Origin of the sequence: Lacibacter sp. MH-610 (assembly GCF_045780045.1) — a bacterium.
In the GTDB taxonomy this organism is placed as follows: domain Bacteria; phylum Bacteroidota; class Bacteroidia; order Chitinophagales; family Chitinophagaceae; genus Lacibacter.
Window position 1 is genome coordinate 3340331 of record NZ_CP116002.1, and the last position, 115343, is coordinate 3455673.

Sequence of the window (115343 nt, forward strand, 5' to 3'; positions counted from 1 at the left end):
TGCCATCAATTTCCATTTTCAGCAACTCGGCTTTTAACTGGTATTCCAATTGAAGTGTTTCCTGCTTAAACTGTTCTGCAGCTTGTGCGCTCTGTATCTGTATCTGCCCGTTCATTTGCTGCTGCTGCATGGCTTCTTTTTGCATCTGCTTCTTACGCTTATCAATACGGTATGCCAGCATTTGTGCAGCACGTTTTAGGTTAGGTTCATTCTCTACCAATATCGCATCGGTAGGGTCAATCAACCCTTGGCTCTTATAGTTAAACACTTCCTGCACAAATAGCTGCCGCTTTTCATCGGTCAGTTTATCTTCAAGAAAAATTCCAAACTCGTGCAAATCCAAATCCGGGCTCAGTTGTATAAACTTCATCGTACCCTCACCCAGCGCCGGTAAATAACCTTCCACCTTTCCTTTCTTTACTGCCTGCTGCATCCGCTTTACCATCGCATTTGCCACTTTCAATAACAGCCGTTTTTCAGCCGCCACAATATTGTAAAGCGCATTCTTGGTTCCCTCCACAGCCATCATTGCCGGGTTGGTCAATATCTTCGGGTTGGGAGTGCTGCTGTCCGTTAACTCGTTCAGCCCAATAATCTCGTTCACCATACCTATCACCCGCACCAAATTATTCCACGCTTCGGCCACCGCTTCGCCGTAATTGGTTTGTATAAAGTTTACAGCTTGGTAGTTGATGTTCCGTTCACTTATACCCTGCCTTCTCGTTATCAATATCCCGTTTTGAAATGCCATATCCAGCACTTCTTTTGCCGTCAGCTTTTCACCACCTGCCCCCAGCGCTACATTTTCCAAAGCATCCAAATCAATTTCAATCATGTAAGGAATAAGGGAGTTCTGTATATTTTGCCACTTCAACCATGCAAGATGTATCTGGTCAGCAATGGTCATTAAATCCTCTCCAATACCCTTGCACTCCATCCGGTCAAAGTTGATGACTTCAATATGGTAATCCAGCTTGGCAATACCGGTTTTGTTGGGGTTACGCTTAGGGTTGGGCATCTTTCCAAAGTCATAAATAAAATCAGTACCCACAATCCACTTCGCTTTGTACACCATCGTTACGGGGCGGTAGTCATAATTCCTGCTGTTGTATTTACGATCACTGTACTTCACGGGTACATAAATCAAATTACCCGCCGCCGTTACCCGGCTTTCAAAAAAATAATCATCCACACTGTACCACTGCAATTCCAATACCTGCACCTTGCATTTGTCATATCCGTTCTGTTGATAGGCGGGCATGTTTACATTGCCAAACGTAGCCTTGGCGCTTTCATAAATACGTTCATACTCTGCCTCGGTAAACGCATTACCCGCATCTTCGGTAAACGCATGAAAAGGCTTTTCAACCACTTCTCCTATGTACAGCAAATCACTAAAGTCAGCATAGTTGCAGTAGTTGCACACAATGTTCCGGTTATCACACACTCTGAATTTTGGTTTGCCATTCTTATCCAGCCAATCCTTATACACCGCCACGCCCTCATCAAACAGCTTTTCAAACACCATATCCCTGCATCTTGCAATATCATTCCAGGCAAAAGATAAATTCACCGCATCCTCGGCCTCAATTGCCATTTGGTGTTTAAAACCATACTCTGCCTGCATTTCCAATTCCTCCAAATCCTGCGGGTCTTTGGCATCCAGCATCAAAGAAGGATGGTTTGCCAGTTCGGGGGCCTGTTCTTCCAGCGCTCTCTTTAAAAGCAGTTTTGCTTTTACCTGTGCATAATACTCATCCACCTCATTCCTTGCCTGCGTATCAATGGTAGTGGCTACAATGTTGTATAAACTTTTCTGCAGCAGGCCCAGCGCCGTTCTGCGTTGTTTGGAAACAATTGCCAGTACCCGGTTATCAATATTAGCATACGTAGTATTGGTTTCTTCATCCACACCCACGGCTTTGTGATACCTGCGGGTGTCCTGCCTGCCGTACATATACTGTTTTATTTCGTCATACACACGGGCCTTGCCCATAAACATTTTTCTGCCTACAGAGGTTTCATAACTGTGGTACGCCGCTTTTGCAAATTGCAAGCACCAATCCTTACCCTTTTCTGCAGGGTTAATATTGTGCTTCGGAAATGATGATGAGGTCATGGTTTATTGTTTTATGCGGCATACCGCCTGAATAATTTTGTTACGTCTTTTAATCCTGTGCTTCCTTTGGCTGCTACATTGTAATGGTCAGCAAACAGTGTCCACCCCGCTGCCATACTCAAATCGTACTTTTGCGTGTTGGCTATTTCAAACTTCAACAGGTCTTGTATTAGATCAGGGAAAAATTGTTTGTCAATATGTTCTTTAAAAAACTCTTGCATAATTTCCAGCATCATCACTTTGTTCTCAGTGCTGGCAGGAATACCGGCTTCTTTACGGTCGCTGTAATGAATCAAGAAATCTTTGTACCCTCTCAATTCAAAATACCGTGCAATACCTCCTTTGTTATTTTCAAACAACAGTGGGCTTCCAAAGTAGAAGCACTGCATAATCATATCTTCATAAAAACTGTACGCCAGTTCGTGCCGGTACAGGTATTTGCAGATGAAGGCTTTGTTATAAGGGTCGTTCTCCGCATTGGGATCGTGGCGCTTTAATGTAAACGCACAACCCTTGCTTCGTTGGTTAGTATCTTCTACTTGGTCATGGTCAAAGGGGTCGCAGCCTGTAATAAATCGCAAACCGTTCAGCGGCATATATCGGTTGCCCCTGCGTTCTACTTTATTGCTCTGCCCGGGTTTATCAAACAGCCAGCATATCTCCCACCTGCCCGTAGGGTCGGGTGTCCATATCACCTTCGTATCACGCTCCCCATTAGCCCATGAAAAATTGCCACGCTCTTTGTAGTTTTTGAGCAGGCTCAAATCGCTCAATCTAAAATTCAAACTGTTGGGGTTGAAATGGCACTGCTTGGCATCCACAAAAAACGCTTCTTCCTCCGTCATGGGTTCTTTGCGTATCACATCATTTAATTCCTCCACACTATCCTTAAACTTTTCCCTTTCCGCATTAATAGCATCAATGGCTTCCTGTTCTTTCGGATAGCCGTAAATGTCATAATCCATACTACGGTGTGCAGGCGTAAACAATTTGTAAAGTCCGCTTTTAGTGCTGCCGTCTTTTTGTCTTTCAAACTGGTTGCTTTGTGCCCACAGCTTGTCAAACTTGTATTTAAAACCTACCTCCTCAACCGTAGTGGTAATAATCATTTTACCAATAATCTCACCTTTCTGGTTTTTACAACAGCGCTGCACTACCTTATGCCTGTCCAGCATATCCACCTTTGTCTTACCACTTTCATCGCCTATGTATATTTTACTTCTCAAACCATCAATAGCCTTCGCTCCGCTTTCCTTGGCGTTGATGCTGGATTGTAATTCAGGCACCTTCTGCAGTTTAGGGTCAATCTTACCCTTCTTACTGGTTTTGAAGAACCGAATATTTCCCTTGGGCACGTCACCTTTCGCCCGGTCATACTCTGGCTTAAAGTACGGAGGCATGGCACGAAAAGCAGGAATCAGTTTTAAGTCAAACAAGTCATTTGCATCCGCTTCGGTTTTGCTTTGTATGTAGGCATGGGATTTTGCAGTACGGGTAATAATCTCTACAGCTATACATGCGGCCTTCTCGGTTTTACCATTCCGGCGCTTCTCAATGTCATTCATCCCGTAGCATTTTGGATCCTCATAACAATACGCCCAGAAATAAAAATACTCCTGGTCAATCTTCCGAAAGTCAGGATAGCCCGTATCGCTGTTCATGGCCCAGTAGGTAAGAAAATAGTAGTTGGGCCCTGTTATATACTCAGGCACACCGTTGTTATAAAACCACACACCGTATCTTCTTCTGTGCCATTCCCGTTGAGAAATCTTTGCCAGTTCCGGGTGCTGCCATTCGGGTTCTGTTAATTGCCGATCCCGTTCTTCTTCAAACCATTCGTTTACCTCAGCAGGTATATCAGGTCGCTCCCAATACTGTTCTTCTTTTTTTGTGCTTCGCTTAATCACATCCACCCGTTCCAGCAGTGGTTGCGCCAGCCCTGTTTTAGCCTCAATCATCCGTGCCTGGTCCGGGTCGGAGTGATAGCCAAACCCCACAGGAGGTATCCAGCATTTTAAGCCGTACACCGTTACACACTTACCGTTATGAATGGGTTTAAACATATTTATACAATTCCTGCTTGATGTTCAGGCCTAAAAACATTTCGCTTTACCACTTCCTTCACTGCGTCCTCATCCCCGGCAAACAGCTTCTTCCAGTTTTCCGTAAGCCGCTTATTAATCACTTCCTTTGCCTCACTCAGTTTGGTTTTAATATCCAGCGCACTCATCATGTCCTTGTCCTTCTCGCTTTTCGTAATAGGTTCCATCAGTCGTTTTACAAACTCCCAATAGGTTTGCTCATCAGCATTGATCGAAGCCATCAGCCGGTTATTACTCAGCCGCTGGTAATTCACCAATACCGTAAGCACATATTCATTGCTGCAGCTATACACATGCTCTTCCAAAAACTTTGCATCCGCATCCAAGTCATACCCGGCTATCACCGCCGCATCTGCTTTACGCTGGGCAAACACACTTTCTTTAAGCAAAGGGCTTTCGGGGTCATACATGCACACTATGTATCTGCATATTTTTTCCCGTGGAACATCGTCAATAAAGAAATTATCTTCATCTTCCGCACCCTTCCAAATGCTTTCCAGCTTTGTGTCTTTGTGTAGTAGTTGTTTCCGCATCGGGTTTACCAAACACCGATTAAATTCTTTTTCTGTGTATTGCATAACAGATACAAAATGTATCTCAAAAATAGCAAAAAAAATCCACCGCTTTTTTTAAAGTGGAGGATTCATTATTGCGTATTCCAAATAACTTCCTTTCAGCACCGTTAAATTACCTGCATCACTGGTATCCTGTGCCCATTGAAATCCTAAACTGCCACTCGTTAAAACATCTACAATGCAATCAATTTCTACATAAGCTACACCACTTGTAGCTGCAGCAACAGAAGTGCTGCTAATAATGCTGTTTTGTACAACTATATTTTCATTCACATCACCCGCCGGTACATACTTTACCTTTGCATAAAAACTGGTAGTGGTGCCGCTAAAGTTCAATGCAAACTTATAATCCATCGCAGCGTTAGCCGTTGTCAGCAGCACGTAAAACTTTACACGGTATAAATTACTGGCGCTTAATGGCACTACTAATTCCGTGTCATTGGCAAGCGTGGTATCGCTGTTTTTTACTTGGCTCGTACCCTTGGTTACATACTTCCACAACAATAAACTGTCCACCGCACTGTTAAAGTCTGATATAGTACCACTCAATTGCGTTCCTGTATGGTTGGCCCTGTCCAGCAAATCAGCGGGCGTGTTGCCATCTACTTCTTTTGCATTATCCACCGTACCGTCTTTATTGGCATCATACGTGCTTTTCTGCATAGATTCTTTCACCCGCACATCATCACCGGTAGTAATCTGCCCCTCCAATGCAATCTGCCCCGTTTGCGGCACGTTCTTAAACGCAGCCGTTCCCAGCTTCTCTTGGCTTTTCTGTAACTGCTCGTCTATGTATTGCTGTATCTTAGTCGGCATCGTCCTTGTTGTCTTTTGATTTTTGCTTTGCTTTTATCTCCATAAACCCTTTCTTTGGCATCTTACCTGTCAAAACCGCTTTTTTTACATCTTCATCAAATCCTTCAAACCACTTTTGCTTCTTAACCGTCTGAGATAAATTTTGCCCGTTTGCCCCCAGCCTTAAAGCCGCTTGGTAATCCCTGCTCAATCCGCTGATGATTCTTTTAATATTTTCATCAATTTCTGTTTTAAGTGCTTTTAACTGTTTGTTTTTCTCTTGTGTTGATAGCTTTGTGTCATTGTTAATAGCATACCTTCTTTTGTAGAAATCATCGTTTTCATCTGCAAGCGCAAGGGCTGTTTGTTTCGTCTTAAAATAAAAACTGCGGTCAAAGTTTACTTCGTATGGTTTCATACCTACTAATGCTGCCACTTCCCTGTTTGGTTCTTTTGCCAGTCGTTTGCCAAAGTCTATGGCAGATGGCTTCATCTTATCAATAATGTAGGTAGCGCTTTTAATAAATTTATCACCGGGCAAGTCGCCTTCTTTGTAAATATTGGCACCATAACTGTTTTCATTAAATTGAACTTCCATTATAGATTCAAACAACATTTCCTGTTCTACAAACGGAGAAAGTAATTCGTATAAAGCCGAAGCCATTCCCTCTTTTTCAAAACTTTCTGATCCATTGGTCATGGCATTAAACACCTTGAAAAACGCACCGTAGTTATCAATAGAGGAAAGGTTGTACACTACAATCTTGCCTTCTTTATCTTTCACATATATCTTATCGCCACTGCGCATGAATGGTGGTACATACCTGTTCAGATCATCTCTTTTTTCATCTTCATCATCATCGTTTAAAAAAGAAAGTAACCCGCTTACACCAACGCCTGTTAATTGAACAGTTGCGTACATTAATGCAGTACGCATACCAATATAAGGCAGCACTCCCGTTGCTAATTTTTTAACAGCCACTTTCCTTGTAGCTGCATCGCTGCTTTTCAAATCAACCGAAGCATACCCTAATGAATTAAACAACACACGTAAAGATTCAGCCTGAAACGATAAGAAGTTACCCACCAGCGGCACACGCTCACTTAGCCACTTGGCACCATCCCACACCCTTGAATAAGTAGGGTATGTATTTTTAATTCTTTCTGCTGCAATGCCATCTACTTCTTTCATTTCATCAGTACTAAGGTCTTTATAGTCTTTGTCAAACTTAGCCCTGGCCCATATCTGTGCTTCGTTTAAAAATCCATACAGTTTGAAAAAGCTATCAGAACCAGAGTACACGTTGTTGAGGTAGTTATACAGTTTCTTGAAAACATTATAATCTTTTTTATCTGATTGCTCCAATACAATTCTTTGCAGTTCATTATCCTGCAGCATCTTCCGTATCTCTCCAATATTCACCCCCTGGTCAATCAGCCCAAGCCTTGTTAATTTGTCAACAATGTTTTCTGCCTTGCCCGCATTATCTCTTACGGCCACCACAGAACCCATGTATCGAAAAGCGGTTGCGGCATTTCTTACATCCCAATGCCCATTCATAATAGAGAATCCCACGTTACTTTCAAAGTTTTTAATTTGAGTAACAGGAGATAATACCGTTTTACCCCACCTGATAGCACCTACCAGCCGCATGTAGCCTTTCCAAAAAGTATTGAGATGATCTTCACTGGCATCAAAGGCTTCTTTTATTTCGGGTGTTGTGTACAATCCGTTAAGTGGCGACCATACGGCACTGCCTTCTCCGGCAAATTGTACGCTGTGACTGGCTGGTCTGTTTTTGTCATCTGCCTCAAAAAACAAAGTACCCATGCCTTTGTTTTTTACAGCAACAAGCATTGTAGCAGATGCTTTTAATGATGTAAGTTTTGCCACCGTCATTGCAAACGTAAGTCCGGGGTTAGCATACTCTCCAAGTAATTCACGTATCTCTTTGGGTATATCCTTTCGCTGCTTTAATACGCCCACGTCTTTTTTATCATTGGAAGTTCTTAACCCATACGCTTCTTCCACATCATCAATAATTTCCTGGAACTCACGCTCTGCTTGCTTTAATGCTTCTGTTTTCAAATCATTATCCACGCCTGCATCTGTATCTCCATATTTTTCTCCGTACAGTTGAGCATACGCCCTTTGTGCTAAAAAACGAATTGCATCTGCTTTTACGTTTTGCGGTATATCCTTTGCCCATTTTTTCTGTTCAAACATTTTATAAGAACGGTTCATGTAAGAACCTAAGTTACTTTCAATCGTTACTGCCTGGCTTGGCGTAACCAAACCACCCACCACCAAATCTCTTGAAAGCCCATCTATAAAAGCCCTCATTTCAATTACAGGAGCGGCAATAGCATCAGGCAGCGTAGAAGGGTCTGCCTCCCCACGCAATACCTTGTCAACCGCATCCCAATTGTCAAACTTTTCCTGCTTTGCAATTTTCTTCAACCGGTCAATTATTTGTACCGCTTTACGAACATCGGCACTCTTACTGCCAACAGATGCTTCACGCATACCGGCAATCCAATTAGGAAGCCCCTTGCCAATGCTGAAATTTTTACCCAGCCATTTATTGATTGCTTTTCTTGCCTTTGCAAAGGGAGGTAATTCTTTGGGAGTAGCTGTTTCAATATCTGCTGTTGTAAATACGTTTTGTGTATGTAGTGGACTTTGCGTTGCCTTAGTTGATGTTTTTTTTGTGGCTTGCTTTGGTGCCAGCTTTGCATTTGCAATAATGTTATAAGAAAGCATGGGAGAGAAGCCCATCTTTTGTTGCAGCTCCAAAGCTACTTCTGCTTCTGTTTTGCCGCTTGCCAGTAGTTGATTTACTGCATCGTAAATGCGCTTTTGGTTTTTCTGAATAAAGTTTTTAACCGTTGCATTGTTGTTGAAGTTGGAACCAAAACCGCCGGTGCCCATCTCAAATGGCAATCCTCTGTTTACCGCCATTTTTAATTCGGGAGTAATATCTACGGAGTGCTGGGTAGATGTGGATTTAGTAATACTATCGTAATAGTTTTGTGCATCTGTAATATTATCAAACTCTTTTTGCTCTCCTTTGTATTCTACTGCATACTCGCCATCACTAAGTTCATAAAATCCAACTTCGCCATCAGTTTCAAGATTTGCGCCTGTTTTTATAGTTGAAGTCTTAATCTCCTGCTTAAACAAACTCTTCGCTACATTACCCACAATGCCAAGGCTACCATCGGCAGGGTTGCCGTAGAATCCTTTCATGCCCTTGCCGCCAACTTTTAGATTGTCGCCTGTTAATGTTTGAGTGCCGCCGTTAAGTATTTTTTCAGATACATCTTTACCTACTATATCTTCAAGTTTTTGCCCAACAAATTCACCTTGTCTTACTATGCCGTTTTCTACTTCTAAGTTGTGTGTTTTTGTTTCATTGAGCATATTGATGTCAACAAAAAATAAATTAGGTACATCATCAACTTTTTCAACTTCAATACTTTTCACCTGCTTACTCAAATCATATCGTTCATTCTGCTGCTCACCAGTAGTCCATGCAATCTTATCAGCACCTTGCTTAATAGCTTCTTTAAGGGCTACCTTCAACCCAAGTTTAACCCATGCGTTTGTGTCTGTAACGAAGGGGGCGGATGGTGTTATACCTGTTTGAGAATTTATTTTTAATATACGATCATCTATCTCTTTATATCTTTGGTTTATTGATTTTTGTAAATCTTCGTTTTTGTATGTAGTTTGAAAATCGTTTACAAATCCAGTATTCCCAACTTTTTTAACAACTATATTTTCACTCTCTTTTTTCTCAAGGTTACGTCTTTCATCGAGCAAGGTGTTTCGTTCTTTTTCAAGCTCTTTATTATCAAACCCTTCCTTCTTCCCCTTCTGCCCCCAATCACTCTGCACTTCTTCAATAAACAATAACTTATTACCATCCGCATCTGTACGGGTGTTCATGCGCAAGTGAACGAGGATGTTGTATTCATCAAAATGAGAACCCCGAAACATCTCTTGTCCTTTTTTTGCAGGGGGCAACGTCACCAACACCTCTTTATAATTACTCTTTTCGCCGGGAAGTTGATATTGAAAATACTTTGTCGGCTTTGAGCTGGCAGACGTATCATCTTCATCAAAATGATTCTTTGCTTCTTCTACTGAATTAAATTTTCGTTGATAGCCACTTGGCCCTTGTCCATAAATACCTGATGGGTATTCCCAAACAAACGTCCACCTATTGCCAATCTTTCTTTTCCAGCCGTCCTTCATCTTTTCCCACTGGGTTGAGTATTCTTTTTCGCCTAACCTAACCTCTTTTATCTCAATCCTGTTATCTTTTAAAAACTGCTGCACCTCTTCTTTTGATACGCTTTCTTTCTTGCTGTCCAGCCACGCATTCAATCCGGTAAACTCCGCCTCCTGGCTTTTCAGCCGCTCCTTCCATTGCTTCGGCGGTATCTTTACAGGCTTCATATCGGCCAGCCTTTTTTCAAGACTGCTGTAAAAACCATCCACAATATCAACGCCCAATTCATCATCAAACCTTCCCGTACCCACTTCTCCTAATTTGCCAACACCGGCTTTTACCTCTGCATTCATTTCCCTTACCGCCGTCTCCACTCTTTCAATCACTTCCTTGCTCACACGGTTGGGGTTGCCTGCAAATACACCCTTCAAATAACTCAGTAACTTTTTAAATGTATTCAGTAATCCCGTTGTAGAACGCAGTGTAAACAGTTCGGTAGTTACACCAAACACCTTTTCCTGCACCATCATACGCACGTATTCACCAGCTACCTGTTTGTTGGTAAGATCGTCTTTGTCGTACAGTTCTTTAATACTTGCTACCTCATCCGGCGTAAGTTCGTTGTATATGGTTTCCCACTCTGCTTCGGAGGTAATCACATCACTCACGGCATGAATCACCTCTTCCTGCAAAGCAGTTTCCGCATAAGGCCAAAACGCCTGCTCACCAAGAAGTTCATACCTCTTAGCAGCGGCCGCCATGTTTATTTTTATAAAACCGGCTGAGTTATAAATTAAAAAGTAACTGTCTGGATTGGGGTTGTTGTCCAGTATTATATCAACGGCTGAAAGTGCTTTATTACTCCGTAAAAGTTTTCCTGTGAAGTTACCTGGCTGCAATAATCTTGTGGCAAGCACATGGGAAAGCTCGTATTTAAACTGTTCGCTTCCTGTTCCAAATTCTTGCCGTATGTTTTGCAAAGTTGCTCCGCTGTAGTCTTGGTCGCCAGCCAATAATACCCCGCCGCCCAATTGTCGGGCATCTGCTGCTCTTTTGTAGCTGATCGGAACAGGCTGCTGTTCAGCAATACCATCTCCCTGTTGCTTTGAATATTCAACCCATAATACTCTTCCAGTTGCTTCCAAACTTCTTTCAATGGCAGAAGCGGATAACCCGGATAAGTTGCCGAATGCTGTGGTTGATTGCTCATTTGTCCGTAAGATTGCTGCATCGTATTGTTTTGTTTCGCTGGCAAAACCACCCGTTCCTAATTCCGTTGGGTTGTTGAGTTCATTTTCAAGTTCTGCCGCAAGAGATCCAATTAAGTCGTCATCGTTTTGCTCGTAGATTTCTTCATCTTGCTCAGCACCCGTTTGTTCACCGCCTTCTTGTACAGGTGTGCCGCCGCTTTCTGCTGCTGCTCCGGTGCCAGGTTGGGCATCTGCTGCTGTATCTGTTTCAGGTATAGTTCCTGTTTCATCGTCCGTAAAGGTATCTAAGTTATCACTATTTTCAAAGTCCTCCTGTAACAAACTGTTAATCTCCAAAATCTCATCCTCGGTCAATGGTCGTTCTGCTTCCGCATCTTCTTCCTGCCTTGCTTCGTTCACCAGTTCTTCGGGCGCAAACTGTGCAGCGGCCATAGCAGCCACCCTATCCGTCAATGGTATGCCTGTCAGATCTTCAAAACGCTGGGCCGCCGCTTCTGCGGTTTCTGTCCTGTCTGTACCACCAAACTCCCGGTTCGGAAAACGTTTTATAAAATCTGCCACATCCTGTGGCGTAAACTCAATTCCGTAGTGATCGCTCAGTTCTTTGGCATAAACATCTATCCCCTGTACGGCTGCATTACTCTTACCGGCAAAATAACTTTTCGCCATGCCTGCGGTAATATTGGCCTTATCATCTACACCCGCAAAATCACTGCTGGTAAATTTACCAATACCGTATTCAGCAATCAGTTCTTCTTTCTTATCCCTAAATCTTGTTTGCCCGGGCTCTTGCAAATACAGCCCCGCCACTTCTGCCGGGTTATTACTGTTCTCCGCAATCCACCTGCCCGCCTGTTCAGGTGCTATGTTTTCAGGCATTTGCTCCGTGGCTGCCGGTTGTCCAAAATTGTAATTGTAATTGTCCTCATGCTGCCGTAAAATACGTTTGGCTTCGGGTGTGTCCTGCTTTATTACCTTGCCGTTCTTACCCTTCACCACCCGCTTATTGCCATCATACACCACCTTCAACCTCCGGCCTTTGTATTCCTGTTGCTGAGGTAATACAACCTGCTTTGGTTTGGCCGCCGCAGGTTGTTGCTTTGTCATGGCATCAGAACCGGTCAACAATTCTTCTTGCCCTTTTTCTTCCCTTTCATTGATATTTGTTTTTAATGGTTGAAAAACTTTTGCCTTGGTTTCCCCGTTAATGTATTGCTGGGCCAGCCTGCTCTTGCCATCTTCAATCGTACCGTCTTTTGCCATGATTGCAGGTACTATCAACCCATCCTTATTCTTTTCTTTACGGTCGTAATTCTCCACGTAATTCTTAAACCCTGCATCTGTTTCATAGAGGTTTTTCAAATCAATTTCTTCCACCCTGTATTCATTAGCCCCAATACGTTCCTGCATCTCAGCGGTTGGCTCTCCAAACTTATCACCTATATGGTTTACAATCTGCACCACTTCGCCACCACTCAGTTCACCACCCACATCCGGAATGCCCAAGCCAATACGTTTTACCTCGTTGCCCGTTTGTTTCTGTTCCTCTTTTATTTCATTGCCCACCGCCTCTTTTAATACGGGGTTATTGGCAATGCGTTTGTACTCATTGTCCAGTTCACGACCCTTAAATATTTGCCACGCTGCTTCTACCGCCTGGTGTTCACTAAACCCAAACTGCTTAGCCTGCTCCACCGCTCCACGGTATTTGTTGTAATTATCCGTAAGCACCTGCATCTTGGGCAGGTCCATTTTTCCTTCCTGCACCTGTTTATTGATGAACGCATTAAACTGCTCAGGGTTTTGCGCCACATTATACCATGCACTTTTTTCAAAAGTGCTGGGTCTGCTGTTACGGATGGCACCGGGAGTTGATAAAGCACCGGTACTGAATGTTGTCAGTACCATGGTTTCAAACAACTCATCTTTAATCCCATTCCAGGAAAGATCATCGTTAAACAAAGGCTTTTCACTGGTTTTGTCAAACAGCAAACGCACCATCTTATCACCCGCACCCTGTGAAATTTCCTGTATATTCTCCGTGGTTATCTCCTTGGCCAGTTGCTTTGATGCCTGCTTGAACGCCAGTTTGGAAGTATAGCCCTTTGCCAAATATTCCGCATATTCTTTCGCCATCTGGGTTTTTACACCTCCGGTAATCAGTTTGTTCGGGCTAAACGCTTCCAGTAAAGAGGTGAGCCCCGCACTCATGGTGGTAAAATTATCAAGCGCTTCACCTTTCAACCCCGCCTGCTTCCCTGCTTCCCTGTAATCGCTTTGCGTATTAATGTAAGAAGCTCCAATCAGTGATGGAACACTACCAGCACCCGCAGCGTTACCCACTGCCGCCGTACCAAACAGCCAGGCCATATTGGTAAGCGTTTCTACGGTTGATGGTACTATCTTAGCCGCATTCAGTTTACCGTCATTAAACAAATTACCCTGCAATGGGGTAGGTGTTTTACCCATCCAATTAGTTTTCTCTTCCGTCCATCGTTTGTCCGGGTGTATGTAATCGTAAATAGCATCCGCCCACTCCCCGGTAATTTCGTCTGCACCAATTATATCGCCTGCTGTTCGTACTGTACCACTCGTTAGATTGGCAAGCCCGGCGCCACCAGCTTTTGCTAATGGTTTAAAAATATTGTAGTAAAACTTTCCTGCGGGTGTATTGTAAAACACATCCGCCTGCGCCTGTTCAATCAGTTCTTCGGTTTCTTTTTTCTTCTGTTGCTCTTGCTCATATTTTACCTGTACTTTATTCTTTTCAGGGTTTCGTAAGTTGTACCCCAATATTTCATCAGGATCGGTAATTACATTCAGCCCATCTACCACGGGCTCAGGCGCAGCCACAGCGGGCATCCCCGGCTTTGATGTTTGTTCTTTAATAATCCTTTTTTGAATTTGTAAAGCGGTTTCTTTGTTGCCTCTTGCGTCTTTATCTTTTTGCAAAACCGTTCTGCCGTCTTGCTGTTCTGCGGTCTTTATTTTTTGAATAGGCTGAGGAAGCACAAGATTATCCTGCTTAGCAGGTTGCTTGCCGCCACTACGCATAAACTCCTGTTGCTTTTGTAAAATAAGGTTGTACTTATTTTGTTCCTCTGAAGTTAAGCCAGATGGTGCGCCACCAACTTTTTTTTTAATACCTAACGTACCCGCAAATGATTCGTAAGTGTCGGGGGCATCAAATTTATTCTGTCTCAGATATTCATAATACTGTTTTGCTGTTTTATCATCAGCAAGAGTCTTACGAAAGGATTGAAGCGTAGGTGCCACATCAGCACCGGCGCCTTTCAAATAATTATAATATTGCTCAATTTGATCCGGCATATTACTTCCATTGTATTCCCGAAGGAGTTGTTGTTTGTTTTTGATCTTTAGCCGCTTTTTGAGTGGCTTTTTGCCCAAGTTTTTTATTTGCCTCTATATTCATTCCGGGTTTGCTAATCGTTCCCATTACTTCAAACGTTAACTGACTTCCCTTTTTACGGTAAATATTAATCACACCATCTTCCCCCATTTTCAACCAATACTTATCAGGCGTAATATCTTTATACCCGCTGTTTTCAAGGTTGGTTTTGATCTGTGTTTGTATATCAATCGGCAATAGTTTCGGGCTGATGCCAACGCCTCTTTCTATCCTGTTCTCGGCTTTCAGCACGTTCTCTACCTCACCAAACATATCATAGGTTGGCACTTCATCCTTCTTACCGCCCCCCTGGTTAATAATCGTTATCCCCGCATTCTGCTTGGATCTCCATGTATCTTCATCCTCCTTATCCTTATACTTAAAATCTCCCTGCGGCCTGAAACCTTTTAACAGATCATACGCCACCGCACGTTTCATAATTTCTCCTTCGGGTGTATTGGGGTCAACAAATACGCCTTTCTCCTTTGCCATCCTTCTCATAGCCGCCCTTATCCTAAATTCATCTTCACTGCCGCCAAACATAATACCATATACTTCCGGGTCAAGGGTAGCCACATCTTTCCCAAACAACTTTTCCACTTTTGTTTTAATGCCCGCACCCTTTGGTTTACCTTCTCCATCATACAGCACCGTTTCAAATGGTTTCAGCTTTGCTTCCCACATGGCTGTTCTTTTCACTCCGCCCCTGTCTCTCACCACCTCACCGCTTAATGGTGTTTCTTCCATTGCTTTTATACGGTCGTTCACCCACATCAAATTGGTGCCAAACACATCCTCCGGCCTGTTCTTAATAATCTCTCCCACATAGTCCACATTCGGGTCAATCTCGCCGGGGTCTTTTAGTTTTGGTTGCCCTGTATTGGGGTCAATCTTAAACAGCGCATTGGTCAAAGCATTTCTCTTTAACAGATTACCGTCAATATCTTTTGCGTTTTGTGTGTACTTGGTTACATAATCATCAATATTTTTTCGCAACGCCTGCACGTTCTGTGAGTAGGCTTTAATACCATTCACATCCTGCTGCATCTCAAATAACACCTGCCCGCTGTTCATCCCTTTGTTGTTTTTAATCCTATCCGCATACTTCGTGTAAATACCATTCAGCATGTTGTTGATATTCTCATCGGCGGCCGTTCCCGTTCCAAACTTGGAATAGTCCAGTTTCTCGGTTAAATACCGTATGGTGTCCTCCTGGTCTTGCTGCTGCTTGCGCTGCAGCGCCTCCTGCCTGCTTCTTATCTGCAGGATGGCATTGCCAATATCAGGCACTGGTACTTCATTGCTGGGTAATACTATATTTGCTACCATTATCTTCTGTTATAATTTATTAACTGTGGAAACTGAAAAGAAGAAGCGGGAGTTATACTGCTGGTGCGGTTGGCCGTTGTGGGCAGCCCGCCCGGTGAAGTACTAAAACCTTTTACATTTGCTCCCTGTGTTTGTAAGTCTGGCATTTTACTTCCCCCAAACGCACCCATACCATAAAGAGCACTACCTACTTTAATACCCGTATCCAGCAACTGGTTAAAGGCATTGTTAGGTGCCTGTCTTGATGCCATTTTATTCTGCTCCGCACTGTTCAGTAAATTTTGTTTCATTTCAAAATCACGGTTAAACTTCCGTAACTGGTCTCCATACACTTTATCACCTTCCTGCCGCATCACATCCAAAGCACTGTTTAAATTTCCAAACAAAGAATCCGTGTACTGCGCCTCCTGTATGGCTAACTGGTTCAAAGCATTATTCGTATTCTGCTGCAATCCTCCCGCACCTGCAATCAACTGCTGGGGGTTGGAAGCAGCCCTGCTTAAATTGGTAAACGCATTGGCCTGGTTACTAAGTAATCCTCCCTGCAAGGCCGTTGCGCCGGGCATCCTGCCACCCATCCGCTGCCTTGCCGTTGTCAGCGCTTCTTTGGCATACTCACTTTCTTTGTAGGTGGGGTCGTTGAGCTTTATTCTGTCAGCTTCTTCTTTCTGTCGCTTGGCAAGATTGCCCTGCTGTATTCCTTTTGAAATACTGCCGCCAATAATAGGAATGAAAGACGTAATACCCGCCCATGTATTTGCCCGTCTATCTCTTTTCTCGCTCATAGTTTATTGTTTATGGCCGTAAGACCTGTTATGTAACACATTAAAAAATCTTGTATTCATCTGGCTGCCGCCGCCGTCAAAATCCATACATACCAGCAAAAACTGCCCCCGCATCGGTTCGCCCCTCAGCATCTTTTCGTTCACTGTAGCACCTACGGGGTTGGGGCTTAGTCTGCTGTTCAGTATCGGTGCATAATAACCCGTTTCCTTTTGCACCCATTCACTTGTTACTATTTCCGTACTCTGCACCACCGGCCACTCCGTGCGCATGTGCGTCCAGGATGGTTTTGTGTCGCCTTCAATATTAATGCTTTTAAACACCTTCGTTTGGTTCACATCTTCATTAATCACATACGCCATCCTGCTTTTATACGTTGTTCCGTAAAAACTATTAAAAGCGCCTGTATTGTGTTTGTATAATCGCCCCAGGTTAAAACTGTACAGTTCGTTATTACAACTGCAAAAGCCATCAGCCGCAAAAGAAAAGCTGCTCATCCATTTATCGGCCTGTATCTTAAACACCAGTGTTTTACTTACGCCGTCAAACAAATCATAAGGGTAAAAATAACTTGTAGCCGGGCTGTAGTCGCTCAGGCTTCCTTTGGGTGCTGTATCAAACACCTTTGGTATCGTCCATAGCACTTCTTCATGCCGCACATCAATACCGCCCACAATCTTATTCCGGAACCCGTCCGCTATATTACCCCCTGTATCTTTAATCTGCATCCGTTGGGCAAGCAAAGAAGCCACCCTTTTCATTTTGTAGTTGCTGATGTCAAACAGCCCGTTATTACTGTACCGCACAAACGCTCCGTTAATGGCATCAAACCAGTACAGGTTGCCTCTAAAAAACACCACACTCTCCGGGTGCAGCGTTCCAAAACTTCCACGTAGTCCATTCACGGTTCCAATAACGGTATCTGTTTTTAAGATCAAACTAAACTGCGTTTCATCACTCACCTGTGCCCTGCCCACATACAGGCTCAGTGTTTCCCTTTGGCAAAGGGCAACCATTACACCACCTTCTTCCTGCAGGCTGCTGGTATTGATAAGTTTTTTTACATCCCCCGCATTAATGGGTAATGATTGCCGGTTGTTCACCTCAAAAGAACTGCTGCCGTTTATTTCTGTTCCTAAAAACCTTGTATTACTCCAACTTATTACGTTAGGCTCCACCACTTCCCTTGCCTTAAAAATAACAATGGGCCTGCCTGCATTGGTAAACCAAAACTTACTAAACAGGTCATTGCTGCTCATGGCCTCAGCAAAATATTTACCGTTTACCGCATCCAGTCTTTCCACAATTGGGGTATCTCCTGGTATGGTATGGCTCAATGTAGAATAAGCCCGGCTGCCCGTTCCCGGGTTGGTAACGGCAAACTTGTTAGCCACTTCATAGTAAAACCTACTTTCAGTCTGTTGCAGCGGTGTATAAATTTCAAAGCTGGCCTGTGTTGCAGCGCCTCCAATAGTGCCCACATCCACCAGCTCGGTAAGCAGGTTGCTGCCTATCTGCGTAATAATTTTAACGGTCTTTGTAAACAACTGACCTCCCGCCGTCATTTGTATAGCCACCCGGCACAAATCTCCTTCCTGAAAGATATATCCAATACCATTCTTTAAAAGACTACCTACATTCACCACCAAAAATTCAGAAGTAGCAGGATTGGTTAAATCCACGGTAAACGTACCATCTGCATTTTTCTTCCCGTACTTTACATTCGTTTCCTTAAACTCTACAAAGTTTTGTGTTACATACGGCTGCCCAATAATAAATCCGTAATAAAATGCTTTCTCCGGTATTTCTGTAAGCGCCGCTGCATTACTTACCGTGCAGGTAATGCCGGTAGTTTTATCTTCTGCCACCGCTCCAAAAGTGGAGTTAGGGGTAAATGTATTGGTGTCTTTTACCACCGCTTCAATAATGCGGTGAAACTTATCGTAAAAACAAATACCCACGCTGCGTGGGCTGTTGCTTTTAAAGATCATAGGCAGGTTTACTGCCTGTGCACCGCCATCCTGCACCGTTCCCGCTGCTGTACTGGCAAATGTTGTTACCACAATACTGTTACCAAACAAAGGCTTTAGCATATCACCCCCTAAAACAGTACCGCAGTTCTTAAACAATGTTACCGGGCTGGTAGGTGTTGTTACAGCAGGATAGCTTCCCGTTTGTGTTGCAAACTTTCCTTCAATTACCCAATAGGTATTATCAGTTGGTTTTAATACAAAAAAACCTCTAAAGTAATAAGTGGGTGGGCCAGAATAGGGAAAATTGAAAATGGCCGTTACCTCATACATATTGTAAGTAGTAACCGGTGCTGTGGCAAAATTCTGCTTTACCTGTGTTATTGTTAAACTGCTGATGCCTGTTCCGGCAAAGCCTGTGGTAAAATTGCTCAAAAACAACCGGTCGCTGTTTACCTGCAACGCCTGTACGTTTCTTGGTACAGAATCCTCAATCTTATCTGCAATAGCAGGAGCAACTGTTTCAATGTACTTGTTGTTGTTAAACACAAAAGTCAGCCTGTCGCCAGCCACCGTTCCCGCATTGTGCGTGGTAATAGCCGTTGCATCTGCCGTAATATCTTTATCCCACACCCGTATCACATAGGTTACATTGGTGTCTATTCTCCTTGCTATCAGCCGCACTTTCCGCACCGTTTGCGGCACATCTTCTTCCAATGGTAAGGATATAGAAATTTCATTCTGTATATCGCCCTTTTTGTTAAAAGGCACCAACAAACTCCATGTGCCGGGTACGCTCTGCTGAAAGTCAATATACTCATAGATATAACTGAATTTCCATGCCTTATCACCAATATTATCCACCGTCAAAGCGCTGTTAATCTGCTTGGTAGCAACCGGTGCATATACCGGAGGTCTGCGTATCAGTGCAATATCTTCTTCTTTTAACTGTGAAACATAAGGGATGGCTGTAGTGGTATATGAGGGATGGTTGAGTTTTATACCCCGTTCAATATTAATCACTTTTACTTCACCCGTGCCCGTAGTGTAAAACAACAGGTCGCCCCATATCTCAATCGCATCAATATACTTTGTTTGTGTAAATCCTAACCCACCTTCTACCTGTGCTTCTTTCAATACAGTGTAGGTAGTATCTTCCACTCGGTCATAGGCATAAATCGCATGTTTGGCAGCTACATTGTTATGCCAGGCAAAGAAAATCATCCGCTGCCGGTCTTTATCTTCATACGCCCCCACACACTCAAACGCATCACCACCGCCCACATACTCCATTCCGTTAAATACCAGCGTTGTGCCTTTAATTTTCTCAAACCGCATATTTGCCCCGTCATCGGTACTGCCAAAACGGATATTACTGGCGTTCACCATTTCATTGGGTGCCACCATCGTAAAGTCGTCATCGCAGTTCAACAACCCATTAAGATATTTTTTCTTGAGCGGTTCCAATTAGTTTTTATACGTTGCACTGTACCCTTTACGTACAGCATTTAAAATATCTTCTTTGCTTAAAGGATTTTTTCTTGATCGTAACCTTCTTACTGCACTGTCATACAGCGCTTTTCTGTAAGCAGCATCACCCTTACTGTACTGCCTGTTGTTCAATTCCACCTGCCACATTACATACGTTTTAATGGCATCCGTAGCATAAGGGTCAACCTTGGTTGCTGCATCCGCATCCAGCCCATCACTTATGTATTCCAGTATAATGGCTTCATCAGCATTATTGCTTTCCAGTTGTATCTCCCCACGCTCCGGCAGCACTTTAAAAAACGTACTGCTTAAATCAGGCCGGTGGTTGTAAAATCCTCCACTGTACTCATAAATATCCGTGCGCCACATATAAAAATCATCAATGCTCGTAGTGCTTTCATCTATCGGCCATTTGATCTTATTACCCGAAGCATCAAAATTATTCAGCCGGTTAATATTGCTGCTCTGCACCAATGCTTTTACCTTATCGTTGGCAATCGCTCCAACCCTCACCCAATCCTTGTAATCACAAGGCAGCGTTACCGCTTTGTAACTGTTGGGTATCAGCTTCACCGTCTTTACACTTCTCAGGTGGTCAAAATGTAACTCCCTCAACGCACTGGTAGCATGTGTCAGGTACTCCAAATACCAGTGTATCGGCTTGCGCTGTTCCAGCAGTAGTTGCTTTACAATGCTATCTATGGTGTACCATATCATACTCTGTCAGTTGTTGTGTCGTTTACTTGTGGTTTCTTAGGCTGCCCCATCCACTTCGCCGCCACCTGTTCAATAATCAGTTCTTCCATATCTGCCTGCACGGGCAATGGTTCGTAATCATTGTACCGGCTTATATCCATCACCACCAATTGCATATTCACCGCCGTTACCGCCGGGCTTTGTGCAGGTAAGTTTTTATTGTACCACACTTCTTTACCTCTTACCTCATACCCCACCTGCCCCAGCAAATCACTCATGCCTCTTTGTGCCTGTACAAAACTTATTTGTCCCGTAGGCACCGGTATAAAACTTGTAAATGGGTCGTTGGTTTTGGTAATGGTGTACACACCCATATTACGTGGCAGCTTTACAGGAAAAGCAGGTAGTGTACTTTTGCTGATGCCATTCCATGTTGTAACCGCCACGTTTTCATAATACGCCAGCACATGCCCTTCCGGTATTGTTTCACCACCCGCCAGCGTTTCCGTATAAAACTGCGTTTTAAGCGTGGAGTTGATTACCTGGTTAATGGCCTCCCGCACTTCCTCCACAGCAGGTGTAAATGCAGAAGAAGGGTCGCCAGCGGCAATCCTCCTTCTAATCTGTTCAATCAACTTGTACCTTGTTGTGCTCATGTTACACCCCCGCTACATCTTTTTGTTGAAAAAACTGTATTACCTCACCGCTCTGCAGGTTAATACCACACAGTTGCAGTGCTTTAAAAAGGATATTGTTCACTTCCTCATCATCCCACTCTAATTGTGTGCTGGCACCTGAATTGTACGTGATCTCACGGCCACTGGCACCACCTAACGTATAACTCAATGCAGGCTTTGCCGGTCTGCGTAAATAATTGAGCGTACCTGCGTAGCCCTGCGCAGGAAACATCTCCACAGCCCTCGCAGGGCTTGATGTGTAAATTAATCGGCCTATCGGCCTCGTAGCAGATGCAGGTATGAGTTGAGATTTTCTGCGTTCACTCCATTCATCTTCTTTTACAATATCTACTGCTTGGTAAGTAACGCCGCCCGGCGCATTGGCATCAGCAATGTTAATATCCATGCTCAGTAAATGCAGGTAATCATTGGGCAGCGTGTAAACCCCACTGCTAAAATTACCTGTTACAAAAGAGGTGGTTTTTTTAAAAGGCTGTAAACTGTCGTGAATCTTCTGGCTTTTGGCATAGTGCATACGGCCCAAACTATCACCTTTACCGTATTCGTTGGGGTTGTCAAATAGTTCAGTAAAACGCAACATCTGTGCCCTGTCAAGTTGCGCATCCTTTTGTTCGGGAGAAAGAAACCCTAACTGCGATTTCTCACAGTAAAAATCAATAGCATCATGTACTACTTTTAAGTCCATTACACTTCTTTAGCGGCAATGTATTCCTGCCGTATTACTAAATATTGTTCCCCGTTCAGCTCGTATTTCTCCGCCATCCCCGGCCGGTACACAATCACATCGTCCTTTCGCAACTCTAAATCCGCCCTGTCTTTCTTGGGCACACCGCTGCACACCACCACCGCCCTGTCTTTCTGCTCCTGTTTCCGCACACTGTCGGGCAGGTACAAAATACCTTTCCTTTCTTCCAGCATATTCACCACAGGCTTTGCAAATACATAACCGGGTGCCGGTATCAATTCACCATTGCGCACCACGCCCAGTATCATACTGTAATTCACCTTCCAGTAAATTTCCCCGTCTATTAAATGCTGATTGTGGTGAATCGGTGTATCGTTATCCCGTTGCTCTAACTGCTGCACCACTATGTAGCGAAAAAGAATTTGATCTCCCTTCTGTACAAAAGGCAAAACACCTTCCGTATCTCCGTCAATTTGCCCCACTTTTATTGGTACACTCAATGCTTCTGCACTAAGCGTGGCACTCCACTCTGGGTTAAACGTAGTGTCTTTGAATAGTGTTACCCCGCTTTCGGTTTTCACCGTATCGTCATACGCCTGCATCTTAACAAATACATGATTTACGGGACTAACGGGGTGCATCTGCCAATTTTTACTATCAAAGATAGAGATACATTTTGTATCTTTCGCAAAAATTTCAAACACAAACACATGGCAAAAAAATTAGTTCCCCTCAAAGGATGGGTGCATCTGCAACCCGGAGAAAAAGAAACCAAAACAAAAGGCGGTATTATCATTCCTGAACCTTCACGCCAAAGAAACCCTCATGGTACTATATTATCTGTTGGGCCTGATGTAGAAGAAGTAAAAAAAGGCGATAAAGTAATGTATTTAAAAAACACCGGATTAGAGCAGGAAGATGGAAGCCTGCTTACAAAAATTGATAATGTGATTGCAATACTTTAAAAAACCACTTTCGGTTTTGTATCATCTACCGATTCCCTGGCACTTAACTTTGCCCTTTGCCCTTTGGCTAAGATGGCTTCTTTTTGCCCGGGTGCGTAGTCCTCCACCATCCCCGTAGGATCATTCAGTAGTTTTTCCTGCCCTTCTCTGCTTAAATGAACGCTGCGCCATACGCTTTCGTATTCTTTAGGGTCAACGCCTTTCAAATACTTCAACCACCTGCCTGTTTTTACGCTAAAAGATGGCTGCCCTTCACGCACATAATCAAAAGCCGTCTTGCCTTTTTTCAAAGCCATGCTCACATCACTGAGCACTTCACCGGCATCTTCTTCACTCAAAAAATAATTATCGGTAATATCTTTCATGCGCTCTTTAAAAACCTCCGGCGCAATACGTGGATTATCATTCAATCGCTGGGCTAGTGCTGCAATACGCATCACACCTTTAGAGCGTATGCGGTCATAATCATCATTGGCCGGTTGGTAAGAAAGGGGCTGATCTCCAAGCATAACGGTAAATTTTACCGAAGATACAAAATGTATCTGTTTATTTACTCCGTATCTCCCAATCAATTCCGCTTTTCAGCATTTCCTCCCGCTTTACAAGCGTACCGTAAAACAGTATGTTTGGGTTAATCCAGTACACCGTGTTACGCACCCGGCGCAAAATGTTCTTTTTCTTCATGTTCCGTATTGCTACACCTACACTGTTGGGCTTCAATCCCAAATCATAGGCAATCGCTATCCGGTTGTGCTCATTGGCAAACACCATGTTCGTGTTCCATTCCAGGTATTTCACCATTTGAAACAGCACATCCTTTTCCATAGCTCCAATCAGTTTCATATAGGGTACAGCATCCATAAAAAAAGAACAATACTGTGGTGCAGGTTGTTTGTCCATTGTAACCGATACCGATTCTGTTACCTCTCCCGTTTCGTGATCTACCGTCTTTTGCCTATACACTACCTTTTTACCCATTGTGTTTGTGTTGCCCTGAAAATTACTTAAAGTTTTTTATTGCTTTTTTAATTTGATTGTAACTCACAAATTTTCTGTTTACATACCACCCAAGTGAATTATTGTTGAGGCATTTCTTAACCGGCAGCAACCCGGTTGTAAATAATTCCATTGGTATAAATAAGCACTCAATTTCATTAATGAGCAGCCTGTAGTTATTACTTTGTTTATCAATTAGTTTAATATTCATTGTTACGCAAATCCTTGTGTTATCTGCTACCTAAGACAAAAGCCGTCCATTGTTCAGCCATTGCATTTGCGACAGATTGAAATGTTGTTGACCGTTCACTTTTATTATTGTTATACCAATGGCTTTGCCGGTGTGATTTATTGCTGGTAAATTCTTCCGATAAAACGCCGTGTGTTCTTTTCTCGAATAAATTATCCGTTTTTGTATGCACTAATTTTGGCAACCCCTTCAACCAAAGGCACGTATTCTTTTGCTCACAGCCGCCAAATTGAACAGGTGTAATAATTTGGTCAGGCTTACGAAAACAATTACTTAACATGCCTACTGGATTTTCCAGGCAAATCATTTTTATAGGTGCAGAATATAAATCAGCAAAGAACTTCATGCCATCACATGCTTTCTTTAATCTTTCAATATCGCCACGCCATTTTGTATTAACGTTTGTAATAAAAGTACAAGGTGGAAAGCCTATCAATAAATCAAAGCCATCGTTTATAATATCAAAAACATTTCCCTGGTAGTGTTTGCCTGTCGTTCTTGATGGTAATAAATCGCAACTAATAGCATCCCATCCTTTGGCAGTAAAAGCATCTCTGACACGACCTGAATACTCACAGGCAACAAGTACACGACCGACAAAGGCAGCAGATAACATAGGTATTTCTGCTATGCCTGCTGACGAATCCGCTATGTACATTTGTTCCTTGTTCATCTTTAGAATAATTTTCTACCGGGCTGACAAGCCTTGATTACAGGCACATCAGAAATACCCGACCGTTGGACCGCCATACTTTCACCCCGTAATTCAAAGAAATATCAAGACGGTTTCCTTTCATTTGCAGTTCTTAAAATCTTTACCAAATCTTTTATAGATTCATAGTTGATGTTAATCCGTTCACCGTCTTGCGAAATCTGCATAACATCATTGTAAAATTCAATCAACAAAGCAGGCTCACCTACTCCATTTTCTTCATTTGTCTGCCAGAATACTACTGATTCTTTTGCAGGAGCTTCATAACTCATTTTGTAAAATTTAATAGTTAAAAAATTATTTCTTTTCATACGGGGTGAAAGCCGTAACCCAAACCGTTATCACTCCTTTTGTTTTACTTATGGCTGTCCAACGGTCAAAAAATTCGGCAGAGCATCCCACTAAACCCGTACGGCGGCCAACATGAAATTGCTATTATGCGCCGTCTGCCTCTGCTGTTGCTTGCCCTTTTACGTTTGTCGTGCCTCCAAACTCAGGGCGCACAACAGCAATTTTTGACCGTTAGGCGCAATTAGTGAGCGCAAAACCAACATCTAAATGCTTCTTTAACTGACAACCCGTCGTTGTACATTGTCCTAAATCTTGAAACTTTCCATTTATTATGTACAAGTGGATATTGTTTCATTAATTTAGCAAGGTCGGCAGACCATTCCTCAAAACTGCGCCTAACATTGTGTTGCTGCAATGTGGGCTGACCGTTTTCAATTTTACTTTCGTTCATATTGTTATCTTTTGCTTTTTAATTTAACTTTTGTGCTGCCAATTCCCACACTGACAGCAACACCTTACCGTTATAAGCAAGCTGCTACGTTCCTGCTTCGTTTGACAATTCCGTTTGAAAAGAATTAAAAAAAAGCCCACCCGCTTCGGTTTTTTCAAAACCGTTTAGGTTAAGACGTTCCAAGCTATTTTCATAATGTTCTTTATTCAATTCGCTTCCAATAAAATTTCTATTTAGTTTTTTGCAAGCCAATGCAGTTGTCCCACTACCTGAAAATGGGTCTAAAACTAAATCACCTTCATTGCTGCCAATTCCAACAACCCTTTCAAGTAGTGCTATTGGCTTTTGAAATGGGTGTATCTTTTTATCTGTGAAATTGCTTTGCGGTATTGCAATAGTCCAAACATCAAATCTTTCATCACCCCATTTTTCTGGGAAATTTAATCTATCCCCAAAACCAATGTGATAAATCATCTCATAAGTTTTTCCAAATTGTCCCTTGTCAGCACATCTGCCACCAGCATTTCTATAATGCCAAACAATTCTGCTTTTTAATGGCACACCAAATTCGGCAAGTAAAAACTCAAACTTTGCCATTTTTTGACTTGAAAAACTTATGAATATATGCCCATCATCCTTTATCAATCTAATAAACTCCTTCATCCATTTTTTTGTAATATCCCAAAACACATCATCTTCAAAAGCGTTTTTTGTTTTTTGGTTTTCGGGATAATACCACGGGTCTGCAAAGATTAAGTTTATGCTCTTATCTTGCATTTCTGCCATTAACTCAAAGCAGTCTTTGTTTTTAATTTCTATTGCCATCGCTTCTTTTTTTTAATTCTTTTGTTTATTGCTTCGTATTGAGATTTTGTTTTAATTAACCGCAGCCAGCTTATAACAGCGGTTTGGCGGCATTAAAACGAACGCAAAGCCCGAAACCGTTATGTGCCATAAGACACCAACACCCAACCAACCCAAACGTGATTATGATAGCCGTCATAATAACTGTTATCATCATTGTGGACTATTTCAAATTTGAATTTTCTTTTCAGGTAAATGTCTAAATAACACAATCGCCACCTAAATATTTTCCCTGCTATGAAGTGATTAAATCCACCGTACTTTTTTTGACGGCTATCAAAAACACTTACACCATATTTAAATAATTTCATAGACTAAAATTAACGGCACATAACAAGCAGTTTTATGCTATGCGGACAAGTGCCGTGAGTTAATAATATGTTCAGCGCACAGCATAAAGCTGGCAGAACGTTAGCGGTAATTTTTCAGACGCTTCAACATCCAACTTACTGCTTCTTTAAAATTGTTCGTATCAAATGACCGATAGCCAATACATCCACCATAATCAATGTAACAATGGTATTTGTCATTATGCTTTAAATCATTGTCAAAAGTTTCTATAAAGTGTTCAACCTTACGCTTTAATCCTTTTGCCATAAAACGCCAATACCTTGTTCCGTGTCCATCGCAGAAAGATATATTGCCTTTCTCTACAATAAAACTACCGCTAACACGGGTTTGGCAAAATGGCTGTTCAGTAATTCTATTTGACATTTGTTTTTAATTTTAAAGTTTAGTAATTCTATTTAGCTTCGGGTTCAGCCACTTCGCCAAGCCCGAACCCGTTAAGTGCAATGCCACTTTCGGAACTCTATGCAGCTTCATCATCGAAAAGTTTTAAACAGCCGCCCACGCTTCCCTTTGCTTCCTTCGTCAGCAATTCGGAAAGTCGTTTCTGTGCTATCTCATAATACTTTTCTTCCTTCTCTATCCCGATAAAATTCCGCTTCAAATTCAGGCAAGCAACTCCCGTTGTGCCGCTTCCCATGCAGTTATCCAACACCGTTTCACCTTCATTTGTGTACGTCTTTATAAGGTATTCAAAAAGTGGTACAGGTTTAATAGTCGGGTGCAGTTTACTTACATCAACATTGAACTTCTGCCACGAAGAAGGCACTCTTAATTCTCCAACTCTTTGCCCTTCTCTACCTTCAAATTCACGGTAGTTTTCCGATTGGCTTCGCCAGTTCAGGTCATACTTCACCCTGTCTGCTCCTGCGCCTGTTCTTTCCTGCATTTGGCGGTTATACGTCCATTTACCATTGCTAAATATCAAAACCTGCTCATGCTCCTTAAAAGGCTCTCTAACGGTGTTAGCGAAGTTGCCGCCTCTGTTCTTTATCCAAATCCATTCATGCTTGAACATCTTCGGATTGCTCATTACAAGGGCAGAAGAAAACGGTTGTGAAGCCGTTAATGCAATTACGCCATTCGGTTTTATTATCCGCTTGTATTGCCCCCAAAGCGGTTCAAACGGTATCACAGCATCCCACTTATTTGAAGTCGTGCCATAAGGTAAATCACAAAGTATCATATCAATACTGCCAGTAGGAATATCCTTCATCAATTCCAAGCAGTCTCCATGTTTCAGTTCATAACTCATAGGTATCAAAGAGGCTGTGACTTCAGCCGCCCCGCTGTTTAAAACTTTTCTTCAGCAATTCTATTGAGCGATAGAATAAACCATCTACGGCACTGCACTTAACACCGTATTGGCAAAATGCCTGTTGTGGTGCTACCGCAAACTGTTTATCGCTATTCAACTGCATTACTTTATTAAACTTTTGTTTTTCAATTCAGGCACATCGCCAATACGTCAAACGTTGGGCGCAATGCCCATCAACCTTTAGTATAAAACTCAACGAAAGCATCAAAAACCGACTTCGGAATTTCTATTGATGCCTCCAACGAGCTTCCGTCTTGATGCCGGGAAATGACAATAGTTTTCTCCTGTGCAAGTATCCAAAATCCACCATTCGACATATTATCCCTAGTCAGCTTGCAAAGTTTGTTTGTGGTGTTAGCCGTTTGAGGCGTCAACGGCTGGGCACTGCGCCCAACACTGGCTTGTGCGGCATTGCCGCTTTCGGTTAAAGGCTCAACGCCTGTTTCTTTTTTCATCTGTAGTTTTATTTTTAAGTTTAGTAATTCTAATTCGGCAACGACCGCAAAGCCCCGGCACGTTAGCTGCCATTCGGTGCGACAGTCTCTACTGCATCAGATATAATCTTTTTAAGTTCAGCGTATTGAATTTCCGTAAAGTCTTTTTCGTGAAAAACCTGCACTTGCATTGGTTCGTGATATTCGTCAGCAGGCTGCTCGAATGGGACAACTAAAACATGGTAATCATTAAGTCTATCATCCAGTAAACTTTGGATTTGATAAATAGGGGTAAATGTTCCGAGTTTGTTATCTACTTTGATAACGCAAATTGGTTTTGCCATTTTATTTTGCGGTTTGCGTCTTGACAAAAAACGGCAGCTAACATTGCATTGGCAATAGTTTGGCTGGACGTTCTTAATCTCAACATTTTGAATAATAATTTTACTTTAGTTTGTTATTTCGGCTGACGGTTCGCTATTGCCCTGCCTTCGCCAATACTGATTCGTAAGGCAGTCATTAAAACGGCAAATCATCTACAATCTCACCACTAATACCCGTCCCTCTGTACATAACCTGATCCCATCTGCTGCTGCGTTACGGGCTCGTATTGCCTTTCGGGGGTATTATCTGAGTCGTCATTGCCTGCAGCATTATTATTTCCGGATGAAAGTAACTGCACCGTACCAACACGCAACTGCAGTTGGGCCACCGTAGTACCATCATTCTTCGCATACGTCCTTGCTTCCGGCATTCCTTCCACATACACCTGCGTCCCTTTGGTGAGGTAAGGCACCAACCCGGTTTTATCCGTCCAATAAGAACAACTCACCCATACCGTCTTACTTTTCTTTTCGCCCGTAGTGTCTTTCCACGTTTCGGAGTGAGCCACAGAAAAATTAATTACCTGTTTACCATTTACATTATTTACAGTTGCATCTTGACCAAGGTGGCCGATAATTTGAGCTTTCAGCATATTGTTTATTTTGTTTTTTTACGTTGTGGTTTGTACACGGGGAAGGGTTCTTCTGTTTTTATCCGCTTTCTTTTCTGAAAAGTTCCAACCAGCCAATACTGAGGAATTTTTGTGGTATCATCCCGGTAGCCGATCACGGTATCAAAATCACCCATAACCGCCACTTGTGCTGCAACGTTTTTATGCGCAGAGGCTTTTGTTGTAAATATTTCGCTGGTGGAAAGGACTTTTTTGTTTGAGGCAAGCATTACCACCATAAAACCGCCTTTTGCTTTTGTAATGTGTATCATTGTTACCAAAGTTTTAACTGTGAATTAATTGCATCGCATACCGCCTCACTTGCTACCAGCGGAATACTCATCCGCCCTTCCATCAGCGCCCTGTACATGGTGCCATGCTTCTCAATGCCTATCACTTCCATTGCCGCCTTCCCAATCTTAACCATTGGATAATTGCCCTGATTGAAGAACACGGGCAACTTGCCCTCAACGTGTTCAATGATCTTACTTACTTTTTCTTTATGCGTCATGGTTGTTCGTTTAATGCTTTGATTAATGCGTCTGCCTTAATAACCTTGTACCTTGCCTCTGCATCAGCCCACCACAACACGTTCTCCATAGTTTCATCTGGCGGTTTGTTACCCATGATTAATTTTGCAATAGGCAAAGGAATATCATCAATGGTTATTGGGGTTATAGCAGCAAAGTATTCACGCTTGGTAAGAGCATTGGTATTGTCATTGATTACAGGTGTCTTACCATCTGCACCTTGCTTCCATGCGTAAGGTGTTACTAAATCATCTCCGTTTGTCATGTGTTTTGTGTTTGTAGTTTATATTAATTCATCTCATACATGTGATCCTTTTCTTCAAAAAAACCACATGGCACAAGAACAAATGAAACTTCCGTTGTTTTCTTATCAAGTAGGTTAGCCTCTGCCTCATCTTCTTGGTCAGGGTACAATCCCATTTCTGCAATACCCGAATCCTCTGTACATGGGCTGTAAAACACTCCGTCAAACTCATTTTTGGAAGGGATGAGTACCAATGCCTCATCATCGGCATCCTCTAACATTTTTTTCAAATCTTTTACTTTCATGAGTTTTGTATTTATCAAGCTACATTTTGTACCAAAAAACAAACTTACAAAACGTAACCCATAACTACAACAATGTGTAATATATTATACCTGCCAGAAACCCCCAAAAGTGTAATATATTACACAAACGTAACCCCTCATTTCGAGTTTTGTAACCTATTGTTTCGACTTTTGTAATAATAGGTTACATTTTCTCCCCGCAAACCCAATACCAGTAAGGATTTACAACTTCTTTATCTAATCTATACAGTCGGTGGGTGTGTAATATATTACACTCGCCAGAAACCTGCCCTATTTTACTCAAACTGCCCGGATTATACATTTTGAACCCTTAGCATCCCTACCAACATAGCATACCCCTATCCCCATCCTCAAACAGCAGCAGAGGAGAGGAAAGGCAGATTAATAAATAAAAAACACATACCCCAACCAGACTACACCCGTATTACCATAATCCCTCTACAATTAACAGAAATACCCCAAATTCCCGCTATCTCACCCCAATCCCTTATCAACCCCTCATTTCTTAACAAAACCCAGCCATGAGCCTTAAAATAACTCACAGAGGCATAGTCAATTTTCAATGTCGCAGCAGCAGATCAAAAAATCACTCCCCTAATCAACACATTTTGTACCATCTCATTTCCCCAAAAATCACCAATGTGAGTGGACAGTTGGGGTGTATAGTTATGAACTAGGGGCATAACAGCGCAGGGAAACAGGAAATTTCAAACCGGGTGGGGTCGCTTCCAAACTGTTTCAAAATCGCATTCTATTTAACATAATTGAAGTTATACGACGCAAAGCTAATTTGCAAAAAGCTAATTATCAATCAGTTATGAAAAGCAAATTGAAAAGTATGATATATTAAACGTTTCACGGGGTAAAACAAAGGGAAAAATGACTGATAGTTGTAATCGAAACCGTTACCGATGCAACCATTTCAAAAAAATAGTTGTGTGGATGGATGAATGAAGTAAACACATAATGTACCTTAGCAAAACACAACACAAACAAAGGCACGGCATACATGAAAGATATAAATATTCTTAATATGATGATCTTAACTGCTGCTTTGAAACGTGCCAACAGATTGAGGCATGACAGATTCAGTAGGCAGTATATTGACTTGCTGTATTGCTTTTACCTGGTTACCAAAGACCAACCCCGACCCCTGTACTATGTGCCTGCACGGTTTACTAATGTGTTATACTCAGCTACTCACAAGCAATTGAAGGCAAGGACTGAGAAACTAATTGAGTTGGGTTACCTTGATCGTATTGAGACCGGCAAGAGCCGTCCGCAGTACGTTTATCAGATCACAATAGCGGGAGTTAATCGGTTGAAGGAGCTTGAAGATGCAGCCGCTTACCTGGTTAAATTGGCAAAAAAAAGGATGAAGAAGTAATATTTACCGTTCATCATTTTATTTTGCCGTTCATCCTGTTATTTGTTGTAAAGTGTGATATATTACACTAATATTGTTGTGCAATTACGTTTTAACATTACTAAAGCCGAGCCGAAACGGTTAATAAGTCAGGGATAAGAAGATGAAAAAGATAGTTACCTGTTTATTTATTGGTGCTTTTATGCTGATGGCAGGAATTACGGCCGCACAGCTTAATTATTTACACGCTATTAAGGCTGCACAGCAATCCGAAGGCAGCGACCAGGCTATCGAAACGGCTATGCAGGCGCACGGGTTTAACGTGGATGCAAACGACCCAAACGAGCCAACTACTACTGATAAGATAGTAGCATTATTCAGATAACCCCTTCCCCTAACAATTAAATTAAACACAATGAGACTTTTAACAAAATCCGACAGAGAGCAAGGCCGACAAATTCAGTTTGACAGCCTAATAAAACAAGGCTACCAAAAAACAGAGTATAAAAATTTAATAGTATTTAGCCACCCCGCCGACTTGCTTTTAAAAACTTTTTGGGGAACAGCAGCAAACCACACGGATTTTTTTAGATACAAGACCCCGGAACAATTGGCCGCTAAAATTGAAGCATTAAAAGAAACGGCAGACAGACGGGAAACAAGGAAAGCAGAACAGAAAGAAAAGAATAAAGGCTACAAAAGCAGCCACGCCGCAGCCAGCGCCGCAATCAAACAGGAGTTAAAAAAATATTTCCCCTGCATCAAATTTTCAGTTACATCCGACAGCTTCGCAGGGGGCAATAGTGTTGATATATCCTGGACAGACGGACCAACGACAAAGCAAGTGGAGGCTATTACATCAAAATACCAGTACGGCCATTTTGACGGCATGAATGACATATACGAAAACAGCAACCACCGGGACGACATCCCCCAAGCAAAATACGTACAGGAGCACCGCCGCATTTCTGACGAGTTAGAAAATGAAGTAAAAGCGCAGTTAATCCATTTGAAAAAGTACAAAGACGATGAACTAAACGACTACAGGCGCAGCCCGGAAGCAGAAGCCCGCCAGCTTTTATACAATACCAACGTGCCACACAATTACACAGGGCTAACTGTAGCAATAAACGACGATAACAATAGCCGTGATTTTTTTAAAATAACTTTTGAAACACCACAAGAGGAACAGCCAACTACAGAGCAACCAACAGCAGCCCCCGCCGGTAAAATTCAAATAGTTGATTATTCAGAAAAATCATTTGCCGTTATCGGTGAATTTTCAGCGCATTACGACAACCTGATCGAGTTAGGCGGCAGCTACAATAAATTTTTAAAGTGTGGCAGGGGTATAATTTTCAGCAAAAAAAGACTGGAAGCAGTAAAATCCTATTTTATAGCCAACAAGCAAACAGAAGAACAGGCACCCGAAACGCCAGCCGTTGAGCAGGAGCAAGAAAGCCCGAAAGCGGCCCCCGTTAATGAATCCGATATTTTACCCGTTCCTGAAAATAATACCTTAAACCTGGAAAGTTTAAAAATATTGTGGCACGAAGGCAGGATGATTGAAGGCGCAATTTTTAACGAAACAACATTTTATACATGGCAGGACGTTCAAAAAGCTTTTTTCATCTTATGGCAAACAAACGAGAGAGGACAGAACGGAGGATATACAAAGGTAAAATGTGAAATAAAACTACAGGGCCATGAAACAGAAATTTGCCGTGTTGACATAACCGACAGAGTGAACAACGGCGATTTTAACCCCTCCATTCAACACATTACCGACTACATCAGCGAATTGATAGGAGAAACAGAGCCAGAGCAAAACACCGCTATGCAAATGCTTTTAAATTAACCAAAAACCACAAAAAAATGTTTAACGCTGATTTTTTCCCAACCCCCTTGCAAGTCATTGAACAGATGACCGCAGGCATAGAGTTAGAAGGTAAAACAATATTGGAACCATCCGCCGGAAGTGGTGCAATAGTTGACTATTTACAGGAACACGGCGCAAATGTTATAGCCTGCGAAAATGATTCACGGCTAAAGCTGATAATAAAAAGCAAATGTAAACATATTGCAGACGATTTTTTGACCGTTACCAGCGAACAGATAAGCCACGTTAACAGCATAATAATGAACCCGCCATTTAGCAGAGGCGCAGAACATTTACTTCATGCTTACAACATAGCCCCCGCAGGTTGCAAAATAGTTTCTTTATTAAATGCTGAAACAGTTAAAAATACCTATTCACAAAGCCGCAAGGAATTATTTTCTATTATTCAGCAACACGGGAATATTGTAAACCTCGAAAATTGTTTTAATAACGCCGAAAGACAAACAGGCGTAAACGTTGCAATGATAACCATAAACAAACCAGGCGAAAACTATTCGCAAGAGTTTGAAGGCTTTTTTATGGATGATGAACCAGAAGAAAGCGGAAACACGCCCGGCCTCATGAGTTACAACGTAGTAAGAGACTTAGTAAACAGATACGTTGCAGCCGTGAAACTGTATGATGAACACCTGAACACAGGTAAAAAAATGAACAGTTTACTAAGTGGATTTTACGGCGAATCCTTAACATTTACCTGCACAGAGAACGGAGCGGCAAAGCTGAGGAACGAGTTTAAAAAAGACCTTCAAAAAGCAGGCTGGGCATTCATTTTTAATAAAATGAACTTAACAAAATACACCACCAGAGGAGTAAAGGAGGACATAAACAAGTTTGTAGAACAGCAAACAAACATTCCCTTCACAATGAGAAATATTTATGTGATGCTGGATATAGTTGTACAAACGGCAGGGCAGCGCATGAATAAAGCAATTTTGGAAGTTTTCGACAGGGTTACAGAGCACCACCACGACAACCGGCACAACGTAAAAGGATGGAAAACAAACAGTCATTTTTTGGTAGGTAAAAAATTTATACTTCCAAACATGATAAGACCCGCCAAAGAATATGGCTACACTTCACAAGATTATAGCAACCTCAGAAGCAGTTATGATGGTATTGTGCCAGACTTTGAAAAGGCATTGTGTTACATAACGGGAAAAAATTATGATACCATCCAAACATTAAATGGAAGCATAAGGCGCAATATTTACGGCGATTGGTACGAAAGCGAATTTTTCAAATACAAGGGGTACAAAAACGGAAATATGCACTTTGAATTTATGAGTGATGATGTTTGGGCTATGTTCAATAAAAAAGTGGCAGAGTTAAAAGGTTATCCACTGTATGAAGCAAAAGAACAAACAGCCTACCAGGAAAGGCAGACAGGCAGAGCATACCAAAAGAAAAGCAACCCAGCGCACCAATACAAACCAACAGTTCTTTTTGAAATATAAATACTAACAATTAAACAATTCACAATGCAACACACAACCCACACCCCCGACACTTTGCGGACTAAACTAATTACAGCCCTCAATCGTGACCTGAACACGGCTAAAAACTATTTAAAAACATGCCGCCAGTTCATAACACAGGCCGACCAGTCAGGCGACAATGAAACGGCGATTTTTTGGGCTAACCAGTACGATACGACACTTCAGAACGTGCAGGCGTTAAATTATCAACTGAAAACTATTTAACATGAACCCCACAAACTTAAACCCCCTATTCATTGACCAGATACGCAACTTTGCCCACTTGGTTACACCCGAAGCAAAAACAAAGGCAGAGTTTATAAAAACGGTGCAGGAAACATACTGCACCAGCAACCCAAAAACAGCCTTATTTGTTCAGTCTATTGAGCGCAGCACGTTTGAGACAATACGCCTGAACAACACAAGGGATTCAATACTATTCAACCAATAAACGCAAACAAAATGCAAACAGAAGTAACAACGCAAGAAAGAAAAGAAATTGAACTAAATGTGGCAATAGGCTATGAAATAGCCCAGCTACTCAACCTGAAATTTGATAAAGCAGGCAGAATAAGAACAGAACGTGGCATTAAGTCCGTTCAAGGTTTAGGCGGTTGTGTTCGCCGCATAATTGAAGAACAAAAAGAAAGGTTAACCAAATAAAATAACAACCATGCAAACAGTAAAGCAAATAATTGTGCCGTTCCGTATAGGAGCCGGTAAAACAGGTAACGCAGCCAACGGCGAAAAGCGGGCAATCGTTCAAGAAACAGCATTTTACCCCGACCCGCTCAACACCCTTCGCCGGGTAATTGCAGAAGCCGTTAATCATTTCCCAAACAAAGAGGAAGCCGCAAAAACCAGCTTAACAAGTCTTTTAAAATTAGTAGGGCAGAACGCAAACAGCCATGTGCAGGAGTGGCAGTTTGGCAAAACAAATATTGTGTTTATCAATATGCCAAAACTTACCAACCCGCCACACCAACACCTTGCCACCATTAAAATAAACGGCGAAGAGATTCGTATTAGATAACCCAAATAAAACATAACCATGCAAACCATAACCCACCACCCCCCGCACACCCCCGCCAACCGCAGCGACAGCATGCACTTGCCCAATATTTCAGCGATAAACAAAACTTTTGTTGGTAGGGTACAAAAAAACTCCCTATTTTTCACGTCCCAAATAACCAGCGCATGAGCTTGCCCAAACTTCCAAATTTCATGTTTCTCAACAATAAGGAGGAATTGCCAGGAGTAGAACTTATTCTATTCACTAAACAGCCGTTCTACATTGGGCAGGTTTACACATTTCGCACCCAGCATGAGGAACTACTTTTTTTACAGCAGGAACACGGTAAAATGATGGAAAACATACTTTGTTACCGCATTTATATCGTGTTTCGGGGCACGATCAGTGGCAAACTCCCGCTATTAAAGGACACGACCGAACACATCAAACACACACTAAACCAAATGGCACGATTTTATGAAACAGAGCGAATCAATAAAAAGCCAGGCAATTACCTACGATATAAACTCCAAAGCTGAGGTTAAATTCATAGAACTGATGCACGAGATAAGCCTTGCCTTTCGTGAGAAAAGAGATATACGGGGATGGTCGCAGGAAGTATTCACGGGGAAATGCCCGGTGAGTAGGAGCACCGTAATTGCAACAGAAATGGCCCGGGGCAACCCCAGCTTGAAAACGCTGGTGATAATGGCCGAAACATTGGGGTATAAGTTAGAGATTAAGCTGGTGAAGTAACACCAAACACAAACACAAGTGAACACAAAAAAGTACGATAACGCTATATGTGAGCGGGTGAAACTCATCCGTGAACTGAACAACCTTACCAGGGAACACCTTGCCGAAGCCATGAAGGAGAACGTGTTCTACATTATTTCAGTAGAGCGCAAACGCCACACCCCACACTTTGATTTTTTGGTGAAGTTTAAAAACCAGTTTAACCTTTCGTGGGATTGGCTGATTGAAGGTAAGGGACGGATGAACGGTTAAAATCGCCAGATACGAATATCCAGGCGATCAACTGGCACGGGATCCCTGTTCACACGCCAGCCATCAACCCTGTAATCACTGTTTAAAAAGAAAACAGTGTTTTCGTAATAGGCATAACCAAAAGCACCAATTTTGTATTTACTGTAACCGAGAACCTTGCCCACGCCATCCACATAACCATCTTTATCCGGTTCACCCCATTCTCTTATAATCTCATGTTTTTTCCAGCCCATGTACTGGTTCATTCGCTTTTCAATATTCTTTGTAGCAGAGCAGGAAACAAATGTAAAAGCGAGGAATAAAATTGCAAAGTGTTTCATGTGTTTGTAGTTTAAAGTGTGAATATAATAGTTTCAAAATTTATAGTCAAGAAGCTATGCCACAAACACGGCGGCAAGCTGCTGCAGCCGGTCAAGAGTTGTGAAATAGTCTCCTTTGATGTACTAAGTCCCGCCCAAAAGGCGGGATTTTTTGTTTCATATAATATCCGCTAAAGACACACCCTTTTGTTTAAAGCAACCTCTTACCGGAGAGTAAAAATTAGGTGTGAAATCGAAAATCCACTTCACACTCATACCGTAAATCAAACCTTTTTTACCCGGAATTTTTGACCCTGAAAGACTGAATTCTTTACTAAATCAGTCATTTATCAAGAGGATCATTTGCTGAAGCGAATAAATCTTTGCAGCCGAATGATTGATTTTCAATGCATCATGACCTGTATTTTTACTGTATCGTAAAAAAACATAGTCTACTTCGTAATTTTCCTATTGTACATGTTGAATACTGAAAGCAATTTTGTGTTGTTAAGGCTTTCCACTTAGAACGTCTTAATGATAATCCGACAGAAACTAAACAACAGTATTTACCGTACCAAATAAGAGAATATGAAAACTCTTTACTTTTTTTTCCGTTCCGGCAGAATTCTTACTTCGATTCTGATTGTTCAATTCTTTTTTACCAGTTTACTGAGCAATGCCCAGTTAAAGTTTGTCAACCTTGTACATGAAGGGGGTACTGATAAACAGGTAGGAGCTATTTATAGAGCTAAATCTGTTTATACCAATATTGATGCTTTAGTCCGCATCGACAGTTTGGTGAACAATGCTACTATAGTAGATATAGACCAAACGAATGTTGGGTTTAATGAGGCTTTTCAACCACGTATTCAATCCGGTGGTACTGGAGTTTCTTATGCAGTGTTTACCATCCGTTTTGTAAAAGCAAATTCAAACACAATAGAATTTTTAGGCCTCTTTACTGCTACTAACCTGGATTTGGATGGTAATAATAACCTGAAAGAATTTTGTGAGTTTGACTTAGGCGGTGGTGGTAATGCGGTGTTCATGAGCAATACCCCTGAAATTATGGTAATGAATAAAAGCGGCCGCTATTATGGACAAAATATCAGCGGTGTTGAATATGCTGGTATTGATACAACTGCAGATGCCGTTATGTTTAAAGTGAGCAAAAACAACATCAGCCAGTTTACAGTACGTCTTGGCGCTGTTGTTTCCAATAATTCACTGGCAGCAAGGCAATACAGTGTTTACATGAAAGATTTTCAAATTTCAAACCCTGCTTCATTGCCACTTACGTTATTAAACTTTAACGCAGTATCTAAAGACAACAATAAAGTAGATCTGAACTGGATGACAACGGATCATAAAAACTTCAGTCACTTTGAACTGGAACGCAGTACTGATGGTAAAAACTTCAGCAAAGTGATGATGATGATGACTGAATCCAATTCCAGTGCTCAAAAAAGTTATAACTATCGTGATAATACAGAAGGTTTAAATGCAAAGATTGTTTACTACCGCCTTCGCCTGGTAGATGCAGATGACCGTTTTGCTTACTCACCTGTAAGAATGGTACGTTTTGCAACAGATAATAAAATTCAGGTGCAAACATTTCCTAACCCGGTAACTACAGAATTACGTGTACAGATACCTGCACAATGGCAGGACAAGGCTACTGTTTACGAAATTTTCAACAGTAACGGGGTAATGGTACAACGTACGCAGGTAGCACGTGCTTCCCAGATTCAACAACTCAATGTGCAATCTCTTGGTTCCGGTAATTATATAGTACGGGTTGTTAACGGTACAGAAATGAATACTGCCAGATTCATCAAACAATAAAAACATAGAAACCAAAACTTTTACGCCGTACCCTTAACGCTAACCTTCCGTTGCTGACCTTATCTCCGTTGCTAACCTTTTTTTGTTTACCCAACATTCGCATTCATCAACCCCGTTCAGTAACGGGGTTCTTTTTTAAATACCAATCTCGAAATGCATTTCCGGAATGGTTATATCCGCAAAGCCTTTTTTATGCAGACGATCACGGAAGGATTGCTGTACGTCATACTCACCATGTACCAGGAATAATTTTTGCACTTCCTGCGGGTTTTGGCAGGCCAGCCACTGGCACATATCATCATAATCACCATGGGCACTCATGCTGCGGATTTGTCCTACTTCTGCATTCACCTGCTTTTCTACCCCAAATATTTTCACCTCTTTCATACCACGCAACAATTTACCACCTAAGGAACGGGGTTCACAGTAACCTGTAAGCAGAATGGTATTACGACTGCTCTCAATGGTATTATTGATATGATGTTTGACTCTTCCTGCATCGGCCATACCACTGGCGCTGATGATAACATAAGGACCGTTTTTGAAATTCAACATCTTTGATTCCGCAACCGTTTTCACAAACTTTAAGCCTTTAAATCCAAACGGATCATTGTCTGTTTTCAAAATCTTCTGAATACGGTTATTAAAATATTCAGGATAGTTTTTTACAATATGCGTTGCATCTACACTTAAGGGACTATCTACATAGTATTCCAATTCCGGCAAGCGACGTTCCAGTTCCAATTGATTCAAATCATATAAGAGCTCCTGTGTGCGCCCCACACTGAATGCAGGGATGATGAGTTTTCCTTTTTTCTCAACACATGCTTTCTGAATCCAGTGCAGCAACTGATCAGGAGTTGAAACAGCATTGTCATGCAGACTATTACCATAGGTAGATTCCATGATGATGACATCTGCCTGCGGAAAATTTTGCGGTGATTTTAAAATCACATCCCTGTAACGGCCAATATCACCACTGAAGGTGATGCGCTTTACTTTTCCGTTTTCTGTAATTTTTAAATGCACACAGGCACTGCCGATGATATGACCGGCATCTGTAAACATGGCTTCAATATCATCACTCACTTTAAACCACTCGTTGTATTCTTTGGGCAGCAAACGATCCACCGCTCTTTTGGCATCATCAATAGTATAAAGCGGTTTGAGATACGGCATGCCCATGGCAGCCCGCCGTTTGTTTTCATACTTCACATCATCTTCCTGGATTTCGGCACTGTCTTCCAGCAATACAGCCGTTAAATCTTTTGTAGCATTGGTACAATGGATTTTGCCTTTGTAACCATCGGCAATGAGTTTCGGTATTAAACCGCTGTGATCAATGTGTGCATGACTCAGGATCATATACTCAACCTGCTCCGGATCAAAACCCCAATGCCGGTTCATGGCATCTGTGTCTTTACCCATACCCTGGAACATACCGCAATCAAGCAACAGCTTTTTGCCATTAGTAAGTGTGATAAGATGTTTACTGCCTGTTACTACCCTGGCAGCACCGTGGAAAGAAATTTTCATATACAATTTGAAAATTTGATGATTTGAAAATTTGAAAATGAACCTTTCAATATTCCGGGTTTACTTTCTTGCTTTAAATGACCAGGTGATAAAAAACTCGGCTACTACTTCTCCCTCTTTGTTAATACCAACTGATTTTGATGTATAACTTCTTGCTTCACCATCTGCAATACAATCATCAATAATTTGCTCAAAATCTTTTCCTGCAGTACAGGTGAAGTATGTGACTCCTATTGCTTTTTTAAAGTAGGTTGATTCTACCTTTACAACCAGCATACTTACTGCAGGCGTGCGTTGATAAATCTGCATCATGGCAAGCAAGCCTGTACTCATTTCTGCGGCCATAGATAAACAGGCGAAGTAAGTTGAACGAAAAGGATTTTGTGAAAACCATTTGAACGGCACCGTTACGACAGCTTTCTCAGCAGTGAGCTGTTGAACTTTAACTCCTGAAAAATAAGCTGCCGGTAATTTGCTAAACATGAACAGCCTGCTTTTAAACGGACTACTCATGATGGAAATAAATTGATTTGAGTTTGGATTCATACTGCCTCCCAGCCCCCTTCCGACTTCCCCCAAAGGGGGAAGCCATCAAAGCACAGCCCTGACTTTTTTGAGAGCAAAATTTAAATTTTAAATTTGATGAATAAAGAACTGAACGTGCAAGAGTGCGACGCAAAACCGACGCCATGAGCAAAAAAGCCTGTAACAAAAAACTACTTCTTCACTTCTACAATACAAGCTACTACATTGTTGGCATCACCACTTACATCAAACCGCAAATTGCCTTTACCGGTAGTTGAATACCTCACATTACGTATGAGAGATGCACCCAATGCGTTATTGAAACGGGCACCATAATCAAGCGAAGGATTACCACTGATCTGCTGATTGAGTTGATACCAATCCAATTCTTTTTTGCTTATGACAACAGCCATTACATCACGGTTGCCGAGGCTGTCCGGCGTCATACTTTTATCTTTCGGAAACATCCTGTAACCGGTAATACCACAAAACGATGAATACTTAGTTTTGGAAGGATCATCCGTTCGTGGATAAGGGAACAGCGTATAACTGGTTCCATCCACTTCCTGCCCGAACACATACACATAACACTCTGTTCCGTTTTTGATTTCCATTTTAAATTTTGTACCGGGACGAACGGGATCTGTTGTTTCAAAACGATTACTGCCAATTGAACGTAATGGAATATAATCACGTGCTACCGTTTTCTTTCCATCAAATTCTACCTGCACCAAACCCACTTCACAAGCAAACTGCTGTACATTATCATTAGAAGCATGCATGGGATTTACGCCATAAGCTTCACGCACATAAGTTTGAAAATCACCATAACGCACCCAAGCAAAACCGTTGTTGCCCCACTCCTGTCCCCAACTGTTCATGATTAAAAAAGAACCGCCGTATTTCTTATCATCATAACCCACTACACACATGGCATGCCCACCAAAGCCCATCATTTGCTGATCACCGGGAGCAGGCACCCAAATATCTTTTCCCATCATGGGTTGCATAAAACTCTGCCCCACCATCATACCAATTACTACCGGTGCCCCCTGGGCGAGATTTTCACGGATGGCCCTTAGATCAACTGCATCATTACGATCGCCTAAACTTAAGCGGTTAAATCCACGCATGCGGAACTGCGACGCTTCCTGCTGCATGTTGCGGTTAGGCTGGCGGCTGCAATCCTGGTCAGTATAAGGAAAATCGTTATAAGGAACACCACCGGTATTCTTCATGAATTCCATTGCACGGATGATGTAAGAACCCTGGCAACCTTCCAAACCAATCTGGTTGTACATGGATGAAGGAGAGAACGCCACATTATCCGGCTGTTGGCCTGACTTTGCACTTTCTAAAATGGTTTGTGCAGCAAAGGCACTGCTCCATGCCACACAACTGCCCTGCGAACCCTGGTTTTGAGGAGTGGGACAAAAGCGTTGCAGATTAGCGCTCTCCGGCAATGGATTTTTCGAATCATCTACGGTGAGTGGTTCATAGATTTCTGCTTTTTCAAATTGCTGCGGATCTAAAAAACCACCGGTGGCAAGTCCGGCCAGTTGGGATAAATTACAACCGCCCCTTCCTAAAAAGAAATAAGCACCCACTGCCAATGCGAGTAATAAAAATATACCTTTACCACCACCGCCACGAAATAAACTGAAAAGTAAAGGAAGAAGCGAAAGTAATCCACCGCCACCTCTTCCACCACCTCCCGGACCAACGGGGAAATTACCACCACCGCCACCATCATTTTCAAATTGTTCCTGTTGATCCTGCGGATCATCGGTCATACGAATAGGCATAGCATTATGTTTAGGTTCTTAAATGTACCATAAAAAATGTTGCAGCACCCAAAACCGCTGATGGAATAATTTTAAACAGGTGTTCCTGATTCTATACCTTCCTGAAAATATTTGCTATGCGATTATTAATTGTTTTGTTTTTACTCTTGTCTGTTCACGGGAACAGTTATGCACAAACCGATTCATTTCCGGCTGCTGCCAAAGATGTAGAGAGTGTGGATGCGATTATGAAGGCGTTATATGAAGTAATCAGCGGACCTGCAGGCCAGGCACGGAACTGGAACCGCATGCGGAGTTTGTTTTTACCTGAAGCGAAAATGATTGCCACCGGTACTACACCTGCGGGTGAAATTGTAAAACGGGTAATGACGGTAGAAGATTACATCACCCGTAACGGACCCGTACTGGAGAAGAATGGATTTTTTGAACAGGAGATTTACAGGAAGCAGGAACTGTATGGACGAATTGCTCATTGTTTCAGCACCTATGCTGCTAAACGGAATGCAACCGATGCTGAGCCTTTTATGCGTGGCATCAACAGTATTCAGTTGTACAATGATGGAAAACGCTGGTGGATTCTTTCTGTTTACTGGCAAAGTGAAAGTAAAGAGGTACCATTACCGAAACAGTACTTGCCGGAACATCCATGATGAGTCATAAATTTTACAGGCTAATTTGTGGCAGCAGCGAAGAAAATTTCATGACTAATTGCATCTCGTAAAAATAAAATAATTAACTGCACATGAACCAACGCATCGCACATATTGCCCTTGTTGTAAAAGATTACGATGAAGCCATTAACTTTTATTGCAACCAACTTGGTTTTGAGTTGATAGAAGATACCGTGATGAGTGCCACCAAGCGCTGGGTGATGGTGAAATCAAAAGGTGAAGGCAATTGCTCTTTACTCTTAGCCAAGGCCGCAGGTGAAGAACAGGAAAGCAGGATTGGTAATCAAACCGGCGGACGTGTTTTCTTGTTTCTTTATACAGATGATTTTTGGAGAGACTATAACAACTACAGTTCCAAAGGAATTGTATTTGTTCGTGAACCGAAAGATGAAACCTATGGCACTGTTGCAGTTTTTAAAGATCTGTATGGAAATCTGTGGGATTTGATTGAGCCGAAGCAATAATCATTACTTTTTAATCTGGGTTGAATACAGAACTTTTCCCTGAGCATTAATTACCTGCATTAAAAACCGGGCAGCAGTAAATGAAAAGCTCATAAAACCATGATCATTGATGGCCAACTTTCCACCGTCAGGATGAAGCTGTGCATCCTGCCTTGCTTCGCTGCCTGCCCCTGAAACAAAAAAGTGTGTGTACGATGCGGAAGGCTTGATGTATTGCAGATTATGTTCATGACCACAGATGTATGCATCCACTTTGTATTGTTCTAACAGCGGGCCAAAGCTGTATAGAATATCTTTGGTATCATCACTCATCAATCTTTTACCACCGGTGTATAAAGGATGATGCCCTACAACAATGGTCCATTTAATAGTTGAAACACGGTTTTGCAGTACACTGTTGAGCCAGGCTTTTTGTGCGGCGGTATCCTGCCTGCTTACTTCTTCTTTATACACATCTTGTTTGTAATATTTTTTTACAAAGGGATCTGTGTCAATAAAAATCATGAGCACCCGGTTAGCAGTATCATCATCAATGGAAAATGTTTTTGTATAATACCGTGCCGGCAGGTTCCATCTGCGGCTGATGCTGCTGTATTGAATCTGTGCATCAGGATTACCACGGTAGTCATGATTACCCAATGTAACAAACCAGTTTACCTGCAATGCATGGGCTTTGTAAATATTTTCAAACGAAGTTTGCCACTGCGGATCATTAACACTGCGTACACCATTGGGATAAAAATTATCCCCCGTTGTTACGATAAACTCAGCATCCGTTTGGTTAGCAGCATATCCTAATTGCTCTGCCACTTCTTTTTGAAAATATTCACCGTTGCGCCCCCAGTCGCCAATGACTAAAAAATTCAAGCCACCTTTTAATGACTTTAATCCTGTAATGGATTTGCCCCGATAGCCGGCTTCAAAATTTTGCGGGCGCTGTTGTGCAGCACCCGCAATGGAAAACAATAAAGCTGCTATATAAAAAAAGAACTTACTCATAAAAACAATTTAGAATACATCAAACTTTACCCCGAAGTTATAACGTGCACGGTAGTACTCCAACTGGAAGGTACGTTCCTTTGAACCCTGGTAATAACGCAAAGGTTGATTCGTAAGGTTATTCATTTCACCAAAAATGCGGAAGTTCTTTTTAACAATGATGGTAAAGTTTGCATCCAGGAAAAACTGTTTGTCATAAAATACATCATTAAAACTACTGGTTCCAACAGCATCTAAATAAGCAGCCGCATAGTTAGCAGCAATACGGGCTACAAACCATTTTGAATCATAAGAGATAGAACCATTAAACATGTGCGGAGCTGTACCGGGCAAAGCCAGCCCGGTGCGGCGTTGACCTTCCGGTGTAAAAATTCCATCCGCTGTTGATTTGGTGTAAGTATAATTTACAAACACACCAAGGTTCTTTAAAAAGCCGGGAAGAAAATCTAACTGACGTTGAAACGAAACTTCTGCTCCATACACATTTACACTTTCACCATTACGTGGCTGGCGGTAGCTCCAGAATGCAGTTTGCGGTAAGCCGGGCAATGTATCATTGGTATTAAATTCTGTTTTATAGTTAGCAGATGTATAACCATCGTTACGGAATGTATAAATAAAATTGCTGATGTTTTTGTAGAAGATACCTCCCGACAAAATACCCACATTGCTGAAATAATGCTCGGCCATCAGATCCAGGTTCCAGCTCTGACTTGCTTTTAAATCAGGATTACCAATGCTGAGCTCCGCATCATTACTGATGATACTTCTGTAAGGTGTAATATCAAAATAGTTAGGGCGTGCCATTGAGGAAGTTACAGCAAAACGAAGAATGGTATTTTTAGTGACATCATATTTCACATTTAAGCTGGGCAAAAAGTTAGTGTATGCATTGCCGCCTGTTACACGGTTCACAAGATTGGTTTCATTAATAACCACGTTACCGGTGTAAGTAGGTTGTGTTGATTCAATGCGTAATCCAGCAACGATGCCCAGCTTATCATTGATCTGTTGATCAAAACGCAGGTAACCGGCATAAATATTTTCAGTGGCCCGGTAATTTAAACCGAGGTATTCTGCAGGCTGATCCGCCACCGTGAAAAAGCCATTGTTAGCAGGGCCTAAAACCAAATCACCCAAATACTCAGGACTCATAAAAGTACCCACTACATATTTTGAACCGGGTTGATAATTTGTAATTGTATAATCAGAAGCAATACCGCTTACACCAAGATTGAGAATGCGGGGTCTGAACTCCGTAACAGGTGTATAACGGAAGAAACTGTTGTCTCTCAGTTTAAACTTGCCACGGTAAGCAACACCAAATTTCAAAGATCCTTTTTGCTCTTTGATGAAACTTGCGGGCAGGGTAAGATCAACTCTGAAATTTTTATTTTCTTCAAAAGTATTACCGAACTGTTCAGTAATACGATCAAAAGCATAACTGTTCCATCTGCCTTTTTGGGAAAAGGTATCCGTTAACAACGGAAACTCAGGATTTGAAAAATCACCCAACACCTGTACACCGGAACCTGTTCTGTAGTTCGCATAACGTTCATTAGGTCTCTTTTCACTGGCTTTTGCATAAGAACCTGCCCAATCGAGTTGAATATTATTACCGATGATATGCTTTCCGTTGAGTGCAAAATTCTGCACCTGCTGGTTTTCTAATCTTGCATTTTTTACACGGGAACTATTGTCACCTCCTTTTGTTTGACGGTTGATGCGTCCACGAAAACCGGTAGCATTTCCATTGGCATCAAAAGTGGTTAAAGAAGTATCCAGCGAATAGCGGAGACGGTATCTGTTTTCCCAATCATCTCTCCAGTTATAAATAGTACTGAACTGAATTTTGTTGCGGTTATTGATTTTATACTCCAGATTGCCTCCAAAACTTCTTCTCAAACGGCGTACATCATAACGACGGATATCAAATTGACTCATGTACACACTATTGCGGTGTTGAATCCATGTTCCTTCGATATTATCAGAACCATAATCATTATTAAGGATAGAGCCGTTGATCATGTAACCAAACTGCTTCCTCTGTCCGAATGAATTACTGAGAATAAATGAAAGACTGTTTACAGAAGATTCACGGATGGGATTAGAACCGGATGATAAAGTACCTGACAAACGGAGTTTATTGGAAGTGGTACGTGTTACGAGATTTACAGAACCACCAATGGCATCACCATCCATATCCGGTGTGAGTGTTTTATTTACTTCAATGGTTTGAATCATATCACTTGGAATCAAATCCATTTGTACTCTTCTGTTTTCTGCTTCGGCAGAGGGAATGCGGTCACCGTTTAATGTTACTGCGTTCAACTGTGGTGCCATACCACGGATGATAATATCACGTGCTTCACCCTGATCATTCTGCATGGTAATACCGGGAATACGTTTTAAGGCATCACCAATATTAGCATCGGGAAAACGGCCCACCTGGTCAGCACTCACAATATTGCCGATATTCTTTCCATTTTTTTGCTGGTTCAATGCTTTGGCCTGACCTTTCAAACGATCACCCGTAACAATAATTTCTTTACCTGAGCGGATATTAGGCTCCAGTGAAAAAGTATAGCCACTGGTTTTATTCTCTTCAACAGTAACTGATGCTGACAGAGTCTTGTAACCGATATAGGAAATGGTTATTTCCTGCTTACCGGCAGGTAAACCTAAAAATATCACTTCACCATTTTTATTAGTGTATCCTGAAACTTTGATGGAAGAAAACAGTACAGAAGCTCCCGGAACATTTAAATTCTGATCATCACGGATGATGACGGAAACAGAACCTTTTTGAGCAGTAGAGATTGAAAAAGCAAATAGTGTGAGAATCACACTCAGCAGCATACGCATAAACAGAAAGTTTTAGGCCGCAAAAGTATTTTGACAAGCCTGAAACAGTGTTACGCAATTGTTACTGAATGATTAAGGAAATATGAAGGAGCTTAAATTACCTGGTTTTTCAACAAATCATCCCACTCCTCTCTTTTACGGATGAGTTGTGCTCCACCGTCTTTCACCAGCACTTCAGCCGGTTTATAACGGGAGTTATAATTACTACTCATTTCAAAACCATAAGCACCGGCATTGTGAAATAAAAGACAATCGCCTTCCCGAACTTCATTAAGCAAACGATCATCTGCAAACGTATCGGTTTCACAGATATAACCGGTAACCATATAATGCTGCTCCGCACCGGCGGGATTTGAAATATTGGTGATGTGATGATACGCATCATACATCATGGGACGAATCAAATGATTCAATCCTGTGTTGACGCCTGCAATGGTTACACCATTATTTGCCTTCAACACATTTACCTGTGTGAGCAAATAACCGGCTTCGCACACCAAAAACTTTCCGGGCTCAAACCAAACCTGTAATTTTTTATGATCAGCAGTCGGGTGTTCATCAAATGCTTTTTTTAATCCGGCGCCAATGGCTACCACATCAATTTCTTTTTCATGAGGATGATACGGCACTTTAAAACCGCCACCCAAATCCAATACTTCCAGTTCCGGAAAATGCGGCATCAGCTCAAACAACACTTCCATGCCTTTAATAAATACATCCACTTCTTTGATTTCACTGCCTGTATGCAGGTGTAAAGTGCGGATGTGAATATTATTCTCTTTTACGATTCTTTTTAATTCATCCAACTGCTCCACAGGAATACCAAACTTACTCTTACTGTGACCGGTAGAAATTTTGATATTGCCACCCGCCATGATATTCGGACGGATGCGGATACCTACAGGATAATTGTGCCCAAACTTCTTCCCGAACTTTTCAAGATTGCTGAGACTGTCAATGTTTACGTTCACTCCATAGCTCACCGCTTCTTCAATTTCATCAAAGGCAATACCATTACTGGTGTATAAAACATTGCGGGGTTCAAAACCTGCATGCAAAGCCAGCTTTACTTCATTAATGCTGCTGCAATCAATATTACAGCCAATGCTTTTGATGTAGCGGAGAACATTAATATTGGTGAGGGCTTTGCAGGCATAAAAAAACTTTGTATCCAGTACTGAGAAAGCATTCACCAGTTTTTCATACTGGGTTTTTATTTTCTCTGCATGATAAACATAAACGGGTGTGCCAAACTCTTTTGCGATCTGTAAAAACTGTTCGTTGGGTAATGAAGACTGCATAGTGTGCGAAGATACGTTTGGAGCGACAAACAATTGGCAGCCTGATGTTGCATAAAATCGATGAAAGCATTTGATTGTTCCGGTGTCTGACGCTTGCAGCGTCCTGACACCAACTTCCGAATATTTGAAGTAGTTGTGGTGTCAGGACATCGCAGATGTCAGACACCTTTGATTGCTACTCCGTCAGAAGAGGGCGTCGGACGGCTTCCTCAAAACGCCTTCAACATCAACGTCCAATCATAAGCTTTAAACTTCAGCTTCACTTTTTTATCTGCAGGAATCATTTTGTGCTTTATCAGAAGTTGTCGGATGCCTTTTTTTCCTCCAAAGTCGCCACGGAACCAACTGAAGATTTTACTTACTTCAACAATACCGTGTTCAGCATCATACATGGCATCATTCTTTATAAATGCTTTCTCTGCAAGATTCAACTGCTCTTCCAATTTTGCATCATCATAAAACGCTATGGGCGGGCAACTCTTCGCTCCGCAGTTCAACGCAAAATGAATACGGTAATCTTTACGGGCTACACGTAATTGCTTTTCTAAGTTGGAAGGAAAGAGAATCTTCATATATCCCAACCCCAGCTTCCACTCACTGCGCCGGATGATGCGGTGTTCAATAAAATCAAGACTCAATTTTTTACCGGCAATAATGATTTGCCTGTTTTTAAAAAACCGGTTCCTGTTTTTATAAGCATCCGGATTTTGCTGCAGTAAGACCTGTGTATAAGCATTATAAATATTGAGCCAGAAGGCTTTGGCTTTCGCATCTGTTGAAAGCTCTTTTTGCAATTGTTGAAATGGAACAGCCTCAAAAAATTGTACAAGGCTGTCAACAGGTTCACCTGTTTTAGCCGCCAGCAACAGTTGTTGCGACGCCGCAATAAGCGTTGAGTTATCAGGCTGCGCCTTCAATAAAATGGGGAATAAAAAAAGTACAAAAAAGAAACGCATTAAGCTTTTGGTTCTGCATCATCAGCCGCTTCTTCTTCACCGGCCGCTGCATTTTCATCCGCTATTTCTTCATCACCAATTTCTTCAGCAGTTGCTTCTGATGTTATTTCATCTGCGGTTGCTTCCTCTTCAGTTTCGGTTGCTTCACTTTCATCTGCAGCAACTTCCGCCTGTTCAATCAAATCACCGGTTTCTGTTACGGCCAATGGTGTATTCAACTCCAGTTCCTGTTCTTCTTCACCCGGTACATGCAGTTCGTCACTTTGTACACCGGTGGGATTTACCAGTTCTGATGAAATGATTTCTTTGATTCTTGGCAGATCATCAGTAGAATTGATACCGAAATAATCCATGAAGGTTCTGGAAGTGGCATATACCAATGGCTGACCCGGAAGTTTTTCATTACGGCCCGTGATCACTATCAATTCTTTTTCCAGCAATTTCTGAACGGTATAATCACAATTCACCCCACGGATGCTTTCAATTTCGCCTTTGGTGATGGGCTGCTTGTAAGCAATGATAGCAAGTGTTTCCAATGTAGCAGTACTCAAACGTTTCAGGAATTTATCACCATTGATCTGGGCTACTGTTTTGTAGTAATCCTTCTTGGTGAGGAATTGCCAGCCGCCACCGGTTTCTCTTACTTCAAACGGGTAAAACTCACTGGCATATTTTTCACGGATGGCTTCAATAGCTGCTTCTGTTTGATCCAGGCTGGCACGGTCTTCAATAAAACCAAGTGCATTGTTCACCATATCTGTCAGCTCCAGTATAGAAAGCGGACGATCGGCAGCAAAAATTAAAACCTCAATATGCGGGATGATGATACTTAATTCCATTTCAGTAATTAATAATTGATAATGAATAATTGATAATTAAAAACCAACTATCAATTATCAATTCACAAATTATCCATTCAATGCTGCTGCACCACTTACAATCTCTGTCAACTCAGTGGTAATAGCCGCCTGGCGTGCACGGTTGTAACTGATCTTTAATGATTTCAATAACTCCTGTGCATTTTCAGTAGCCTTATCCATGGCTGTCATGCGGGCGCCATGTTCGCTGGCATTGGCATCCAGAACAGCTTTATATAATTGTGTGTTGAGGATTTTAGGCATCAACTCAGCAACGAGGGCTTCCTTAGCAGGTTCAAAAATAAAATCTGCCTTGGCCTGTGTTTTGGTTTCTGACTTCTGTGCTTTAGGAATGGGCAGGAAACGTTCTGCTTTGAAAATCTGGGTAGCAGCATTTTTAAACTGGCTGTACACAATCTCCACCACATCAAACTCACCGTTTTCAAAGGCTTTCATGGCGGCAGCACTGGCCTGTTGTACATTTTCAAAACTCAGGTGCAGGAAGGTATCCCTGTAATCAGCGCTGGTTTTAAAACCGGCACGCTCCATGGCTTCCAATCCTTTTTTACCAATGCCCCAAACCGTTACGTTGCCCTTTTGCTTTTGCTCGGTATAATTTTCAAGAATGGTAGCTTTAGCCAGCTTAACCAGGTTCGCATTATAACCGCCGCAAAGACCACGGTCGCTGGTAACCAGGATGATAAGCACCTTATTTACAGGACGCTCAGCCGCCAGCTTCATGCTTACATCGCCATCACTGTTGCTAACGATATTGCTGAGCATTTCCTGCAACTTTTGAGCGTAAGGACGCATTTGAATGATGGCATCCTGAGCTTTACGCAGTTTAGCTGCACTCACCATTTTCATGGCCTTGGTAATTTGCTGGGTGCTCTGTACACTCTTGATTCGGTTACGAACTTCTTTTAATTGACCGGGCATAAGAAATTTGAAAATTAAGGATTTGAAAATTTGAAGATTTCACTTCATTTTTCAGGCGGCAAAGGTAAAGGAATCGGGTTTAAAAAGATGAGCCGGAAAGGAAAATGTGGAAAAGGCCCGGCCTTTTGATTCCGTCCTTTAGCTTCTGTGCTTTTTACTTATAGTTTCGGTTTCACTCATCCTTCATTATAGCATATCCTCACGGCCGAAGAATCCATCTAAGTTTTGATACCGCATCAAACTTTAGTATTTTCGAATTTGAGAATAAACTGCCAATCTGGAATCACCAATTATTGTTCACATTAATTCACTGTTTATGAAGAAAATCATGCTGCTTCTTGCAGTAGTGCTCATGGGTTTTGCTGCCCATGCACAAAAAAAAGTTTCAGGAAGAGTTTTTGACGCTGCTACCAATACCGCATTGGAAGGCGCAACCGTTTCAGGAAAAGGAAGTGCCGTAGCCGTACAGACCGATGCTTCGGGAAAATTTACCATTTCTGTACCGGACAATGTGGTGGTACTGGTAATATCCTATGTAGGTTATGAACCAAGGGAAATAACCGTTGCCGCAGCTGCCTCCGATCTTGAAATTGGTCTTGATAAAAGCACTACACTCAATGAAGTAGTGGTACTGGGCAGCCGTAACTTGTCACGCACCAGAGTGCAAACGCCTGCCCCTGTTGATATTATTCCCATTGCCCAGTTTGTAAACCAGGTGGGCCAACTGGATTTGAATCAATTACTGACCTATGTAGCCCCTTCGTTTCAAAGTTCCCGCCAAACCATTGCTGATGGATCAGACCATATTGATCCTGCTCAGGTACGTGGCCTTGGAAGTGACCAGGTGCTTGTGCTGGTGAATGGCAAACGCCGCCATCAAAGTGCATTGGTAAATGTAAATGGTACCGTAAACCGTGGCCAGGTGGGTACAGACTTAGGTGCTATTCCTGCCACAGCTATTGAAAGAGTTGAAGTGCTGCGTGATGGTGCTGCTGCCCAATACGGCAGTGATGCCATTGCCGGGGTAATCAATATTGTACTTAAAAAGAATACCAATGGTTTCAGTGGTAATGTTTCATTAGGAACCAATGTAACGGCATATCCTAAAGACTATGCATTAAACCGTCTTACCGGTAAAGATCCTAATGACAAAACAAGTGTGGTGGATGGATTTAACTACCAGGCAGCACTGAACTATGGCCTCGATCTCAATAAAAAAGGGTTCTTGAATATCAATGCTGAATTTATCGGTCGTGGACAAACCAACCGTACCGGAACTTATACCGGACAGATTTATCCCAATGTAAACGGCAATCTGCGTGACGATAGTATCATGACAGCCCGTGGCACCAATCGTAATACATTTGATATGCGTATTGGTAACTCCCGTGTAATCGGCGGATCTCTTTTTGTAAACAGTCAGTATGATTTAGGCAATTCCTGGAAGTTCAACTTTTTTGGAGGTTACAGCCGTAAAGGCGGACAGGCAGCCGGTTTCTACCGCTACCCCAGTTCTGTATTTACAGGTGCCGGTTCTTTGTACAGAAACACAGCGCTCATTCTTTATCCTGATGGATTTTTACCGCTGATCAATTCGAACATCAATGATTACTCTTTCTCAGCAGGTGTTACGGGAAAGATGGGCAAGTGGGATGTATCACTTAGCAATACATTTGGTTCTAACACATTCGGATATAAGATTACCAACTCCATTAACTACTCACAGTTTGCTGTTATTAATATTCCGCAAAGTGAGTTTGATGCTGGAAGGATCAGCTTTTTGCAAAATACTGTGAATGCTGATGTAACCCGCAAGTTTGATGTAGCGGCCGGATTAAACATCGCTTATGGCGGCGAGTTCAGAATTGACCAGTATGGTCAGCGTGCAGGAGAAGAAGCTTCTTACAGGAACTATAACACCGCATCAGGTGCAGCAGCAGGTGCACAGGTGTTTGCCGGTTTTACGCCACCCTATGCAGGCAAATTCAGCAGAAACAGTGTAGCACTCTATACTGATATTGAACTGGACCTCAGCAAAAGTTTCCTCGTAACAGGTGCACTCCGTTATGAAAACTACAGCGATTTCGGAAACACACTCAACTACAAATTTGCCGGCCGTTTAAATATTGTAAAAGGACTTACTGTGCGTGCTGCCACTTCTACCGGTTTCAGAGCGCCCAGTATGCAGCAGCGTTTTTATGCAAAAACAAATACGCTGTTTGTTTCTACACCGGGTGGCTTACAGCCTGTTGAAAGCGGAACCTTCCCCAACAACAGCGCCCCTGCACAAATCCTCGGTATCCCTGAGTTGAAACAGGAAACTTCTACCAACTACAGTGCCGGTATTACTGCTACACCTGCTAAGGGTTTAGAAATTACATTAGACGGTTATGTTATCAAGATTAAAGACCGCATTGTATTAACCAACAACTTTACCGGTGGTAATAACTCCAACCTTACTGCACTGTTAAATGCTGCAGGAGCCAGCCAGGCTAACTTCTTTACCAATGCTGTTGATACAAGGAGCAGAGGTTTGGAAGCGGTTATCAACTACAGCTTTAACATCGGCAGAGATCATAAATTCCGACTCACGTTTGCTACTACTTATATTGATAATGAAGTGGTGAAAGATGTCAATGGCAATGCCATCATTAAAGCATCTCCTACATTGGTAAGCAGCGGACAGTTAGGAAACTATTTCAACCGTGAAGACCAGAGCCGTATTGAAGTTGCTAACCCACGTTCCAAATCAAGCTTTATGGTGAACTACCGTTATAAAAAATGGGGTGTAATGTTGCGTTTGGCTGCATTTGGAAGAGTAACTTATCTTGATCCAACATTAAACGTAAGTAATCCTGCTGTTTGGCCAATCAATGCATTTACCGGTCAGCGGGAAACACTGGATCAAACATTCACTTCTAAAACCGTTACTGATCTTTCAGTGAATTATAACTACTCCAAACAAATCACGTTTACGGTGGGTGCCAATAACCTGTTTGATGTGTACCAGGATGTTCACAACCACTCCAACAATATGTCGCTCGGCCGTTTTATTTACAGTCGCCGTGTACAGCAGATGGGCTTTAACGGCCGCTACCTGTTTGCACGTATGAACTTTAATCTTGGTAAATAAAAACTGCTCTGATACAATTATAAAAAAGCCCCGCAAGTAGCGGGGCTTTTTTATGGAACCTGTTGCATCAGTTATTCATCATCATTCTTCCTCCTTCCATCCTTCTGAAATTATTCTGCTGTGGCTGTTGACCTTTGAAACGGTTGAGACGGTAAACAAATCCCACCATAAAGTATTGTGCCAAACGGTTTACTCTCGAATCTGTAATAAAGTTGGCGCTCACACTACGGTTTACGTTGATATTCTGATTGAAGATATCAAATGCCTGTAAACGCAGCGTAGCGTTCTTCTTTTTAAACAACTCTTTTTCAAGTGATCCGTTGAGTAAAGCAATGTTACGGCTTACACCTTGTGCCAAACCACGGTTGAGCGTGTAATCAAACTCCCAACGCATAATCCATCCTTTTGAAAAATCAATACGCACATCATTGCTGAAAGTCCAGGTGGTTTGATTTAAATTCTGCGCCGGGTTCTGACTGAACTCTGCTTTGTTGAGATTATATCTTGCACCGGCACTCAGCTCCAGCCATTCTTTAGCAGTAAACGTAAAATCGAAACCCTGCATCAGAAGCCAGTTACGACCGGTACCTTTTATGAAATCAACCAACACAACATTGTTGTTATAATTTGCTGTACCCATCGTAGTCAACACATACTTACGGTTCTTCCATGGTTTGCTGTAAGTATAGAAAAAGTTGATGTTATAAAATCCGTTCACATTTTCCGGACGAGTTAATTGTGCACCGGTAGCTGTACCTGCAGGCGACTTCAATGAGATGGTATTATTAACAATCTGATCTTTAATTGTTGTTACCGCAATATTGGTAAAGAGAATGGTTCCTTTACTGAAGTTGAAATTATTAAAGTTCATATTGAACGTGTGATTCACAGAGGGTCTCAGGTTGGGATTACCCTCATTCTGAAACTGCGGATTGGTAACATCACGTACGGGTTGCAATTGAGCAAATGAAGGTTGCTGTGCACTACCGTTATAATTAAAGTTGAATGATTTGGTACGGCTGAAATTGTAAGTGAATCTTGCCACCGGGAACCAGTTGAAATTTTTAATGGGTCTGTAAGCACTGTCTTTTGTAATGCTGAAGCCCTGCAGATTCACCGGTTGCAATAAAACCCCGATGGAGTAGTTGTATTTCTTTTTAATGGTTCTCACTGTTGCACCAAAACGGTTAAAGTTGAAATCATTTTCAAATGCATTACTTAAACTGTCAATAAAATTGAAAGCACCTGTGTTATTATTCCGCTGGAACGTTTGACGGTCATTCCTTGCAAAGTTGTGATTGAAGTTGTAACTCAGATCCAGCAAACGGTCTTTTGCCAAAGGTTCTGTATAAACAATACGGGTATTGATATTACTGCCCCGGTTATTGGTATTAATACGTTGCAGTTGATTCAGCACACCTGCTGGTGATCCATCATTTGCATAAAACTGGGTGAAGTTGCCCCGGTTCTGTTCAGATTCTGTTGCATTCCATCCCATATCTGTATTGATAGAAAGATTGCGGCCACGGCGTTTAAAACGGTGATTGTATAAAACATTGGTACGGAAACTGGGACGATCGCTCAAGGTAGAATCCCTGTTAAAACCGTCTTGTGATTTGATTGTAGCTGAACGGAAGAAATCAAAAACATTATTCAAACGGTTATTGGAATTCTGAACAGAAAGGTTCGGACTTATTTTTAAATAATTGAAACTGTCAATCCAGAGTTCCAGGTTGGCAAACGCACGATGCGTACCCTGAACATTGACACTGTTTTGATTGGTTACGTTTGTAAACGACGCATTATTGAACAGGCTTTGCTGCGATTGAAATTGCTCCAGTGCAGTACTTCTGTTCGTGTATGTATAACTGCCGTAAAAAGAATTACGTTTTCCAAAATCATTGCGGTAGTTAGTACCTATGGAATTGGTCCTGGTAATACCATCCTGGTTCTGACCGTTGTTATTGTTACCACCTCCACCGCCGCCGCCAAATGAAAACTGCATCGTGGGTCTTCCACCTCCACCACCCTGGCCACCGCCACCGCCAAAATTACCGCCACCAAATCCCTGTAAGTCCCCACCACTGAAAGAAGATTGGTTTACATTGTTAGAGTTGGCAATGATGGAGAGTTGTTGCTTGTTATTAAAATAGTTCATATTCAGCCCGGCATTGTACCGTTCATTGGTACCTGCGGCTGCCTGTGCCCTGCCAAACACACCTTTGTTTTTATCTTTTTTCAGTTGCAGGTTGATTACTTTTTCCGGTTCACCATCTCTTATGCCGCTCATGGCACTTTGATCACCATAATCATCTACTACCTGTACTTTGTCAATCATATCTGCCGGTATTTCACGGGTGGCTGTTTTAGGATCGCCGGTAAAAAAGTCTTTACCATTGACTTTAATACGTGTTACCTGTTTGCCCTGTGCCGTTACATTTCCATTTCTATCCACTTGTACACCGGGTAGTTTTTTCAACAGGTCTTCCGTTGTGGCGTTGGGCTTGGTCTGGAACTGTTTGGCATTATATTCTACCGTATCTTCTTTTATTACAACGGCCGGTGCTTCAATTACAATTTCGCCCAATGATTTATAGTCGGCGCTTAGCACCAGGTCGCCCAGATCAATAAAGGCAACGCCGGCACTCGGTTTGGCAAATTCCTTTACCATGGGTTTATAACCTGCATAGGTTATAACCAATACGTAATTAGAAGAAGGTACTTTCTGAAATTCAAATTCGCCGCTGCTGTTGGTAGTAGTGCGGAGCGTATCAGACGGATTCGCCCGTTCAATCAATTTTACAGTGGCTTTGTCTAATCCTTTATCGCCGGTTGAATCAGTAACCCGGCCGGTGATTCCTTTGGGTTGTGCATAAGCTGCGCTGGTGATGATAAGGAGCAGCAGTGTGGTGTACAGTTTTGTCATACGTTCTATTTGTGTGCGAATTACGAATTATTTCGTTTTAAAATGAGTTTGCAATTTGTTAAATATGGACGGATAAAAACGGAAAACATTGCTCAGAGTTTGCCCGGTTTTATAAGTGGCAAATCTATTGGTTGTACGGTGGAGGTGTATACCTGCCAGTGGGTAAAGACGCCGTGTAAGGGTTTATTGTGATTTGGTTAACAGGAAGGCCGGGCAGATAAAACCACTGCTGCTATAGAAACGGAACGATAACGGGTGCGAATCATTCACTGGATGATTCGAAGGCAAAAACGCCGCCATAAGAACACCGACCGGTAAGCCGAAAATCAAAATTTCAAAATAAGCAGAAGGCAGGATGGCACTAATGAAAGCATTAACTTTGTGCCCCCTGTCAAATTGGCTACAAATGATTTGTTGCACTGTATTTGACAGCATTAAACTTTCAAAAAAAGAACAACCGCATATAAACTCATTTTATGTTAGGATTTATTTCAAAGCTTTTTGGCGGCAGTAAAAGTGAAAAAGACGTACAGAAGCTTACTCCGATAGTTGAAAAAATCAACCAATACTTTCAGCAATACCAAGGTTTAACCAATGACGAATTGCGTGGTAAAACACAAGAGTTCCGTACACGTATTAAACAACACCTGGCCGGCATTGATGCTGAAATTGCAGACCTAATTGCAAAAGCGGAAGCATTACCCGTGGAGCAAATCAATGAACGGGATGCTCTTTACCAGGAAATTGACAGCAAACGCAAAGAGCGTGATAAGCAAATTGAAGAAGTACTTGCTGAAATACACCCTGAGGCTTTTGCAGTAGTAAAAGAGGCAGCCCGCCGTTTTACCAACAATCAGGAAATTGAAGCCACAGCTACACAACTTGATAGAGATTTAGTGGTGAAGCGTCCGCACATGCGCATAGAGGGCGATAAAGTGTATTATAAAAAATCATGGATAGCTGCGGGAGGTGAAGTTACCTGGAACATGGTGCATTATGATGTACAGTTGATTGGTGGTAGTGTGTTGCACCAGGGAAAGATTTCTGAAATGGCCACCGGTGAAGGTAAAACCCTTGTTTCTACCCTTCCTGCTTATTTAAATGCTTTACCCGGCGAAGGTGTGCATCTTGTAACGGTGAATGATTACCTGGCCCGTCGTGACAGTGAGTGGAACGGAACGCTGTTTGAATTTTTAGGATTAACTGTTGATTGTATTGATAAACATCAGCCCAACAGTGAAGAACGTCGCAAGGCCTATTTAGCAGATATAACTTACGGTACCAATAACGAATTTGGCTTTGACTACCTGCGTGATAACATGGTGGTGAATGCGGCTGAAAAAGTGCAACGCAAATTGCATTTTGCGATGGTGGATGAAGTGGATAGTATTTTGATTGATGAAGCCCGTACGCCATTGATCATTGCGGGACCTGTAAGCACAGGAAACAATGAACAACAGTTTTTTGCGCTGAAGCCACGTATTGAAAAACTGGTGGATGCTCAAAAGCGTTTGGTGCAGCAATATTTAAATGAAGCCAAGAAACAGATTGCTGAAGGGGATGATGATCCTAAATCCGGTGGTTTGGCATTGATGCGTGCCTGGAGAGGTTTGCCCAAATACGGACCATTGATTAAGTATTTAAGTGAGCCCGGCATCAAAGTAAAATTGCAGAAAGCGGAGAACTACTACTTAGCTGATCAGCAAAAAGAAATGCCCAAGGTGGATGAAGGCTTGTTATTTCACATTGATGAAAAGAGTAACTCTGTTGATCTAACAGATAAAGGTTTGGGCATGATTACCAAAGACAATGAAGATCCCAACTTCTTTGTATTGCCCGACATCAGTACTTCATTGGCATCTATTGATAAAAGCGAAGAACCTGCTGAACAGAAATTACAAAAGAAGGAAAGCTTTTTAACTGAATATTCTACCAAGGCAGATCGTATTCATACCATTCTTCAGCTACTGAAAGCTTACACCTTATTCGACAAGGATGTAGAGTATGTTGTATTGGATGGACAGGTAAAAATTGTGGATGAGCAAACAGGACGTATCCTCGATGGCCGCCGTTACAGTGATGGTTTGCACCAGGCGATAGAAGCAAAAGAAAATGTACACATTGAAGCTGCTACACAAACCTATGCTACGATTACGCTGCAAAACTATTTCCGTATGTATCACAAGCTTTGTGGTATGACGGGTACTGCGGAAACGGAAGCCGGTGAATTTTGGGATATCTATAAATTGGATGTGGTAAAGATTCCTACCAATCTTGCGATGATCCGTGACGACAGACAGGATTTAGTCTATAAAACCAAGCGTGAAAAATATAAAGCAGTTATTGAAGAAATTGAAGTGCTGCGTGAAAAAGGAAGACCTGTGCTGGTGGGTACTACTTCCGTTGAAGTAAGTGAATTACTAAGCAAGATGCTGCAGCAGAAAAAAATTCCGCACAATGTATTGAACGCAAAACAACATGCTAAGGAAGCACAAGTAGTGCAGGAAGCCGGTTTAACCAGTGCTGTTACTATTGCCACCAACATGGCCGGTCGTGGTACGGATATTAAACTGGGCCCCGGTGTAAAAGAAGCCGGTGGTTTGGCCATTCTTGGTACAGAGCGTCATGATAGCCGTCGTGTAGACCGTCAGCTGCGTGGTCGTGCAGGTCGCCAGGGTGATCCCGGTTCTTCACAATTCTATGTTTCATTGGAAGATGATCTGATGCGTATGTTCGGTAGCGACCGTATTGCCGGCATGATGGATAAACTGGGCTACAAAGAAGGTGAAGTGATCCAGCACAGCATGATCACTAAATCCATTGAGCGTGCACAAAAGAAAGTGGAAGAAAACAACTTCGGCATCCGTAAGCGCTTGCTGGAGTATGATGATGTAATGAACAAACAGCGTGGTGCTGTTTATACAAGAAGAAACCATGCATTGAGCGGTGAGCGTTTGGCATTGGATGTTGACAATGCATTCTATTCAGTAGCTGAAGGGTTGATCAACTCTTTCCAGGAAACAAATGATCACGATGGTTTTGTAATGGCCTGCATTATCAACTTTGGTATTGAAACAAAGATCAGTGCAGAAGAGTTGAGTAAGGGCAATACAGTTGAATTAACGAATCAATTGTACAACGAAGCCAAAACTTCTTACCTGCGTAAGTGTGAAGCACTCCGCAAAGAAGCGATGCCGGTGTTTAAAAATATTCGCACATCTCAAGGCAGTCATATTGAAAATGTATTTGTACCGTTTAGTGATGGTAAGCGTGGGTTGCAGGCATTAACGCCTTTGCAAAAAACGCTGGATACAGAAGGGCAGGAACTCATCAGCTCCTTAGAACGTACCGCAACATTAGCATTCATTGATGAAGCATGGAAAGATCACCTGCGTGCCATGGATGATTTGCGTACTTCTGTACAGAATGCTACCTACGAACAGAAAGATCCATTGGTGATTTATAAAGTGGAAGCATTCACTTTGTTTGATCAACTCAACAATGAAATCAACAAGAATATTGTTTCTTTCCTGTGCCATGCAGGTTTGCCGGTAGAACAACAGGGCAATGGACAGATCCGTGAAGGTCGTCAGCAAAAAACAGATATGAGCAAATTACGCCAGCGTAAAGAAGAAGCGGTTGCAGCAGGCGGTGGGAATGAATTAATGGAAACGCCTGATTACTATGATCCATCCGAAAATGTAAAACAGGAACCCATTGTGACAGGGCCAAAGATTGGACGTAATGACCCCTGTCCTTGCGGAAGTGGCAAGAAGTACAAGCAGTGCCACGGGAAAGATTTGTAAGATCACTAAATAAATGTAAAAACATCCTCACGTAAAGAGGATGTTTTTATTTGAACACATCCACAGGAATATTAGTAAGTTTGAATTGAATAATAAAAGAAATGATTGCTGAAAAATCAACGATTAAAATTCCAAACTTCTCTCTTTCACCCAGAGTGGACCAGGTGGGTATTGAGGAGCGGGCTTCACGTTTTACCAAACGCAGTATTAAAAAAGAATCCAAACTCAATGGGTTGCTTCTGGCGCTCAACATGATCGACCTCACTACGCTTGAGGGAAAAGATACCGATGGGAAAGTAAAACAGCTCTGCTACAAAGCACAGCATTTGCATGATGCTTATCCCGGCTTGCCTACTGTTGCAGCGGTATGCGTTTATCCCAGCATGGTGAAAGTTGCCAAACAAGCTTTGGGCGATTCGGGTATTAAAGTAGCAAGTGTGGCAACAGCTTTTCCCAGCGGACAATCAACACGTGCTGTAAAAATCAGTGATACCAAATATGCAGTGGCCAATGGTGCGGATGAAGTAGATATGGTGATCAGTCGTGGTAAATTTTTAATGGGCGAATACAATTTTGTATTTGATGAAATAGCAGCCGTGAAAGAAGCCTGCGGTACTGCACGTCTGAAAGTAATTTTAGAAACAGGTGAACTGGGTTCCTATGATAAAGTGCGCAGAGCCAGTGATATTGCCATGTATGCCGGCGCTGATTTTATTAAGACCTCTACCGGAAAAATTTCACCGGCTGCAACTTTACCTGTTACCCTCGTGATGCTGGAAGCCATCCGTGATTTTTATTATGAAACAGGAAAGATGATTGCGATGAAACCGGCAGGAGGCATTTCAAAATCAAAACTCGCCTTGCACTACTTGGTTATGTTGAAAGAAGTATTAGGCGAAGCATGGATGAATAATGAATGGTTTCGTTTTGGCGCCAGCAGTCTGGCCAATGATTTACTGATGCAGATTGTGAAAGAGAAAACGGGAGTTTACCAGAGTAAAGATTATTTCTCCATCGACTAAAGCAGCATGTTTATCCCCTCCCTGGAGGGGCGGCAGTGTGTTAAACAGAAACAATGATTGAAAGGGGTGGGTTGACGAATAGAATTAATAACGTACAAGAGTGCGACGCAACAGAAGCTTCATAGCAGCAACGTCGCCTGAAACATAAAAATAATTTCATGGCTACAACAAGCAAAACAAAAAATAATACACTCAAATTAAAATTTGATACTTCCTGGAACTATGCACCTGCGCCGGAAAGCAAAAGCATTGCAGCTATTAAAGACAAATATGATTTGTTTATCAATGGCGCATTTGTAAAGTCCTCATCAAAGAAACACTTCAAAACGATCAATCCTGCCAATGAAGAAGTGTTGAGCGAAGTAGCAGATGCGAATGCAACGGATGTAGATAAAGCGGTGAAAGCAGCACGAACCGCCTACGATAAAGTATGGAAGAAGATGAGCGGCAAAGAACGTGGCAAATACATTTACCGTATTGCACGCATGGTGCAGGAACGTGCCCGTGAGTTTGCTGTGATTGAAACGTTGGATGGCGGCAAACCCATACGTGAAAGCAGGGACTTTGATGTTCCAACTGCAGCGAATCATTTCTTTTATTATGCAGGCTGGGCTGATAAATTGGAATATGCATTCCCTAATCGTAAAGCAGAACCCATTGGAGTAGCCGGACAAATTATTCCCTGGAATTTTCCGCTATTAATGGCTGCATGGAAAATTGCGCCTGCATTGGCAACAGGCAACACCGTTGTTTTAAAACCTGCTGAAACAACTCCATTAACTGCATTAAAACTTGCAGAGATTATTCAGGAAGCTGATTTACCTCCGGGCGTTGTAAACATCATTACAGGAGCCGGTGCTACCGGTGCAGCTCTTGTAAATCATCCCGGCGTAGATAAGATTGCATTCACCGGTTCAACGGATGTAGGAAAAATAATTCAGCGTGCTATTGCAGGTACGAATAAGAAAGCAACATTGGAACTCGGCGGCAAAGCTGCCAATATCATTTTTGAAGATGCGCCGCTTGACCAGGCGGTAGAAGGAGTGATCAATGGCATTTTCTTTAACCAGGGTCATGTGTGTTGTGCAGGTTCACGTTTATATGTTCAGGAAAGTGTTTACAAAACAGTGTTGCGCAAGTTGAAAGACAGAATTGAAACACTTATCGTAGGCGACCCATTGGATAAGAATACCGACATCGGTGCCATCAACTCCAAACAACAATTAGAAACCATTCATAAGTATATCAAGATCGGTCAACAAGAAGGTGCAGAAATGCATCAAAGCAGTTGTGCATTGCCGGGCAAAGGATTTTTTTGCAGACCAACTTTGTTTACCAATGTGGCGCAAAGCAGTCGCATAGCACAGGAAGAAATTTTTGGACCGGTGTTAACCATTCAAACATTCCGCACAGAAGATGAAGTGATTGAAAAAGCAAACAACACACCTTATGGTTTGAGTGCAGGTGTATGGACCGATAAAGGCTCCAAAATTTTCAACATGACTACCAAGATGCGTGCAGGTGTTGTGTGGGCCAATACGTTTAATAAGTTCGATCCAACATCACCGTTTGGCGGCTATAAAGAAAGCGGTTACGGAAGAGAAGGCGGGTTGCATGGGTTGAGTGCATATGTGAATTTGATTTAAAGAAATACAAATGAAATTTTTATTTACCACAGAGAAAGAAGAACGCAAAGGGTTCGCAGAGTCAACTCTGCGTTAACTTCTTTACTCATGTTCTCTGCGGTTAAAAAATACATTATGGCAAAGTCAATAATCAAAAAATCAAACATCCACATCAGCGAAAATGGTTTGGAAAATCACCGACCTGAAAAGCGTTTGGAAGTATTGAAGACCTATAAAATCTACATCGGCGGACAATTCCCCAGAACAGAAAGCGGTCGTTATTATGTTCCTGTAAATGCAAAAGGAAAGAAACTGGCCAATGTCTGTTTGAGCTCCCGCAAAGATGTACGTGATGCAATAGAAAGCGCACGCAATGCATTTGGCGGATGGAGTGCACGTGCAGCTTTCAACCGTGGGCAAATTTTATATCGCATGGCCGAAATGCTGGAAGGCCGCAAAGCACAATTCATTGATGAACTGATGCAGCAGGATGCATCCAGAGCAAAAGCCGAGCATGAAGTAAATCTTTCCATTGATCGGTTAATTTATTATGCCGGCTGGTGTGATAAATATCAGCAGGTATTAAGTGCTGTAAATCCGGTAGCATCATCCCACTTTAATTTTTCAGTGCCAGAGCCTACGGGTGTTGTTGCCATGATTGCACCACAGCATGATTCGTTGCTCGGTCTGGTTTCTGTGATCGCTCCTGTAATTGCCGGTGGTAATACCTGTGTGGTGGTTGGTTCTTATGACAAGCCATTAAGCTGTGTAACATTTGCTGAAGTATTGAACTCTTCTGACCTTCCCGGTGGTGTGGTAAATATTCTCACCGGTAAAGCCGGTGAACTGGCGCCATGGATGGCCGACCATATGGATGTTAACGCTGTTGTTTATTGCGAAAAAGATACAGCTACTCAAAAAATGCTTCGGGAAAAAGCAGCAGGCAATGTAAAGCGTGTATTGATTTATGATAAAGTAAACTGGTACAGTGATGCAGGCCAAAATCTCTATTTCATTAACGATTTCCAGGAAATTAAAACTACCTGGCATCCCATTGAAAATATTGGTGGCGGCGGCAGTAAATATTAAGCAGGCATAAACAACTTATTCATCAGCCTTTTCATCATTGGTATGATTTGTGAATATTAAATCTGAATGGCTTTACAATGAAACAACTCCTTTTTATTATCAGCAGTTTCCTGTTTTTAGTGCCCCTCAAGGCACAAACCATTAACGATACCTTAAGTAATGGTACAATCATTACTAAGGATGCCCGTTATAATCTTTTGGTTGAAAAAAAAGCAGAAATCAATAAAAGAGCGGCTGACTATAAAAAAGGCACTAAAGGATTCCGCATCCAGGTGCTCAACACTACAGACCGTACCCAGGCATTAAATGCAAAAGCAAAACTTCTTTCCCTTTACCCGGAACATAAAACTTATCTCATGTACCAGGCTCCGTATTTCAAACTACGCATTGGTAATTTTGACGAACGGAAACCTGCAGAGGATTTGAAAAAAGAGCTCAATAAGCTCTTTCCTACCGGTGTATTTGTGATACCCAGTGAAATAGAATACAAACCCGAAAAAGAAAAAGAAGAAGCATCCAACTAAGCTGCCATTTGTCATTAGGAAGCGGGCATCAGTCATAAAGTTTACGGGAGAAGAAAGCATACTGCTTACATTTGAGTATGCAAACAAACTCCTGGTCTTCTTATTTTCTGCTCCGTAAAGATGTTACGTTTCTAAATTTTGGTTCTTTTGGCGCCTGTCTTCGTCCTGTATTTGAACGCTACCAGCAATACCAGTTGGAACTGGAAGAAGAGCCCGTTCGCTTTATTACCGTAAATGGACCTGAATATCTCAAACAGTCACGGCAGGCCTTAGGCGAATACCTCAATTGTGCAGCAGATGATGTGGTGTACGTTACCAATCCTTCTTACGCAGTAAATATTATTGCCAAAAGTTTTAACTTAAAGGAAGGTGATGAAATTCTTACGACCAACCTGGAATACGGAGCCTGCGATCGTGCATGGCGTTATTACTGCCGAAAAGCAGGTGCTAAATGGGTGAAGTTTGAAGTCCCGTTTCCCTTAACAACTAAAGAGTCGTTTGTAGAACAGTTCATGAGCAAGGCAACAGAAAAAACCAAGCTCATTTTCATCAGTCATCTTACCAGCAGTACGGGATTACGTTTGCCGGTAGAAGAAATTTGCAAAGCCGCCAAAGAAAGAGGCATTCTTACCTTTATTGATGGTGCTCACGGCCCTGGCCAGGTGCCGGTTGATCTTACAGCGATGGGTGTAGATATATACACGGGTGCCTGTCATAAATGGATGATGACCCCAAAAGGGAGTTCCTTCCTCTATGTAAAGCGGGAGCATCAGCATTTGTTTGATCCTCTTATCATAAGTTGGGGTTATGAAGCTGCTAAACCCTCCCACTCACAATTTTTAGATTATCATCAAATGCAGGGCACCAGGGATTTTTCAGCATTCCTTACTATTCCGGATGCAGTAGCATTTATGAAACAACATAATTGGCCAACAATAAATGCTGCCTGCAGAAAGCTGGTACAGGAAAATGCATCGGAGCTTTGCAAACTGCTGAATGCCTCCCCTATTGCCCCGGTGAATGATGATTTTATTGCCCAGCTGTATTGCGCTACCATCAAAACAAAAGAACCTGAAAAGCTGCATCACTATTTCTTTGATCAATACAGGATTGAGATTCCTGTAATGCCTCATGGAGATAAAGTTTATTTGCGCTACAGCATCCAGGCATTTAATGCGCAGGCGGATCTGGATAAGCTGTTTGATGCTATTAAAGAAATTAAGAAATCAACTTCGTTGATAGAGGAATAGAATGATTGGCGGACACTTGTGCACATGGCATCGGTATTGCCACGCCTGCCTGACAGTAAAGGCAGGCTCGCTTCATCGTTCAGTTCATCATTGAACATAGCTTTTATCGGTATGGTGTCTGACGTCTGCGAGGTCCTGACACCAGTGCCTGAATTCATCATTCAGCTTTCTCTCATCTCCATTACCTTTGTTCCACTATGCTACAGGAAAAGATCAAAGCATTAGCGCAAGAATACAAACAGGAGTTTATAGATGTACGTCATCATCTGCATGCACATCCTGAACTCAGCTACCAGGAATTTGAAACCTCTGCCTTTGTTCAGAAGAAGTTAAAAGAATTCGGCATTCCGTTTACTAAAATGGCGGAAACAGGTGTGGTAGGTTTGATTGAAGGCAAAAATCCATCATCCAGAGTTATTGCTTTAAGAGCTGATATGGATGCACTGCCGATTCATGAAGAAAACGATGTGCCTTATAAATCAACAAAAGATGGCATTATGCATGCCTGTGGTCATGATGTACATACCACCTGTTTGTTAGGTACTGCTAAAATTCTCAACGAATTAAAAGAAGAATGGGAAGGAACGGTGAAGCTAATTTTTCAACCGGGTGAAGAACGGAATCCCGGTGGCGCCAGTTATATGATAAGAGATGGTGTTTTGGAAAATCCCAAACCGCAATGCATTTTTGGTTTGCATGTGCATCCGGGTTTAGCATTGGGAAAACTAAGTTTTCGAGGCGGTAAAGTAATGGCAAGTGCAGATGAATTATACATCACTGTAAAAGGCAAAGGCGGTCATGCAGCTTCCCCGCATTTAACAGTTGATCCCATTTTAATTGCATCACATCTTATCATCAGTTTACAACAAATCATCAGCCGTAATAAAAACCCGCATCAGCCCTCTGTACTTTCTATTACATCTTTTAACGGCGGTACCACTACCAATGTTATTCCCAATGAAGTAAAGCTGATGGGAACGTTCAGAGCCATGGATGAAGAGTGGCGTTTTAAAGCACATGAACTCATCAGGCGTACCGCTACGCAATTAGTTGAAAGTATGGGCGGCACACTGGATCTTCATATTGACATTGGTTATCCCACCGTTTACAATAACGAAGCGCTTAACAATAAAGCAAGAACAAAAGCTGAAGAATTCATGGGCAGCAGCAATGTGGAAGAAACAGAATTACGCATGGGTGCGGAAGATTTTGGTTATTACTCACAAATCATACCCGGTTGTTTTTTCCGTCTCGGAGTAATGAATGAAGCAAAAGGTATTACCAGCGGTGTACACACTCCTACTTTTAATATTGATGAAGATGCCATTGCCATTGGTATGGGCATGATGGCATGGTTAGGTACTTCTGTATAAACATCTCAATCAACAATCATTTCTATAAAAAAAATCCTGCATGAATGATGCAGGTTTTTATTGAATTGTTTCAAATGTTACGGCCTTTTCATTTTACCAAACATACCTTTCAGCTTTGGAGCATCCAGGTGCACATTGGCAGGAGCAATCAACGCCTGCTCTCTTGCAAGTGTTTCATCAACGGGTGCCAGCCTTGACCAGCTACCGGTGGTAATAAAGCGAATGGCCCTGCTTAAGCATGCTTCATTGACATCACCCCAGTTTTTATCCAAACCATCAGCACTGATATGGTCCGGTGTAAAACCATTGAAATAATTGGCTTCATTATTTTTATTGATGGTACGGAAAGAAACGGGAAAGAAATACCAGTTCCCTGCGCTCCATCCTCCATAACCTACAGGTTTCCCGTGTGTGCTGGTAGGACCTATCAGTTTCACATCCATAAACGGACGGATGCTGTTGATCGTTAATTCACTCGCAGAGGCAGATTGCTTACTTACAATAAAAAATATCCTGTTAAGATTTAAACTTCCCTTCTTCTGAAAAATAGCTGTTTCATTAAAACGGGAAGCATATTTATCATTGTAAGCTTCCGTAAACATTACCTGTCCGTTACCCGCATTGGGAACAATCCAGTTGAGCAGGTATTGAGAAAGTGAAACATAGCCACCACTGTTATACCGCAGGTCAATCACCACATCATTCACACCGGCATTGATAAACTTATTAAAGATGCGGTCAAAGTTGTTGCGCATCTGGGTGGTATCACCCAAAAAAGAATTCAAAACAAAATAACCAATCTTAGAGGCTCCAACGCTATAAACACTATCGGCCATAAAAGGATTGCCTGCAAAAATCTGTGAGTTGAGCGTTACGTCTCTTGTTGAATTATCAGGCAACGTAAAATTGAATCTTGTAGTAGGAGAGGCATACACAGTATTCACGATAAAATTACTCTGGCTGGTATCATTAATTGTAACACCATTAATGCTGTTAATCTTCCAGCCCCTTTGCACACCGGCAGCTCCCGCAGGACCGTTTCTGTCAACTGATGCCACCCGTAAATCCGAAGTGTTTCTGAAAAAAACACGCATACCAAAATCGGCACCAACCCCGCTGCTGATATTATTCCATTCAGCTTTTGTAATAGCAAAACTCCAGCGGTCTACCGGCGCTGAAAAGCCGGGCTCTTTACTGTATTGCCGGATGTTATTCATAACTGCATCCGGCGTATTACCGGGCAATGTGGCCGGCAACTGGTTGTACCATAAATAAATTTCTTTTGTGTAAGCCACCACAGTATCCATCACAATCTCATCGTAGCTCCTTTCTTTCTTATTTTTCTTACAGGCGGCAAACGAGAGGAGTAAAACTGCAAGTATGGTAATATGAAGTCGTTTCATATACACGGTTTAGTATTGTAAATTAAGTGAAATGTATGAACTGAAATAAAGGCCCGCCAATTTTGAAAAAACTTTTACAATACCGCATCAAAGCCCACTTTCTCCAATTTACGTACCTTGCCGCCCTGTTGTTGAACCCTCAACAACTGTATTGCTTGCACAATTAAACAGATATGAACAAAGAACAATTACGTCGCCAGCAGGCGCTGGAATACCATGCCAAAGGAAGACCGGGAAAAATTGAAGTAATCCCTACTAAAGAAGCTAAAACACAGAGAGATCTTTCACTTGCTTACTCCCCGGGAGTGGCTGAACCCTGTTTGGAAATTGCAGCCCACCCTGAAGATGTTTATAAATACACCGCTAAAGGAAACTTAGTAGCCGTTATCAGTAATGGTACAGCCGTACTGGGCCTCGGTGATATTGGTCCGGAAGCAGGTAAACCAGTCATGGAAGGGAAAGGAGTACTCTTCAAAATTTTTGCAGACATTGATGTGTATGATATTGAGATCAATGAAAAAGATCCTGAAAAATTTGTACAGATTGTAAAAGCACTGGAGCCCACTTTTGGAGGAATCAATTTAGAAGATATTAAAGCGCCGGAATGTTTTTACATAGAACAGCGTCTCAAGGAAGAAATGAAAATTCCTTTGATGCATGATGACCAGCATGGTACTGCCATCATCAGTGCTGCCGCATTGCTGAATGCATTGGAACTGCAAAAGAAAAAAATTGACAAAGTAAAATTTGTAGTGAATGGTGCAGGAGCAGCAGCCGTTGCGTGTATGAAAATCTACATTGCACTGGGTGCCAAAACAGAGAACTTCTTTGTGTATGACAGTAAGGGATTGATTCATGAAAGTCGTACCGATCTGGATGATATGAAAAAACAATTCGTTCAGAAAGGAAAAAATCAATCGCTGGAAGAAGGAATGAAAGGTGCTGATGTATTTATAGGATTAAGCAAAGGCAACGTCATCAGCAAAGAAATGGTAAAGAGCATGGCAAAAAACCCTATCGTATTTGCCATGGCCAATCCTGACCCCGAAATTTCCTGGGAAGATGCCATTGATGCACGCAAAGACATTATTATGGCTACCGGCCGTAGTGACTATCCGAACCAGGTGAATAATGTTTTGGGCTTCCCTTATATCTTCCGTGGTGCACTGGATGTACGTGCTACTACCATTAACGAAGCTATGAAACTGGCCGCTGTAAAAGCATTAGCTGAATTAACCAAAAGCCCCGTTCCTGATATTGTAACCATGGCTTATAATGAAAAGAATATTTCATTCGGCCCTAACTATATTATCCCTAAACCACTCGATCCACGTTTGTTAAGTTATGTAGCACCGGCGGTAGCAAAAGCTGCCATGGATAGTGGTGTAGCAAAACATCCTATCACCAATTGGGATGAATATGTACATCAACTCAACAAACGCTTAGGTATCGATAACCAACTGATGCGTGCTATTGGAAGCAAGGCAAGAAAAGATCCACGTCGTGTGGTATTTGCTGATGCGGAGAATGTAAAAGTGATCAAAGCCGCACAACTGGCCTTTGAAGAAGGAATCGCCTACCCCATCCTGTTAGGTGATGTAAAGAATATTCAGCAAATGGCGGATGCCAACGGTATTGACCTCGAAGGTATTCCGTTGATTGATCCCAAAAGCAAAGAACAGGAACACCAACGGGAAGAGTTTGGTCGTTTGTTCTTTTTGAAACGTCAGCGTAAGGGATTAAACCGCTACGAAGGAATTAAAGCGATGAAAGAGCGTACGCATTTTGGCTGTATGATGGTGGAAACCGGAATGGCAGATGCAATGATCAGTGGATTAAGCCGTAAGTATGCGGATACGATTCGTCCGGCATTGCAGGTAATTGGTAAAGATGAGAACGTTCGCAAAATTGCCGGCATGTACATCATGCTCACGAAACGTGGTCCTATTTTCCTGGCTGATGCAACGGTGAATTTTAACCCACGGGCTGATGAACTGGCTGACATCACACAGTTAGTTGCAAAAGAAGTACGTGCTTTTGGTATTACGCCCCGTGTGGCCATGCTCAGTTATTCGAACTTTGGCAGTAGCGATTCAGCTGAAGCAAAACTGGTAGCACGTGCCCGTGAAATCGTTAAAGAACGGGAACCCAATCTTGTTTGCGATGGAGAAATACAACCCATTGTTGCCTTTAATAAAGATATTCTCAAAGAAAACTACCCCTTCAGTGAACTGGTGAACGGTGCACCCAACGTACTCATCTTCCCGAACCTTGCCAGCAGTAATATTGCTTATAATTTATTGCAGGAGTTGGGCGATGCAGATGCCATCGGCCCCATCTTATTGGGCTTGAAGAAGCCGGTGCATATTTTACAGTTGGGCAGCAGCGTTCGTTCCATCTTCAATATGGTGTTGATTGCTGTTGTGGATGCGCAAATGAAAACCCAGGTGAATACGGTAGAAGAAATTAAAAAAAGCAGTTGGTGGAAGCGGTTTAAAAAAGTGAGTCATGATATGTGAGGAGAAGACGGTCAACAGTCGACAGTCCACGGTCGACGGTCCACAGAAGATAATAATGATTTATAGTTAACTATGAAACATAGCCACAGCTATGGAGAACCATCGACTGTGATGTGAGGACAGTCGACAGTCCACGGCCTACGGTCAACAGAAGATACTAATGATTTGTAGTTAACTACCAACTATAGTTCACGGCTATGGACTATCGACCGTGGTCCGTGGACTATTCAATATTTCCCTAACTTCATTGTATGAATTTTTTCACGCATTTAGGCCGCTACCTGTTGATGATCAAAGGCATGTTCTCACGGCCTGAAAACATGAAACTCTACTGGAAAGAACTCATGCACCAGTGCAATGAAATTGGTGTGCGTTCGCTGGGTATTGTGATCATTATCTCGGTTTTTCTTGGTGCGGTAACCACCGTGCAAACAGCTTACCAGTTAGTAACACCGCTCATTCCTAAAAGTGTTATTGCTGTTATTGTAAGAGATAATATTATTCTTGAACTGGCACCTACACTTATATGCGTAGTACTGGCAGGTGTAGTTGGCTCCCGTATTGCCAGTGAGTTGGGTAATATGCGCATCAGCGAGCAGATAGATGCACTTGAAATAATGGGCATCAACACTAAAACCTACCTGGTACTTCCCAAAATAATAGCAGCACTTATTGTGGTTCCCTGTTTGGTAATTATGGCTGCCGTGCTGGGTATCTGGGGAGGAAAAATGGCAGGTGAAATTTCCGGCATTTTGCCGCCTGAAATCTACAACCAGGGATTATTGGAAGATTTCATTCCTTATAATGTAGTGTTTGCACTCAGCAAATCCTATACTTATGCTTTTATTATTTCAAGCATTCCTGCTTACTATGGTTATCATGTAGAAGGTGGTTCACTGGAAATAGGAAGAGCCGGTACCAAATCAGTAATTGTAAGTTGTATTTTAATTTTGCTGGCAGACTATGCGTTGGCAGCCATCCTTTTGTAATCTATGATTGAAATCAAAAATATCGTCAAAGGTTTTTCTGATAAAGTAGTGATTAATGATGTAAGTGCTGTGTTTGAAACCGGCAAGTGCAATCTCATTATCGGTGCCAGTGGTAGTGGTAAAACGGTACTTATGAAATGTCTTGTTGGTTTGTTTGAACCGGACAGTGGCGAAATTCAATATGATGGCGAAAGCTTTACCAACATGAATGCAGATGAACGGAAAAACTTACGCCAGCAGATTGGCATGCTGTTCCAGGGCAGTGCTTTGTTTGACAGTATGACCGTAGAACAGAATGTGATGTTTCCGCTGGATATGTTTACAAGACTGAACCAGAAACAAAAACACGACCGTGTGAACGAAGTACTGGCAAGAGTAAACCTCACCGGCGCCAATGCCAAATTTCCTTCTGAAATAAGTGGTGGTATGAAGAAACGGGTGGGCATTGCACGTGCCATTGTACTCAACCCGAAATTTTTGTTTTGTGATGAACCGAACAGTGGTCTTGATCCCAAAACTTCTTTAGTAATTGATAAACTCATTAAAGAAATTACTACAGAATACGGCATGACGACCGTTGTGAATACACACGACATGAACAGTGTAATGGAAATAGGCGATAATATCCTTTTTATGCACCAGGGTCATAAAGAATGGAGCGGCACCAATAAAGACATTATCTTCAGTAAAAACGAGGAGCTGAACAAATTCATTTTTGCTTCTGAGTTTTTAAAAGATGCCAAGGATATGCGTATGCTGGAAGCAAAAGGAAAAATAAGCGACGACCGGAATATGGATGAAATGATTAAGTAAGAAGAAAAAAGCCGGTAGTCATTAACCGATAGTAGTTAGTTGTTTGCAACTTTATATAAAACGGATTGATGATGAATATAAAATCATTCTTTCTTCTGTTACTTTTTTTTGTAATAGCACCTGTTCTGGCTCATGAGTTCTGGCTGGAACCACAGCAATATATTTTTTCAAGGGGCGAAGAAATCAATATCCGTTTAAAAGTGGGCGAAGGATTTAAAGGGGAGAACTGGAGCGGCAACCGTGAAAAAATAAATTTGCTCCAACTTTATTACAGCGATGTAGTTGATTCATCACTTCACCAACACATCAGCGATGAAAAAGGAGACTCGCTTCAATTCAGCATTTTTGAAGAAGGTACAGCGATGGTAGTTTTTAATAATCTCAACACCTATATTGAACTGGAGCCGCAAAAATTCCTGGAGTATGTAACGGAAGATGGGTTAACCAACGCAATTGATTACCGCAAGGAACATAATGAATCAGATTCTGCAGGAAGAGAATACTATCAGCGTTCCGTAAAAACGATTGTACAAGTCGGTGCTGTTAAAACAGATGTTTACAAAAAGCAAACTCCATTACCATTGGATATTATTCCGCAATCACAACCTTATGCAGTAAACGGTAAGCAACTCATGAAAATGAAAATCCTGTTTAACAAAGAACCATTATCGCAACATAAAATAAGAGTGTGGCATAAAATGCCCGACGGTGTTACAGATTCTTCTTACACCAGTGATGAAAACGGTATCATCAGTTTTACAGTGGAACCCAAGGGTGAATGGATGGTAAGCTGTGTAAACATGATTCGCCTGGAAGATGACCCCAAAGCTCAATGGCAAAGTTACTGGGGCAGCTGCACCTGGGGCTATACAGGAAAGAATGTGGCAAGTGTTTGGGCGAGATGATTTGAATGGAACAAATGAATTAAGAAAGCCCGGTTTGGGTCGACCTGCGAAGCCGTCTGAACCAACACCTGCACATTGCTGTGAAAAAAGCTGATCAAAGAAGTATAGCGGAAGGGCTGCGGGATGGAAGCGGAAAGCCCGCATCCGCCCCCCGGAGGGCGGGAGGACTTGCAGCGTACAGCCCGGCAACTGCTGCTATTAGTATCTGAGATGAGAGCCCCCAAAAACCGTATAAACAAATAAACCAATCAACCTTCAACCCTTATCTTTGCGCCACAAAAAAGCAATCCATATGAGCATTCTGGTTAATAAAAATTCCAAAGTAATTGTACAGGGTTTTACGGGTACGGAAGGTACGTTTCATGCTACGCAGATGATTGAGTACGGTACCAATGTGGTGGGTGGTGTTACGCCCGGTAAAGGCGGCACTACGCATTTGAACAAACCTGTATTTAATACGGTGGAAGATGCGGTAAAACAGGCGGGTGCCAATGTGAGCATCATTTTTGTACCGCCGGCCTTTGCTGCCGATGCCATTATGGAAGCTGCCAATGCAGGCATTGAACTGGTGGTTTGTATTACAGAAGGCATTCCGGTACAGGATATGGTGAAGGCAAAAAATTATTTAGCAGGTACCAAAACAAGATTGATCGGACCTAACTGTCCGGGTGTGATAACAGCGGGAGAATGCAAAGTGGGTATTATGCCCGGCTTTGTGTTTAAACAGGGTCGTGTAGGTATTGTGAGCAAGAGTGGTACCTTAACTTACGAAGCAGCTGACCAGGTGGCAAAAGCAGGTCTGGGCGTTTCAACTGCAGTAGGTATTGGTGGTGATCCCATCATTGGCACTACTACGAAAGAAGTACTGGAATTATTTATGAATGATGAGGATACAGATGCGGTGGTGATGATTGGTGAAATCGGCGGTGGTATGGAAGCAGAAGCAGCAAGATGGTATAAAGAAAATGCAAAGAAACCGGTGGTTGGTTTTATTGCCGGACAAACAGCGCCTCCCGGCCGCCGTATGGGTCATGCCGGTGCTATTATTGGTGGTGCAGAAGATACAGCTGCTGCTAAAATGAAAATCATGAGTGAGTGCGGTATTCATGTTGTTGCCAGCCCGGCCGATATCGGAAAGACGATGGCTGCAGTGCTGAAGAAATAAATATGCTTCTTTAAAAGACATCACCTTAAACTCAAAATGGTGACGCCTTTTTGATAAATAAAAATCCCGCCGTACAGCGGGATTTTTTGTATAGGTTGTTTTTACTGAATCCTGTTAATCCCTGTAGTTCATGATGAACTGGGAGAGTTCTGTTTTACTGTTACCGAAACTGAATACATCATTCACCACAAAGTAGTTGTTACGGTCAGTTGTGTAGCGGTAAGCAAACTTAGCCAGCTCCAGTTTGTTTTGTTCAAAACTCATTTGCTGCATCAACTCTCTTACCTGCGTACTGCTCACAAAATTGTTTGGCAATGTTGAGCGGATCATGTTGAGTTTATTATCATCAAAGCTTTCCCGCTGAATCATTTGCTTGAATTGCTGAAAGCTGTTGTTATCCATCGCCTGGTCACGGCGGCCATTGTTCCAGCCACCACCATTGTTCCAGCCGCCTCCGTTATTCCAGCCGCCATTGTTCCAGTTATCATCCCAGCGGTTGTCAATGGTTTGTTCGTCTACAAACACTCTTCCGAAACGGTTGATGAGAATATCTGTATGCATACCCTGCCGTAAGTTGAGGTTTACATTATAGATAAGATCACCATTGCGGTTATTGCCCCTGCCCCATCCCCTGTCGTCACGGTCACGGCTGTTACGGTTCATGGCATAAATCTGTATACGGTGCATGCCGGGGTTGAGATAGCTGATGCGGATATCATTGTTCTGATCCTGGATCCATTGCCCGTCAATCATTACACGTATGGGACGATTGGTTAAACTCGTTACACTAAAGCGGGTTTGATTCCAGTTGCGGTTGTTGTTATTAGGCCCCCATTGTGCAACAGCAACAATGGTGGTGAACAACATCGTGATAAGGGTAAAAATCTGTTTCATGTGATTCATTTTTAATGGTTATCAATTGCCACTTAGTATGCCCATCATTAGTTATTTGAAAGGAGGCGATGGGCATTTCATAAAACCTCCTTTGTTTTTTACATAGATGACAAACCAAATGCCGTAAGCAGCATGCAATCAATTAAAGATTCGTTAAAGGAAGGAGTAACAGGCAGAGACATTATACTATTATCATTGGGGTATTTACATTGTAGTATTGCAAGACTTTCGGGTTCACCTAAATGCGGAGCATTTATATCTCTGTGTGCCCTGTGCCCTCTGTGTGCAAAAAAACTGCACACAGAGATATGGGGAGAGCACAGAGGAAAACGCCCCCACGCTTCTTTAGTTGTAAAAAGGCAACGGATAATCGGAAGGCGTTTTTACTTATCTCCAAACAAAGGCAACACCTTATACTACAAAAGGTGTCGTCTTTGTTTGTTATCCTTCACATTTATGTAATCACATTCTATTTTGCATCTCATCATCACACAAACAAAATTTTGATACCTTACATTAAAATAAAACACACATGCCCTTCAAACGAATCATTCTTGCTAACATTTTATTTTTTGCTTTTACTACTATGCAGGCACAACCAACATTTAATTATACAGCCGCCTGGAAAAAGGTGGATGAGCTCATGAATAAAAAAGGACTCACCGCTTCGGCCATCAAACAGGTGCAAGCCATTTATACCGCTGCCCAAAAAGAAAAGAATGATGCACAACTCATCAAAGCCCTCATCTTCCGCATCAACCTGCAGCAGGAAAAAGAAGAAGATGCAGATCTGCTTTCTATTCAGCAATTAGAAAAAGAAGTACGTATTGCAAAAGAACCGGCCAAAAGTATTCTCACCAATCTCTTAGCGGAAGCTTATTGGCAATACCTGCAAAACAACCGCTGGCAATTTTACGACAGAACCAATACCGTACAGTTTCAAAAAAACGATATCAGCACCTGGACCCTTGATGACCTGCATCAACGCATTGCAACATTATACCTGCAATCTTTAGCACAGGAAAAACTATTAAAGCAAACAAGGCTGGATAAACTGGAGCCTATCATTGAAAAAGGAAATGTGCGGCACCTCCGCCCCACTCTTTTTGATCTGCTGGCCCATCGTGCACTCGACTATTTTGAAAATGATGAACGCACCATCAGCATACCGGCTGATGCATTTGAACTCAACAATGCTTCTGCCTTTGACCCCGCAACTGATTTCATCAATCGCAAATTTCCAACGGCTGATTCATCATCGCTTCATCATAAAGCATTACTGCTTTATCAGCAACTCATCCGCTTTCATTTAAACGATCAAAAACCGGATGCATTGATGGATGTGGACCTGAGACGTATTGAATTTGTGAACCGTTTCTCCACGCATGAAAACAAAGATCAACAGTACCGAACTGCACTCAATCATTTGATAAAGCAATACAACAACCAGCCCGTTGTTTCACAAGCTGTTTATTTATTGGCAAAAGATTATGCTGATTTTGCAGCAACCTATGACTTCACCCAACACAAAACGGATGATGATCTGAACCCACGCTGGTATTATAAAAAAGCATTGGAACTCTGCAACACTGTTATCAACCAAAAAGAAAAAACAGAAGGTAAGATCAACTGCAGCAATTTGATCCGTGAAATCAGGAACAAAGAATTATCACTCAAAACAGAAAAAGTAAACCTGCCTGATCAACCTTTCCGTTCGCTCATCACGTACAGGAATACGCCTGTACTTTATTTCCGCATCATCCCCGTAACAAAAACGCCGGATGAAGAAACAGAACGGGAGAATTATTGGGAAGCAGCTTACTGGAACAAACTGGCAAAACTGAAACCTGTGCAACAGTTTCAGTACAACATGCCGGCAACAGAAGATTACCAGGTACATAAAGCCGAGATTAAAATCCCTTCATTGCCGGTGGGAACATATCTCATCATAGCCAGCGCCAATGAACAGTTTAGCACGGCAGAAAATATTTTAAGTGCACAGTATGTACATGTAAGTGCATTGGCCTGGATTTATAACGGCCAGGATTTTTTTGTGCTGAACCGGGAAACAGGTAAACCCATTCAACAGGCAACGGTACAGGTATGGAAACAAGCTTACATTTATAACAACAGCAAGTATGAATTAACAAAAGGTGAATTGTACAAGACGAACGCAAACGGCTATTTTCGTTTTGCAGGTGATAAAACCAGTGAACAATACCGGCTGGATGTAAGCTATGAAAAAGACCGTTTGTTCCTGGATGATGGTTTTTACAATTATAACTGGCGTGGTGAAGCAACCAACCGGGATGAATTGAAAAACAGGAAAGCCTTTCTCTTCAGCGATCGTTCTATTTACCGTCCGGGACAAACAGTGTACTTCAAAGGCATTGTCATCACCAACGATGCTGCAAGCGGCAAACCAAAAATTGTAAGCAATTACAAAACCACTTTGTACCTGTACGATGCCAATTACCAGAAAGTTGATTCCATCAAAGTAAGTACGAATGAATATGGTTCATATACCGGAAGTTTTGTGTTACCGCAGGGCGGTTTGAACGGACAGTTTTTTATTAAAGATGAAACCATTCAAAGCCAGCTTTATTTTTCAGTTGAAGAATACAAGCGTCCGAAATTTTATGTGGAATATCCTGTGTTGAAAGGAACGTACAAAGTGGGTGATGCAGTAAAAATTACCGGCAACGCCAAAGCCTACGCAGGAAATAATATTGACAATGCGAATGTAAAATACCGGGTGGTGCGGGAGCCAAGATTACTATATCCGTGGCTGTGCTGGAAATGGGGATGGCCGCCTACGGAGTCGCAGGAAATTGCACATGGTGAAACAACTACCAAAGCAGATGGAAGTTTTGAAATTATCTTCACCGCTATACCTGATAAAAAAGTACGGAAAGAATTAGAACCGGTATTTGATTACAAAGTAATTGCTGATGTAACAGACCTCAACGGTGAAACCAGGTCCGGCGAAACCATCATCAGTATCGGTTATAAATCTTTATTCCTGGAAATTGATCTCCCGCAGGGTGAAACCATGCTGGCTGACAGTTTGAAACAGATCAGCATCAGTACCAAAAACAGCATGGGTGCCTTTGAAAAAGCAAATGTAACAGTAAGATTTTACCAATTAGAAACACCCAAGCGACTGATCCGTGACCGTTACTGGGAACAACCCGATCAGTTTTTAATGAATGAACAGGAGTACATCAGCAACTTCCCCTATGATGAATATGATGATGAGAGAAATATTTCAAACTGGAAACGGGGAGAGAAAGTGTTTGAACGTAGTGACTCTAGTTTAGAAAGTGGAAAATTCAAAATTGAAAATCGAAAATTTGCGGCGGGTTGGTATGCTATTGAAGCGATAACAATAGATAAAGATGGTAATGAAGTAAAAAATATTGCTTTTATCCAGTTAACAGAGTCGAATGAACAACCGGTACTTCCCACCTATGTTTGGGATGCAGTAAGAACAATTACCAAAGAACCCGGACAAACTGCCACCTATCGTTTCGGCAGCAGTGCCACTGATTTGTTTGTGATTGAACAGCAGGAAAAAGAATTCAGCAAAGAGCCGGTGTATGCGTTCTTCAACATCAGTAATCAGCAAAAAGAATTTACACATACCGTTACAGAAAATAACCGTGGTGGTTTTGGTTCTGTATTCTCTTTTGTAAAACAGAACCGTTTTTATAATACAACCCGTTTTGTGAATGTGCCGTACACCAATAAAGAACTAAAGATCAGTTTCGAAACCTACCGCAATAAAACCTTACCCGGCAGTACTGAAGAATGGAAAGTAACCATCAGCGGCAGCAAGGGAGAAAAAGCAGCTACAGAATTATTAACGAGTATGTATGATGCATCGCTGGATCAGTTTAAACCGCATGGATGGACAAAGCCGGATTTATTTGGAAGTAATAGTTTGAGGAATAATTGGAAGGATGGTGGTTTTGATGAAGCTCGTTCCCGGGAGAAATATTTTGACAATCCAAAAGTTTATGATTATGCAAAAATTTATGATGATCTCTTAACGATTGACCATGTAGCATTGAATAGTCCAAAACACATGAAAATGCCCATGCCAGTTATGCAGATGGCAGAAGGAATTCCAGTAATTGAAAAAGATACAAAATTCGCTTTTAATCTTAATGGCGAAATTGATTTAGCATATAATGAAGTTGGGCCTAAAACAGGAAAAAACAGAAATACACAACCCAAAGAAATTCCTTCTTCTGAAAATAACATCCAAATCCGTAAAAACTTTTCCGAAACAGCTTTCTTCTTTCCGCAGTTGCAAACAGATTCCAATGGCAATGTGATTATCAAATTCACCATGCCGGAATCACTCACCAAGTGGAAATGGCAATTGCTCAGTCATACCAAAGATGCTTCGTTTGGCATTGCCCAACAGGAGATTGTTACCCAAAAAGAGTTGATGGTACAACCCTTTGCTCCCCGTTTCCTCCGGGAAGGTGATCGCTTTTTATTCACTGCCAAGATCACCAACTTAACGGATAAAGAAATTACCGGTAACAGTCAGCTCCAGTTTTTAAATGCTTCTACCTTACAACCAGTAGATGCATGGTTTCAAAACCTGACTCCGTTTCAGTATTTCACCGTAGCAGCGGGACAAAGTACGGTGGTGAGTTTTCAAAGCGAAGTGCCTTACAATTTCAATGAGGCCGTTACGTACAGGATTGTGGCTAAAGCCAACGATAAAAGTGATGGCGAAGAGATGACCCTGCCTGTTCTCACCAACCGTATGCTCGTAACAGAGTCGCTCCCGCTGAACATGCATGGAGATGGCACTAAGAATTTTTCTTTTACGAAATTATTAAACAGCAATTCCCCTACACTGCAGCATCACCGTTTTACTGTTGAATTCACCAGCAATCCTGTTTGGTATGCTGTGCAGGCATTGCCTTATATGATGGAGTATCCTTATGAATGTGCAGAACAAACATGGAACCGTTTTTATGCCAACGCTCTGGCATATCATATTGTTTCCAAAATGCCAAAGATCAAAGCGGTGTTTGAACAATGGAAAATAAAAGATACTTCAGCATTACTTTCGAATCTACAAAAGAATGAAGAATTAAAAGCCGTATTGCTGGCAGAAACGCCCTGGGTATTACAGGCAAAGAATGAAGAACAGCAAAAGAAAATCATCGCTTTGTTGTTTGATATGGTGCGGATGAGCAAAGAGCTGGACAAAGCATTGAATCAACTGCTGCAAATGCAGAGCAGCAATGGTGGTTTTGTGTGGTTCAAAGGCGGACCGGATAACCGCTACATCACCCAATACATTGTTACGGGTATCGGTCATTTGCAAAAGCTGAATGCATTGCCGGCAGCATCCGAAAAAACCATCAACGCTTTACTGTTAAAAGCCATCCCCTATCTGGATAACAAACTCAAAGAAGAGTTCGAGTGGTTAAAAAAACAAAAAGTAAAACTCAATCAAAACAATATCAGCTATACACAAATACAGTATTTGTACATGCGGAGTATGCTGCAACAGTTGCCGCAAACCAGGGGCACCGAAGCAGCCTTTGCCTATTACAGTGCACAGGGCAAACAATACTGGTTGCAGCAAAGCCGCTATATGCAGGGCATGCTTGCATTAACCTTACACCGCAACAAAGAGGCAGCAACAGCCAATGCGATTGTAAAATCGTTAAGAGAAAATGCATTGATGCATGAAGAGATGGGCATGTACTGGAAAGAATTCAACAGTGGTTATTACCGGTACCAGGCGCCGGTGGAAGCACAGGCATTGATGATTGAAGTATTTCATGAAGTGGCAAAAGACACCAAAGCCGTAAGCGATCTGCAAACATGGCTGCTCAAACAAAAACAGGTGCAGAACTGGAAAACCACCATTGCCACGGCTGAAGCCTGTTATGCATTGCTGCTGCAGGGAACGAATGTATTAGAGCAGGAAACATTGGTGGAAGTAAAAGCAGGTAATCAATTCTTTTCATCTGCCACAGAAAAAACAGAAGCAGGAAGCGGTTATTTTAAAAGAAGTGTGGAGGGAAGTTTGATAACAAATGATATGGGAAAGATACAGGTACACCTCACCCCTAACCCCTCTCCAAAAGGAGAGGGGAAAGCAAACCACTCCGTGGTTTGGGGTGCTGCTTACTGGCAGTACTTTGAAAACTTAGATAAGATTACTTCTGCCGAAACTCCTTTGAAATTGCAGAAGAACTATTTTATTGAACGCAACAGCGCCAAAGGGCCGGTGTTAACTCCCGTGGAAGAAGGAACGGAATTGAAAGTGGGCGACAAACTCAAAGTACGTATTGAGTTGCGTGTGGACCGTAACATGGAGTATGTACACATGAAAGATATGCGTGCCAGTTGTATGGAACCGGTGAATGTATTGAGTACGTATAAATGGCAGGATGGTTTGGGTTATTATGAAAGCACGAAAGATGCGAGCACCAACTTTTTCTTTGACCGCCTGCTACGTGGCACTTATGTGTTTGAATACCCGCTCTTCATTACCCATGCCGGTACCTACAGTGCAGGTATTACCACCATACAATGTATGTATGCGCCGGAGTTTACAAGCCATAGTGAAGGGGTGCGGGTGAAGGTGAAGGAGTAAAATTTTTTTGTACAACTAGAAAGGCGACACAGATTGATGTCGCCTTTTGTGTATCAACAATCTAAAAAGGCGACAAAAGAAGCTATGAAAACCATTGGTTTAAGAAATTGGAATTTTAAAGGAGTGGCGTATATTTATGTGTTGTATGCCACTTTATTAACACACCATGCAGATTTCAGTTACAGCTTACCTTGACAACTTACTTAATGAGCTTCTTTCCGCAGACAGGTATAAAATTATACTGAAACGCACTTGGGCGACACAATTTCCTAACACGCCTGGAGTTTATATTTTCCGCCTTGGTGACACAGTTATTTACGCAGGTGAGACAGGGAGTATTCGGGGACGGATGAAAGATCTTATTGATACTCGTAATCATACACTAAGGCGTTCACTCGGGACAAAATTATATTCGGACAGAGTTGACTTTACGAAACCTTCTTCCAAACAAAGGTTTTGTGACGCTATTGAAGCAGAACTTGACAAATATATTTCATCAAATTTGACACTTTCATTTATTCCTGTTGCACTTGGACGAAAGGAACTCGAAGAAAAACTCTTTTCCGTTCATTCACCAGAGTTTAATAATAAGGGTTTAAGAATAACTTTTTAAGATGGAACATAAACCTTTATCACAAGAACAAGTTCTATACAGACAAATAGACGATATTCTTTGGACTGAATGGGACCCTATCGGCATCAATGATTGTGAACAAGCAAGAGATGAGTATTACGGATACCTTCCTCATGTTTGGCGTTTAAAACTGCAAGGTGCCGACGCTGAAACTATCGCACAATATCTATTTGACGTAGAGATTGACAGAATGGGCTTGAATGGCGACATAGAACATTGTAGGAAAGTTGCGAACAGAATCATTAGTCTCTGATTGTGACAGAGAAAAGCGGCATACAACAATCGGTTTGCTGCAATGCTGGCTGACGAAACGCAGCATCAACTGTTGTTCACTTATCAGCAGTAGTTCCAGCCGACATTACGCTATTGAGCAACAGAATATATTTTGTACTTTGGTTTTTCAATCGGCTTCAGTTGCCAGGCTGAAAATTATAAAATACCAGCCCTGCGGCAAGCCGTGATCGTTGCCTGTAATGGCAGGACCAACCATCTAACTATGACAAAAGACAAAATCAAAAATCTCTTAGACTTCGTTCCGGTTATCATCTTGACAGTTTATGCCATCATTATGTTATGGACAGTTTCAACGACAGACATTGTTTTACAAAGTGAACACTATGCTGGCTTTACACTTCTTATTATTACAGTCGGACTTTTTATTATGCGACACAAACTTGGTGTATTGTCATTAGGTTTGACACTTTTACTTGGTGTTTTCAAAGTTCTTTCATATTCGGCAGCTATTACATTTTATTCCTTCGGTGGCACTATAAACGGACACTCGTCGCCTGACATAAAAATCCAAGCCGTTTTTCTTTTATGGTTGCTCATTCATTTTATTGTTTCAGGCAGACACTACGTAGGTATTGCGACAAAAAGTTATTGGCAGGACTTATTCGCTAAACCAATTGAAATTCCTAACGATTGACAGTAAGCCACTACAAGCAACATGAACTGTGCAAAAAACCAAGCAATTTTCTATTTTTTTTTATGACTTCTCTGAACAGTAATTCTCTTCCCAGCAACGTCTCCCAATAGATACAGCTGATTAGTTGCACTAAGACAGTTGGGGACGTTGCGTACCAAGACGAAGAGTTATATATTTATGATATGCCTGTTAAAACATCTATCCCTTTTACTGAAGGAATTTTCTCCATTTTGCCCCTGTTGGTCTTCCCCTTGCTCATAAAAGAGCTAATGATGAATTATAGCACACCGCCCTCGTTCGTTACACCGAACGACGGCCGGCAATGTGCAAGACTGAGAAGGAAAAGAAAACTTTTGTATATTTAAACGTTACATTTATTATTTACACCGCTCCTTGCACCACAAACACTAATGGTATGAAACATCTGCTAATGCTCTTCATTACTTTCAAGACATGTTTAGTATTTGGACAAAATACAAATCTAAAAGACACCATAGGTTTACCGATTTATGATACCACAAGTATTGACATAAAGAGTACAAATTCCTTTTATTTCTGCTCAAAACTTTATGCAATACCAAGAAATTGTGATGGTAAAAATCAATCAAACTGTTGCTCCTTCAGTGCACAAATAACAAAATGGAATAAAGGGCCACTTGATGGGCAAATCAGTTGCTACAATGGAACTTCATTATCATGGTCTACTTTCGATTCAGAAGAAGTAGCAAAGAAAAACTTTGAAAGCTTACCCGATCAAATGAAAAAGCAAATGAAAAAATACAACAAAGAAGAGGTTCCGTTTTTTGTTTGCGATCAAGAAGTTAAAGCCTACAGGCAAAGTTATACAACACTGCAAGGGTATGATTTTATAGAATATATTTTCTATGGAACAATTAACGGGCATAGTATATTAGGACACCTTTCATTAAACAATAAAGAAACAACAAGCCGTGAATTAACACCGTTCTTTCAGCAACTGGTAAGGTTTTAGCCAGACTAAAACTGCCTGCAAAAAAGGGCTGTGTACAGGTGTCGTTGATGATACATTCAAATTTACTCAGTACACCGAACGACGGCCGGCCAAGAGCAATTACTTACTTTTTAAACATAGCTAAACTGTTTGCAAAACCAACAAAGGCAAAATTTATAGAAAGGTAAAACAAAATGCACCCGGCAGATCCTTCGTTTCTCAGGATGACAGGTTTGCTGAGCAGGCGTATAAAAGATAAACCATAGATTAGAAACTGCACAACCTTTTACAACAGATGCAGCAATCTTTCCACTTACTCCCTGTTTCTTCTCCTCCCCTTTTTCTTCTTTTTTTCCGGCTGATAAATCTGTTTGGCCTTTAACACCAACTGGATAAATTCATTGCGCAGGTAATGCTGTTCATTGGTAAAACCGGTGAGCATGTTTACCAATCCATCCCACTGTTTGGAGGGCAGGTAAGCAGATTGTTTGAGTAATAAACCCAGCCAGGTAAGCGCTACGGCAAAACGGTCGTCAACAGCGGCTGCAGCCAGCGGATAATAAGAACTGTAAAACGGAATATGCTCCTGTGTTTTTTCTTTTTGTCCGTACACGGTGTAAACAAAATCAGCAGTTGCAACCGGCGCATTGAGTGATGTGATATCAACAGCAGGTTCTATTTCAAACACTGCCGTAAATGTATGACCGCTGCCTATTTCGCCTCCTTCAATAGTAACGGTACTGTCGGCCAGTACTTCCTTGCGGTTATCAAAACCAATCAAACGGTATTGTTTTACCAGCGCTGCATCAAAACGCAGGTTCATAAAAGCATCCCCGGCACTTACAAAAAAAGTCTGCATACATTCTGTTACCAGCACTTTTTCTGCTTCCATCACATTATCAATGTAAGCAAAATTACCATTGCCTTTTTTGGCCAGCGCTTCCAGTTTGGAATCTTTATAATTACCCACGCCCACACCCAGGCAGGTAAGGTACACACCACTCTGTTGTTTCTGCGCCACTAACTGTATCAAAGCATCTTCTGTAATTTCTCCCACATTAAAATCACCATCGGTAGCAAGAATGATGCGGTTGTTACCACCTTTAAGCACACGTGGCTGAATGTAATTGTAAGCTGTTTTCAAAGCAGAGCCGCCCGGCGTTTCACCACCTGCCTGCAAACTGTCAATTACACCTAACATTTTTTGCTGCTCACTGCCGCCGGTGGGCGGAAGCACCACTCGGATGCTGCCTCCGTAAGTAATGATGGAAAGTGTATCAACAGGCCTTAGGTTTTTTACCATGAGGCGAAAGGCGGTTTGCAGCAAGGGCAAACGGTTCGGCATTTCCATAGAGCCACTTACATCCACCACCAATACAATATTCGCCGGTGGTGCTGAATCATAGAGCATTCGTCTTGACTGTACCCGTAACAGCAACAGTTTATGATTGGTATTCCAGGGGCAATCAGTAAGTATGGATTGATAACCGAAGGTTTTACCCGGCTCCGGTTCAGTATAAGGCAGTGGAAAATAGTTAAGCATTTCTTCAATACGCACTGCATCAGGAGGCACCATACTGTTCATATTGATGAAGCGGCGGATATTGCTGTACGATGCTTTATCTACACTCAATGCAAAACCTGTTTCAGGATAAACAGCGGTTTCATTAAACTCATTTTCTACCAACGCTGTATAACTTTCACCACCGGTGGGCCAGTCAGCTACTTTTGTATCCCGTTTGTTGAGTGTAACGGAAAGCCTCTTTTTTTTCTGAAGCGTGGAGGTGAGCGGTGAAACTTTTAAGATGATGTGATTGAATTCATTTCCCCTGAGGTAAACGGTTTGTGTTTCATAACCGTTGAGACTGATAACAGCACTATCTTTTAAAACAGAAGAAGGAATACCAAAACTGCCGGCAGAACCGCTGTAATAAAAATTGTTGGTAGAACGAATATGAATTTGTGCATACGGCAAGGGTTGATTGGAAGCATCTTTAATATCACCCCTGAAATAATACTGACCTTTTACAGCCGTGAAGCAGGCAAGAAACAATATGACCAGTAATCGTTTTTGCATCTGTTTACGTTTACATTCAACACCAGTGGTGTGAATTGTGTTACCAGACAGCATACCGCCTCTTTATTGATGTGCAAAGAGGCTTTTGATTCTGCAGTACCCTTATCAACGATATTGTTGTTTGCGTTCACTGCTCCAACCATTCATGGCAAATGAAACAACAATGGAACAACTATTCAGCTGCATCCGTAAGCTGGTAAATTTCTTTGATGTTACGTCCCAGCCCGTCATAATCCAAACCATAACCCAGCAAAAATTTATTAGGCACTGAAAAACCAAGATAATGAATGGGAATGGGATAAAGTGTTGCTTCCGGCTTGTGCAGCAGGGCAGCAATCTTTAAGGTAAGCGGCTGCTGGTTTTGCAACTGCGGTAAAAACTCATGCAGGGTTTTGCCGGTATCAATAATATCTTCCAGCACAATTACATGACGGCCTGTTAAATCTGTATCCAGCCCGATTGCCGTAATCACCTGCCCGGTGGATTTGGTTCCTTTGTAAGAAGCCAGTTTGATAAAACAGATTTCTGCATCAATGGTAATATGTTTAAAAATATCAGCAGCAAACATAAAAGAGCCGTTAAGGATAGCAATGAAGAGTGGCTTCTTACCGCTGTAGTCTGCATCTAATTGCTGTGCCAGCTCACTGATGCGTTTTGAAATTTCTGCTTCCGAAATGTAAGGAACAAAATGTTTGTCGTGCACTTTGAGTACCGCCATGATGATTATTTATTAATGATGAGTTCCATTCCTTCTTTCAAACCGGCAGTAGTAAGACTGTTCCATTGCTGCAAGTCTGTAATACTTACTTCATACTTTTTTGAAATACTGTACAATGTTTCTTTGGGCTGAACGATATGAATGATTTTTTCAGGAAGATTCAGAGGCGTTGTTTCTGTTGTTTCCGATGTTGTCTGTGCTGTTGCATTTTTTGTTACGGCTAAACGGGGCGCTGCAGTTGCAGGAGTTTGCAGGTGTAATTGTTCGCCCACAGCAGGCACCTGGCCCGGCGTTAAAAGATTTAATTGCAGCAATGCTTCCATACGGATGCCTTGAGCCTGTGCTATTTCATACAATGTTTCACCTTCTGCTATAGTGTGAAAAGCAGCAGCACCGGTTCTGCGTTTGCGTTGCAGGTACACTAATTGATCATTGGGTACTGCTTCCATCTCCTGCAGATCATTAAAATCAAACAACCATTTGAGCGGTACATTAAATTGCTGGGCAATACTTAAAAACGGAGTGCTTTTGGTTACAAATGTTACTCTTGTTTCATTGATCTTAAACTCACCTGATGGATAGGTTACTGTTTGTTTTTTTACAACAGGCGCTGCCACAGGTTCTGTTTTTACTTCAGCCACTACCGGTTTGGATTCTTTAATTACAGGTGCCGGAACATTTACTACTTCCTGTTTAGGAGCTGTGTTTTTTGCGGTACTGATCACTTGCTTTTTTGTTACCGGTGATTGCGGTAATGGTTCAGCTTTGGGTTCTTCTTTTTTTACCGCTACTGTTTCTATTTGCGGTTTTGTTTCAATAACAGGCGTTGATTCTTTAAGCACGGAAGCAGGTTCCTGTTTTACCACATTTGTTTCTTCTTCTTTCTTCTTGCCCAGTGCAATGAGGGAATATTCGTTGAGGTTATAGGTTTCAATATACTTGATGAGCATTTCAGGATAACGTGGATTGGTAGCATAACCTGCTTTCTTCAATCCATGTGCCCATGCTTTATAATCAGCAGGATCCAGTTTAAAGAGGAAGGAATAATGTTTACGGGTAAGCAGGAAGTTGGAGTGATCAACATAAGATTCTTCTGCCGTTCCATACTTGCGGAAACATTCACCGGGTGCATCATCATCATGACTTACAGAAGGACCCGTCCATGTTTCTTTACACTTAATCCCAAAATGATTATTGGATTTTTTTACCAGTTTGCTGTTTCCGTTTTCTGTTTCCACAATACCCTGTGCCAGTGTAATGGAAGCAGGAACGCCGGTGCGGATCATTTCACGGATGGCAATTTCCTTGTAGGTATTGATGTACTCTTCAATGGTGATGGTTTGTGCCAACCCTTTCATTGAAACGCAAACTACCAATAACAAAAAAGCATTTTTCAACTTCATAGAATATTTTATTTTTTTCTGATGAGAAACAGCCCGTCTCTCAAAGTCAACATGATTTTTTCAACTCGTTCATCAGCAGCTACCAGTTCATTAAAAGCCTGCACTGCTTTCGGATTTTTTCCTTTTACTTCTTCCTTCAATACTTCGCCGTGAAAGAGCACATTATCTGCCAGCAGTAACCCACCTGTTCTCAAACGTGGCAGGATGAGTTGGTAGTATGCTGCATAACCGGTTTTATCAGCATCCAGGAACACAAGATCCCAGCTTTCCTCCAGTTGCGGAATAATTTCAATAGCATTACCCACATGCAGTTGAATCTGCTGAGCAAGACCCGCCTGTTCAAAATGCCGGCGGGCAATGGCTGCATCTTCTTCCCGCAGTTCAATGGTGTGCAACACACCATCGGGTGCCAATCCTTTTGCCAGGCAAATGGAACTATAGCCCACCATCGTTCCTATTTCGAGGATGCGGCGGGGTTGCAGCAATTTGCTGATGATTTCAAGGAACTGTCCCTGGAGATGACCGCTGATCATATGCGGTTGTGCATGTGAAGCGCTGGTGGTTGCTTCTATCTGCTTCAGCACAGTATCTGCAGCAGTGGAATACTTTGATGCATAAGCTTCAGCCAACGGATGAATCAACTCCAAAGAAAATGTTTTGGCAAAGATAACCGGGATACTTAAAACATAAAAGGCAAAAGAGGCCGGGTATTACGCACAGATGTTAAAAAGCCGGTTATTTTCCAATCTTTATTGCAAAACTGATATACGCTCCGGTATAATAGTTCTTTAATTCAAATAAATATCCTTGTGAAATACCGATGCGAATAATTGATTTATTAGCAGTATAACGATAGCCGAGATTACCGCTTGTGTACAAACTACGGGCATCTTTTACAGCAAAAAGGAAACCGAGGGCCAATTGATCATCACTTACTTCCTCCGCAGCATAATAAAAGAAATCAATTCCTGTTTCAAGCGAATGTTTCTTTTTTCCAATGAGATAATAAATTCCGGCGCCGGCCTGGTACACATTCACATAAGGATCCACATCAAAACCGGCTACTGCCCTGAGTCCCCATTGCCGATCAGAAAATCGAACATCATACATGAGATTTAAAACAGGTCCGAGTTTACCAATTTCAATTCCGGCTGTATGTACAGGCCTCATGCTTTTAGATTGTCCTTGTGCATAATACCCCAGCACAAGCATGAAGCAACAATATAAAATCAGTCGCATATTTTTTTTGATGATGCACTTTATTCTGCCATGGCCCCGTCTTTGGGTTTGTGTGAAATCATCCACAAGCCCAAAAAGGTAAGTACGCCATTGATGATGAGCAGCTCAATACCTATTTTAAATCCGCCGAAAACGGTTTGTGAAAATGATTTTAAGGATTGAGCATTATCAGCAGAGAGATTGAGTTTATTGGCAAACCATTCAGCATTGTTGATGAGATCAAGGCCGATGACCAGCAAAGGCGCTGCTATACAAACCAGCAAACTCATTTTATCATTGATCTGGCGTTTGGTTAAAATACCAAAGGCAAATAATCCCAGCAAAGGACCATAGGTATAACCGGCCACTTTTAAGATCACATCAATAATACTTTTATCATTGATCCATTTAAAAATCATCACACATAAAAAGAACACAACTGTTAAAGTAAGATGTACGGTTAAACGGGTGCGTTTCTTTTGTGCTTCATCCAGGTCTGTTCTGCGTTTTAAACCGAGTATATCAATACAGAAAGAGGAAGTAAGTGCTGTTAAAGCGCCATCAGCACTGGGGAATAATGCTGAGATGAGACCGATGATAAAAATAACACCAATACCGGCAGACAGATAATTGCCCAGCGCAATAGCCGGAAACAGATCATCGCCTTTTACCTGCAAACCGTTCGCATCAGCAAATAAATACAACAACCCACCCATGAGTAAGAACAGAAAATTCACTGCCAGTAATACAAAGGCCAGCGTCATAACATTTTTTTGAGAACCGGCCAGTGTTCGAACACTGATGTTTTTCTGCATCATCTCCTGGTCAAGCCCCGTCATGGCAATAGTGATAAAAGCACCGCCTAAAATCTGTTTTACAAAAAAGCCCGAGGCATTCACATCTGTATTGAAAATACGGGTCATTTCTTTTTCGCTCATAGCACTCAATGTTTGCGAAAGACTCATATCCATTTTATTCATGATGGCAATGATGCATACTACCAACCCAATGAGCATACAGCTTGTTTGCAAGGTATCAGTATAAACAATTGTTTTTACACCTCCTTCAAATGTGTAGAGCAGAATTAAAACAAGTATTACCAATGCTGTGGCCCAGAAGGGAACACCCATGGAATCCAATATAAAAATCTGCAGAATATTAACTACGAGGTACAATCTTGCAGTAGCACCCAGCGTACGTGAAAGAATAAAATAAGTAGCGCCTGTTTTATAACTCGTGGTACCGAAACGGTGCTCCAGGTAATTATAAATACTGGTGAGGTTCATTTTATAATACAGCGGCAGCAGTACATAAGCAATCACTAGATAGCCGAGAAAATAACCAATTACCACCTGGTAATAATTCAAACCGGCACTGCCCACCGTACCCGGCACACTTACAAACGTAACACCGCTGAGCGATGTGCCGATCATACCAAATGCCACCAGCATCCAGTTACTGCTGCGGTTACCGATAAAAAAAGATTCGTTATTGGAGTTGCGGGAAGTGTACCAGGCCACTGCCAGCAGCAATAAAAAATATCCGATTACAAATGAAAAGAGTAATGTAGCAGACATGATGAAGGGTTGGTTGAGAAATGAAGATAAAGAAATAATATTTCCAGATGAGGTTTCCTTACTTTGCATTTATTTTTTCACATGAGTTTTTCAGCACTGGCCGTGTTTTGCGGCTCCAAACCAGGTAATGATCCTTTATATACACAGCAGGCACAACAGTTGGGGCGCTTGCTGGCACAGCATAATATTACAATGGTGTATGGTGGTGGCGGCAAAGGATTGATGGGCGCTGTTGCTGATGCCGTAATGGAAGGAAAAGGAAAAGTGATTGGTGTGATTCCTGAAATATTACTGGAATGGGAAGCGCAGCATAAAGGTATTACGGAGTTGATTGTAGTGCCCGATATGCACGTACGCAAACGAAAAATGTATGAGCTCTGTGATGCTGCTGTTATTTTACCGGGCGGCAACGGCACCCTGGATGAACTGTTTGAGATGCTCACCTGGAACACACTCAACATTCATGATAAAAAAATCTTTGTTTTAAACACCAACGGCTATTACCAACACCTGGTGGAGCATATGCACATGATGTACAAACAGGGCTTTTTATACGAGCAGCCTGAATTAAGAATTACCGTTGTTAATACGCCTGAAGAAATCTTTTAACGCTCTCTTTCCTGTTTCGGTCTGAAATAAAATAAAAACCCTGTACGGAAAACAGGAAGCAATGTATTATTGGTTTGATCTACATAAGGTGAGTTCGGATCTTTTAATACATCCACCATAATACTGGTATAAAATTGTGAGCCGCCGATAAAACGGTTGCCCCACCCTGCACCCACTAACAAACTGGGCGCTTCATATCTGAAATAACGTTTTACGCCTCCCTGCACCAATGATTCTTTAATGAAGTTGTATTCAAACTGTGAGGTGATAAAAAAACGATTGGCTATCCAGCCACGCATATACGGACCGCCACCCAATGCTGTAAAGCGGGAGGAAATACCCGGAGCTACATTCTGTGTTATGTAATTGAGATTGGTTGCAAAACCTACATCCAGAAACTTACCAACGCTGTAACCGGTTTCAGGATTCAGGCCCAACATCCAGCCCTGGAAAAATCCAACATTGATACCGGAGCCGATGTACCAGTTTTCCCTTTTCAATCCTTTACGTTCTTCCTCATTCTGCTGAGCTTTTGCAGTAAGAAGAGTGGTTGCACAAAAAAAGAAAAGTATTAGCTGTTTCATCTGTGTTTGGTTAATATGAAGTGATCAACTGTTGCACTTATCTTCTGCTTCACAGATGCAAAGAAACAGAAATCAGTCCGCATGTAAAAAAAGAGGATTGATGAACCTTTGTTAAAAACGGGGACATAAGCTTTGGCGGCGCATATTCTTATCGCCAAAGTACTCACTGTAATAACCGTTCCTGAGCAATGAAAATTCCATGGCACCGTTGGAACCGTTAAAGGTACGCAGGCTGCTCATGGTAGCATCATAGGTAAACGTAAAGCGGAGATTTTTCATTTCAAATCCAATCATGGCGATCGCTGCATCATTCCAACGGTAGTACACACCACCAAAAATTACTTTACTGCCATCACCCATTAGATTGTAAGCTGCATTACCGCCCATTACCAGCTCACTTGCTTTAGCCTGGTTGCTGTAATAGGCATTGGGGTTGATGATCCAGTTATCATTCACTTTAAAACTGCCGTTTAAAAAACCAATATAACGACGGGGCACTTCGTTACCGCTATTGCTGAAAAAAGTTTCTTTGGGTTGATTGATATGATGCACGGATACACCTGCATTCACATACGCATTCTCAGTAGGGAAATAAGCATAGTTCATCCCTACCTGCAAATCAAAATACGAAGTGGTGGAGTTGGTAAGAAATGTTTCACCGGTAGGATTACCGGCATCAAATACTTTTCCGTTCCACTGGTTATCAAAAGTGAACTTGGTTATATCAATCCGTTTGCTGGCATAACCCACATTGAAACCGGCAGAGATCAAACTGCTGAGCCCCACCATTTGATGATACGCTACACTGGCATATGCTTTATTACTGCGCAGGTTACCACGGCCCGCTGCATCATTCAAGATAACAGCACCTAAACCCACCCATCCGTTTTCAATTTTATTACGAAACACCTGGAAATCGGCAAACACACTGGCCGTTTTAAACGGAACAGGTATGGAGGTCCATTGAGAGCGATAATGAATACCCACCCGGTAATCTGCTTCCGGAATAAAACCGGTATTGGCAGGATTGGTAGTGAGCGGTGAATTCATGAATTGGGAAAAATGCAAATCCTGTGCTCCTGCATTCATGCAAAGCGCCATCACCAACCATCCTGTACAACCATATCTCAAAACTTTTCCCATCGTATTAAATTAATAATGATCCTTCAATTCATTTGCTTTTGTTCGTACTTATGAACTGTTTACCGTATCAAGGTTACATCACCTTTCTTCCGCACTTTTTCTCCGTTAAAATATTCAATATCCAAAGTCCATGCATAAGCATCCATCGGCTGCGGAGTGCCTTTAAAGGTTCCATCCCAACCAATGTTTTGTGAACGTGATTCAAACACCATCAATCCCTGTCGGTTATAAACACGCAAGGTCATTTTTGAAATACCAAAGCCACGCACCTGGAACACATCATTCACACCATCGCCATTGGGCGTAAAGGCTGTGGGCAAATCATTTACAATATTGATGATGGACTCCACCGGAATACATACTGAATCAAAACAGCCCGCCGCATTAAACACCGTTTGACAAACAATATTTGCAGGGTTAGGCGCTATGTATTGATGAATAGGATCTCTTTGTGTAGAGCTGTTGCCATCACCAAAAGTCCACAACCATCTTACTACATCATTAGATGCAGTACTGGTAAACCGTGTGGGTGTATTTTCCTGCGATGGATTAGGATTGTAGAAAAAGCCGGGCACCGGTTTCGGGTTGGCTGCAAAAGTCCGTTCCGTAGAATCTACAAGGTTACAGGTATTGTTGTTGAATACATATTGTTTGATGGTGTATGTACCGGGTGTATTGTAGACAAAGTTGGGTCTTGATGCTGTTGATGTTTGCCCGTCGCTGCTCACCCACAAATAAGTAATAGCTCCGGCAGAAGTATCTGTTACATTCACCGTATCAGGCACACATAAATTATCTACTCTGAAACCGGCACGCACATTATCAATCACAGAAAAATTTACAAGATCTCTTGATTCTCCTGAGTTACAGAAATTAGTATCAATCAACACTAAACGAACATTGTAAGTACCGGGCGCCGGAAATGTATGGGTAATAGGATTAGGCGCAAATGCAGGTACTGTATCATTACGACTTCCATCACCCCATATCCAGGCAAAAGACCGGGGCCCGAAGTTGGGAATGGAAGTAAGTTTGTCGCTGGTATTGGTAAAATCAAAAGTTAAACTGTTACAACCCCTGCGGGCAAAATCGAAATCAATATCCACACTGTCAGTTGTTACACGGATGCGCATAGTAGCACTATCAACCTCATTACAGGAGTTTCTGTCAATTCCATAAACTTTTACATCAAAGAAACCGGCGGTTGTATAAGTGTGTTGTATCGGGTTTTGTGTGGTTGTATCAGACCTGGTGCCATCACCCCAAACCCATACATATTGTCTTGCAAGACGAACCGTATCAATAAACTCAACCGTAGCAGGCAAACAGAAATTCAACTGCCTTGCGCCTACTGCTCTGAGTGCCACATCCACCCCTGCCAGATCAAACCGAAGTTTTACCATACCGAGATTACAGGCACCAATAGTAGTTGCAGGATTTACATTACCATAAACTCCTGCTGTTATAGGAAAAGGCGCCTGCAATGGCTGCCCGGAAGGAACAGTTTTACAGTTTGCACATACAGCCTGGTAAATAACCCCCTGTGCATCAAAGCGGCTGGTACCACCATCCACATGATCCCAGCCACCATCACCACCTCTTTGCCCGAAGAAACTGCCGTAGAGTTGTGATTGTGCATTTTTAGCCAATACAAAAAAGTAAAAATCACTACCATCTGTTTGAGGCTGTAATGCATCAGGTGTAATGGGCAACCCACTTGTACCGGCTGTTGGATAAGTACGGTTGCCTAAGGTATTGGCCCCGCCACCCCAACCGGAAACGTATACGTTTTCACAGTTATCAACAAGGAAAGCAACGGGAGAAATATTAGGTGCAGTGGCTCCTGCTGTACCAAACGTAGTACGGTAAACGTAAGCAGACAGATCGGGCGCCAGCTTTGCAATAAACTGCCTGGAGTTATTTACCGCATAAGGTGCATTGATCACATCCATAAAACCGGTGGTAGTACCGGTGATGTAAGGAAACCCACGTTGATCAAACTGGATACCGAACACAATATCCACCTGGTCAGGATTAGGTTGATTGTTTACTGAAATAAAGCTGCCAATATAAGTGGATCGAACTAATGAAACAGAAGTATTATTATCAATGAGATTGGTTACAAAACCATCTGCTTCACCGCCTGCATAAGTATTTTGAATGCGGGGACCCGGTGCATTTACTCCCGGGAAATTATTACTGCCCGTTCCGCCGGCTACATAAATCTGTTGATTGATGGGATTTTGTGTGAGTACAAAAGCTGCATCATTGCCACCACCGCCAAGATAGGTACTCCAGAGAAGTGCCGTACAGGTTGAGTTGAGTTTGAACACCACGCCATCCTGTGCTCCTCCGTTGGTTGTTTGAAAACCACCTCTTGAAGGAAAGTTTGTACTGTTAGTACAAGAAGCAACAAGGATATTATTATTGTTATCAAGTATCACTTCACTACGTCCATCATCACCATAACTTCTGAGCAGGGACTCAGCTCCATTGCCACGGTTGGAAGAAATATTAACACCATCATCGGCACTTCCGGCAAGAATCATACTGCCGATAATTTGAGTACCGGTGGCATTGATCTTGGTAACAAAAATATCATAGCCGCCACGTGTGCCTTCTACTCTTCCGTTAGTGATGGGAAAATTTCCGGAGTTCGTTCTGCCGGCAATTACCAGGTTACCCTGTGCATCGGCAATTAAGCTATGCGGTTGTTCCAGATCAGAGCCTCCGAGATAAGTAGCATAAATGCGGGCATTACCGTTGGGTGTTAAACGCATAATGGCAATATCAGGTGGTATACCATTGGAACCGCCACCACCAACGGGTTGAATCACTCCTGTTGTAACAGGAAAACCTGTAGGTGAAGCAATACCCCCTCCATACAAACTTCCATCAGGACCGGGAGTTGCAGTAAAACCCCAGTTGGCATTAGCAGAACGGCTGAAAGAAGAAAACACCAAAGAAGGATCAATAACAAGTGTAGTGGATTTGTTATAACTCTTTACATCAAAACTTACCACATTACCATTGAGTTTATAGCGGCAATTAATGAATTCCCTTTTCCCCTGTGCAAACTGGTAGGTATAGGGTTTTTGCTCCACGGCATCACCTACTGAAGTTCCTACAATCAATTCACTGTTTTTGATAGATAAAGAAACGGCTCCGTCATACTTCATCTGAATTTTTGAAACATCAGCGCCGGGATTAACGATTAAATCATACTTGAGTTTATCATCCTGTACGTAATAACGGAGATCTACATTGGGATAAATATTCTTGTACGTAATAGCCTGGTATTGTTTTACACCTGTAGCCCATTTAGAAGGATCATTTCCGATGAAATAGTTTTCATGACCCGTTACCGGTTTTTCGCTGATGACCTGTGTATTGAAATTAGCTCCCAAAAATTTTACACGGTAAGCATGTTGACGCATAGAGCGGGGCATTCCGTTTTCACCTTTAGAAGAGCGGTGAGAGGATGTATCCAATGCATGACCATGATAGTATTCAGCCGCATTGAGATAATCCTGCGGATGCTGCATTAAAATAGTATAGCCATCTTTTGAAAGAAAAAAAGCACCGTTGCCGGCGTCTGTTTTATAGAGGACCTGTTTATCCCACTGTCCTTTGTTTTCAGTAAATAAAAGCTGGGCTTTTGTAAACAAGGGCAGGCTAAGTGCTAACAGGAAATAGATTTTTCTCTTCATGTAAATTTTTTCCAATCGTTGCTTCTTGTAAGTTACTCATTATAACGGAGAGGGTAAAGCTTTATTTTCATCAAGCCACCTTACTCCATTCTGTTTTACCTTTTTTTAACTGCAGGTAGTTCTTTAACCGCAAATTTTCTGCCGAACTCAGATCCGGGTCCCGTTCCAGCAGCTCCCTGCATATATACGAAGCTGCTTCCAGCAATGGTTTATCCTTTACAATACTCGCCAGTTTAAAATCCAGCATCCCACTCTGGCGGGTGCCTTCTATATCTCCCGGCCCTCTCAGTTCCAGGTCTTTTTCCGATATCAGAAAACCATCATTTGTTGCCGTCATAATCTTTAACCGTTCCCTACCGTCCTGTGTTAATTGCTTACCCGTTAAAAGAATGCAAAAACTTTGTTCACTGCCTCTGCCCACCCTTCCACGCAGCTGGTGCAACTGTGATAAACCAAAGCGCTGGGCACTTTCAATCACCATAACACTGGCATTGGGTACATCCACACCTACTTCAATCACCGTAGTGGATACCATGATTTGTGTATCACCGGTTTTAAACCGCATCATGTTTGTTTCCTTCACTTCAGGTTTCTGTTTGCCGTGCACCATGCTGATGTAATACTGTGGTTCCGGGAAAAAAGCTTTCACTTCCTCATAACCCTTCATCAGGTTTTCAAAATCAAGCTTACTGCTTTCTTCAATTAATGGATAAATAAAATAAGCCTGTCTTCCTTTAGCGATCTCCTGTTTTACAAAATCCATCACTGCCGGTCTTGCCTGCTCATAACGGTGTACCGTAGTAATGGGTTTGCGGCCGGGGGGCAATTCATCCATCACACTATAATCCAGGTCGCCGTAAGCCGTCATGGCCATGGTACGTGGAATAGGTGTTGCCGTCATCACAAGGATATGCGGTTGCAATGCACCTTTTAATTTCAACTCGGCCCGCTGTGCCACACCAAAACGATGCTGCTCATCAATAATGGATAAACCCAGTTGTTTGAATTGTACTTTATCCTCAATCAACGCATGGGTACCAATGATGATAGGCATGGTACCTTCGCTCAGTTCCTTCAACAAGACCTCTCTTTCTTTTTTAGGCGTGGAGCCCGTAAGCAAGCCCACTTTTACTTCCATCTTTTGTAAGAGCTTTGAAATACTGTTATAATGCTGTTGCGCCAGTATTTCAGTAGGCGCCATCAAACAGCTCTGGTAACCGTTATCTGCCGCCAGTAACATGGTTAAGAGGGCTACCATCGTTTTTCCGCTGCCTACATCTCCCTGCAACAACCGGTTCATTTGATGACCACGGGCCGTATCAACACGAATTTCTTTCAACACCCGTTTTTGCGCCCCTGTTAATTCAAACGGCAGGTGCTCATTGTAAAAGGTATTGAACAACGCTCCTACTTTATCAAACACAATCCCTTTACTGAAACGGTGACGGTTGCTCTTGATCATCGCCATGCGTAACTGGGCCAGGAACAATTCTTCAAACTTCAAACGATTTAAAGCTGCTTCATAACTACCTGCATCTGGTGGAAAATGCACCTGCAGGTAGGCTTTGTAACGATGCGGCAGTTGCAGCTTTTGCACAACCGCATCCGGAAGTATTTCAGGAATATCTTTTTCATGCACCTGTGGCAAGAGTGCTGCTGTGAGTTTGCCGATCGTTCTGCCATTAAGACCTTTGGCTTTCAATTTTTCAGTGGTGGGATAGATGGGCTCCAGCACATTCTTTCCTTCTGCATTGTCAGGTGTGAGCACATCAATCTCCGGATGGGTGATCTGCGGCTTGCTCATAAAAAACGTGGGCTTGCCAAAGACGAGATAATCACTACCAATCACCAATCGTTTCTCCACCCAATTGATGCCCTGGAACCAAACTAATTCCAGCACACCTGTTGCATCTTTGAGATGGGCCACTAAGCGCTTGCCACGGTTGGCACCAATGACTTCCATATCAATCAATCGTCCTTTCACCTGAACAAAATCCTGCTGGTAGTTGATGGAAGCAATGGCATCCACTTTTGTTTTATCTAAATGACGATAAGGAAAATGCTCCAGCAGATCACCAAAAGTGAAAATGCCGAGTTCTTTTTTTAATAAGTCGGCACGCAAAGGACCAACGCCTTTGAGGTATTCGATGGGAGATTGAAGTATGGAGGGGGCCGCATTCATCAGGGCGTGAAATTATTGAATGCCTTCAACTTTTGAAGAAGTTGTTTTAGCAAAATACCCTCCCCACGGTATAGGAACACCCTAACTTCAAAACTAATATTGTGAGGTAAACGCAACAACCCACATGAAATATCTGCTGCCGGTTTTATTTCTCTTCACCATGCAGGCAACTGCACTGGCACAAAACAAACGGGCTTTGATTGTGGCAATCTCTAAATACAAACCCGGCACGGGCTGGAATGACCTGGCCAGCGCTAATGATATTCCGCTCATTAAAGAAGCATTACTGAAACAAGGATTTAAAGAAGCAGATATTATAGTGATGAAAGATGCAGCCTGTACCAAAGAAGGTATTCTCAACGGCATTCAGAAACATCTTATAGAAAAATCTGCTCCCGGCGACATCTGTGTGTTTCACTTCAGCGGCCATGGCGAACAGGTGTATGATACCAATGGTGATGAAGACGATGGCTACGATGAAGCATTGGTACCTTATGATGCACCTATGGAATACCAGCCCGGCGTGGATAAACATTTGCGGGATGATGATTTCGGAACCAAGCTGCAGGACTTACGGTTAAAGCTGGGCGAAAACGGTGAACTCATTGTAATTGTTGATGCCTGCCACAGCGGATCCTCCACCCGTGGCAATAAAGGAAGCATGCGTGGTACAGATAAAAAATACCAGCCGGCCAACTATAAAGCACCGGTGGCTAAAACCAATAAGATCAATGAAAGCATTTTCGGTTTAGGCGATCGTAAAACAGGAATGGCCAAGATGATTTCATTGTTTGCCTCTTCCTCCAGTGAGTTGAACAGTCAATACGAAAAAGATGGTGTGGAGTACGGTAGTTTAAGTATGGCCTTTTTTAAAACAGTAACTGCTGCCACCAAACAAATGAGTTACCAGGCTGTGTTTGACCAGATCAAACTGGAGATGAAACGGTTTGGCCTAAGTCAGCACCCCGAAGCAGAAGGTGAAATGGATAAAGAAATCTTCGGCGGTAAGATGTTAACCAAACTGGATTACTTCACGCCGGAAGAAGTAAAGAACAATACCATCACCATTAAAACAGGAACGGTATTCAATGTGTTTGATGGAACCACCGTAAAACTCTACCCGCCGGATACAAGAGATACAGTGGGTGTAACACCCATCACCACCGGAACCATTATTAAAGCAGGTGAGTTTAGCTCTACTGTTCAGTTAAAGGATGTTAAAGATGAAGAACTGATTGCAAAGGCGTGGGTGTTTTTAGATGAAGTGAATTTCGGTAACCTTCAGATAGGTGTACAGGTACAAAGCACACAATCAAAACTCAACGAAGTACTTAAAACGATCAAGGAAATAAAAACCGTTACAGCGGATGCCGATGTAATGGTGGAAGAAACCAACGGTCAATTCATTTTTAAAAACAACAAAGGGGAGTTTTTGAAACTGAATGCTGAGATGGAAACAGTACCGTTGAAAGACACACTGCAGTATCGTCTCAAACATTATGCATGGAGCAAATACTTTATGAACCTGCATAAAGTAGATACCAATATTCGTGTTACGTTCAAAATGATTCCTGTGAAAGTAACCAAACGAAATGAACGTGGCGCTGTAAGCGAAACAATGGATGTGGATACCAATACTGTTAAAGATAAAAACGGGAACATCACATTTAAGGTGGATGATTACTATGTACTGGAGTTTACCAACAGCGGACAGGAACGTTGCTATTACACCGTAGTGGAAATACAACCTGATCATGTGGTGAACAGCATTTTTCCCAGCTACCGTATCAATGACAATGCAACAGGAAATTTTATTGAGCCCGATAAAACATTACGAAGCACAAGAGTATTCCGTGTAGGTCCTCCTTACGGTGAAAACCGCTTACTCATCATCACCAGCCGTGAGCCATTGGATTTCCGTCCTTTCTTAAAAAAGAAAGATCCCAATACTTCTAAAACAAGAGGCAGCGGTGATGATGGAAATGTGGAAATGGATGTGATGAATACTTTTTACATCAACTATACCATTGTACCGAAACAATAAACACAGGTTGACATGTAATCAACCAAAGAAAATTTTAAACTCTAATTTTTAAACCAAACAAAAACAATCAAAATGAAAAAGCTCGTAATGATGTCACTCGCTGTAATTGGTTTTACTATGATGTTTCATACAAAAGCAGCAGCGCAGGCGCCCCAAAAGAAAAAAGTAGTAGTAGAAGCACAACAGGTTACTGAAAAGAAAGACCTGCCCGGTCCAGATGGCACACCCCGTCAAAAGAAAACACGTGGTTACTGCTATGTGTATTTTGATAACTTCACCGGTAACTATGTAGATGTTTGGGTAGAAGGAATTTACCAGGGCCGTCTTTCTCCTTATGCTACTTCTGTTCGTATTGATGTATGGGTACCCGGCAACTGGACCAAATGGTATGCACAAACAACAGATGGTGCTTTGTACTGGAGCAACAGCAGCTATTGTAACGACAGCCGTGTGTTTACACTGAACTTAAAGCGTTAACTTTAAAAAGTCTCGCTTTGCAAAGGGTATAAGCGTTGATTATACCCTTTGCTTTTTTATAACCCTTACAAAGGCTGCTGCATGAAAAGTGTAAAACGCTTTTTTACAGAGTACCTCGCACTCAACTGTTTCATCTTTGTGTGTGTATGGCTGCTTTCACTCCTTGTATTGAATGTGTCATTTTTTGATCCTTTTGCAGAGGCCTTCCGTGATTTCACCATCACTGATCTTTATTACAACAAACTCAAAGATCAAAACCAGATTTATAAAGGCCCGGTTGTTTTAATCAATGCTGAAAACAAAAACCGGAAAGAGCTGGCCTTTTTACTACAAGCCATTCAACAGGCAGAACCTAAAGTAGTAGGGCTTGATATTTTATTTACAGATCGTAAAGGGGATGACGATACCCTGCTGCACAACCTCTTTCAGCAATACAACAACTTTGTACTTCCATCGTATCCCGACTTTGAACAGCCTGAACAAAGTATTTACAACCATCCCTACTTCACCAACGAAAAAAACAACTATGTAAATTTTGAAGGTGATGATAAAGAAACCTCTACCATCCGTTATTATTATCCGTTTAACAACGCACAACAGGCATTTACAACAACCGTCATTCAAAAATTTAATAGCTCTGTTTATGAGCAATTATTGGATAAAAAAGGAAAACGGGTGGAAATTCATTATTTCGGCAACCTTGCCAATTTTACATATTTCAACTTTGATGAAGTGATCCAGCCTGATTTTGAAGCCGCTGTTCTCAAAGGAAAAATTGTGCTGGTAGGTTATCTTGGGTTACCAGGGAATAATCTAACCAATAAAATTGATGAAGACATGATTTTTACACCGCTCAATGCAAAACTGAGCGGCCGTAGTTACCCTGATATGTATGGATGTGTGGCACACGCCAATATTCTGCGGATGACTCTTGAAAAAGATTACATCAAAGTGATTTCGCCCTTCACCGGTTTTATTATTTCCTTTCTGTTCATCTGGCTCATGTTACCATTATTCTGCGGATTATTTTTCAAAGGCGATGTGTGGTTTAACGGGTTGGGCACCGGTGTGCAATTGATCGGCAGTATTTTACTGGTGTACATCACAGTATTAGTTTACCGCCATCTGAATACCAAGTTTGATCCGGGCTTGCTCATGGCTTGCTTTGTATTGCTGCCTACATTTATTAATTTGTATGAAGTATTGCTGTTGTTTCTTAAGTACAAATTGAAGCTGCCGCTACAATCAAGATTTTTAAAGAAGGATCCCAATGATTAAAGCCTCTCACTTTTTGTTTACGATAGTTCTGTTGGCAGTTGTTATAAACGCAAACAGCCAGTTACTGGTATATCATGTAAGCAAACAGGTACACTGGACACATGATGGCAAAAAAGATATTGCAAAACGGGGTGTGTTTCTTCAACCGGGACACCAGATAACCATAACACCACAAGCTAATGTAATGTTTGTGCAGAAAGATGGCAAGTCGATGTTACTGGACAAATCAGGCAATTACACTTTCAACCAGGTTCAACTGATGATGCAGAAAACAAAAGCAGAGAGTATCTCTAAAAACTTTTTTGCGTATGTGTTTGAAAAGTTTCTATCAGGTGATGGTGAAGAGAAACAAAGGGTGGCTGCTGTAGTTTACCGTGGAAAAACAGTGATGCTGTCACCTGCTGACAGTAGTTTTGTCTTCTCAACACCAGTACTTTCCTGGAAACCTGAATCAGTTTCTATTCCCTACAGGTTAGAGATAAAAAGTAACAATGAAATATTTGATACTGTTCTCCGTAAGACCACTTCGCTCCAACTACCGATTCGCTTCTTTACTAAACTGCCACAACTGGTAACATGGGTTTGCTATCCTGCAGACAGTAAGCAGAAACCATCACCCCTTCTTTTTTTAATTCCTAAGAAAGAAGATATTATTGAAATCAGGAGTCACTTAAACGCATTGGATAAAGAATTTGGAAAAAATCAATTGCTTTTAAAAACCATGAAACAGGATTTGTTGATACATTGGATCAACAGCTATCATTTAAACTAAAAGAATACCTTTTAAACTATTTAATATAAACTTTTCCTGTAGCTACCCTTTTCCCGTTTTTATCAGAAAGCTCTACAAGATAAATACCTGAGCCACGTGCTCTTAAATCAACCGGCATTTGTGTATAAGGAACTGATACACTATACAACTGCTCATAAACCTTTGTACCACGGGCATCAAATACACGGATATAATTTTGAGTACCTGTACTTTGCGGATTATTGTAACGTACCTGGAACTGTCCCTGGTTAGGATTGGGGTAAAAGAATAGTTTAGAAGTAGCTGAATCAAGAACAGCAACTACTGCTGATTCACCAACACAACCGTGAACGCTTGTTACAACAGCCTTATAACTTCCTACTTGATCAACATTTACTGTAATAGTGTTGGTTGTATTGGATACAGGTACACCATTTCGTAACCATACAATACTGCCACCTGCAGGTACAACAGATGCTGTAATAGTTGTTTCCAGTCCGGGGAAAAGTTTTGTGTAAGGAGCTGTGCTTAAGGTAACAACCGGCAGAGGATTTACTGTAAGCAAAGCGGCAGCAGAAGTATCCGACGTTTTACAAAAACCATTTACTATACAGCGATATTGATATTTGTTTTGAAGAGTGGACACTTTTTCAATCGTAAGTCGGTTTGCTGCAGCACCGTTTATTGTTCGCCATGTCTTAGCGGAATCAGCACTGTATTGCCACTGATAACTTAAGGCTTCACCGGTTGCATTTATTGAAAACACAGCAGCACTTCCGCTGCAAACAGTAAGTGGCAGCGGTTGTTTACGCACTGATGGCTCAATATTTTTTGATTGTAACACATCAACAAGGTAATTGCTTAATGCAGTATTACCTGCAATGGTTAAATGAATTCCATCATCAGTAAACTCCGGTTTTAAATTCCACAGGTTGCCGGAGCGGCCGCCGGGTCTGAATTGACCTAATATTGTATCTGCATTTACAACAACAGCGTTATAAGTAAGAGCAAGCGCAGAAAGCTGATCATTCCAAGTATCCCGTATTTGTAATTGTTCATTGGTGCCAACAGTCCAGGGTAAGATTCTAATGACTATAGGTTTAATATTATTGCTACGGCATAGGTCCAGCATCGTTTTATAATTACTTATAAATTGCTCTGCCGTATAACCAGCACCAAGATCATTAACACCACACTCTATTACTGCATAGCAAGGCTTTAACTGAACCACATCTTTTTCAAAACGTGCCGCCACCTCATTGCTGGTTTCCCCTCCTATTCCCATATTCTGATAAGTCCATTTTTTCAAAGCAGATACTTTAAAAGGAATAGTAGAAGGAGGATTATCATAAGAGTTAAAAGGAGAGATATAAGCAATATGATTATTAAAACCGCTTATGATTGAGTTGCCAATAAACACAGCATCAGGTGCCTTCATATAACAAACAATCGGCAGGTAACTGTTCAAACGTGGATAAGCACTCCAATCATAACCATTAAAAGGCATCTCAGAAGTCAATTGTATTCTTATACCTGCAATACCGGGTACTGATTTTAAAAATGCAGCACCTGCTGATGATGCTTCGTAACCCCAGCCAATAAAATCTCCTTCTTGTGCGGCAACAGGAGTATCCAGTTTAATATAATTAATGATACCACCTTTTAACTTCAAAAAGATATTCTCCTTTCCTATCAAATCATAAGTAAGTCCGTTCTTTCTCCAAACAAAAAACCAGAAAGACTGAAGCCGTGCAGGCAAATGATTCATGTATAATTGAACATGAGATATAATACCATTCTGCCGTACCCTGCTTCTGTTTTGAGTGTTCAAGGCCCACATATACTGTGCACTGCCATAATCAGCACCCGAAGAATTAATGCCATCGTAAGCAGTAACGGGTGCTACATCATTGGCATCTGTATTCATTTCAGATTCCTGAATACGCTTATTGTTATTTAGAATTTCGAAACCCTTGAAGTGAAATCCTGATTCACCTGTTTTATTATTTAAAAATTTACCTGCTGTTACCTTGCCGGGCTGTATCTCATTTGTTTGATACAACTCTTTTTTGAAATGAGCATTTTGTGAAGTAGCTGACCCGAAAGAAAAGATCAACAAAAATGATAAAATGATGTTCCGCATAGTGAATGATAAAGTTAACAAAGATAAAATTAGCAAAATTCCCCAATTACCATTAGTGCGGTTTGAATTCCACAAAAAATTAAAGACCCTGAAATTAAAAAGCCGCTGCATAATGCAGCGGCTTTTATTATTCAAAGATCATTTACCATTTAATATACACTTTTCCGGTAGCTAAGCGTTTTCCGCTTTTATCAGAAAGCTCTACAAGATAAATACCTGAGCCACGTGCTCTCAAATCAACCAGCATCTGCGTATATGGAGCTGATACACTATAAAGTTGCTCATACACTTTTGTGCCACGGGCATCGAACACACGGATATAATTTTGTGTACCTGTTCCCTGCGGGTTGTTGTAACGTACCTGGAACTGTCCCTGGTTAGGATTGGGATAAAAGAAAATTTTAGAAGTAGCAGAATCCAGGATATTTAACACAACAGATTCACCCACACATCCGCCAACACCTGTAACAGTAGCTTTAAAGGCACCCAGGTTATCTGCATTAACTGAAACAGTATTTGTTGTATTCGGAATTACTACTCCATTCCGTTGCCAGGCAATAGTTCCCCCGGCAGGAACAACAGTTGCTGTAACAGTAGTTTGCAATCCGGGGAAGAGTTTTGTATAAGGTGCTGCACTCAATGTAACCACCGGCAAAGGATTTACTGTAAGTAATGCAGCATTGGATGTAACAGCAGGACAAACATTATTGGAAACAATTACCCTGTAACGGTAATTATTAAAATTGGTACCCGGTACATTCACATTATAACTTGTTGCATTAGGAGCATTGGTAATGTTACTGAAACTGGCACCACCATCAGTACTACGTTGCCATGTAAAATTATTACCGGTTCCACTGGCATTTACAGCAAACACAATATCGCCTGTATTACACAAAGCAGCATCAGAAGGTTGAGTATTGATAACAACCGGTGCTGTTACATTTAACAGGGCTGCATTGGATGTAACAGCAGGTGTACAGGCACCGCTAACAATACAACGATACCGGTGATTATTTTGTGCTGTTGTAACATTACTTACTGTAAGTTGATTATTAACCGCACCATTTACATTCGTCCAGTTTGTACCACCATCTGTGCTCAATTGCCATTGATAGGTTAAACCATCACCGGATGCATTAACAGAAAAAGTATTGGAGGTTCCGCTACAGATATTTACCGATACAGGTTGTGTATTAATGGAAGGCGGCACTTGTACAGTAAGTGTTGCTGCTGTACTCGTAACAGTATTACATCCGCCTGTAATTACACAACGGTAGCGATAGTTTGTAAGTGAAGAACTCACATTGTTTAAAGATAGAGTAGCAGCATTGGCACCTGTAATATTATTAAAGCTTCCGCCACCATCTGTACTTAACTGCCACTGGTAAGAAACAATGCTGCCGGTTGCTGCTACTGTAAATGAAGTACTGTTTCCTGAACATATTGTAACATCTGCAGGTTGGTTGCTGATGGCTACTGCGTTAGAAACAGAAAGTACACCGGCATTACTCGTAACAGCAGGCGTACAGGCTCCGCTCACAATACAACGGTAACGATGATTGTTTTGTGCAAGTGTTGCTCCGCTTTCGGTATAGCTTGCATTTTGTGCGCCGGTGATATTATTGTAACTGTTTCCACCATCCGTACTCAACTGCCATTGATAAATTAAAGCAGTGCCTGTGGCACCAACAGTAAATGTGGCATTAGCGCCTGCACAAATATTGGCATTGGAAGGTTGTGAACTAATAGCCGGTGCTGTTTGAACAGTAAGTACAGCAACTGCTGTATTGGTTGTATTACATTGCCCGGTGTACACACAACGATACCGGTTATTATTTTGAGCCGGTGTAACGTTATTCAAGGTTAATGTAGTTCCAGTTTGACCGGAAATATTGTTCCAGCTTGTACCACCATCTGTACTCACCTGCCATTGTTGTGATAATGCGCCTGTTGCTGCGGAAGTAAATGTTACATTATTACCGCTGCAGATAGATTGTGAAACAGGTTCCGTAGTTATAACAGGTCCGGCACCCGGCTGTATAGTAAAACGAATCACTCTTGTTTTGGTAATACTGCCTGAAACACCCTGGATGGTAATATCATAATTACCAAATGCCAGTGTATTAGTATTGGTAAGCGTTACATCTGTACTGTTACCCGGTATTACAGGATTTGTGCTGAACACAATGGTACAACCGGGAGGTACTCCTGCAGTTGCACTCAGGTTAACAGGTGTGTTATATCCTAACAAAGAAGTAGTGCCGAGTGTAACACTTGCTGATGCGGCGGTTCCGCAGTTAACTAATGCAGGAGCAGGTGAATTAAAATTAAAATCCGGAGTTGCAGCTACAATTGTTATGTTGGCATTATTGATATCAAAGAAAATATTACCAACAGCCCTTACTCTGATGCGTGCCTGTGTACCGGGGTTGTTTGGAATTGTAACATCTTCACTGCCATCATTCGGTGTTGTTGCCGCCAATACAATCGGGAAAGTTTGACCACCATCAACAGAAAGTTCAATAGCAACGTTAGCACAACTCACCGGAGGTGCCGTTGTATTATTTACACTCCAGGTAATGGTTTGAGTACTGCCGCTGTTCCAGGATACACCTGCTGCATTTTGTGATGTAATCAAAAAAGGTCCGGAGGTATTGGTAATGGTTACTACCATATTATCACTGTTATTATTTCCGCCGCCACTTCGGTTATCTCTCACTGTAAAGCGGAAATTAAGTGTGCGGTTTACTGATGGAAGCTGCTCCCATCTCCAGCCATTGGCACCACTCAAAATGTATTGTAATTGAGGAAATGTTCGGCTTGTAGTATTTGCAGGGAGAAAAGAACGGAACTGCGGACCGGCGGTTGCAGTAGCGCTGGGCACTGTTGAAAAACCTGTTTGCCTGCGATCATTCTGCTCCCAGCAAAAACTCAACACATCACTAAGGTTAGCATCTGTTCCGCTACCGGTTAAAATAAATGGAGTTGAAATCGGAATGGTATAATCAGACCCTGCATCAGCCGTAGGCACTGCATTGCCTGTATTAGTAATTACGGCACAACCATTACCATTACCGTTGCGGGTGTAGTTAGTGATTTGCTGAATATTAATAGCATGAAAATAATCATCGCTGTGCGGCTGCACATCAGTAGTAGCGCCGGTTATACCTGCGTATCCCATAATGGTGGAACCGCTACCGGGTTCTACCTGTGCGATTGTATTTTCATTGCTGAAGGTAAATGTATGATTGCCGCCAAACTGGTGACCGATTTCATGAGTAAGATAGTCCACTACAAACCAATCGAAATTATTGAGATTGTTATAAGATGTAAAGGCACTTCCTTTTGCACCTGATACACATACACAACCAATACAACCTGCATTACCATTATCAGCAGCTCTGTGCACAAGGTGGCCGATATCATAATTAGCATCGCCTATAACATTATCAATAGTAACCTGCGTAGTTCCATTAAGGTTTCCATTCCAGGGATCAGTTGCAGGGTCGAGATAAATAATTAAATCATTATTGGGCACTAATACCATTCTTATACCAAAGTCTCGTTCATAAATACCATTGGTACGGGTCATGGCATTATTTAATGCCACGAGTACTTTTGCTTTTCGTTCTGCATCGGATGTTTCGGTACCATTCAACCAAAATTGTGAAAACTCGCCGGTAGCAGCCATTGCCATACGATAAGTGCGAAGCGTACCGTCATTTGCATTTTCAGCACCGGGAGCATTATCTGTTTGATTTGCTGATTTGTTATCTGCAGTTAAACATTTGAATTCTGTTTTGTAGTTGTACATGTCCGGTCTTCCATACACGATGTATTGATTGGTTTTACGATCCAGCAGATCAATATAAAATGTAGGGCGATCCGTTGACAGTACCATAGCCTGAAATTCACCCAGACCCATACTAAACCGGATGATGGAATTAGGACGATCCACTCCTTTTCCGGTGAAGGATAAAATACCCGGATACTTAGCTGATAATGCAGCATCCATAACAGGGCTTTGTACAATAGTGTATCGTTCCATTACTCCCTCCGCATTGGGAATGCTGATGATTTGAGTGGAGCGTGCAGCACGCACAGCAGTCTCCATGGGTGCACGTTCCAATACATTCTTCATAAGCATTACCTCTAACTTATACGCTTTAAAAGAAGTTGGTTTTAACTTGTTTTGAAAAACAGAGCCGGGGAGTTCAGTTTCCTGAATCGGTTTCCAGGCATTTTCCTGGGCTTTCAGTACATAGGTTAACAATAGAACTGAAAACAATAGTAAAAGTTTTCTCATAATAAGAAGCAGCTTGGTTTAGGGGAATCAAGATATTGAAAAATAGCGAAGGATGAGAAGGAAGAGTGATAAAAAATAAAGCTGTTTAAGAAAAGTATTCAGCAGCAATGAGATGCAATGAACGGGCCAACTATTTACCGATACAAAACTTACTGAAAATATAATCCAACCTGTCTTCATTTGTAATTTCTCCGGTTATTTCACCCAAAAAATGTAAACACCTGCGTATATCCAATGCCAGTAAATCGCCGGTAATATGGTTGTAAAGACCCGCAGTAATATCATCAATACTTTTATTTACTTCCTGCAGCGCCTGGTAATGACGGGCATTGGTTACTATGGTACTTTCTGTGCTTACGGTTCCCTGTATTACTTTATCCGTCATACGCTGTTTCAGTAAATCAATATGTGCATTTTTTTTGGCTGAAATAAATAACACTCCATCACCTGAAAATTTTTGCTGAGCTACATCTTCGCCGATCAGATCTGCTTTATTGCCAACTGCAATAAAATTTTTGTTCGATGATTGCACCTGCAATAAGGATGCTTCTACAGTTGATTGCGTTTCTTCATTCACATCAAACAGGTATAACACCAGGTCAGCAGCTTTCATTTTTTCCAGGCTTTTCTCAACACCGATTGATTCAATTACATCTTTACTTTCACGGATACCCGCTGTATCAATGAGACGGAACAGGATGCCGTTGATGTTGATGATTTCTTCAATAGTGTCACGGGTAGTACCTGCAATATCACTTACAATTGCCCTGTTTTCATTGAGCAATGTGTTGAGCAGTGTTGATTTGCCCGCATTGGGTTTTCCCACAATAGCAACACTTACTCCGTTCTTGATTACGTTACCGAGTTGAAAAGAATTGATCAACTCAACAACAGTTTTTTTTGCTGAATGAATAAGTTCATAAAACCTGGAACGATCTGCAAACTCCACATCTTCCTGGCTGAAATCAAGCTCCAGTTCTATTAATGCAGAAAACTGAATCAGTTGATCTCTTAATTCTTTTAGAACAACAGAAAACCCACCACGTATGTTATGCAAAGCTGTGTTACGGCTGGCTTCTGTATTACTGGCAATTAAATCTGCAACCGCTTCGGCCTGGGTTAAATCCAATTTTCCTTTTAAAAAGGCACGTTGTGTAAATTCACCGGGCTTAGCCAGTCTTGCACCTTTGGCAACAATTGCATTGATCACCTGCTCCTGGATATAAGGAGAACCATGGCAACTGATTTCTACTACATCTTCACCCGTATAACTTTTTGGATTTTTAAATAATGAAACTACTGCTTCATCCAGCACTTTATCATCATCTTTTAAAAATCCCACATGAATGGTATGTGTGGATTGCTTTGATAAATCTTTTGAAGGGAACAATGAATTTATAATATCAATCGCTTTTGTACCGCTGATGCGTATAACACCGATTGCTCCGATACCATGCGGTGTAGCCAATGCAACAATCGTATCATCCCAGCCTGTAAGTTTTCCCAGCATGGCGCAAAGGTACAGGATGAACCATTTCGATTATTGCCGGGCCACCACTGCATCAACCAGTACATATTTTTTAATATCGTTGATTTTCATTTCATCCAGTACATCAATCAGCTCTTTGTAAGAAGTAAGGGCTGAGGGTTGGATGATAACTGTATAGTTAGCGTCATTACCGTGTGACTGCATTATCCTTTTACGTTTATCCATCAATTGATCTCTCAATGAGGGAGGAGCATACAAGCCCACCGTTCCTCTTTGCAAAGGATGTTCTTCCCTGCCTTCAAAATAATCTATAACACCTTTCTCTTTTAATTGTAACGTGATGGTTTGTGTTTCGGAAGCTTCAGTCGAGTCAAGTATA

89 protein-coding genes (2 of these 89 running past the window's edge) are annotated in these 115343 nt (G+C 41.9%); 35 read left to right on the plus strand and 54 right to left on the minus strand.

What is annotated here, in order from left to right; translation table 11 throughout:
* The 12 genes in view from PDL71_RS15485 to PDL71_RS15540 are tightly spaced (at most 51 nt apart) and all read right to left on the minus strand, a layout consistent with a single transcriptional unit that may run on beyond the window.
* Positions 1-2119: the 5' portion of a hypothetical protein gene (locus tag PDL71_RS15485; RefSeq protein ID WP_407522670.1), read on the minus strand. 158 nt of this gene lie to the left of the window's left edge; the window shows 2119 of its 2277 coding nt (coding positions 1-2119); it begins with the start codon at positions 2117-2119; its stop codon lies beyond the left edge, outside the window.
* Between the two features lie 11 nt (positions 2120-2130).
* Positions 2131-4182, minus strand: a complete 2052-nt coding sequence (locus PDL71_RS15490; RefSeq protein ID WP_407522672.1) for a hypothetical protein — start codon at positions 4180-4182, stop codon at positions 2131-2133.
* A gap of 2 nt (positions 4183-4184) precedes the next feature.
* Positions 4185-4799 (minus strand): hypothetical protein, encoded by a 615-nt coding sequence (locus PDL71_RS15495; RefSeq protein WP_407522674.1) that lies wholly within the window; start codon positions 4797-4799, stop codon positions 4185-4187.
* A gap of 51 nt (positions 4800-4850) precedes the next feature.
* Positions 4851-5612 carry a hypothetical protein gene (locus PDL71_RS15500; RefSeq protein WP_407522676.1) on the minus strand — a complete coding sequence of 254 codons (762 nt, stop codon included), beginning with the start codon at positions 5610-5612 and terminating at the stop codon, positions 4851-4853.
* Positions 5602-14370, minus strand: a complete 8769-nt coding sequence (locus tag PDL71_RS15505) for a hypothetical protein (protein WP_407522678.1) — start codon at positions 14368-14370, stop codon at positions 5602-5604. Before PDL71_RS15505 ends, PDL71_RS15500 begins: the two co-directional genes overlap by 11 nt.
* Position 14371: 1 nt before the next feature.
* A complete protein-coding gene (locus PDL71_RS15510) occupies positions 14372-15778 on the minus strand; it encodes a hypothetical protein (protein WP_407522680.1) in 1407 nt (468 codons plus the stop codon).
* On the minus strand, positions 15778-16563 hold the full coding sequence (locus PDL71_RS15515; RefSeq protein WP_407522681.1) for a hypothetical protein: 786 nt from the start codon (positions 16561-16563) through the stop codon (positions 15778-15780). The genes PDL71_RS15510 and PDL71_RS15515 overlap by 1 nt, the downstream gene beginning before the upstream one ends.
* Positions 16564-16566: 3 nt before the next feature.
* Positions 16567-19998, minus strand: a complete 3432-nt coding sequence (locus PDL71_RS15520) for a hypothetical protein (RefSeq protein ID WP_407522683.1) — start codon at positions 19996-19998, stop codon at positions 16567-16569.
* Positions 19999-20739 carry a hypothetical protein gene (locus tag PDL71_RS15525; protein ID WP_407522685.1) on the minus strand — a complete coding sequence of 247 codons (741 nt, stop codon included), beginning with the start codon at positions 20737-20739 and terminating at the stop codon, positions 19999-20001.
* Positions 20736-21353 (minus strand): hypothetical protein, encoded by a 618-nt coding sequence (locus tag PDL71_RS15530; RefSeq protein ID WP_407522687.1) that lies wholly within the window; start codon positions 21351-21353, stop codon positions 20736-20738. Before PDL71_RS15530 ends, PDL71_RS15525 begins: the two co-directional genes overlap by 4 nt.
* A gap of 22 nt (positions 21354-21375) precedes the next feature.
* Positions 21376-22101, minus strand: coding sequence for a hypothetical protein (locus PDL71_RS15535; RefSeq protein ID WP_407522689.1), 726 nt, complete (start codon positions 22099-22101; stop codon positions 21376-21378).
* A complete protein-coding gene (locus PDL71_RS15540) occupies positions 22101-22742 on the minus strand; it encodes a co-chaperone GroES family protein (protein ID WP_407522691.1) in 642 nt (213 codons plus the stop codon). The genes PDL71_RS15535 and PDL71_RS15540 overlap by 1 nt, the downstream gene beginning before the upstream one ends.
* Positions 22743-22811: 69 nt before the next feature.
* Here PDL71_RS15540 and PDL71_RS15545 point away from each other — a divergent pair, with 69 nt between their 5' ends.
* On the plus strand, positions 22812-23066 hold the full coding sequence (locus tag PDL71_RS15545) for a co-chaperone GroES (protein WP_407522693.1): 255 nt from the start codon (positions 22812-22814) through the stop codon (positions 23064-23066).
* Here the strand turns inward: PDL71_RS15545 and PDL71_RS15550 are convergent.
* The 15 genes from PDL71_RS15550 to PDL71_RS15620 all read right to left on the minus strand — a co-directional run bounded on the left by PDL71_RS15550 (position 23063) and on the right by PDL71_RS15620 (position 30803).
* Positions 23063-23575, minus strand: coding sequence for a hypothetical protein (locus tag PDL71_RS15550; RefSeq protein ID WP_407522695.1), 513 nt, complete (start codon positions 23573-23575; stop codon positions 23063-23065). The genes PDL71_RS15545 and PDL71_RS15550 overlap by 4 nt on opposite strands.
* 37 nt (positions 23576-23612) lie before the next feature.
* Positions 23613-24044, minus strand: coding sequence for a replication/maintenance protein RepL (locus tag PDL71_RS15555; RefSeq protein WP_407522697.1), 432 nt, complete (start codon positions 24042-24044; stop codon positions 23613-23615).
* A gap of 248 nt (positions 24045-24292) precedes the next feature.
* The gene (locus tag PDL71_RS15560; RefSeq protein WP_407522699.1) at positions 24293-24985 is read right to left on the minus strand and encodes a hypothetical protein; all 693 of its coding nucleotides are present in this window, start codon (positions 24983-24985) and stop codon (positions 24293-24295) included.
* A 104-nt stretch (positions 24986-25089) separates the two neighbouring features.
* On the minus strand, positions 25090-25296 hold the full coding sequence (locus PDL71_RS15565; RefSeq protein ID WP_407522701.1) for a hypothetical protein: 207 nt from the start codon (positions 25294-25296) through the stop codon (positions 25090-25092).
* A gap of 554 nt (positions 25297-25850) precedes the next feature.
* Positions 25851-26591, minus strand: coding sequence for a DNA-methyltransferase (locus PDL71_RS15570; RefSeq protein ID WP_407522703.1), 741 nt, complete (start codon positions 26589-26591; stop codon positions 25851-25853).
* Between the two features lie 450 nt (positions 26592-27041).
* Entirely contained in the window at positions 27042-27344 is a 303-nt protein-coding gene (locus tag PDL71_RS15575; protein ID WP_407522704.1) for a hypothetical protein, read from the minus strand.
* A gap of 97 nt (positions 27345-27441) precedes the next feature.
* Entirely contained in the window at positions 27442-28233 is a 792-nt protein-coding gene (locus PDL71_RS15580; protein WP_407522706.1) for a DNA-methyltransferase, read from the minus strand.
* Positions 28234-28255: 22 nt separating this feature from the next.
* Positions 28256-28399: a hypothetical protein gene (locus PDL71_RS15585; protein ID WP_407522708.1), complete on the minus strand. Its 144-nt coding sequence runs from the start codon at positions 28397-28399 to the stop codon at positions 28256-28258.
* A gap of 70 nt (positions 28400-28469) precedes the next feature.
* Positions 28470-28751 (minus strand): hypothetical protein, encoded by a 282-nt coding sequence (locus tag PDL71_RS15590; RefSeq protein WP_407522710.1) that lies wholly within the window; start codon positions 28749-28751, stop codon positions 28470-28472.
* Between the two features lie 62 nt (positions 28752-28813).
* The gene (locus PDL71_RS15595) at positions 28814-29074 is read right to left on the minus strand and encodes a hypothetical protein (protein WP_407522712.1); all 261 of its coding nucleotides are present in this window, start codon (positions 29072-29074) and stop codon (positions 28814-28816) included.
* Positions 29075-29280: 206 nt separating this feature from the next.
* A complete protein-coding gene (locus tag PDL71_RS15600) occupies positions 29281-29706 on the minus strand; it encodes a single-stranded DNA-binding protein (RefSeq protein WP_407522714.1) in 426 nt (141 codons plus the stop codon).
* Between the two features lie 5 nt (positions 29707-29711).
* Entirely contained in the window at positions 29712-29996 is a 285-nt protein-coding gene (locus PDL71_RS15605) for a hypothetical protein (RefSeq protein ID WP_407522716.1), read from the minus strand.
* Positions 29997-29998: 2 nt separating this feature from the next.
* Positions 29999-30235, minus strand: a complete 237-nt coding sequence (locus PDL71_RS15610) for a hypothetical protein (RefSeq protein WP_407522718.1) — start codon at positions 30233-30235, stop codon at positions 29999-30001.
* A complete protein-coding gene (locus PDL71_RS15615) occupies positions 30232-30519 on the minus strand; it encodes a hypothetical protein (RefSeq protein ID WP_407522720.1) in 288 nt (95 codons plus the stop codon). The genes PDL71_RS15610 and PDL71_RS15615 overlap by 4 nt, the downstream gene beginning before the upstream one ends.
* 23 nt (positions 30520-30542) lie before the next feature.
* A complete protein-coding gene (locus PDL71_RS15620; protein WP_407522722.1) occupies positions 30543-30803 on the minus strand; it encodes a hypothetical protein in 261 nt (86 codons plus the stop codon).
* Between the two features lie 1550 nt (positions 30804-32353).
* On the opposite strand from PDL71_RS15620, the gene PDL71_RS15625 reads away from it, so the two are divergent.
* The 8 genes from PDL71_RS15625 (at position 32354) to PDL71_RS15660 (ending at position 37585) form a co-directional block, all read left to right on the plus strand.
* Positions 32354-32575 (plus strand): hypothetical protein, encoded by a 222-nt coding sequence (locus tag PDL71_RS15625; protein WP_407522724.1) that lies wholly within the window; start codon positions 32354-32356, stop codon positions 32573-32575.
* A 30-nt stretch (positions 32576-32605) separates the two neighbouring features.
* The gene (locus PDL71_RS15630; protein ID WP_407522726.1) at positions 32606-34048 is read left to right on the plus strand and encodes an LPD29 domain-containing protein; all 1443 of its coding nucleotides are present in this window, start codon (positions 32606-32608) and stop codon (positions 34046-34048) included.
* A 17-nt stretch (positions 34049-34065) separates the two neighbouring features.
* Positions 34066-35544 (plus strand): DUF4942 domain-containing protein, encoded by a 1479-nt coding sequence (locus PDL71_RS15635; RefSeq protein WP_407522728.1) that lies wholly within the window; start codon positions 34066-34068, stop codon positions 35542-35544.
* Between the two features lie 24 nt (positions 35545-35568).
* Positions 35569-35790, plus strand: coding sequence for a hypothetical protein (locus PDL71_RS15640; RefSeq protein ID WP_407522730.1), 222 nt, complete (start codon positions 35569-35571; stop codon positions 35788-35790).
* Between the two features lie 237 nt (positions 35791-36027).
* Positions 36028-36228 carry a hypothetical protein gene (locus PDL71_RS15645; RefSeq protein ID WP_407522732.1) on the plus strand — a complete coding sequence of 67 codons (201 nt, stop codon included), beginning with the start codon at positions 36028-36030 and terminating at the stop codon, positions 36226-36228.
* A gap of 10 nt (positions 36229-36238) precedes the next feature.
* Positions 36239-36598 (plus strand): hypothetical protein, encoded by a 360-nt coding sequence (locus PDL71_RS15650; RefSeq protein ID WP_407522734.1) that lies wholly within the window; start codon positions 36239-36241, stop codon positions 36596-36598.
* Between the two features lie 456 nt (positions 36599-37054).
* A complete protein-coding gene (locus PDL71_RS15655) occupies positions 37055-37333 on the plus strand; it encodes a helix-turn-helix transcriptional regulator (RefSeq protein ID WP_407522736.1) in 279 nt (92 codons plus the stop codon).
* An 18-nt stretch (positions 37334-37351) separates the two neighbouring features.
* Entirely contained in the window at positions 37352-37585 is a 234-nt protein-coding gene (locus tag PDL71_RS15660) for a helix-turn-helix domain-containing protein (RefSeq protein WP_407522738.1), read from the plus strand.
* Here the strand turns inward: PDL71_RS15660 and PDL71_RS15665 are convergent.
* Complete coding sequence (locus PDL71_RS15665) at positions 37582-37905, minus strand: hypothetical protein (protein ID WP_407522740.1); 324 nt, start codon at positions 37903-37905, stop codon at positions 37582-37584. The two genes, PDL71_RS15660 and PDL71_RS15665, sit on opposite strands and share 4 nt — an antisense overlap.
* Positions 37906-38472: 567 nt before the next feature.
* Between PDL71_RS15665 and PDL71_RS15670 the strand changes: the two genes are divergently transcribed.
* Positions 38473-39729 carry a T9SS type A sorting domain-containing protein gene (locus tag PDL71_RS15670; protein WP_407522742.1) on the plus strand — a complete coding sequence of 419 codons (1257 nt, stop codon included), beginning with the start codon at positions 38473-38475 and terminating at the stop codon, positions 39727-39729.
* Between the two features lie 135 nt (positions 39730-39864).
* Here PDL71_RS15670 and PDL71_RS15675 read toward each other — a convergent pair whose 3' ends face one another.
* The 3 genes from PDL71_RS15675 to PDL71_RS15685 all read right to left on the minus strand — a co-directional run bounded on the left by PDL71_RS15675 (position 39865) and on the right by PDL71_RS15685 (position 43595).
* A complete protein-coding gene (locus PDL71_RS15675; protein ID WP_407522744.1) occupies positions 39865-41265 on the minus strand; it encodes an MBL fold metallo-hydrolase in 1401 nt (466 codons plus the stop codon).
* Positions 41266-41325: 60 nt separating this feature from the next.
* A complete protein-coding gene (locus PDL71_RS15680; protein ID WP_407522746.1) occupies positions 41326-41748 on the minus strand; it encodes a DUF4442 domain-containing protein in 423 nt (140 codons plus the stop codon).
* Positions 41749-41981: 233 nt separating this feature from the next.
* Positions 41982-43595 (minus strand): C1 family peptidase, encoded by a 1614-nt coding sequence (locus PDL71_RS15685; protein WP_407522748.1) that lies wholly within the window; start codon positions 43593-43595, stop codon positions 41982-41984.
* Between the two features lie 116 nt (positions 43596-43711).
* Here PDL71_RS15685 and PDL71_RS15690 point away from each other — a divergent pair, with 116 nt between their 5' ends.
* Together PDL71_RS15690 and PDL71_RS15695 are read left to right on the plus strand one after the other, a co-directional pair.
* Positions 43712-44245 carry a hypothetical protein gene (locus tag PDL71_RS15690; RefSeq protein ID WP_407522750.1) on the plus strand — a complete coding sequence of 178 codons (534 nt, stop codon included), beginning with the start codon at positions 43712-43714 and terminating at the stop codon, positions 44243-44245.
* Positions 44246-44337: 92 nt separating this feature from the next.
* Positions 44338-44730, plus strand: coding sequence for a VOC family protein (locus PDL71_RS15695; protein WP_407522752.1), 393 nt, complete (start codon positions 44338-44340; stop codon positions 44728-44730).
* A 3-nt stretch (positions 44731-44733) separates the two neighbouring features.
* Here the strand turns inward: PDL71_RS15695 and PDL71_RS15700 are convergent, their stop codons facing one another.
* The 6 genes from PDL71_RS15700 to atpG all read right to left on the minus strand — a co-directional run bounded on the left by PDL71_RS15700 (position 44734) and on the right by atpG (position 52647).
* A complete protein-coding gene (locus PDL71_RS15700) occupies positions 44734-45729 on the minus strand; it encodes a purple acid phosphatase family protein (RefSeq protein WP_407522754.1) in 996 nt (331 codons plus the stop codon).
* A 9-nt stretch (positions 45730-45738) separates the two neighbouring features.
* Positions 45739-48594: a TonB-dependent receptor gene (locus PDL71_RS15705; RefSeq protein ID WP_407522756.1), complete on the minus strand. Its 2856-nt coding sequence runs from the start codon at positions 48592-48594 to the stop codon at positions 45739-45741.
* 92 nt (positions 48595-48686) lie between these two features.
* The gene (gene lysA, locus PDL71_RS15710) at positions 48687-49895 is read right to left on the minus strand and encodes a diaminopimelate decarboxylase (protein ID WP_407522758.1); all 1209 of its coding nucleotides are present in this window, start codon (positions 49893-49895) and stop codon (positions 48687-48689) included.
* 209 nt (positions 49896-50104) lie between these two features.
* Entirely contained in the window at positions 50105-50851 is a 747-nt protein-coding gene (locus PDL71_RS15715; RefSeq protein WP_407522760.1) for a DUF547 domain-containing protein, read from the minus strand.
* Positions 50851-51690, minus strand: a complete 840-nt coding sequence (gene scpB, locus PDL71_RS15720; protein WP_407522762.1) for an SMC-Scp complex subunit ScpB — start codon at positions 51688-51690, stop codon at positions 50851-50853. The genes PDL71_RS15715 and scpB overlap by 1 nt, the downstream gene beginning before the upstream one ends.
* Before the next feature lie 69 nt (positions 51691-51759).
* Entirely contained in the window at positions 51760-52647 is an 888-nt protein-coding gene (gene atpG / locus PDL71_RS15725; RefSeq protein ID WP_407522764.1) for an ATP synthase F1 subunit gamma, read from the minus strand.
* A gap of 316 nt (positions 52648-52963) precedes the next feature.
* On the opposite strand from atpG, the gene PDL71_RS15730 reads away from it, so the two are divergent.
* A complete protein-coding gene (locus PDL71_RS15730; RefSeq protein ID WP_407522766.1) occupies positions 52964-55780 on the plus strand; it encodes a TonB-dependent receptor in 2817 nt (938 codons plus the stop codon).
* Between the two features lie 67 nt (positions 55781-55847).
* Here PDL71_RS15730 and PDL71_RS15735 read toward each other — a convergent pair whose 3' ends face one another.
* Positions 55848-58706: an outer membrane beta-barrel protein gene (locus PDL71_RS15735; protein ID WP_407522768.1), complete on the minus strand. Its 2859-nt coding sequence runs from the start codon at positions 58704-58706 to the stop codon at positions 55848-55850.
* Between the two features lie 476 nt (positions 58707-59182).
* Between PDL71_RS15735 and secA the strand changes: the two genes are divergently transcribed.
* The 7 genes from secA to PDL71_RS15770 all read left to right on the plus strand — a co-directional run bounded on the left by secA (position 59183) and on the right by PDL71_RS15770 (position 69395).
* Positions 59183-62512: a preprotein translocase subunit SecA gene (gene secA, locus PDL71_RS15740; RefSeq protein WP_407522770.1), complete on the plus strand. Its 3330-nt coding sequence runs from the start codon at positions 59183-59185 to the stop codon at positions 62510-62512.
* Positions 62513-62613: 101 nt separating this feature from the next.
* Entirely contained in the window at positions 62614-63534 is a 921-nt protein-coding gene (gene deoC / locus PDL71_RS15745; RefSeq protein WP_407522772.1) for a deoxyribose-phosphate aldolase, read from the plus strand.
* 158 nt (positions 63535-63692) lie between these two features.
* Complete coding sequence (locus PDL71_RS15750) at positions 63693-65180, plus strand: aldehyde dehydrogenase family protein (RefSeq protein WP_407522774.1); 1488 nt, start codon at positions 63693-63695, stop codon at positions 65178-65180.
* Between the two features lie 114 nt (positions 65181-65294).
* Entirely contained in the window at positions 65295-66248 is a 954-nt protein-coding gene (locus PDL71_RS15755) for an aldehyde dehydrogenase family protein (RefSeq protein WP_407522776.1), read from the plus strand.
* 77 nt (positions 66249-66325) lie between these two features.
* Positions 66326-66772 (plus strand): SPOR domain-containing protein, encoded by a 447-nt coding sequence (locus tag PDL71_RS15760; protein WP_407522778.1) that lies wholly within the window; start codon positions 66326-66328, stop codon positions 66770-66772.
* Between the two features lie 77 nt (positions 66773-66849).
* Positions 66850-68022 carry an aminotransferase class V-fold PLP-dependent enzyme gene (locus PDL71_RS15765; RefSeq protein WP_407522780.1) on the plus strand — a complete coding sequence of 391 codons (1173 nt, stop codon included), beginning with the start codon at positions 66850-66852 and terminating at the stop codon, positions 68020-68022.
* 197 nt (positions 68023-68219) lie between these two features.
* Positions 68220-69395, plus strand: coding sequence for a M20 family metallopeptidase (locus tag PDL71_RS15770; protein WP_407522782.1), 1176 nt, complete (start codon positions 68220-68222; stop codon positions 69393-69395).
* Positions 69396-69472: 77 nt separating this feature from the next.
* Here PDL71_RS15770 and PDL71_RS15775 read toward each other — a convergent pair whose 3' ends face one another.
* The gene (locus tag PDL71_RS15775; protein ID WP_407522784.1) at positions 69473-70798 is read right to left on the minus strand and encodes a S41 family peptidase; all 1326 of its coding nucleotides are present in this window, start codon (positions 70796-70798) and stop codon (positions 69473-69475) included.
* 173 nt (positions 70799-70971) lie between these two features.
* Between PDL71_RS15775 and PDL71_RS15780 the strand changes: the two genes are divergently transcribed.
* The 5 genes from PDL71_RS15780 (at position 70972) to sucD (ending at position 77189) form a co-directional block, all read left to right on the plus strand.
* A complete protein-coding gene (locus PDL71_RS15780; protein WP_407522786.1) occupies positions 70972-73317 on the plus strand; it encodes an NADP-dependent malic enzyme in 2346 nt (781 codons plus the stop codon).
* A 251-nt stretch (positions 73318-73568) separates the two neighbouring features.
* Positions 73569-74306: an MlaE family ABC transporter permease gene (locus PDL71_RS15785; RefSeq protein ID WP_407522788.1), complete on the plus strand. Its 738-nt coding sequence runs from the start codon at positions 73569-73571 to the stop codon at positions 74304-74306.
* A gap of 3 nt (positions 74307-74309) precedes the next feature.
* Positions 74310-75119: an ABC transporter ATP-binding protein gene (locus PDL71_RS15790; RefSeq protein WP_407522790.1), complete on the plus strand. Its 810-nt coding sequence runs from the start codon at positions 74310-74312 to the stop codon at positions 75117-75119.
* A gap of 68 nt (positions 75120-75187) precedes the next feature.
* Positions 75188-76024 carry a DUF4198 domain-containing protein gene (locus tag PDL71_RS15795; protein ID WP_407522792.1) on the plus strand — a complete coding sequence of 279 codons (837 nt, stop codon included), beginning with the start codon at positions 75188-75190 and terminating at the stop codon, positions 76022-76024.
* Between the two features lie 292 nt (positions 76025-76316).
* A complete protein-coding gene (gene sucD, locus PDL71_RS15800) occupies positions 76317-77189 on the plus strand; it encodes a succinate--CoA ligase subunit alpha (protein ID WP_407522794.1) in 873 nt (290 codons plus the stop codon).
* Between the two features lie 114 nt (positions 77190-77303).
* On the opposite strand, the gene PDL71_RS15805 is transcribed toward sucD, so the two are convergent.
* Positions 77304-78083 (minus strand): DUF4476 domain-containing protein, encoded by a 780-nt coding sequence (locus tag PDL71_RS15805; RefSeq protein WP_407522796.1) that lies wholly within the window; start codon positions 78081-78083, stop codon positions 77304-77306.
* Between the two features lie 532 nt (positions 78084-78615).
* Between PDL71_RS15805 and PDL71_RS15810 the strand changes: the two genes are divergently transcribed.
* From PDL71_RS15810 to PDL71_RS15830, 5 genes are all read left to right on the plus strand, one after another.
* Positions 78616-84720 (plus strand): alpha-2-macroglobulin family protein, encoded by a 6105-nt coding sequence (locus PDL71_RS15810; protein WP_407522798.1) that lies wholly within the window; start codon positions 78616-78618, stop codon positions 84718-84720.
* Positions 84721-84886: 166 nt separating this feature from the next.
* On the plus strand, positions 84887-85333 hold the full coding sequence (locus PDL71_RS15815; RefSeq protein WP_407522800.1) for a GIY-YIG nuclease family protein: 447 nt from the start codon (positions 84887-84889) through the stop codon (positions 85331-85333).
* Between the two features lies 1 nt (position 85334).
* On the plus strand, positions 85335-85607 hold the full coding sequence (locus PDL71_RS15820) for a hypothetical protein (RefSeq protein ID WP_407522802.1): 273 nt from the start codon (positions 85335-85337) through the stop codon (positions 85605-85607).
* A gap of 243 nt (positions 85608-85850) precedes the next feature.
* On the plus strand, positions 85851-86282 hold the full coding sequence (locus PDL71_RS15825) for a hypothetical protein (protein ID WP_407522804.1): 432 nt from the start codon (positions 85851-85853) through the stop codon (positions 86280-86282).
* Between the two features lie 415 nt (positions 86283-86697).
* Positions 86698-87273, plus strand: coding sequence for a hypothetical protein (locus tag PDL71_RS15830; protein WP_407522806.1), 576 nt, complete (start codon positions 86698-86700; stop codon positions 87271-87273).
* Between the two features lie 292 nt (positions 87274-87565).
* On the opposite strand, the gene PDL71_RS15835 is transcribed toward PDL71_RS15830, so the two are convergent.
* From PDL71_RS15835 to PDL71_RS15860, 6 genes are all read right to left on the minus strand, one after another.
* The gene (locus PDL71_RS15835; RefSeq protein ID WP_407522808.1) at positions 87566-89329 is read right to left on the minus strand and encodes a von Willebrand factor type A domain-containing protein; all 1764 of its coding nucleotides are present in this window, start codon (positions 89327-89329) and stop codon (positions 87566-87568) included.
* Positions 89330-89501: 172 nt separating this feature from the next.
* Positions 89502-90047: a hypoxanthine phosphoribosyltransferase gene (gene hpt / locus PDL71_RS15840; RefSeq protein WP_407522810.1), complete on the minus strand. Its 546-nt coding sequence runs from the start codon at positions 90045-90047 to the stop codon at positions 89502-89504.
* 5 nt (positions 90048-90052) lie between these two features.
* On the minus strand, positions 90053-91450 hold the full coding sequence (locus tag PDL71_RS15845; RefSeq protein WP_407522812.1) for a glucosaminidase domain-containing protein: 1398 nt from the start codon (positions 91448-91450) through the stop codon (positions 90053-90055).
* Positions 91451-91458: 8 nt separating this feature from the next.
* Positions 91459-92097, minus strand: a complete 639-nt coding sequence (locus PDL71_RS15850; protein WP_407522813.1) for an O-methyltransferase — start codon at positions 92095-92097, stop codon at positions 91459-91461.
* An 88-nt stretch (positions 92098-92185) separates the two neighbouring features.
* On the minus strand, positions 92186-92620 hold the full coding sequence (locus PDL71_RS15855; RefSeq protein WP_407522815.1) for a hypothetical protein: 435 nt from the start codon (positions 92618-92620) through the stop codon (positions 92186-92188).
* Between the two features lie 89 nt (positions 92621-92709).
* Complete coding sequence (locus PDL71_RS15860; RefSeq protein WP_407522817.1) at positions 92710-94245, minus strand: sodium:solute symporter; 1536 nt, start codon at positions 94243-94245, stop codon at positions 92710-92712.
* Between the two features lie 81 nt (positions 94246-94326).
* On the opposite strand from PDL71_RS15860, the gene PDL71_RS15865 reads away from it, so the two are divergent.
* On the plus strand, positions 94327-94854 hold the full coding sequence (locus PDL71_RS15865) for a TIGR00730 family Rossman fold protein (protein WP_407522819.1): 528 nt from the start codon (positions 94327-94329) through the stop codon (positions 94852-94854).
* Here PDL71_RS15865 and PDL71_RS15870 read toward each other — a convergent pair.
* From PDL71_RS15870 to recG, 4 genes are all read right to left on the minus strand, one after another.
* The gene (locus tag PDL71_RS15870; protein ID WP_407522821.1) at positions 94851-95438 is read right to left on the minus strand and encodes a hypothetical protein; all 588 of its coding nucleotides are present in this window, start codon (positions 95436-95438) and stop codon (positions 94851-94853) included. The genes PDL71_RS15865 and PDL71_RS15870 overlap by 4 nt on opposite strands.
* A gap of 111 nt (positions 95439-95549) precedes the next feature.
* Entirely contained in the window at positions 95550-96581 is a 1032-nt protein-coding gene (locus tag PDL71_RS15875) for a PorP/SprF family type IX secretion system membrane protein (RefSeq protein WP_407522823.1), read from the minus strand.
* Between the two features lie 59 nt (positions 96582-96640).
* A complete protein-coding gene (locus tag PDL71_RS15880) occupies positions 96641-100291 on the minus strand; it encodes a PKD domain-containing protein (protein WP_407522825.1) in 3651 nt (1216 codons plus the stop codon).
* Positions 100292-100361: 70 nt separating this feature from the next.
* Entirely contained in the window at positions 100362-102473 is a 2112-nt protein-coding gene (gene recG / locus PDL71_RS15885; RefSeq protein WP_407522827.1) for an ATP-dependent DNA helicase RecG, read from the minus strand.
* A 124-nt stretch (positions 102474-102597) separates the two neighbouring features.
* On the opposite strand from recG, the gene PDL71_RS15890 reads away from it, so the two are divergent.
* From PDL71_RS15890 to PDL71_RS15905, 4 genes are all read left to right on the plus strand, one after another.
* A complete protein-coding gene (locus PDL71_RS15890; RefSeq protein ID WP_407522829.1) occupies positions 102598-104517 on the plus strand; it encodes a caspase family protein in 1920 nt (639 codons plus the stop codon).
* Positions 104518-104589: 72 nt separating this feature from the next.
* The gene (locus PDL71_RS15895; RefSeq protein ID WP_407522831.1) at positions 104590-104994 is read left to right on the plus strand and encodes a hypothetical protein; all 405 of its coding nucleotides are present in this window, start codon (positions 104590-104592) and stop codon (positions 104992-104994) included.
* A gap of 81 nt (positions 104995-105075) precedes the next feature.
* Positions 105076-106272: a CHASE2 domain-containing protein gene (locus PDL71_RS15900; RefSeq protein WP_407522833.1), complete on the plus strand. Its 1197-nt coding sequence runs from the start codon at positions 105076-105078 to the stop codon at positions 106270-106272.
* Positions 106273-106285: 13 nt separating this feature from the next.
* Positions 106286-107044, plus strand: a complete 759-nt coding sequence (locus tag PDL71_RS15905; RefSeq protein WP_407522835.1) for a hypothetical protein — start codon at positions 106286-106288, stop codon at positions 107042-107044.
* Positions 107045-107060: 16 nt separating this feature from the next.
* Here PDL71_RS15905 and PDL71_RS15910 read toward each other — a convergent pair whose 3' ends face one another.
* The 4 genes from PDL71_RS15910 to PDL71_RS15925 all read right to left on the minus strand — a co-directional run.
* Entirely contained in the window at positions 107061-109166 is a 2106-nt protein-coding gene (locus tag PDL71_RS15910; RefSeq protein ID WP_407522837.1) for a GDSL-type esterase/lipase family protein, read from the minus strand.
* A 142-nt stretch (positions 109167-109308) separates the two neighbouring features.
* Positions 109309-113475 (minus strand): reprolysin-like metallopeptidase, encoded by a 4167-nt coding sequence (locus tag PDL71_RS15915; protein WP_407522839.1) that lies wholly within the window; start codon positions 113473-113475, stop codon positions 109309-109311.
* A gap of 130 nt (positions 113476-113605) precedes the next feature.
* Positions 113606-114985: a tRNA uridine-5-carboxymethylaminomethyl(34) synthesis GTPase MnmE gene (mnmE, locus tag PDL71_RS15920; RefSeq protein ID WP_407522841.1), complete on the minus strand. Its 1380-nt coding sequence runs from the start codon at positions 114983-114985 to the stop codon at positions 113606-113608.
* A gap of 30 nt (positions 114986-115015) precedes the next feature.
* On the minus strand, positions 115016-115343 hold the 3' portion of the coding sequence (locus tag PDL71_RS15925; protein WP_407522842.1) for an ExbD/TolR family protein. The gene runs 152 nt beyond the window's last position; 328 of the gene's 480 nt are visible here — the last part of the coding sequence; its start codon lies beyond the right edge, outside the window — the gene reads right to left on this strand; the stop codon is at positions 115016-115018.

What these genes read in the sequence shown, in the direction of transcription:
- PDL71_RS15570 (WP_407522703.1), bottom strand. Translation starts at nt 26,591, where the DNA reads ATGGCAATAGAAATTAAAAACAAAGACTGCTTTGAGTTAATGGCAGAA.
- secA (WP_407522770.1), top strand. Translation starts at nt 59,183, where the DNA reads ATGTTAGGATTTATTTCAAAGCTTTTTGGCGGCAGTAAAAGTGAAAAA.
- PDL71_RS15605 (WP_407522716.1), bottom strand. Translation starts at nt 29,996, where the DNA reads ATGATACACATTACAAAAGCAAAAGGCGGTTTTATGGTGGTAATGCTT.
- PDL71_RS15525 (WP_407522685.1), bottom strand. Translation starts at nt 20,739, where the DNA reads ATGATATGGTACACCATAGATAGCATTGTAAAGCAACTACTGCTGGAA.
- PDL71_RS15715 (WP_407522760.1), bottom strand. Translation starts at nt 50,851, where the DNA reads ATGCGTTTCTTTTTTGTACTTTTTTTATTCCCCATTTTATTGAAGGCG.
- lysA (WP_407522758.1), bottom strand. Translation starts at nt 49,895, where the DNA reads ATGCAGTCTTCATTACCCAACGAACAGTTTTTACAGATCGCAAAAGAG.
- PDL71_RS15735 (WP_407522768.1), bottom strand. Translation starts at nt 58,706, where the DNA reads ATGACAAAACTGTACACCACACTGCTGCTCCTTATCATCACCAGCGCA.
- PDL71_RS15580 (WP_407522706.1), bottom strand. Translation starts at nt 28,233, where the DNA reads ATGAGTTATGAACTGAAACATGGAGACTGCTTGGAATTGATGAAGGAT.
- PDL71_RS15825 (WP_407522804.1), top strand. Translation starts at nt 85,851, where the DNA reads ATGACAAAAGACAAAATCAAAAATCTCTTAGACTTCGTTCCGGTTATC.
- PDL71_RS15515 (WP_407522681.1), bottom strand. Translation starts at nt 16,563, where the DNA reads ATGAGCGAGAAAAGAGATAGACGGGCAAATACATGGGCGGGTATTACG.
- PDL71_RS15615 (WP_407522720.1), bottom strand. Translation starts at nt 30,519, where the DNA reads ATGACAAACGGAGATGATTTAGTAACACCTTACGCATGGAAGCAAGGT.
- PDL71_RS15625 (WP_407522724.1), top strand. Translation starts at nt 32,354, where the DNA reads ATGAAAAAGATAGTTACCTGTTTATTTATTGGTGCTTTTATGCTGATG.
- PDL71_RS15755 (WP_407522776.1), top strand. Translation starts at nt 65,295, where the DNA reads ATGGCAAAGTCAATAATCAAAAAATCAAACATCCACATCAGCGAAAAT.
- PDL71_RS15630 (WP_407522726.1), top strand. Translation starts at nt 32,606, where the DNA reads ATGAGACTTTTAACAAAATCCGACAGAGAGCAAGGCCGACAAATTCAG.
- PDL71_RS15815 (WP_407522800.1), top strand. Translation starts at nt 84,887, where the DNA reads ATGCAGATTTCAGTTACAGCTTACCTTGACAACTTACTTAATGAGCTT.
- PDL71_RS15510 (WP_407522680.1), bottom strand. Translation starts at nt 15,778, where the DNA reads ATGGTAGCAAATATAGTATTACCCAGCAATGAAGTACCAGTGCCTGAT.
- PDL71_RS15585 (WP_407522708.1), bottom strand. Translation starts at nt 28,399, where the DNA reads ATGCAGTTGAATAGCGATAAACAGTTTGCGGTAGCACCACAACAGGCA.
- PDL71_RS15555 (WP_407522697.1), bottom strand. Translation starts at nt 24,044, where the DNA reads ATGGGTAAAAAGGTAGTGTATAGGCAAAAGACGGTAGATCACGAAACG.
- PDL71_RS15670 (WP_407522742.1), top strand. Translation starts at nt 38,473, where the DNA reads ATGAAAACTCTTTACTTTTTTTTCCGTTCCGGCAGAATTCTTACTTCG.
- PDL71_RS15535 (WP_407522689.1), bottom strand. Translation starts at nt 22,101, where the DNA reads ATGGACTTAAAAGTAGTACATGATGCTATTGATTTTTACTGTGAGAAA.
- atpG (WP_407522764.1), bottom strand. Translation starts at nt 52,647, where the DNA reads ATGCCCGGTCAATTAAAAGAAGTTCGTAACCGAATCAAGAGTGTACAG.
- PDL71_RS15550 (WP_407522695.1), bottom strand. Translation starts at nt 23,575, where the DNA reads ATGCTTGGAGATCAGCCCCTTTCTTACCAACCGGCCAATGATGATTAT.
- PDL71_RS15895 (WP_407522831.1), top strand. Translation starts at nt 104,590, where the DNA reads ATGAAAAAGCTCGTAATGATGTCACTCGCTGTAATTGGTTTTACTATG.
- PDL71_RS15770 (WP_407522782.1), top strand. Translation starts at nt 68,220, where the DNA reads ATGCTACAGGAAAAGATCAAAGCATTAGCGCAAGAATACAAACAGGAG.
- PDL71_RS15790 (WP_407522790.1), top strand. Translation starts at nt 74,310, where the DNA reads ATGATTGAAATCAAAAATATCGTCAAAGGTTTTTCTGATAAAGTAGTG.
- PDL71_RS15675 (WP_407522744.1), bottom strand. Translation starts at nt 41,265, where the DNA reads ATGAAAATTTCTTTCCACGGTGCTGCCAGGGTAGTAACAGGCAGTAAA.
- PDL71_RS15860 (WP_407522817.1), bottom strand. Translation starts at nt 94,245, where the DNA reads ATGTCTGCTACATTACTCTTTTCATTTGTAATCGGATATTTTTTATTG.
- PDL71_RS15595 (WP_407522712.1), bottom strand. Translation starts at nt 29,074, where the DNA reads ATGGCAAAACCAATTTGCGTTATCAAAGTAGATAACAAACTCGGAACA.
- PDL71_RS15805 (WP_407522796.1), bottom strand. Translation starts at nt 78,083, where the DNA reads ATGAAACAGATTTTTACCCTTATCACGATGTTGTTCACCACCATTGTT.
- PDL71_RS15680 (WP_407522746.1), bottom strand. Translation starts at nt 41,748, where the DNA reads ATGTTTAGCAAATTACCGGCAGCTTATTTTTCAGGAGTTAAAGTTCAA.
- PDL71_RS15640 (WP_407522730.1), top strand. Translation starts at nt 35,569, where the DNA reads ATGCAACACACAACCCACACCCCCGACACTTTGCGGACTAAACTAATT.
- PDL71_RS15565 (WP_407522701.1), bottom strand. Translation starts at nt 25,296, where the DNA reads ATGAGTTATGAAGCTCCTGCAAAAGAATCAGTAGTATTCTGGCAGACA.
- PDL71_RS15650 (WP_407522734.1), top strand. Translation starts at nt 36,239, where the DNA reads ATGCAAACAGTAAAGCAAATAATTGTGCCGTTCCGTATAGGAGCCGGT.
- PDL71_RS15890 (WP_407522829.1), top strand. Translation starts at nt 102,598, where the DNA reads ATGAAATATCTGCTGCCGGTTTTATTTCTCTTCACCATGCAGGCAACT.
- PDL71_RS15490 (WP_407522672.1), bottom strand. Translation starts at nt 4,182, where the DNA reads ATGTTTAAACCCATTCATAACGGTAAGTGTGTAACGGTGTACGGCTTA.
- PDL71_RS15665 (WP_407522740.1), bottom strand. Translation starts at nt 37,905, where the DNA reads ATGAAACACTTTGCAATTTTATTCCTCGCTTTTACATTTGTTTCCTGC.
- PDL71_RS15845 (WP_407522812.1), bottom strand. Translation starts at nt 91,450, where the DNA reads ATGAAGTTGAAAAATGCTTTTTTGTTATTGGTAGTTTGCGTTTCAATG.
- PDL71_RS15655 (WP_407522736.1), top strand. Translation starts at nt 37,055, where the DNA reads ATGAAACAGAGCGAATCAATAAAAAGCCAGGCAATTACCTACGATATA.
- PDL71_RS15560 (WP_407522699.1), bottom strand. Translation starts at nt 24,985, where the DNA reads ATGAACAAGGAACAAATGTACATAGCGGATTCGTCAGCAGGCATAGCA.
- PDL71_RS15765 (WP_407522780.1), top strand. Translation starts at nt 66,850, where the DNA reads ATGCAAACAAACTCCTGGTCTTCTTATTTTCTGCTCCGTAAAGATGTT.
- PDL71_RS15645 (WP_407522732.1), top strand. Translation starts at nt 36,028, where the DNA reads ATGCAAACAGAAGTAACAACGCAAGAAAGAAAAGAAATTGAACTAAAT.
- PDL71_RS15830 (WP_407522806.1), top strand. Translation starts at nt 86,698, where the DNA reads ATGAAACATCTGCTAATGCTCTTCATTACTTTCAAGACATGTTTAGTA.
- PDL71_RS15900 (WP_407522833.1), top strand. Translation starts at nt 105,076, where the DNA reads ATGAAAAGTGTAAAACGCTTTTTTACAGAGTACCTCGCACTCAACTGT.
- PDL71_RS15835 (WP_407522808.1), bottom strand. Translation starts at nt 89,329, where the DNA reads ATGCAAAAACGATTACTGGTCATATTGTTTCTTGCCTGCTTCACGGCT.
- PDL71_RS15575 (WP_407522704.1), bottom strand. Translation starts at nt 27,344, where the DNA reads ATGTCAAATAGAATTACTGAACAGCCATTTTGCCAAACCCGTGTTAGC.
- PDL71_RS15870 (WP_407522821.1), bottom strand. Translation starts at nt 95,438, where the DNA reads ATGAAACAGCTAATACTTTTCTTTTTTTGTGCAACCACTCTTCTTACT.
- PDL71_RS15775 (WP_407522784.1), bottom strand. Translation starts at nt 70,798, where the DNA reads ATGAAACGACTTCATATTACCATACTTGCAGTTTTACTCCTCTCGTTT.
- PDL71_RS15540 (WP_407522691.1), bottom strand. Translation starts at nt 22,742, where the DNA reads ATGCACCCCGTTAGTCCCGTAAATCATGTATTTGTTAAGATGCAGGCG.
- PDL71_RS15590 (WP_407522710.1), bottom strand. Translation starts at nt 28,751, where the DNA reads ATGAAAAAAGAAACAGGCGTTGAGCCTTTAACCGAAAGCGGCAATGCC.
- PDL71_RS15795 (WP_407522792.1), top strand. Translation starts at nt 75,188, where the DNA reads ATGATGAATATAAAATCATTCTTTCTTCTGTTACTTTTTTTTGTAATA.
- PDL71_RS15690 (WP_407522750.1), top strand. Translation starts at nt 43,712, where the DNA reads ATGCGATTATTAATTGTTTTGTTTTTACTCTTGTCTGTTCACGGGAAC.
- recG (WP_407522827.1), bottom strand. Translation starts at nt 102,473, where the DNA reads ATGAATGCGGCCCCCTCCATACTTCAATCTCCCATCGAATACCTCAAA.
- PDL71_RS15780 (WP_407522786.1), top strand. Translation starts at nt 70,972, where the DNA reads ATGAACAAAGAACAATTACGTCGCCAGCAGGCGCTGGAATACCATGCC.
- PDL71_RS15600 (WP_407522714.1), bottom strand. Translation starts at nt 29,706, where the DNA reads ATGCTGAAAGCTCAAATTATCGGCCACCTTGGTCAAGATGCAACTGTA.
- PDL71_RS15610 (WP_407522718.1), bottom strand. Translation starts at nt 30,235, where the DNA reads ATGACGCATAAAGAAAAAGTAAGTAAGATCATTGAACACGTTGAGGGC.
- scpB (WP_407522762.1), bottom strand. Translation starts at nt 51,690, where the DNA reads ATGGAATTAAGTATCATCATCCCGCATATTGAGGTTTTAATTTTTGCT.
- PDL71_RS15700 (WP_407522754.1), bottom strand. Translation starts at nt 45,729, where the DNA reads ATGAGTAAGTTCTTTTTTTATATAGCAGCTTTATTGTTTTCCATTGCG.
- PDL71_RS15820 (WP_407522802.1), top strand. Translation starts at nt 85,335, where the DNA reads ATGGAACATAAACCTTTATCACAAGAACAAGTTCTATACAGACAAATA.
- PDL71_RS15620 (WP_407522722.1), bottom strand. Translation starts at nt 30,803, where the DNA reads ATGAAAGTAAAAGATTTGAAAAAAATGTTAGAGGATGCCGATGATGAG.
- PDL71_RS15865 (WP_407522819.1), top strand. Translation starts at nt 94,327, where the DNA reads ATGAGTTTTTCAGCACTGGCCGTGTTTTGCGGCTCCAAACCAGGTAAT.
- PDL71_RS15750 (WP_407522774.1), top strand. Translation starts at nt 63,693, where the DNA reads ATGGCTACAACAAGCAAAACAAAAAATAATACACTCAAATTAAAATTT.
- PDL71_RS15910 (WP_407522837.1), bottom strand. Translation starts at nt 109,166, where the DNA reads ATGCGGAACATCATTTTATCATTTTTGTTGATCTTTTCTTTCGGGTCA.
- PDL71_RS15785 (WP_407522788.1), top strand. Translation starts at nt 73,569, where the DNA reads ATGAATTTTTTCACGCATTTAGGCCGCTACCTGTTGATGATCAAAGGC.
- hpt (WP_407522810.1), bottom strand. Translation starts at nt 90,047, where the DNA reads ATGGCGGTACTCAAAGTGCACGACAAACATTTTGTTCCTTACATTTCG.
- PDL71_RS15875 (WP_407522823.1), bottom strand. Translation starts at nt 96,581, where the DNA reads ATGGGAAAAGTTTTGAGATATGGTTGTACAGGATGGTTGGTGATGGCG.
- deoC (WP_407522772.1), top strand. Translation starts at nt 62,614, where the DNA reads ATGATTGCTGAAAAATCAACGATTAAAATTCCAAACTTCTCTCTTTCA.
- sucD (WP_407522794.1), top strand. Translation starts at nt 76,317, where the DNA reads ATGAGCATTCTGGTTAATAAAAATTCCAAAGTAATTGTACAGGGTTTT.
- PDL71_RS15505 (WP_407522678.1), bottom strand. Translation starts at nt 14,370, where the DNA reads ATGCCGGATCAAATTGAGCAATATTATAATTATTTGAAAGGCGCCGGT.
- PDL71_RS15760 (WP_407522778.1), top strand. Translation starts at nt 66,326, where the DNA reads ATGAAACAACTCCTTTTTATTATCAGCAGTTTCCTGTTTTTAGTGCCC.
- PDL71_RS15495 (WP_407522674.1), bottom strand. Translation starts at nt 4,799, where the DNA reads ATGCAATACACAGAAAAAGAATTTAATCGGTGTTTGGTAAACCCGATG.
- PDL71_RS15685 (WP_407522748.1), bottom strand. Translation starts at nt 43,595, where the DNA reads ATGCCTATTCGTATGACCGATGATCCGCAGGATCAACAGGAACAATTT.
- PDL71_RS15545 (WP_407522693.1), top strand. Translation starts at nt 22,812, where the DNA reads ATGGCAAAAAAATTAGTTCCCCTCAAAGGATGGGTGCATCTGCAACCC.
- PDL71_RS15730 (WP_407522766.1), top strand. Translation starts at nt 52,964, where the DNA reads ATGAAGAAAATCATGCTGCTTCTTGCAGTAGTGCTCATGGGTTTTGCT.
- PDL71_RS15855 (WP_407522815.1), bottom strand. Translation starts at nt 92,620, where the DNA reads ATGAGGCCTGTACATACAGCCGGAATTGAAATTGGTAAACTCGGACCT.
- PDL71_RS15915 (WP_407522839.1), bottom strand. Translation starts at nt 113,475, where the DNA reads ATGAGAAAACTTTTACTATTGTTTTCAGTTCTATTGTTAACCTATGTA.
- PDL71_RS15705 (WP_407522756.1), bottom strand. Translation starts at nt 48,594, where the DNA reads ATGCGTATGCTGCTGAGTGTGATTCTCACACTATTTGCTTTTTCAATC.
- PDL71_RS15500 (WP_407522676.1), bottom strand. Translation starts at nt 5,612, where the DNA reads ATGCCGACTAAGATACAGCAATACATAGACGAGCAGTTACAGAAAAGC.
- PDL71_RS15880 (WP_407522825.1), bottom strand. Translation starts at nt 100,291, where the DNA reads ATGAAGAGAAAAATCTATTTCCTGTTAGCACTTAGCCTGCCCTTGTTT.
- mnmE (WP_407522841.1), bottom strand. Translation starts at nt 114,985, where the DNA reads ATGCTGGGAAAACTTACAGGCTGGGATGATACGATTGTTGCATTGGCT.
- PDL71_RS15810 (WP_407522798.1), top strand. Translation starts at nt 78,616, where the DNA reads ATGCCCTTCAAACGAATCATTCTTGCTAACATTTTATTTTTTGCTTTT.
- PDL71_RS15695 (WP_407522752.1), top strand. Translation starts at nt 44,338, where the DNA reads ATGAACCAACGCATCGCACATATTGCCCTTGTTGTAAAAGATTACGAT.
- PDL71_RS15635 (WP_407522728.1), top strand. Translation starts at nt 34,066, where the DNA reads ATGTTTAACGCTGATTTTTTCCCAACCCCCTTGCAAGTCATTGAACAG.